114 protein-coding genes, 2 tRNA genes and 1 other RNA gene (1 of these 117 running past the window's edge) are annotated in these 115,343 nt (G+C 36.4%); 64 read left to right on the top strand and 53 right to left on the bottom strand.

Annotation, left to right across the window (positions count from 1 at the left end; translation table 11 throughout):
• On the bottom strand, nucleotides 1-664 hold the 5' portion of the coding sequence (locus BUC06_RS16905) for a CDP-alcohol phosphatidyltransferase family protein (RefSeq protein ID WP_073335190.1). Its footprint begins 50 nt before the window's first position; 664 of the gene's 714 nt are visible here — the first part of the coding sequence; the start codon lies at nucleotides 662-664; its stop codon lies beyond the left edge, outside the window.
• 89 nt (nucleotides 665-753) lie between these two features.
• Here BUC06_RS16905 and BUC06_RS16900 point away from each other — a divergent pair, with 89 nt between their 5' ends.
• From BUC06_RS16900 to BUC06_RS16850, 11 genes are all read left to right on the top strand, one after another.
• A complete protein-coding gene (locus BUC06_RS16900; protein ID WP_073335189.1) occupies nucleotides 754-2,682 on the top strand; it encodes an LTA synthase family protein in 1,929 nt (642 codons plus the stop codon).
• 300 nt (nucleotides 2,683-2,982) lie between these two features.
• Nucleotides 2,983-3,402, top strand: a complete 420-nt coding sequence (locus BUC06_RS16895; RefSeq protein WP_073335188.1) for a DUF2147 domain-containing protein — start codon at nucleotides 2,983-2,985, stop codon at nucleotides 3,400-3,402.
• Between the two features lie 106 nt (nucleotides 3,403-3,508).
• Complete coding sequence (locus BUC06_RS16890) at nucleotides 3,509-4,006, top strand: RNA polymerase sigma factor (RefSeq protein ID WP_073335187.1); 498 nt, start codon at nucleotides 3,509-3,511, stop codon at nucleotides 4,004-4,006.
• Between the two features lies 1 nt (nucleotide 4,007).
• Nucleotides 4,008-4,622 carry a hypothetical protein gene (locus BUC06_RS16885; protein WP_073335186.1) on the top strand — a complete coding sequence of 205 codons (615 nt, stop codon included), beginning with the start codon at nucleotides 4,008-4,010 and terminating at the stop codon, nucleotides 4,620-4,622.
• Between the two features lie 100 nt (nucleotides 4,623-4,722).
• Complete coding sequence (locus BUC06_RS16880) at nucleotides 4,723-5,703, top strand: pyruvate dehydrogenase complex E1 component subunit beta (RefSeq protein ID WP_034748438.1); 981 nt, start codon at nucleotides 4,723-4,725, stop codon at nucleotides 5,701-5,703.
• A 116-nt stretch (nucleotides 5,704-5,819) separates the two neighbouring features.
• On the top strand, nucleotides 5,820-7,814 hold the full coding sequence (locus BUC06_RS16875) for a KUP/HAK/KT family potassium transporter (RefSeq protein ID WP_073335185.1): 1,995 nt from the start codon (nucleotides 5,820-5,822) through the stop codon (nucleotides 7,812-7,814).
• A 67-nt stretch (nucleotides 7,815-7,881) separates the two neighbouring features.
• Nucleotides 7,882-8,355, top strand: a complete 474-nt coding sequence (locus tag BUC06_RS16870) for a Fur family transcriptional regulator (protein WP_034731532.1) — start codon at nucleotides 7,882-7,884, stop codon at nucleotides 8,353-8,355.
• Between the two features lie 3 nt (nucleotides 8,356-8,358).
• Nucleotides 8,359-10,092 carry an OstA-like protein gene (locus BUC06_RS16865; protein WP_073335184.1) on the top strand — a complete coding sequence of 578 codons (1,734 nt, stop codon included), beginning with the start codon at nucleotides 8,359-8,361 and terminating at the stop codon, nucleotides 10,090-10,092.
• A 98-nt stretch (nucleotides 10,093-10,190) separates the two neighbouring features.
• Complete coding sequence (locus BUC06_RS16860; protein WP_073335236.1) at nucleotides 10,191-11,366, top strand: aspartate aminotransferase family protein; 1,176 nt, start codon at nucleotides 10,191-10,193, stop codon at nucleotides 11,364-11,366.
• A gap of 190 nt (nucleotides 11,367-11,556) precedes the next feature.
• Nucleotides 11,557-11,943: an START-like domain-containing protein gene (locus BUC06_RS16855; protein ID WP_073335235.1), complete on the top strand. Its 387-nt coding sequence runs from the start codon at nucleotides 11,557-11,559 to the stop codon at nucleotides 11,941-11,943.
• A gap of 77 nt (nucleotides 11,944-12,020) precedes the next feature.
• Nucleotides 12,021-12,830, top strand: coding sequence for an aminotransferase class IV (locus tag BUC06_RS16850; RefSeq protein WP_073335183.1), 810 nt, complete (start codon nucleotides 12,021-12,023; stop codon nucleotides 12,828-12,830).
• Nucleotides 12,831-12,910: 80 nt separating this feature from the next.
• Here BUC06_RS16850 and BUC06_RS16845 read toward each other — a convergent pair whose 3' ends face one another.
• Together BUC06_RS16845 and BUC06_RS16840 are read right to left on the bottom strand one after the other, a co-directional pair.
• The gene (locus tag BUC06_RS16845; RefSeq protein WP_073335182.1) at nucleotides 12,911-13,492 is read right to left on the bottom strand and encodes an N-acetylmuramoyl-L-alanine amidase family protein; all 582 of its coding nucleotides are present in this window, start codon (nucleotides 13,490-13,492) and stop codon (nucleotides 12,911-12,913) included.
• 107 nt (nucleotides 13,493-13,599) lie between these two features.
• Nucleotides 13,600-14,148 (bottom strand): YqgE/AlgH family protein, encoded by a 549-nt coding sequence (locus tag BUC06_RS16840; RefSeq protein WP_073335181.1) that lies wholly within the window; start codon nucleotides 14,146-14,148, stop codon nucleotides 13,600-13,602.
• 24 nt (nucleotides 14,149-14,172) lie between these two features.
• Here BUC06_RS16840 and pdxH point away from each other — a divergent pair, with 24 nt between their 5' ends.
• A complete protein-coding gene (pdxH, locus tag BUC06_RS16835; protein ID WP_073335180.1) occupies nucleotides 14,173-14,814 on the top strand; it encodes a pyridoxamine 5'-phosphate oxidase in 642 nt (213 codons plus the stop codon).
• A 275-nt stretch (nucleotides 14,815-15,089) separates the two neighbouring features.
• Here pdxH and BUC06_RS16830 read toward each other — a convergent pair whose 3' ends face one another.
• The gene (locus BUC06_RS16830; protein WP_002976900.1) at nucleotides 15,090-15,380 is read right to left on the bottom strand and encodes an HU family DNA-binding protein; all 291 of its coding nucleotides are present in this window, start codon (nucleotides 15,378-15,380) and stop codon (nucleotides 15,090-15,092) included.
• A 398-nt stretch (nucleotides 15,381-15,778) separates the two neighbouring features.
• Here BUC06_RS16830 and panD point away from each other — a divergent pair, with 398 nt between their 5' ends.
• From panD to BUC06_RS16790, 8 genes are all read left to right on the top strand, one after another.
• Nucleotides 15,779-16,129 (top strand): aspartate 1-decarboxylase, encoded by a 351-nt coding sequence (gene panD, locus BUC06_RS16825; protein WP_034709952.1) that lies wholly within the window; start codon nucleotides 15,779-15,781, stop codon nucleotides 16,127-16,129.
• Between the two features lie 3 nt (nucleotides 16,130-16,132).
• A complete protein-coding gene (locus BUC06_RS16820; RefSeq protein ID WP_073335179.1) occupies nucleotides 16,133-17,161 on the top strand; it encodes a lysylphosphatidylglycerol synthase transmembrane domain-containing protein in 1,029 nt (342 codons plus the stop codon).
• A 266-nt stretch (nucleotides 17,162-17,427) separates the two neighbouring features.
• Complete coding sequence (locus BUC06_RS16815) at nucleotides 17,428-18,003, top strand: TerD family protein (protein WP_047450147.1); 576 nt, start codon at nucleotides 17,428-17,430, stop codon at nucleotides 18,001-18,003.
• A 29-nt stretch (nucleotides 18,004-18,032) separates the two neighbouring features.
• Entirely contained in the window at nucleotides 18,033-18,704 is a 672-nt protein-coding gene (locus BUC06_RS16810; RefSeq protein ID WP_073335178.1) for a TerD family protein, read from the top strand.
• 84 nt (nucleotides 18,705-18,788) lie between these two features.
• The gene (locus BUC06_RS16805) at nucleotides 18,789-19,427 is read left to right on the top strand and encodes a vWA domain-containing protein (protein WP_073335177.1); all 639 of its coding nucleotides are present in this window, start codon (nucleotides 18,789-18,791) and stop codon (nucleotides 19,425-19,427) included.
• Between the two features lie 23 nt (nucleotides 19,428-19,450).
• Complete coding sequence (locus BUC06_RS16800) at nucleotides 19,451-20,494, top strand: TerY-C metal binding domain-containing protein (RefSeq protein WP_073335176.1); 1,044 nt, start codon at nucleotides 19,451-19,453, stop codon at nucleotides 20,492-20,494.
• 38 nt (nucleotides 20,495-20,532) lie between these two features.
• Nucleotides 20,533-21,762 (top strand): PP2C family serine/threonine-protein phosphatase, encoded by a 1,230-nt coding sequence (locus BUC06_RS16795; RefSeq protein ID WP_073335175.1) that lies wholly within the window; start codon nucleotides 20,533-20,535, stop codon nucleotides 21,760-21,762.
• Nucleotides 21,763-21,765: 3 nt separating this feature from the next.
• Entirely contained in the window at nucleotides 21,766-23,280 is a 1,515-nt protein-coding gene (locus BUC06_RS16790; RefSeq protein WP_073335174.1) for a helix-hairpin-helix domain-containing protein, read from the top strand.
• 121 nt (nucleotides 23,281-23,401) lie between these two features.
• Here BUC06_RS16790 and BUC06_RS16785 read toward each other — a convergent pair whose 3' ends face one another.
• From BUC06_RS16785 to BUC06_RS16745, 10 genes are all read right to left on the bottom strand, one after another.
• Nucleotides 23,402-23,833, bottom strand: a complete 432-nt coding sequence (locus BUC06_RS16785) for a GNAT family N-acetyltransferase (RefSeq protein ID WP_073335173.1) — start codon at nucleotides 23,831-23,833, stop codon at nucleotides 23,402-23,404.
• 50 nt (nucleotides 23,834-23,883) lie between these two features.
• Nucleotides 23,884-24,648, bottom strand: coding sequence for a hypothetical protein (locus BUC06_RS16780; protein WP_073335172.1), 765 nt, complete (start codon nucleotides 24,646-24,648; stop codon nucleotides 23,884-23,886).
• 16 nt (nucleotides 24,649-24,664) lie between these two features.
• Complete coding sequence (locus tag BUC06_RS16775) at nucleotides 24,665-25,186, bottom strand: 3'-5' exonuclease (protein ID WP_073335171.1); 522 nt, start codon at nucleotides 25,184-25,186, stop codon at nucleotides 24,665-24,667.
• 3 nt (nucleotides 25,187-25,189) lie between these two features.
• A complete protein-coding gene (locus tag BUC06_RS16770) occupies nucleotides 25,190-25,732 on the bottom strand; it encodes a hypothetical protein (protein WP_073335170.1) in 543 nt (180 codons plus the stop codon).
• 41 nt (nucleotides 25,733-25,773) lie between these two features.
• Entirely contained in the window at nucleotides 25,774-26,973 is a 1,200-nt protein-coding gene (gene tyrS / locus BUC06_RS16765) for a tyrosine--tRNA ligase (RefSeq protein WP_073335169.1), read from the bottom strand.
• 340 nt (nucleotides 26,974-27,313) lie between these two features.
• Nucleotides 27,314-27,451, bottom strand: a complete 138-nt coding sequence (locus tag BUC06_RS23880; protein WP_167367432.1) for a hypothetical protein — start codon at nucleotides 27,449-27,451, stop codon at nucleotides 27,314-27,316.
• A gap of 11 nt (nucleotides 27,452-27,462) precedes the next feature.
• A complete protein-coding gene (locus BUC06_RS16760; protein ID WP_073335168.1) occupies nucleotides 27,463-28,053 on the bottom strand; it encodes an NAD(P)H-dependent oxidoreductase in 591 nt (196 codons plus the stop codon).
• 75 nt (nucleotides 28,054-28,128) lie between these two features.
• Nucleotides 28,129-28,950 (bottom strand): helix-turn-helix domain-containing protein, encoded by an 822-nt coding sequence (locus BUC06_RS16755; RefSeq protein ID WP_073335167.1) that lies wholly within the window; start codon nucleotides 28,948-28,950, stop codon nucleotides 28,129-28,131.
• 120 nt (nucleotides 28,951-29,070) lie between these two features.
• Nucleotides 29,071-29,535, bottom strand: coding sequence for a GNAT family N-acetyltransferase (locus BUC06_RS16750; RefSeq protein ID WP_073335166.1), 465 nt, complete (start codon nucleotides 29,533-29,535; stop codon nucleotides 29,071-29,073).
• The gene (locus tag BUC06_RS16745; protein WP_073335165.1) at nucleotides 29,532-30,158 is read right to left on the bottom strand and encodes a TetR/AcrR family transcriptional regulator; all 627 of its coding nucleotides are present in this window, start codon (nucleotides 30,156-30,158) and stop codon (nucleotides 29,532-29,534) included. Before BUC06_RS16745 ends, BUC06_RS16750 begins: the two co-directional genes overlap by 4 nt.
• 89 nt (nucleotides 30,159-30,247) lie before the next feature.
• Between BUC06_RS16745 and BUC06_RS24320 the strand changes: the two genes are divergently transcribed.
• Nucleotides 30,248-30,382: a hypothetical protein gene (locus BUC06_RS24320; RefSeq protein WP_262487927.1), complete on the top strand. Its 135-nt coding sequence runs from the start codon at nucleotides 30,248-30,250 to the stop codon at nucleotides 30,380-30,382.
• Nucleotides 30,382-30,753, top strand: coding sequence for a hypothetical protein (locus BUC06_RS16740; RefSeq protein ID WP_073335164.1), 372 nt, complete (start codon nucleotides 30,382-30,384; stop codon nucleotides 30,751-30,753). The genes BUC06_RS24320 and BUC06_RS16740 overlap by 1 nt, the downstream gene beginning before the upstream one ends.
• On the opposite strand, the gene BUC06_RS16735 is transcribed toward BUC06_RS16740, so the two are convergent.
• Both BUC06_RS16735 and BUC06_RS16730 read right to left on the bottom strand, forming a co-directional pair.
• Nucleotides 30,721-31,473, bottom strand: coding sequence for a hypothetical protein (locus tag BUC06_RS16735; RefSeq protein ID WP_073335163.1), 753 nt, complete (start codon nucleotides 31,471-31,473; stop codon nucleotides 30,721-30,723). The genes BUC06_RS16740 and BUC06_RS16735 overlap by 33 nt on opposite strands.
• 37 nt (nucleotides 31,474-31,510) lie before the next feature.
• Nucleotides 31,511-33,880 (bottom strand): outer membrane beta-barrel family protein, encoded by a 2,370-nt coding sequence (locus BUC06_RS16730; protein WP_073335234.1) that lies wholly within the window; start codon nucleotides 33,878-33,880, stop codon nucleotides 31,511-31,513.
• Nucleotides 33,881-34,018: 138 nt separating this feature from the next.
• On the opposite strand from BUC06_RS16730, the gene BUC06_RS16725 reads away from it, so the two are divergent.
• Nucleotides 34,019-34,324: a Rossmann-fold NAD(P)-binding domain-containing protein gene (locus tag BUC06_RS16725; protein ID WP_228423794.1), complete on the top strand. Its 306-nt coding sequence runs from the start codon at nucleotides 34,019-34,021 to the stop codon at nucleotides 34,322-34,324.
• An 11-nt stretch (nucleotides 34,325-34,335) separates the two neighbouring features.
• Here BUC06_RS16725 and BUC06_RS16720 read toward each other — a convergent pair whose 3' ends face one another.
• Nucleotides 34,336-34,971 (bottom strand): hypothetical protein, encoded by a 636-nt coding sequence (locus BUC06_RS16720; protein ID WP_228423792.1) that lies wholly within the window; start codon nucleotides 34,969-34,971, stop codon nucleotides 34,336-34,338.
• 80 nt (nucleotides 34,972-35,051) lie between these two features.
• Nucleotides 35,052-35,438 (bottom strand): VOC family protein, encoded by a 387-nt coding sequence (locus tag BUC06_RS16715; protein ID WP_228423790.1) that lies wholly within the window; start codon nucleotides 35,436-35,438, stop codon nucleotides 35,052-35,054.
• A 176-nt stretch (nucleotides 35,439-35,614) separates the two neighbouring features.
• On the opposite strand from BUC06_RS16715, the gene BUC06_RS16710 reads away from it, so the two are divergent.
• A complete protein-coding gene (locus tag BUC06_RS16710) occupies nucleotides 35,615-36,178 on the top strand; it encodes a TetR/AcrR family transcriptional regulator (protein WP_073335161.1) in 564 nt (187 codons plus the stop codon).
• Between the two features lie 39 nt (nucleotides 36,179-36,217).
• On the top strand, nucleotides 36,218-37,636 hold the full coding sequence (locus BUC06_RS16705) for an MFS transporter (protein ID WP_073335160.1): 1,419 nt from the start codon (nucleotides 36,218-36,220) through the stop codon (nucleotides 37,634-37,636).
• On the opposite strand, the gene BUC06_RS16700 is transcribed toward BUC06_RS16705, so the two are convergent.
• From BUC06_RS16700 to BUC06_RS16625, 16 genes are all read right to left on the bottom strand, one after another.
• Nucleotides 37,637-38,743 carry a TlpA family protein disulfide reductase gene (locus tag BUC06_RS16700; protein ID WP_073335159.1) on the bottom strand — a complete coding sequence of 369 codons (1,107 nt, stop codon included), beginning with the start codon at nucleotides 38,741-38,743 and terminating at the stop codon, nucleotides 37,637-37,639.
• Nucleotides 38,744-38,873: 130 nt separating this feature from the next.
• Nucleotides 38,874-39,323: a hypothetical protein gene (locus tag BUC06_RS16695; RefSeq protein ID WP_073335158.1), complete on the bottom strand. Its 450-nt coding sequence runs from the start codon at nucleotides 39,321-39,323 to the stop codon at nucleotides 38,874-38,876.
• 8 nt (nucleotides 39,324-39,331) lie between these two features.
• The gene (locus BUC06_RS16690) at nucleotides 39,332-40,408 is read right to left on the bottom strand and encodes a serine hydrolase domain-containing protein (RefSeq protein ID WP_073335157.1); all 1,077 of its coding nucleotides are present in this window, start codon (nucleotides 40,406-40,408) and stop codon (nucleotides 39,332-39,334) included.
• A gap of 126 nt (nucleotides 40,409-40,534) precedes the next feature.
• Entirely contained in the window at nucleotides 40,535-40,735 is a 201-nt protein-coding gene (locus BUC06_RS16685; RefSeq protein WP_228423788.1) for a YqaE/Pmp3 family membrane protein, read from the bottom strand.
• Nucleotides 40,736-40,765: 30 nt separating this feature from the next.
• The gene (locus BUC06_RS16680; RefSeq protein ID WP_073335155.1) at nucleotides 40,766-41,218 is read right to left on the bottom strand and encodes a hypothetical protein; all 453 of its coding nucleotides are present in this window, start codon (nucleotides 41,216-41,218) and stop codon (nucleotides 40,766-40,768) included.
• Between the two features lie 58 nt (nucleotides 41,219-41,276).
• On the bottom strand, nucleotides 41,277-42,008 hold the full coding sequence (locus BUC06_RS16675) for a class I SAM-dependent methyltransferase (RefSeq protein WP_073335154.1): 732 nt from the start codon (nucleotides 42,006-42,008) through the stop codon (nucleotides 41,277-41,279).
• A 37-nt stretch (nucleotides 42,009-42,045) separates the two neighbouring features.
• Nucleotides 42,046-42,118, bottom strand: a tRNA-Lys gene (locus BUC06_RS16670).
• Between the two features lie 3 nt (nucleotides 42,119-42,121).
• Nucleotides 42,122-42,196: transfer RNA gene (locus BUC06_RS16665), tRNA-Lys, on the bottom strand.
• A 15-nt stretch (nucleotides 42,197-42,211) separates the two neighbouring features.
• Nucleotides 42,212-43,522, bottom strand: coding sequence for a hypothetical protein (locus BUC06_RS16660; protein ID WP_073335153.1), 1,311 nt, complete (start codon nucleotides 43,520-43,522; stop codon nucleotides 42,212-42,214).
• 79 nt (nucleotides 43,523-43,601) lie between these two features.
• Complete coding sequence (locus BUC06_RS16655) at nucleotides 43,602-44,318, bottom strand: hypothetical protein (protein ID WP_073335152.1); 717 nt, start codon at nucleotides 44,316-44,318, stop codon at nucleotides 43,602-43,604.
• A gap of 133 nt (nucleotides 44,319-44,451) precedes the next feature.
• Complete coding sequence (locus tag BUC06_RS16650; RefSeq protein WP_228423786.1) at nucleotides 44,452-45,582, bottom strand: lactonase family protein; 1,131 nt, start codon at nucleotides 45,580-45,582, stop codon at nucleotides 44,452-44,454.
• Between the two features lie 69 nt (nucleotides 45,583-45,651).
• Complete coding sequence (locus BUC06_RS16645) at nucleotides 45,652-46,440, bottom strand: DUF4919 domain-containing protein (protein ID WP_073335150.1); 789 nt, start codon at nucleotides 46,438-46,440, stop codon at nucleotides 45,652-45,654.
• Between the two features lie 54 nt (nucleotides 46,441-46,494).
• On the bottom strand, nucleotides 46,495-47,487 hold the full coding sequence (locus BUC06_RS16640) for a phosphotransferase (protein ID WP_073335149.1): 993 nt from the start codon (nucleotides 47,485-47,487) through the stop codon (nucleotides 46,495-46,497).
• A gap of 229 nt (nucleotides 47,488-47,716) precedes the next feature.
• On the bottom strand, nucleotides 47,717-48,457 hold the full coding sequence (locus tag BUC06_RS16635) for a CPBP family glutamic-type intramembrane protease (RefSeq protein WP_073335148.1): 741 nt from the start codon (nucleotides 48,455-48,457) through the stop codon (nucleotides 47,717-47,719).
• A gap of 89 nt (nucleotides 48,458-48,546) precedes the next feature.
• Nucleotides 48,547-48,975, bottom strand: coding sequence for a hypothetical protein (locus BUC06_RS16630; protein ID WP_073335147.1), 429 nt, complete (start codon nucleotides 48,973-48,975; stop codon nucleotides 48,547-48,549).
• Nucleotides 48,976-48,992: 17 nt separating this feature from the next.
• A complete protein-coding gene (locus BUC06_RS16625; RefSeq protein ID WP_073335146.1) occupies nucleotides 48,993-51,029 on the bottom strand; it encodes a M3 family metallopeptidase in 2,037 nt (678 codons plus the stop codon).
• 255 nt (nucleotides 51,030-51,284) lie between these two features.
• Here BUC06_RS16625 and BUC06_RS16620 point away from each other — a divergent pair, with 255 nt between their 5' ends.
• The 6 genes from BUC06_RS16620 to rimM all read left to right on the top strand — a co-directional run bounded on the left by BUC06_RS16620 (nucleotide 51,285) and on the right by rimM (nucleotide 55,152).
• Complete coding sequence (locus tag BUC06_RS16620) at nucleotides 51,285-51,815, top strand: SRPBCC family protein (protein ID WP_073335145.1); 531 nt, start codon at nucleotides 51,285-51,287, stop codon at nucleotides 51,813-51,815.
• 208 nt (nucleotides 51,816-52,023) lie between these two features.
• Nucleotides 52,024-52,473, top strand: coding sequence for a hypothetical protein (locus BUC06_RS16615; protein WP_073335144.1), 450 nt, complete (start codon nucleotides 52,024-52,026; stop codon nucleotides 52,471-52,473).
• 189 nt (nucleotides 52,474-52,662) lie between these two features.
• Nucleotides 52,663-53,301, top strand: a complete 639-nt coding sequence (locus BUC06_RS16610; RefSeq protein WP_073335143.1) for a DoxX family protein — start codon at nucleotides 52,663-52,665, stop codon at nucleotides 53,299-53,301.
• A gap of 41 nt (nucleotides 53,302-53,342) precedes the next feature.
• Nucleotides 53,343-53,855, top strand: a complete 513-nt coding sequence (locus BUC06_RS16605) for a nitroreductase family protein (protein WP_073335142.1) — start codon at nucleotides 53,343-53,345, stop codon at nucleotides 53,853-53,855.
• A gap of 179 nt (nucleotides 53,856-54,034) precedes the next feature.
• Nucleotides 54,035-54,598: a 30S ribosomal protein S16 gene (locus BUC06_RS16600; protein ID WP_073335141.1), complete on the top strand. Its 564-nt coding sequence runs from the start codon at nucleotides 54,035-54,037 to the stop codon at nucleotides 54,596-54,598.
• A gap of 11 nt (nucleotides 54,599-54,609) precedes the next feature.
• A complete protein-coding gene (gene rimM / locus BUC06_RS16595; RefSeq protein WP_073335140.1) occupies nucleotides 54,610-55,152 on the top strand; it encodes a ribosome maturation factor RimM in 543 nt (180 codons plus the stop codon).
• 426 nt (nucleotides 55,153-55,578) lie between these two features.
• Here rimM and BUC06_RS16590 read toward each other — a convergent pair whose 3' ends face one another.
• The 3 genes from BUC06_RS16590 to BUC06_RS16580 all read right to left on the bottom strand — a co-directional run bounded on the left by BUC06_RS16590 (nucleotide 55,579) and on the right by BUC06_RS16580 (nucleotide 59,023).
• Complete coding sequence (locus BUC06_RS16590) at nucleotides 55,579-57,225, bottom strand: serine hydrolase domain-containing protein (protein WP_073335139.1); 1,647 nt, start codon at nucleotides 57,223-57,225, stop codon at nucleotides 55,579-55,581.
• Nucleotides 57,226-57,291: 66 nt separating this feature from the next.
• The gene (locus BUC06_RS16585) at nucleotides 57,292-58,095 is read right to left on the bottom strand and encodes an AraC family transcriptional regulator (protein ID WP_073335138.1); all 804 of its coding nucleotides are present in this window, start codon (nucleotides 58,093-58,095) and stop codon (nucleotides 57,292-57,294) included.
• Nucleotide 58,096: 1 nt separating this feature from the next.
• Nucleotides 58,097-59,023 carry a transcriptional regulator gene (locus tag BUC06_RS16580; protein ID WP_073335137.1) on the bottom strand — a complete coding sequence of 309 codons (927 nt, stop codon included), beginning with the start codon at nucleotides 59,021-59,023 and terminating at the stop codon, nucleotides 58,097-58,099.
• A 96-nt stretch (nucleotides 59,024-59,119) separates the two neighbouring features.
• On the opposite strand from BUC06_RS16580, the gene BUC06_RS16575 reads away from it, so the two are divergent.
• Genes BUC06_RS16575 through BUC06_RS16565 form a run of 3 tightly spaced genes read left to right on the top strand, consistent with a single transcriptional unit; the run spans nucleotide 59,120 to nucleotide 60,833 of the window.
• Complete coding sequence (locus BUC06_RS16575; RefSeq protein ID WP_073335136.1) at nucleotides 59,120-59,584, top strand: hypothetical protein; 465 nt, start codon at nucleotides 59,120-59,122, stop codon at nucleotides 59,582-59,584.
• Nucleotides 59,585-59,595: 11 nt separating this feature from the next.
• On the top strand, nucleotides 59,596-60,237 hold the full coding sequence (locus tag BUC06_RS16570) for a hypothetical protein (protein ID WP_073335135.1): 642 nt from the start codon (nucleotides 59,596-59,598) through the stop codon (nucleotides 60,235-60,237).
• Nucleotides 60,234-60,833, top strand: coding sequence for a CDP-alcohol phosphatidyltransferase family protein (locus BUC06_RS16565; protein WP_073335134.1), 600 nt, complete (start codon nucleotides 60,234-60,236; stop codon nucleotides 60,831-60,833). The genes BUC06_RS16570 and BUC06_RS16565 overlap by 4 nt, the downstream gene beginning before the upstream one ends.
• Nucleotides 60,834-61,041: 208 nt before the next feature.
• On the opposite strand, the gene BUC06_RS16560 is transcribed toward BUC06_RS16565, so the two are convergent.
• The 3 genes from BUC06_RS16560 to BUC06_RS16550 form a co-directional block, all read right to left on the bottom strand.
• Nucleotides 61,042-61,662 (bottom strand): DUF2306 domain-containing protein, encoded by a 621-nt coding sequence (locus tag BUC06_RS16560; RefSeq protein WP_083564107.1) that lies wholly within the window; start codon nucleotides 61,660-61,662, stop codon nucleotides 61,042-61,044.
• Between the two features lie 108 nt (nucleotides 61,663-61,770).
• Nucleotides 61,771-62,457 carry a hypothetical protein gene (locus BUC06_RS16555; RefSeq protein WP_073335133.1) on the bottom strand — a complete coding sequence of 229 codons (687 nt, stop codon included), beginning with the start codon at nucleotides 62,455-62,457 and terminating at the stop codon, nucleotides 61,771-61,773.
• A gap of 87 nt (nucleotides 62,458-62,544) precedes the next feature.
• Nucleotides 62,545-63,114 carry a Crp/Fnr family transcriptional regulator gene (locus tag BUC06_RS16550; protein ID WP_073335132.1) on the bottom strand — a complete coding sequence of 190 codons (570 nt, stop codon included), beginning with the start codon at nucleotides 63,112-63,114 and terminating at the stop codon, nucleotides 62,545-62,547.
• 500 nt (nucleotides 63,115-63,614) lie between these two features.
• Here BUC06_RS16550 and asnS point away from each other — a divergent pair, with 500 nt between their 5' ends.
• Both asnS and rpoN read left to right on the top strand, forming a co-directional pair.
• Nucleotides 63,615-65,063, top strand: coding sequence for an asparagine--tRNA ligase (asnS, locus tag BUC06_RS16545; protein WP_073335131.1), 1,449 nt, complete (start codon nucleotides 63,615-63,617; stop codon nucleotides 65,061-65,063).
• A gap of 158 nt (nucleotides 65,064-65,221) precedes the next feature.
• Complete coding sequence (gene rpoN, locus BUC06_RS16540; RefSeq protein ID WP_073335130.1) at nucleotides 65,222-66,685, top strand: RNA polymerase factor sigma-54; 1,464 nt, start codon at nucleotides 65,222-65,224, stop codon at nucleotides 66,683-66,685.
• 90 nt (nucleotides 66,686-66,775) lie between these two features.
• Here rpoN and BUC06_RS16535 read toward each other — a convergent pair whose 3' ends face one another.
• Genes BUC06_RS16535 through BUC06_RS16525 form a run of 3 tightly spaced genes read right to left on the bottom strand, consistent with a single transcriptional unit; the run spans nucleotide 66,776 to nucleotide 69,621 of the window.
• A complete protein-coding gene (locus BUC06_RS16535) occupies nucleotides 66,776-68,404 on the bottom strand; it encodes an AMP-binding protein (RefSeq protein WP_073335129.1) in 1,629 nt (542 codons plus the stop codon).
• Nucleotides 68,405-68,462: 58 nt separating this feature from the next.
• On the bottom strand, nucleotides 68,463-69,137 hold the full coding sequence (locus BUC06_RS16530; RefSeq protein WP_073335128.1) for a beta-carotene 15,15'-monooxygenase: 675 nt from the start codon (nucleotides 69,135-69,137) through the stop codon (nucleotides 68,463-68,465).
• Nucleotides 69,130-69,621 (bottom strand): RNA polymerase sigma factor, encoded by a 492-nt coding sequence (locus BUC06_RS16525; RefSeq protein WP_034729370.1) that lies wholly within the window; start codon nucleotides 69,619-69,621, stop codon nucleotides 69,130-69,132. The genes BUC06_RS16530 and BUC06_RS16525 overlap by 8 nt, the downstream gene beginning before the upstream one ends.
• Before the next feature lie 257 nt (nucleotides 69,622-69,878).
• Between BUC06_RS16525 and rnpB the strand changes: the two genes are divergently transcribed.
• An RNA gene (rnpB, locus tag BUC06_RS16520) (RNase P RNA component class A) lies at nucleotides 69,879-70,203 on the top strand.
• A 42-nt stretch (nucleotides 70,204-70,245) separates the two neighbouring features.
• Here rnpB and BUC06_RS16515 read toward each other — a convergent pair.
• Together BUC06_RS16515 and BUC06_RS16510 are read right to left on the bottom strand one after the other, a co-directional pair.
• Complete coding sequence (locus BUC06_RS16515) at nucleotides 70,246-71,115, bottom strand: polyphosphate kinase 2 family protein (RefSeq protein WP_073335127.1); 870 nt, start codon at nucleotides 71,113-71,115, stop codon at nucleotides 70,246-70,248.
• Between the two features lie 219 nt (nucleotides 71,116-71,334).
• On the bottom strand, nucleotides 71,335-71,799 hold the full coding sequence (locus BUC06_RS16510; RefSeq protein ID WP_034729320.1) for a DUF1573 domain-containing protein: 465 nt from the start codon (nucleotides 71,797-71,799) through the stop codon (nucleotides 71,335-71,337).
• Between the two features lie 129 nt (nucleotides 71,800-71,928).
• Between BUC06_RS16510 and BUC06_RS16505 the strand changes: the two genes are divergently transcribed.
• The 7 genes from BUC06_RS16505 (at nucleotide 71,929) to BUC06_RS16475 (ending at nucleotide 78,780) form a co-directional block, all read left to right on the top strand.
• Nucleotides 71,929-74,544 carry a valine--tRNA ligase gene (locus BUC06_RS16505; RefSeq protein ID WP_073335126.1) on the top strand — a complete coding sequence of 872 codons (2,616 nt, stop codon included), beginning with the start codon at nucleotides 71,929-71,931 and terminating at the stop codon, nucleotides 74,542-74,544.
• 38 nt (nucleotides 74,545-74,582) lie between these two features.
• On the top strand, nucleotides 74,583-74,972 hold the full coding sequence (locus BUC06_RS16500; RefSeq protein WP_073335125.1) for a GIY-YIG nuclease family protein: 390 nt from the start codon (nucleotides 74,583-74,585) through the stop codon (nucleotides 74,970-74,972).
• 6 nt (nucleotides 74,973-74,978) lie between these two features.
• A complete protein-coding gene (locus tag BUC06_RS16495; protein WP_073335124.1) occupies nucleotides 74,979-75,614 on the top strand; it encodes a DUF4241 domain-containing protein in 636 nt (211 codons plus the stop codon).
• Nucleotides 75,615-75,680: 66 nt separating this feature from the next.
• A complete protein-coding gene (locus BUC06_RS16490; protein ID WP_073335123.1) occupies nucleotides 75,681-76,571 on the top strand; it encodes a ribokinase in 891 nt (296 codons plus the stop codon).
• Between the two features lie 89 nt (nucleotides 76,572-76,660).
• Nucleotides 76,661-77,506 carry an alpha/beta hydrolase family protein gene (locus BUC06_RS16485; protein ID WP_073335122.1) on the top strand — a complete coding sequence of 282 codons (846 nt, stop codon included), beginning with the start codon at nucleotides 76,661-76,663 and terminating at the stop codon, nucleotides 77,504-77,506.
• On the top strand, nucleotides 77,503-78,147 hold the full coding sequence (locus BUC06_RS16480) for an HD domain-containing protein (protein WP_073335121.1): 645 nt from the start codon (nucleotides 77,503-77,505) through the stop codon (nucleotides 78,145-78,147). The genes BUC06_RS16485 and BUC06_RS16480 overlap by 4 nt, the downstream gene beginning before the upstream one ends.
• Before the next feature lie 39 nt (nucleotides 78,148-78,186).
• Nucleotides 78,187-78,780, top strand: a complete 594-nt coding sequence (locus BUC06_RS16475) for a hypothetical protein (protein ID WP_083564106.1) — start codon at nucleotides 78,187-78,189, stop codon at nucleotides 78,778-78,780.
• A 60-nt stretch (nucleotides 78,781-78,840) separates the two neighbouring features.
• On the opposite strand, the gene BUC06_RS16470 is transcribed toward BUC06_RS16475, so the two are convergent.
• The 3 genes from BUC06_RS16470 to BUC06_RS16460 all read right to left on the bottom strand — a co-directional run bounded on the left by BUC06_RS16470 (nucleotide 78,841) and on the right by BUC06_RS16460 (nucleotide 82,290).
• Nucleotides 78,841-79,071 carry a hypothetical protein gene (locus BUC06_RS16470; RefSeq protein ID WP_073335120.1) on the bottom strand — a complete coding sequence of 77 codons (231 nt, stop codon included), beginning with the start codon at nucleotides 79,069-79,071 and terminating at the stop codon, nucleotides 78,841-78,843.
• A 138-nt stretch (nucleotides 79,072-79,209) separates the two neighbouring features.
• The gene (locus BUC06_RS16465) at nucleotides 79,210-80,100 is read right to left on the bottom strand and encodes a DUF72 domain-containing protein (RefSeq protein WP_073335119.1); all 891 of its coding nucleotides are present in this window, start codon (nucleotides 80,098-80,100) and stop codon (nucleotides 79,210-79,212) included.
• 96 nt (nucleotides 80,101-80,196) lie between these two features.
• Complete coding sequence (locus BUC06_RS16460) at nucleotides 80,197-82,290, bottom strand: T9SS type A sorting domain-containing protein (RefSeq protein ID WP_073335118.1); 2,094 nt, start codon at nucleotides 82,288-82,290, stop codon at nucleotides 80,197-80,199.
• Nucleotides 82,291-82,765: 475 nt separating this feature from the next.
• On the opposite strand from BUC06_RS16460, the gene BUC06_RS16455 reads away from it, so the two are divergent.
• Nucleotides 82,766-85,951, top strand: coding sequence for a TonB-dependent receptor (locus BUC06_RS16455; RefSeq protein WP_073335117.1), 3,186 nt, complete (start codon nucleotides 82,766-82,768; stop codon nucleotides 85,949-85,951).
• A 183-nt stretch (nucleotides 85,952-86,134) separates the two neighbouring features.
• Here BUC06_RS16455 and BUC06_RS16450 read toward each other — a convergent pair whose 3' ends face one another.
• The 5 genes from BUC06_RS16450 to BUC06_RS16430 all read right to left on the bottom strand — a co-directional run bounded on the left by BUC06_RS16450 (nucleotide 86,135) and on the right by BUC06_RS16430 (nucleotide 92,018).
• On the bottom strand, nucleotides 86,135-87,703 hold the full coding sequence (locus tag BUC06_RS16450) for a hypothetical protein (RefSeq protein ID WP_073335116.1): 1,569 nt from the start codon (nucleotides 87,701-87,703) through the stop codon (nucleotides 86,135-86,137).
• Between the two features lie 6 nt (nucleotides 87,704-87,709).
• Nucleotides 87,710-88,282 (bottom strand): hypothetical protein, encoded by a 573-nt coding sequence (locus tag BUC06_RS16445; protein ID WP_073335115.1) that lies wholly within the window; start codon nucleotides 88,280-88,282, stop codon nucleotides 87,710-87,712.
• 625 nt (nucleotides 88,283-88,907) lie between these two features.
• Nucleotides 88,908-90,575 carry a ribonucleoside-diphosphate reductase subunit alpha gene (locus BUC06_RS16440; protein WP_262487928.1) on the bottom strand — a complete coding sequence of 556 codons (1,668 nt, stop codon included), beginning with the start codon at nucleotides 90,573-90,575 and terminating at the stop codon, nucleotides 88,908-88,910.
• Between the two features lie 48 nt (nucleotides 90,576-90,623).
• Complete coding sequence (locus tag BUC06_RS16435) at nucleotides 90,624-90,911, bottom strand: hypothetical protein (RefSeq protein ID WP_073335113.1); 288 nt, start codon at nucleotides 90,909-90,911, stop codon at nucleotides 90,624-90,626.
• Between the two features lie 132 nt (nucleotides 90,912-91,043).
• Nucleotides 91,044-92,018 carry a ribonucleotide-diphosphate reductase subunit beta gene (locus BUC06_RS16430; RefSeq protein ID WP_073335112.1) on the bottom strand — a complete coding sequence of 325 codons (975 nt, stop codon included), beginning with the start codon at nucleotides 92,016-92,018 and terminating at the stop codon, nucleotides 91,044-91,046.
• A 426-nt stretch (nucleotides 92,019-92,444) separates the two neighbouring features.
• Here BUC06_RS16430 and BUC06_RS16425 point away from each other — a divergent pair, with 426 nt between their 5' ends.
• From BUC06_RS16425 to BUC06_RS16335, 19 genes are all read left to right on the top strand, one after another.
• Nucleotides 92,445-93,134, top strand: coding sequence for an ABC transporter ATP-binding protein (locus tag BUC06_RS16425; RefSeq protein WP_047449905.1), 690 nt, complete (start codon nucleotides 92,445-92,447; stop codon nucleotides 93,132-93,134).
• Nucleotides 93,135-93,257: 123 nt separating this feature from the next.
• Entirely contained in the window at nucleotides 93,258-93,620 is a 363-nt protein-coding gene (locus BUC06_RS16420; protein ID WP_073335111.1) for a four helix bundle protein, read from the top strand.
• Between the two features lie 140 nt (nucleotides 93,621-93,760).
• Complete coding sequence (locus tag BUC06_RS16415; RefSeq protein WP_073335110.1) at nucleotides 93,761-94,990, top strand: ABC transporter permease; 1,230 nt, start codon at nucleotides 93,761-93,763, stop codon at nucleotides 94,988-94,990.
• A 56-nt stretch (nucleotides 94,991-95,046) separates the two neighbouring features.
• The gene (locus BUC06_RS16410) at nucleotides 95,047-96,318 is read left to right on the top strand and encodes an ABC transporter permease (RefSeq protein WP_073335109.1); all 1,272 of its coding nucleotides are present in this window, start codon (nucleotides 95,047-95,049) and stop codon (nucleotides 96,316-96,318) included.
• Between the two features lie 130 nt (nucleotides 96,319-96,448).
• The gene (locus BUC06_RS16405) at nucleotides 96,449-97,642 is read left to right on the top strand and encodes an efflux RND transporter periplasmic adaptor subunit (protein ID WP_073335108.1); all 1,194 of its coding nucleotides are present in this window, start codon (nucleotides 96,449-96,451) and stop codon (nucleotides 97,640-97,642) included.
• A 146-nt stretch (nucleotides 97,643-97,788) separates the two neighbouring features.
• On the top strand, nucleotides 97,789-99,306 hold the full coding sequence (locus BUC06_RS16400; RefSeq protein ID WP_073335107.1) for a glycosyltransferase family 39 protein: 1,518 nt from the start codon (nucleotides 97,789-97,791) through the stop codon (nucleotides 99,304-99,306).
• A 78-nt stretch (nucleotides 99,307-99,384) separates the two neighbouring features.
• On the top strand, nucleotides 99,385-100,137 hold the full coding sequence (gene bla, locus BUC06_RS16395; RefSeq protein ID WP_073335106.1) for a subclass B1 metallo-beta-lactamase: 753 nt from the start codon (nucleotides 99,385-99,387) through the stop codon (nucleotides 100,135-100,137).
• A 242-nt stretch (nucleotides 100,138-100,379) separates the two neighbouring features.
• On the top strand, nucleotides 100,380-101,279 hold the full coding sequence (locus BUC06_RS16390) for an NAD(P)/FAD-dependent oxidoreductase (RefSeq protein WP_073335105.1): 900 nt from the start codon (nucleotides 100,380-100,382) through the stop codon (nucleotides 101,277-101,279).
• Between the two features lie 102 nt (nucleotides 101,280-101,381).
• Nucleotides 101,382-102,647 (top strand): serine hydroxymethyltransferase, encoded by a 1,266-nt coding sequence (gene glyA / locus BUC06_RS16385; RefSeq protein ID WP_073335104.1) that lies wholly within the window; start codon nucleotides 101,382-101,384, stop codon nucleotides 102,645-102,647.
• Nucleotides 102,648-102,705: 58 nt separating this feature from the next.
• Nucleotides 102,706-103,170 carry a regulatory protein RecX gene (locus tag BUC06_RS16380; RefSeq protein WP_073335103.1) on the top strand — a complete coding sequence of 155 codons (465 nt, stop codon included), beginning with the start codon at nucleotides 102,706-102,708 and terminating at the stop codon, nucleotides 103,168-103,170.
• Between the two features lie 8 nt (nucleotides 103,171-103,178).
• Nucleotides 103,179-104,306 carry an aminotransferase class I/II-fold pyridoxal phosphate-dependent enzyme gene (locus BUC06_RS16375; RefSeq protein WP_228423784.1) on the top strand — a complete coding sequence of 376 codons (1,128 nt, stop codon included), beginning with the start codon at nucleotides 103,179-103,181 and terminating at the stop codon, nucleotides 104,304-104,306.
• Between the two features lie 123 nt (nucleotides 104,307-104,429).
• Nucleotides 104,430-106,358, top strand: coding sequence for a polysaccharide biosynthesis protein (locus tag BUC06_RS16370; protein ID WP_073335101.1), 1,929 nt, complete (start codon nucleotides 104,430-104,432; stop codon nucleotides 106,356-106,358).
• 35 nt (nucleotides 106,359-106,393) lie between these two features.
• The gene (locus tag BUC06_RS16365; protein ID WP_073335100.1) at nucleotides 106,394-107,212 is read left to right on the top strand and encodes a polysaccharide biosynthesis/export family protein; all 819 of its coding nucleotides are present in this window, start codon (nucleotides 106,394-106,396) and stop codon (nucleotides 107,210-107,212) included.
• 8 nt (nucleotides 107,213-107,220) lie between these two features.
• On the top strand, nucleotides 107,221-109,605 hold the full coding sequence (locus tag BUC06_RS16360) for a GumC family protein (RefSeq protein ID WP_073335099.1): 2,385 nt from the start codon (nucleotides 107,221-107,223) through the stop codon (nucleotides 109,603-109,605).
• Nucleotides 109,605-110,897: a nucleotide sugar dehydrogenase gene (locus BUC06_RS16355; RefSeq protein WP_073335098.1), complete on the top strand. Its 1,293-nt coding sequence runs from the start codon at nucleotides 109,605-109,607 to the stop codon at nucleotides 110,895-110,897. The genes BUC06_RS16360 and BUC06_RS16355 overlap by 1 nt, the downstream gene beginning before the upstream one ends.
• Nucleotides 110,897-112,159, top strand: a complete 1,263-nt coding sequence (locus BUC06_RS16350) for an oligosaccharide flippase family protein (RefSeq protein WP_073335097.1) — start codon at nucleotides 110,897-110,899, stop codon at nucleotides 112,157-112,159. The genes BUC06_RS16355 and BUC06_RS16350 overlap by 1 nt, the downstream gene beginning before the upstream one ends.
• On the top strand, nucleotides 112,159-113,319 hold the full coding sequence (locus BUC06_RS16345; protein ID WP_073335096.1) for an O-antigen polymerase: 1,161 nt from the start codon (nucleotides 112,159-112,161) through the stop codon (nucleotides 113,317-113,319). Before BUC06_RS16350 ends, BUC06_RS16345 begins: the two co-directional genes overlap by 1 nt.
• A complete protein-coding gene (locus BUC06_RS16340; protein WP_073335095.1) occupies nucleotides 113,316-114,227 on the top strand; it encodes a glycosyltransferase in 912 nt (303 codons plus the stop codon). The genes BUC06_RS16345 and BUC06_RS16340 overlap by 4 nt, the downstream gene beginning before the upstream one ends.
• 1 nt (nucleotide 114,228) lies before the next feature.
• A complete protein-coding gene (locus BUC06_RS16335) occupies nucleotides 114,229-115,104 on the top strand; it encodes a glycosyltransferase family A protein (RefSeq protein WP_073335094.1) in 876 nt (291 codons plus the stop codon).
• The last annotated feature ends 239 nt before the right edge of the window (nucleotides 115,105-115,343 follow it).

The following is a 115,343-nucleotide window of genomic DNA, read 5'->3' as shown; positions in this document are numbered from 1 at the left end:
CCAGCATGGGAATACCTACGATCTGAAATATCATCAGAATGGCAATTCCGCCGCCTAATAAAATAGCCTTTGGATAATTGTCCTGAAGCTTTTTCGACTTGAATTTCATCGCCATCATCTTGATCGGGCTGATCAAAAGCCATGAAGTAACAACCGTTAATACAATTAAAAACAATGAATTTTCAAATAAAAATCCAAAATTTCCTGTTTCCTTGAAAGCATAATACAATCCAAAAAGCAGTACCGTATTGGTTGGCGTATTCAGTCCTTTAAAATAATAACGCTGTTCCTCATCAAGGTTAAAGATAGCCAATCTAAGGCAGGAAAAGACCGTTACCAGAAGACCAATATAACGGATGTCAAAGGGAAGATGAAGTCCAAAGATTTCATTTCCGAATGGCTCCAAAGCTTTATACATCGTAAGACCCGGAATCACTCCGAAACTGACCATATCCGCCAGAGAATCCAGCTGAAGTCCCAGATTGGAGTTTGATTTTACCGCACGGGCCACAAACCCATCAAAAAAATCGAAAATGGAAGAAAGAATGATACAGATGGCCGTGGTCTGGTAATCTCCTAAAATAAGATGGATCGCACCTACACAGCCCGCAAATAAATTGGCAAGCGTCAATAAATTGGCAAGATTATTTTTTATGAAATTCATGTCAACAAAAGTACAGTTTTTCCAAATTTTATCCCGAAATATTATGAAGGAAAAAATACATTAATCGGTTTTTGATGTAAATTTGCCGAATGAAATTTTTTAAAGAATTTAGAAAACAAGAAGTTCTGGTCCTTTTATACCGGATTTTCTTAGCATACGTTTTTTATCAGATTGCCCGGCTTTTGTTTTGGTATTTCAATAAAGAACTCATCAAAGTGGATTCCGTTTCAGATTATTTCAATCTGGCATTTCATGGAACCGCCTTTGATACCACGGCGATTTTATATGTCAATGCTTTATTTATTTTGTTAAGCCTTGTCCCCGTTGTGATCAATACAAAGAAAGGATATCAGAAGGTACTTTTCTGGCTGTATTTTATCACCAACGGAATTGCCTATGCCATGAATTTCGGAGACTTTATCTATTATAAATTTTCACAGGCAAGACTGACCTCCACTGCTTTGGACGTGGCGAAACATGAGTCTAATGTCTTTAAGGTCTTTACTGTTTCTCTAGGACAGCATCCTTTTGTTTTGATCTGGTTTGTTGTTTTAATGGCACTTTGGATTTTTCTCTATAAAAGAATAAAGATTACAGAACAGAAACCTTTAAAGCTTGTTCCCTACTTTATCTGGTCTGTCATTGTTCTCTGCGGAACTATTGTTTTAGTCATTGGAGGAATACGTGGCGACTTCAAGCACAGCACGAGACCTATTAATTTAGTAGATGCCAACCGTTTTGTAGTGAATCCACTACAGGGAAACATAGTTTTAAACAGTACATTTTCTTTTTTCAGAACATTGGGGACCAATAACTTTAAGGAAGTTCATTTTGTAGATGAGAAATATATTACCGACAATGTACAGCCTTATAAAATATATGACAGGAAGGTAGAGAACCGGCCTAATATTGTTATTTTTATTGTTGAATCCTTCGGAAGAGAATACTCAGGAGCTTTTAATAAAGATAAAAATATAAAAGGCTATGTTTCCTATACACCGTTTATCGACAGCCTTGCCGGCCAGAGTTTGATTTTTCCCAATACTTTTGCCAATGGAAGACAGTCCATTCATGGGATGAGCAGCGTATTGGCAGGTATTCCGAGTCTTACGGATGCCTTCACCAGCTCACCCTATTCCAATCAGAAAATACAGTCTATTGTTTCAGTTTGTAACGATCTCGGCTATGATACCTCGTTTTATCATGGCGCTCCAAACGGCTCGATGGGCTTCCTTGGATTTGGAAATATATTAGGCTTCAAACATTATTTCGGAAAAAATGAATACAATCATGATGAAGATTTTGACGGAATGTGGGCTATATGGGATGAACCGTTTCTTCAGTATTTTGCAAAGAATGTAGGAAAGAAACAGCCTTTTATGGCAACGGTATTTACGGCATCATCACACCATCCGTTTAAAATTCCTGAAAAATACAATGGTAAATTCAAAAAAGGAACCATAGAAATGCATGAGCCGATACAGTACACGGATTATGCAATCAAAAAATATTTTGAAACTGCTAAAAAACAGCCGTGGTTCAATAATACCATTTTTGTTTTCACAGGAGACCACACCAATCAGGTAGCTTATGGTGAATATGAAAAAGCGATGAACCGTTTTGCTGTTCCGCTGATCCTTTATTCTCCAAATCCTGACTATCACCTTCAAGGAGTAAATCCTGAGACCGCCCAGCAGATCGACATTTATCCTACATTGGCAGACCTTATCGGGTACAATAAGCTGATTAGAAGTTGGGGCAGAAGTGTGGTAAGTGATAAAAAATATCCGTCTGTTATCGTTAATTCAGATGGAAGTTCGGAACAGTTTATCATAGGAAACTATATGTATCGTTTTGACGGAAAAGAAATTACCGGAGTATATGATAAAAATGATCTTGGATTTGAAAACAATCAGATAGGCAAACTGAAAACTCCTGAAATAGAAAAAGGAATGCTGACGGCTAAAGCATGGTTTCAGGATTATATGGATAGGGTGATCAACAGAAAGCTCAAATAAGTTTGAGAGTCGTAGGGTCTTGTTGCTGGTTGATAGTTGCTGGTTCGATCCATGAATCTTACATCAAGAACTTTATTAGTATATCTTATGTTTGAAATACGATATCTAAAATCTTGGTTTTTGAATAATCAAAACCGCTAAAATGAAAAAAGGGCAAACAGGATTATGTACCTGCTTGCCCTTTTTGGCCTATGATATGCTCTGTATAGTAAAAGTTTTTGTCTGTTTAAAATTTAATTTATACTTTTAGCAATAGATAGATAACAAAAAACGTATATCGAAATTAAAACTATAAGAAATATGAAAAAATTATTATTAACATTCGTGCTCTCTCTGTTTGGTGTATTATCGTTTGCACAGATTGAAGGCAAGTGGAAGACTATTGATGATGAAACAAAGCAGGCCAAATCTGTTGTGGAAATCTATAAAAAGTCTGACGGAAAGTACTACGGTAAAGTTTCTCAGTTGCTTATAAAGCCTGCAGATCCAAACTGTTCATCTTGTAAAGACGACAGAAAAGGTAAACCTATCTTAGGAATGGAGATTATCAGAGGTCTGAAAAAAGAGGGTGATGAATTTACAGGAGGGACGATCACAGATCCTAAATCAGGTAAGACTTACAAATGTACCATCACCAAAAGCGGTGACAAACTGAATGTAAGAGGATACATGGGGGTTTCTGTATTTGGAAGAACTCAAATCTGGGACAAAGTAAACTAATCAGGTTTCAATACAAGTATAAGACGGTATTTCAGCAATGAGATGCCGTTTTTATTTTTTTTTCAAAAAATATGTAACGAAAATAAAAAGTTCCCACTCATAAGGTATGAACACAGAATTGGAGAAAAATTTTGTTGATTTTTTTAAGCCCAACCAGAGGCTTATCCACAAAATATGCAGGATATATACAGATAACACCGAAGATCATGAAGATCTGTTTCAGGAAATTACCGTCCAGCTATGGAGATCCTTTCCCGGATTTAAAGGAGAATCTAAATTTTCGACGTGGATGTACAAGGTTGCGCTCAACACAGCGATGACTCTTTTCAGGAAACCACAGAGAAAACAATGGAAGTATTCTGATGTAGATGTCTCCTCTTTGAAAATGGAATATCAAGCCTATGAAGATGATGAACATAAACTGAAAAAAATGTACAAAGCCATCCATGAACTCTCAGACGTTGAAAAAGCTTTGATCATGATGTATCTGGAAGATAAGCCGTATAAAGAGATCGGGGAGATCCTAGGGATAACTGAAGGAAATGCAAGGGTGAAAATGAATAGAGCAAAGAATAATTTGAAAACCAAAATAAGCACAAAATAATATGGAAGAACTGGAACTTTTGAAAAAAGAATGGAATAAAGATGAAGGAGAGTTTAAAAATTATTCTGAAAACGAAATTTATTCCATGATCAAACACAGATCTGTTTCTGTTGCGAAAACATTATTGGTGATTGGTCTAATAGAAATTATACTGTGGTCGGTGTATGGATATATTAATGGAGAATTTCCTTATCTTAGAATCATCCTGTTTTCCGGATTTATTATTCTGGCCATTTTGCTGTTTCGCAAATTGAAAACCGGACAGAATTCCTTATCATTAATGAAAAATATTCTAAACCTGAGAAAACTGATCTTTGGGTATGCAGGAATTTCTTTTTTTCTGGTTATTCTCGATAACCTGATTCATTTTGATTTATATACAAAGGATTTTATGGCAGGTGCAAAAGATGGATTGAACAAAGGACACCATATTGTAACCCATACCAATCCCGAAAGTATGGATCCTGAATTGGGAAATTATGCTTTGTTCGGATTTTGTATGCTTGTCAGCTTTTACCTTTTGTATCTGATTTATAAAAGAACGTATGGCAAAATTCTGTCCGATCTCAGAAAAAACTACAGAGAACTGAGCAAGGCGGAAGAAAAACCTTTTTAATTCAATTAATATTTCAGGTATCTCATTCAATGAGATGCCTTTTTTATTATGTTAGTAATAAAAAAACACTATTTTTGTAGTCTAAATTTTTCAAATAAATATGGCAGAATATACTTTTCGTGAGGTAATTGCACAAGCAATGAGCGAGGAAATGCGTAAAGACGAATCCATCTTTTTAATGGGGGAGGAAGTTGCAGAATACAATGGTGCGTATAAAGCTTCAAAAGGAATGTTGGATGAATTTGGTCCTAAAAGAGTAATCGATACACCCATTGCTGAGCTTGGTTTTACAGGGATTGCTGTAGGGGCTGCGATGAATGGTAACAGACCAATTGTAGAGTATATGACGTTCAATTTCTCATTGGTAGGTATTGATCAGATTATTAATAATGCGGCTAAGATCCGCCAGATGAGTGGTGGTCAGTGGAACTGTCCGATCGTTTTCAGAGGTCCTACTGCTTCGGCAGGACAATTGGGAGCTACCCACTCTCAGGCTTTTGAAAACTGGTTTGCCAACGTTCCCGGTCTTAAAGTAGTTGTTCCTTCAAATCCTTACGATGCAAAAGGATTGTTGAAAACAGCTATTCAGGATAATGACCCGGTTATTTTTATGGAATCTGAGCAGATGTATGGAGATAAAATGGAAATTCCTGAAGAAGAATATTACCTGCCAATAGGTAAAGCTGATATCAAAAGAGAAGGAACAGACGTTACTTTGGTTTCTTTCGGTAAAATCATGAAGCTGGCTATTCAGGCTGCTGAAGATATGGCTAAAGAAGGAATCTCTGTAGAAGTGATTGACCTTAGAACCGTTCGTCCTCTGGATTTTGATACCGTTTTAGCTTCTGTTAAAAAGACAAATAGATTGGTAATTCTGGAAGAAGCATGGCCATTTGGTTCAGTGTCTTCTGAAATTACTTATATGGTACAGCAGAAAGCATTTGATTATTTAGATGCACCGATCAAGAGAATTACGACTCCTGATGCACCTGCTCCATATTCAGCTGCATTGTTTGCAGAATGGTTCCCTAAACTTGAAAAAGTGAAGGAGGAAATCAAAAAAGCGATGTACGTAAAATAAATGTTATAGAGAAAAACTTCCGAAAGGAAGTTTTTTCATTTATTCTATTCATGAAGAATAGTTCTTGACGTCATAAAATTAGTATAAATTTGCGCGTTTAAAAAAAATAAGCTGACATGGCAGACGTTACAGAAGAAGGTTATCATTTTGACATAAAAAAACTTTCTTTTATTGGAGTTTTAGTCTCTCTCGGAATTGTATTCGGAGATATCGGGACATCACCGCTTTACGTGATGAAAGCGATTGTAAATGCAAGAGACGGCGGCAGTAATATGCCTTTCAACGAATACATAGAAGGAGCCCTCTCCTGTATTATTTGGACCCTTACTCTTCAGACTACAATAAAATACGTAATCATTGCTTTAAGAGCAGATAACAAAGGAGAAGGAGGTATTCTGGCTTTGTTCTCATTAGTTAAAAATCTTAAAAAAGGATGGCTCTATCTTATTGCTATCATAGGCGCAGCAGCACTCGTTGCAGATGGGGTGATCACTCCATCGCTTACCGTGATGTCGGCTATTGAAGGTTTGGAGATCTATAATCCTCATACCCCTGTAGTTCCCATTACAATCGGAATTCTGATTGTCATTTTTGTGGTACAGCAGTTTGGAACCAGCTTTATCGGGAAATTTTTTGGACCGGTAATGGTGGTGTGGTTCCTTGTGTTAGGCGGTTTAGGAGTCATGCATTTGAGTGAAAATTTCGAAATTTTGAGATCTTTCAATCCTTATTATGCCTATAAGCTTATTGCTCATTCTCCAAGTGCAATTGTTATTCTTGGTGCTGTGTTTCTTTGTACAACCGGGGCTGAAGCTCTTTATTCAGACTTGGGACACTGTGGGGCTAAAAACATAAGAGTAAGTTGGGGCTTTGTGAAGATCATGCTTATTTTAAATTATCTGGGACAGGGAGCATGGCTTTTAACCAATCATGCAAAACCAGGATTCTCTGTAGTCAACCCATTCTTCGGAATCATGGAAGAGTGGATGATTGTACCGGGCGTAATTTTAGCGACTGCCGCAGCAATTATTGCAAGTCAGGCCTTAATTACAGGTTCTTTTACCATTTTCTCTGAAGCAATGTCTCTTAACTTGTGGCCTAATCAGAAAATCGATTATCCTTCAGGGGTGAAAGGGCAAATGTATATTCCCAGAATAAACTGGGGACTTCTCATCCTTTGTATTATTGTAGTACTCCATTTCAGAGAGTCTGGAAAAATGGAAGCCGCCTATGGACTTTCCATTACAGTCACGATGCTGATGACCACCATTTTGCTTATTTTCTGGTTATTAAAGCATAGAGTAAGTAAAGTATTGATTCTGTTCTTTGCTTTGGTATATCTGTCTATTGAACTAGGATTCTTTAGCGCAAACATCATCAAGTTCATGGAAGGCGGTTGGATCACCGTAGTATTGGCTGGTTCTATTGGAATCTCTATGTATGCATGGTATAATGGAAGACTGATAAAAACAAGATTTATCCAGTTTGTGAAAATAGATAAATACGTGTCTATCATAAAAGATATGAAGCTGGATGAGAGCATTCCGAAATATGCGACCAATCTTGCTTATTTGAGCAGAGCCAAAAGAAATGACGAGGTAGAATCCAAAATCATCTATTCCATCATTAAGAAACAGCCGAAAAGAGCCGATCATTATTTTATATTAAGTATTGTCAATCAGGAAGATCCATACACTTTCAGATATACCGTAGATGAAATTCTGCCCGGAACTGTTTATAAAGTCAATTTCCTTTTAGGATTTAAAGTAGACCGTAGGATCAATGATTATTTTAATATGGTACTGAAAGATCTTATGGCCGATGGAACCATTCCTTCAAGAAGCAGCCATCCTTCTCTCAGAGCCCATAATATTCCACCGGATCTGAAGTATGTGATTATAGATAATACATATATTAACGATATACTTTTAACGGTTAAACAGAAGATTATACTCAATATCTACAACTTCGTGAAGTACATCGGAAGTGATGACTTTAAAGCGTGGGGAGTATCATCACATAACGTAGAAGTGGAATCTGCACCCATCACAGAACTGACGGTTTATGACACCAAGATTGAGCAATCCGGCTTCTTTCGTCATAATTCCTAAAAGTCCCGACACCAAACCATGCGGTGTATTTAAATAAAAATCAATAAATTTGTAGATAATTTTTTTGATGGATACAATACAAAAAGAAAAAAATATTGCTTTGATTAAGGATGTTTTAAGAAACTACTTATTAGAAAAGGGTTTCAGAAACACTCCTGAACGATATACGATATTAGAAGAAATTTATAATATGGATCACCACTTCAATGTGGATGATCTGTATCTTTTGATGATGCAGAAGAAATATCATGTCTCAAAAGCAACCATTTACAACACTATTGAAATTTTCCTTGATGCCGGTTTGATCCGTAAGCATCAGTTTGGAGAAAAAACATTGACCTCTTCATCTTATGAAAAGTCTTATTTTGACAAACAGCATGACCATTTGGTGATCTACAAAAAAGGCTCTGATAAAGAAATTGAAGAGATCATCGAATTCTGCGATCCAAGAATTCAGGGAATTAAAGAAGCAATTGAAGAAGCATTTGGCGTAAATATTGATTCGCATTCGCTGTATTTCTATGGCACTAAGAATGATTAATTAATGAGAATAATCCTTTTTCTGTTATTTTTTATTTCTGCGTTCAGTTCTGCACAGGACAATAAAACCACGCAGATGGATCCTTATATTCAAAATAAAGGAAAACCTTTACTCGCAGTAAGACCTGAAGATAAGGTAAAGATCATCCATGCCGATGAATTTAAAAAAGACACCAAATACGAGGGCAACCAGTATATGGTGGGGCACGTTCAGATAGAGCATCAGGGATCTATTCTCTATGCAGACGAGGTGATTCTTTACAATGACCAAAGTCTCGTAAAAGCTATTGGTAATGCAAAGCTTCAAAACGCAGATGGCTCTGTCATTACGGCCCAGGAGATGGAATATAACGGAGTTACCCAGAAAGGGGTTGCCAAAAAAGAGGTCGTTCTTACCGATCCCAAGCAGACGATCAAAACAGACATCCTCTACTATGACAGGTTAGCCAATCAGGCCTACTTCAATACCGGAGGGACCATTTCTGATGCACAGAATGTAATGTATACCAAATCGGCTACCTATTTTCTCAATACCAAAATGATAGATTTTGTTGGGAACGTTAAAATAGATAATCCGGATTACATTATAGAGGGAGTTAATATCAAACAGAATCAGAATACTAAGGTAGCTGAATTTTCTGGTCCTACCACCATTACCAACCGCGCCAACCGTAAAAACCGGATTTACACCGAAAAAGGAACTTACAGAATGGAAACCAAGGAGGCTTTCCTGAATAAAAATTCCAAGATCTTTTACAATGACAAGATCCTTACCGGTGATGATATGTATTTTAATAATACCACAGGTTTTGGTAAAGCAACCGGGAATGTTACCCTGGATGATCCGTTAGAAAGAAGATACATCAAAGGAGGGTACGGAGAAGTTTTTCAAAAGAAAGATTCCGCTATGATGACCCAAAGTCCGTATGCTGTTAAGATCATGGAAAAAGATTCCATTTATTTTGCCGCAGAAAAGATTCTTTCTTACCAGAGACCGGACTCAGCAGACATTACCATAAAGAAAAGCTTTTTAAGAGCGTATAAAAAAGGCCGTATCTTTAAATCAAACGCACAAGGTAGGGCAGACTCCATTGCCTTCAACGAAACAGATGGGATCATGCACATGTATACCAAACCGATTCTTTGGAGCGGTGAAAAACAGGTGACCGGTGACAAGATTGAAGCCTATTTCAATACCAAAACAGAAAACATAGATTCACTCAAAGTAATCGGAAATGCTTATGCCATAAGCAAAGTAGATTCACTAAACCTGAAAGATGAGTTCAACCAGGTGAAAGGAAAATTCATGACCGTTTACTACCAGAATAACGAGATTAAAGAAGCCAGAGTAGTAGGGAATGCCCAATCCATCGCCTATGTAGATGACGTTGATCAGGAAACAAAACAGCCTCAGAGAATAGGAATCACCCTTTCCACCTGTGGAATCATTGGTGCTTTGTTTGAGGAAACCGGACTGCAGATTATCTCATGCAGCATCGCAGCGAATTCTGATACCTATCCTATGAGTAAAATAGAACCGGAGAAAAGGAAATTTTCAGATTTCAACTGGAATACCAAAGACCGGATCAGGAAATGGCAGGATATCCTTGTGGACAGTCCCAATTATGAAGAAATAAAATATTCTGCAGATAATGATCTCTTTAATAAAGCTCAGGAAGCTATAGATAAAGAAAAAGCAAAAGAAGAAGCTAAAAAACCTAAACGGGTTAAAAAATAAGGAAAAGACCAGCAGCAACTGGTCTTTTTTTATGTTCTTTAATTTTAGCGTTTAATGAATGTTTTATAGCTTTGCTGAAAATTTTCGAGACAATGGAAATGCACAAAGACTTTTTTATATATCAGGCACAAACCACAAAATTTGCAGCAGGTTTTGAAGTTGAAAAAGCAGAAGGAAGCTATATCTATGGAACAGATGGAAAAAAATATCTGGATTTTGTAGCCGGTGTTTCTGCCAATACTTTGGGACATTCACATCCTAAAATTGTGGAAGCTATCAAAAAACAGGCAGACAAATATCTGCACGTTATGGTATATGGTGAATATGCACAGGAAAAACCTATTGCTTTATGTAAACTGCTGGCAGAATCTACTCCCGATCCTCTGGAGATTACTTATCTCGTCAACAGTGGGGCAGAAGCTATCGACGGAAGCCTGAAACTTGCAAAACGATATACCGGAAGAGAAGAAATTGTTTCCTTTAAAAACTCATATCATGGAAATACACACGGTGCATTGAGCGTATCAGGAAACGAAACCCATAAAAGAGAATTTCGTCCTTTGCTACCGATGATCAGTTTTATTGAATTCAATAATGAAAATGATTTTGATAAAATTACAGAGAAAACAGCCTGTGTTATCCTGGAAACCATTCAGGGAGCTGCAGGATTTTTAGTCCCTGCAGATGATTATCTGATCAAGCTTAAAAAAAGATGTGAAGAAGTGGGAGCTCTTCTTATCCTCGATGAGATCCAGCCCGGATTCGGAAGAACCGGTAAATTATTCTCCTTTGAACATTTTGGAATAGTTCCCGATATTCTTGTCATGGGAAAAGGAATGGGAGGCGGAGTGCCGGTAGGTGCTTTTATGAGTTCCAGAGAAATCATGGAAACACTGTCCCATTCACCCAAATTAGGACATATTACAACATTTGGAGGAAACCCTCTGATTGCAGCAGCCAGCCACGCCACTTTAAAAGAAGTATTGGAAAGTGGACTGATGGAACAAACCGCTGAAAAAGAAAAACTGTTCAGAGAACTTCTTGTTCATCCGAAGATTAAAAATATCAATGGAAAAGGCCTGATGCTTGCCGTTAATTTAGGAACACCCGACTATACCCTCAACGTAGCTAAAAAATGCATGGAAAAGGGCCTTATTGTATTCTGGCAGCTTTACAGAAATGAATACATGAGGATCTCTCCGCCGCTAACGATTTCCTTGGAAGAAATCCGAGAGGGTTGCCAGATTATTCTTGATGTTCTGAACGAAGATTAAACCATAAAATCTCTCCATTTCGGAGGGATTTTTTTATGCATAACATGGTGCCTTTAAGTACGAAAATTATATTCAATATATATTTAAAACCCGTGATAAATATCATGAAGATTCTTTAAAAAAGTAATTGCTTTTTTGTGTAATAAAAAAATTAATTTATATATTGCGGGACGATAAAAACAAAGATTATATGGCGAAACATAAAGTCCATTACGAATTTCCAATGCATTGTTTGTCAGAGATTTTATATGAATATCTGGCGACGGCTGAGGGGCTATCTGAATGGTTTGCAGATGATGTGACAGAGAAAGGAGATGATTTCTTTTTTAGTTGGGGTGGAGGACCTGCTGAAAAGGCCACTTTGATTAGATACAAGCCTGAAGGTTTCGTACGTTTCAGATGGGAAGAAGATGAAGGGACTAAGAATTTCTTTGAAATGACGATCACAGTAGACGATATTACAGAAGATCTGGCCCTGAATATTACAGATTTTTGTGAAGAAGGAGATGAAGAGGAAAATGCCTTGTATTGGGAAAACCTTATAGAAAACCTTAGAATAAAATTAGGTGCGGCATAAGCCGGACACGATTAAATGGTAAAACTGATGAACGATTTATCGTTCATTATTTTTTTATAAATAAATCACATCAAAAATTGGAAAATCAATATTTTACATCACACGGTTTAAATGTAAAGAACAGAGCGTTCCTTTTAGGCGACGCAGTGAAGGTTTCGTTCTTCGTGAGAAACGGAGGATTGATCATGGATGAAGAGTGCTATTTCTTCTTAATGGCTTCCATGAGAAAAATGAGAATGAATATTCCGCTTACCTATACCCTGGAGTTTTTTCAGACCCTTTTTCACAAAGAAGTTATCGATGGGAAAGGAATTAAAAATGGAATTATCAATTTTCAGGTTTTCAGAAATAATGATGCGGTGACTGTTTCAAAATCTTCCGTAGCTTATTTTTATGAGGTAACTGAGTCAGATGACGTACTGGCTGTTCATCAGAGACCACTGGAAATGGACCTTATCAAGGAAATTAATGTCAATAATAATTTGTTGAGCAATATCAGGGTTCACAGCCCGGAAAATATCTATGGTGGAATCTATGCGGAAGAAAATGATCTCGATGATGTGATCCTGCTTAATCCCAATAAAAGAATCGCCCGTACAACATCCGGAAACCTGTTGTTCCTTGAAGGAAATGTGATCAAAGTTCCGAAACAGTCTGAAGGACCCTATATCTCTCCTTTGATGGAGAATTTTGTTACTTTTTTACATAAAAATAACCTGGCAGATATTCAGGAACATGAGATTATAGCTTTTGAATCTCAAAAGGCGGAAGAGATTTTACTGATCTCCGACGAGAAAGGCATATTTTGTGTAGGTAAAATAAGAAATAAAACTTTTGAAAGCTCCCGGTTTATAGAAATGGTGGAAAGCTGGAAGAATAGTTTTTAAAATTGACAAACCCGGTAAACAACAAAGTACCCAAGTCCTTTACCGGGTTTTTTCTGATGATATCAGAATTGTATCTTTATTTAGTATTCACGGATGATCTCTGTGAATTTTTGGGCGATTTCTTTTTGTCCCTTTTCACTGGTAACATACTCTCTGTCCTTGGTATTGTTGATGAACCCAAGTTCTACCAGTACGGCAGGAGCCTTTGTTTCTCTCAGCATGTGGAGATTGCGTTCTTCAATTTTACGGACATCAAATTTTTTGGAAATTTTTTCAGCAAGCTTCTTAGAACCGTCGGTATTTTGAATATACACTTCAGTTCCTTCTTTTGTACTTTCCTTTTGAGGGTCGCTATTCATGTGAAGAGAAATAACCATTTCCGGATTCAGCTTGTTGATCATCGCTGTTCGCTCCTGAAGGGTGGGATAAGCATCAGAATCTCTGGTTAAAATAACCTCATACTGATCCTGATTTTCATTCAGTTTCTTAATCTCGTTAGCAATATTTACCGTAATTTCTTTCTCCGAGAATTTTCCATAGATACTTCCCATGTCATTTCCGCCGTGTCCGGCATCGATGACAATGTATTTTTTATGGATAGGAGTAAAGGATAAAAACGAAGCAGAAAAAGCGGATAAAGCGAATAGTTTAATTCCTCTCATGGTCGTGATTTTTGGTTTCTCAAATAACGGGAATTCTTTCTTTAAAATTGGTTAACATAATCTTAAAGTTTGTTAATATTTTCCTATCGTATCAAATGGGAATTCAGTTAGTTAAGAGAGATGTCCTCAGGTGAATTGGCCCAAAGCAGATATTCTCCACCAAGATTCTGCATAATTGATTTCCAAAGCGTCTGGTCATTGGGAAGGGTATAATCAAGATTGTATACATCCACCACCGTCCACATTTTACTCAATACCTCTTCATTCAGCTGTTCTGCGGCCCATCCGGAATACCCGGAGAATATTTTCACATCATGAATGCTCAGTTCTTTATTGAGGACTGCGCTGATGATGCTCTCGATATCTTCCGTAATATAGAACTCCTTATTGATCTCAGAATAAATCTCAGTCACTTTCTTTTCTTTAACAATAAAAAAGACCTTATCATTTTCTACAGGACCACCGTCATAGACCTCTATTTTGAAGTCAAAAAAATTTTTGAACTTACTACTCATCTGGCTGTTTTTTTTGTTCAATATCAAACCAAATGCACCGCTTTCGTTATGCTCAACGATCAGCACCACCGACCTCGAAAAAATATCGCCGGAAATGTCAGGTGTGGAAATTAATATTTTACCTTTGTATGAGTAATTCATACTCAAATTTAATAAAAAATATTTATGGAAAACCTGCACGACAAAAGAAAAGTGTATGAGAAATCCCAACTTATTGAAAGTGAGATCAAACAAAATCCCTTTGAACAGTTCAGGGACTGGTTTTTAGATGCCAGCGCCAGCCCGGCAGTCTCTGAAGCCAATGCTATGGCCGTTTCTACGGTAGAAGAAGATGGATGTCCGAGAACAAGAATGGTGTTGCTCAAAGAATATACCTATGAAGGGTTTATTTTTTATACCAATTACAGCAGCAGAAAAGGAAAAGCAATAGAACACAACCATAAAGCCTGTCTTAGTTTTTTCTGGCCTAATCTCGAAAGACAAATCATCATTAAAGCGGATCTTGAAAAAATTGCTGAAAATCTTAGTGACGGATATTTTCATTCAAGACCGAAAGGAAGTCAGTTGGGAGCAGTGGTTTCTCCGCAAAGCCAGGTCATTCCCAATAAAGAATTTCTTGAGGAAAAATTAAAAGAACTCGAAAAAGAATATCAAGATACCGAAGTGCCGAGACCATCCAACTGGGGAGGATACATTGCAAAACCTTACGAAATTGAATTCTGGCAGGGAAGACCCAACCGTCTTCACGACAGAATTATTTATGAACTGGAAGATCTGGACTGGAAGATTTCAAGACTGGCACCGTAGGAAGTAGAAGCTAGACCGAATGCTGGTTTTTATCATTGCATCGGTATCATTTAAAATTCAATAGAAGCGGGCTTTTGGCTCGCTTTTACTTGATAAGCATGACAGAGGTTGTATCTAAAATTTAAAGATTATGATAATAGAGCAGAAATAAAGAGTGTTGATCTTTCTATTGTTGTAGAATCTCAGGTGGCTGAGGCACTCGAAGCCACCGGTACAAAATATAAAAAAGGCCGCTTCAGAAGAAACAGCCTGTGAATTTTTTATAATCTGAATGATTATTTTTTCTTAGCACCAGAAACTGCATTTGATAAATCAGCTCCTGCTTTGAATTTAGCAACTTTTTTAGCAGCAATTTTGATCGGTTTTTTAGTGGCAGGGTTGATACCTTGTCTGGCAGCTCTCTCAGCTACTGAGAAAGTACCGAATCCTACTAAAGAAACTTTTCCATCTTTTTTCTTTAGAGTAGTTGTTACATTACCAATGAAAGATTCTAAAGCAGCTTTAGCTGCAACTTTAGTGATTCCTGCATCTTTTGCGATTGCGTCGATTAATTCAGACTTGTTCATAATTTTTAATATTAAGTTAGTTCGTAATTATAGCAAATATAATACTATTTTCTAATTGTGCAATTATTTTATCAAAACTTATAAAATTTTTTTGCTTTTTGACGAAAACAATTAAAATATGATAATTTGACTTTTCACGTAAAATCTACGTTACCGCTCACTAAAATCATGCCAAATGCTTATGAGTATTGACTTTAGCGAAAATTTAATTTTATTTCCTGTATTTATTAAATCCTGAATTTCGTATAAACTATTAATGTTTTTGCGGATATGTTTGCATATTTTATAAATAATGCTTTGAAAACTTGTCTAATATAAAATTAAGTAGCTGGGTCTGTGGTAGTTTTAAAATGAATTCAAATGTCTGTTTTATTAATTTTTATTAATAAATTTGCAACATGTTAATAGAAGTTTTCAAGTCTAAGATCCATAGGGTACGGGTGACAGCCTCAGACCTTAATTATATTGGGAGTATAACGATTGACGAAGATCTTATAGAAGCCGCCGGTCTGGTAGTGGGAGAAAGAGTCTATATCGTCAATGTCAACAATGGAGAGCGTTTTGACACCTACGTTATCAAAGGAAAAAGAAAATCCGGAGAAGTATGCCTGAATGGCCCTGCTGCAAGAAAAGTACAGAGAGATGATATCATCATCATTATCGCTTATGCACAGATGACGCCTGAAGAAGCACAGGTCTTCCAGCCGAAGATTGTTTTCCCGGATGAAAAAACCAACCTTCTGACCTGATCCATGGAGAAAAAATCAAAGAATCCTTTAAAATCAATACTAACAATAGTAATATCGCTTGCTTTTGCAGGCTTTTTTTTATGGCTTGCCTTAAAAGGTCTTGATTTTAAGGTAATTAAAGCTTCTTTGGCGAAAGCCAACTATCTCTGGGTCCTGTTTGCTTCTGTTTTTGGGATTCTGGCTTACTGGTTCAGGGCGATCCGCTGGAACCTGATGCTGGAACCGATGGGGCATAAAATTTCAAATTCAAATTCACTCTGGTCGATATCATTCGGATACCTCATGAATCTTACCATTCCGAGAAGTGGAGAAGTGGCAAGAGCTACTGCTTTATATGGAGTAGAGAAAGTTCCCGTAGATAAATCTTTCGGGACGATTATTCTGGAAAGAGTGGTGGATCTTATCTGTATGCTTGGGTTTCTGGGGTTGACCTTGCTTTTCAAATACGACGCAATTCTGTCCTTTTATGAGAATTCAGGGGTCAACATTAATCCGAATAAGATATTACTTATTCTTTCTGTACTGGCTGCAGGTACGGTTGCATTTTTTGTATTTAAAAAGAAACTAGCCAACGTTCCGTTTTTAGGTAAGATCGTCCATTTTATTGATGGAATTTTCGAGGGATTGGCAACCATATTTAAATTAAAAGAAAAAGGGAAATTTATCCTATATACATTAGGAATATGGATTTCCTACTACTTTGCAGCCTATCTCGTATGCTTTGCACTTCCTGAAACCTCCAATTTCACTATTGCTGACGGCTTTTTCATTATCGTTGTCGGTACTTTGGGGATGATCATTCCTGCCAGTGGCGGAATCGGAGCTTTTAATCTGGCTATGAAGTTTGGATTTATGGCGCTTTTTATTTCAATGGGGAAAAGTGCGGAACTAGGGGGTGAAATGGGACTGACGTATTCATTTATCTCCCTTCCATTACAGATTACTATTATGTTGGTGATGGGGCTTATTTCTATTCCTATGCTGGCAAAAGCAAGAGAAAAAGCGGTTTCAGGTCAGGAGATCAAAAATTAATTCAACAATACTTTTTCAATTCATATCAGTCCGATTTTTTAATTGGACTTTTTTTATGTTGAAAATTGATAAGAAAGAATCATTGGTCCTTAATGGTTGAAAAACATAGCAAACTCCCGGATAAACCTTTTGATTCCTTTTTCTTATGTTAAAAGCCTATTAAAATTAAACATTACCGCATGCCATTCATTTTTTTATCAATAAATTTGGTCAGTTCACAAATCAAATTTATCTTAAACAAAAAATAATTAATAATCTAAAACACTATGGCAATTAATTTACAGAAAGGACAAAAGATCGATATAGGACTGACAAAAATGACGATAGGACTGGGCTGGGACCCGAATGAAGGGACAGGTTTCGACTTCGATCTGGATGCTTCTGCCATCATGATTGACTCCGACAGAAAATTAATCAATGAAGAATGTTTTGTTTTTTATAATAACCTTCAGTCTCCGGACGGTGCCCTCACCCATACAGGGGATGATCCGAGTGGTAAAAACAGTGACGGGGATGATGATGAGGCCATTATTGTAGATCTTGAAAAAGTAGATCCTAAAGCAGAAGAAATTCTTTTTGTAGTCACCATCGAAGATTTTGAAAGAAGAAAACAAAACTTCGGACAGGTGAGAAATTCATACATCAGAATTGTAGATAACAGCACCAATCAGGAGATTGCAAAATATGAGCTGGATGAAGATTTCTCTATTGAAACCGGAGTGGAATTCGGAAGATTATACAAAAGAAACGGAAGCTGGAAATTTGAAGCATCAGGAATAGGCTACAGAGCAGACCTGGCTTTCTTCCTTGAGAAATACTATAAAGGACAGATCATTAAATAATTTTATTTTCAAATACACAAACTATAACTATGGCAATTAATTTACAGAAAGGGCAGACGATTGATTTAAGAAAAAATGACCGTGGAGAAAGTGTTTACGATCTTTCAAAAGTAACGATCGGTTTAGGGTGGGATGTCAGAAAGCAGGGAGGTTTCTTTGGGAAACTCTTCAGCAAAGAAGCAGAATATGATCTTGATGCAGTAGCTTTTCTTTTAGACGGAAATGGTAAGGTCGCCAATCTTGGAAAAACAGTACAGACCAATGAAGGAAGACAGATTGCGCTTTATCAGGGGGATGTGGTTTTCTTTAATTCTATGCAGCATCCAAGCGGAAATATATGGCTTACGGGAGATAACAGAACCGGAGCAGGAGACGGTGATGATGAGCAGATCATCGTGAAACTTGACCAATTGGACGAGAGCTATCAGAAAATACTATTCCTGGTAACCATTTATCAGGGAAAACAAAATAACCAGCACTTCGGTATGATAGAGAATGCCTTTATCAGAGCGGTAGATGCCAAAGGGAAAGAAATTACAAAGTACAGTCTTTCAGGAGATGCAAGTATGAACGGGAAATGTGCCATGGTTTTTGCAGAAGCATACCGACACAATGGCGACTGGAAATTCCGTGCCATTGGAGAACCGCATCAGACCGATAACTTTATTGAGATTCTGAAGCAGTATTCCTACAGCAATTAAACTTTAACGATTGATCAAACTAAAAAAGCCGGCAGGAAAGTTTTCAACTTTCGCTGCCGGCTTCAGAATTAATACCATCTTATCATGAGCAGGAGACTATTAGCCTACTTTTTACTGGATACTTCAGGTTCTATGAATGGAGAACCCATCCAGGCGCTGAATAATGGATTTAACGGGCTGATAAGCATGCTCCGTGCAGATCCTCAGGCCATGGACAGCCTTCATCTCAGTGTAATCACTTTTGACCGCGAGGTTAAAAATATCATTCCGCTGATCGACCTGGCCAGTTTTTACCCTATGGAAATCACCTGTCCCGACAGTGGTCCAACCCACACCGGTGCAGCACTGGAAATGGTTTCGGAACTGGTGAAGAAAGAGCTGGTCAAAGGTTCTTCAGACGAAAAAGAAGACTGGAGACCGCTGCTTTTTATATTTACCGATGGAAAACCTTCTGACATCCAGAAATACAGACAAATGATTCCTGTGATCAGAAGCCTGGAATTCGGTGCTATTGTAGGTTGTGCAGCAGGTCCGAAAGCAGATGAACAGTTTCTGAAGGAGCTTACAGATCACGTGGTAAAACTCGATACTACCGATGCCATCACCCTTTCCTCATTTTTCAAATGGGTAAGTTCATCCATTACGATGGGAGGGAAATCACAGGGAACGGAAGAAAGTACACCGCTGCCTCCGCCGCCTTCCGAGCTAAATATTATTATCTAAATCACTTGTCTTTACGATAAACCATGAGAAGACTACCCATTTATTTTTTAGTCGATGTCTCCGAATCTATGGTCGGAGAACCTATTGAGCAGGTACAGGAAGGTATCGCCAATATCATCAGAGAATTGAAAAAAGATCCCTATTCACTGGAAACGGTGTATATTTCGATTGTAGGTTTTGCAGGAGAGGCTGAAGTCATTACGCCGCTTCAGGATATCATCAGCTTTTATCCACCGAAGATCCCTATCGGAAGCGGGACTTCATTGTCTCAAGGCCTTATAAAAGTCATGGACTGTATAGACAGAGATATCGTGAAAACTACTTATGAAAGAAAAGGCGACTGGAAACCTATCGTTTTTCTTTTTACGGACGGTGTTCCTACCGATGATGCCACAAAAGCCATTGAAAGATGGAACAACAAGTATCACGGGAAAACCAATACCATAGCCGTATCTATCGGAGAAAATACCAACTATAAACTGCTGGGGACTTTATCAGATAATGTTTTACTTTTTAATAACTCTGATGAAAATTCCTACAAAGAATTTTTCAAATGGGTGACAGATTCCATTAAAACAACCAGCCAAAGTGTTACAGAAGCCAATAAAGAAGGAATTAATCTTTCAAAAATTGATTCCATTATTCTGGAAAAAGTAGATCCTCAATTGGAGCAAAAATTTCCGGACAATAACTTTGTGGTATTGAATGGTAAATGTTCCGAAACCGAGAAACTGTATCTAATGAAATTCAAAAAGACATTCGCCGAATCAGGCATACCGGGAATGTCTACAAGATATTACAGATTGGATGGTGCTTACAAAATTGATGAAAAAGCCTATTTCAGACTTTCTTCTTCCCAGAAAAATAACCTCAAAATATCCATAGAAGAACTTCAGGGAGGAACTTCCTGTCCACACTGTGCAAATCCTATCGCTTTGGCAACCTGTTCGTGCGGTGGAATTCACTGTCTCAAAGGAGAAGGCTTCAACAAATGTCCATGGTGCGGAACTTCCGATTATTACGGGTTTTCGAGTGAAGGATTTGATATTAACAGGACACTTGGATAATAAGATAAAATCCTATTTCGCAGACCAAAAACCAAACCATGGAAAAAGCGGTTATTTACAGAGAAAAAGAAGAATTTAAAGAAGTCCATCTGGTGCTCAAAAATGCCAGTTCAAAACAGTTTTATGAATTCAGTTTTGAGATGGACGACTTTCCGAACATTAAAATTAAAAGCATCGCAAATCTTCAGGAGACGGGACTTACATTTGATAATAATAAAATATCCGGAATTCCTTACGCAAGCAGCGTGCATGAGCTGGATATTGAATTCTATCATATCCGGGATCAAAACAACACCGAGATCAAAACAGTTCATCTTCTGGTGAATGCAGATCCCAAAGATCTATGGAAAAATATTCCGTCCGATGCAAAAGATGTTTACTACAAACGCGATGAAGCATCTTATCAGGGGAAATTTTCCGATAAAAAAATTACCGTTGTATCAAAAAGAGGGCGTGCTCACGCTCATGAAGGGAAATTCAGGGATGATGATTTTGCAGTGAATGAACTTCCCGGAGGCTGGAGTATTGTTTCTGTTGCGGATGGTGCAGGTTCCGCTGTAATGGCCAGAGAAGGTTCAAGACTGGCTGTTGTTTCCGTAAACAGTTTCTTCAATTCCAGTGAAATTTTAAATGAGATCGGCAAAAATATTGAGATCGTTTACAATACCTCTAAACCCTCAGAAGAAATCAGGTCTGAAGCCAGAGAGAATATCATAAGGTCACTTTATGAAGGAGTTCTGCATGTATATCATGTTTTGGATAAAACAGCTACGGAAAATTCTTTTTCCATCAAAGATCTTCACACGACGCTGATCTTTGCATTAGTGAAAAAGTTTGATTTCGGGTATGTTATTCTTACGTTTGGAGTGGGAGACTGTCCTATCAATGTAATCAATCGTGATTTTTCTGAAGTAAAACTTCTGAATACAATGGATGTGGGCGAATTTGGAGGCGGTACCCGATTTATCACCATGAAAGAGATCTTCAATGATGATATCGTTTCAAGGTTTGGAATGACCTGCATAAAAGACTTTTCTTATCTGGTGCTGATGACGGATGGTATTTACGATCCGAAATTCATGACAGAAAGCAAGCTTGAAGACACAGACAGCTGGAAAGCATTCTTTAATGATCTGGACGGAAATAATGATGACCACACAAAGGTAGATTTTATCAACGATACCGAGATTGATCAACAACTTCTGACATGGACCGATTTCTGGAGCCGGGGAAATCACGATGACCGAACACTGGCCATAATCTATTAAAATATGAAAAAGACCGTTAAAGTTGTTTCCGTTCTGGACCCCAACAAATCTTATGAATATGTAGATGAAAGCCCGATCCGGGGCGGTATAAAGGATGTTTATTTTTCGCCTGACAGAGAATATGTAGTCGCTTTTTACCGGAATCCTTTGGACGCGGGGCAGAAGGAGCGTATCATGAGGATTGTTTCTACCTATCTTGGAAATATACGGAACGGTAATTCATCGGACTATTTTCTGAACGAAATATTCAGGTGGCCTTACGATATTGTAGAAAGGAACAAACTGACGGGAATTGTAGTTCCTATTTACCATAAAAAATTCTTCTTTGCGAAAGGCTATATCGGGTCCGATAATATTCAGGGTCAGGATAAAGTGGGTAAATGGTTTACGGCTCCCATGTTCAGGAATCAGCAGTATCCTTTGAGGCTGGATCCTTCTGAACTTGGGGATTGGCTGAGCTATTTCCAGATCACTATTAATATCAGCAGAGGCGTGAAAAAGCTTCACCAGATGGGACTGGCGCACTCCGATCTTTCCTACAACAATATTCTGATAGATCCGGTGACGAAATCTGCCTGCATTATTGATATAGACGGATTGGTTGTTCCCAAACTTTTCCCGCCGGAAGTCATAGGAACGACAGATTTTATTGCTCCCGAAGTTTTAAAGACCAAGCATCTCAGCATGCAGGATCCGGGAAGGCATCTCCCTAATCAGAAAACAGATCTGCATGCATTGGCCGTGCTGATTTATATGTACCTGTTCAGACGACATCCTTTGAGAGGAGGGAAAATATGGGATCTGGATTCCGAAAAAGATGAGGTAATTTCTATGGGTGAAAAAGCTTTATTCATAGAACATTTTCAGGATCCGTCCAATCAGGTGAAAGCCGATCATCTCAGAAAATGGGACGCATTCTGGGGCGATCCTCAGAAAATTCCTTACACTGCTGCAGGGCCTTATCTATCCGAACTGTTTAAAAAAGCATTTACAGACGGACTTCATGATCCCATTAGACGGCCGACAGCCAATGAATGGGAGACTGCCTTGTTGAAGACTGCGGATTTGATACAGCCATGCCACAATCCGGAATGTACTGAAAAATGGTACGTCTTCGACAACAGCAGCAATCCGAAATGCCCTTTCTGCGGAACTCCACATCGTGGAACACTGCCGGTTCTGGACCTGTACTTTAAATTTGATGAAGAGTTATGGAAACCTGAGAACCATCGTTTGATGGTCTACAACAACCAGTATTTATTCAAATGGCATGTTTCCAGAAAGGTGATCCGGAATGAAAATCTTACGATGCAGGATAAGATGCCTGTAGGATATTTTACTTTTCATGAAGGAAGATGGGTGCTGGTCAATCAGAGCCTGACTTCCATGAAAGATGTTACGGAACAGAAAGAGATTCCGCCCGGATCTATGGTAGAAATTACAGATGGGAAGAAAATACTTTTGTCTGCTGAAGAAGGCGGAAGACTGATCTTTGTTACTTTAGCGAATCAATCATAAAAAAATCTACAGATTTTTTAGAAAACTTAAGTGAACTTCTTTTGCGCAAAGTTTTAAACTTAAAATTAACTTAAGTGTAAAAACTTTTGTGGCTTTTGTGGTTGAAAATTTTATAACTTTCTTATTGAAATTCCATAAAATAAGAATGTTCATCTTCACCCACCGTTTTGAATCCTAAGCTGGTGTACAGATATTGAGCTTTATTGGTTTTTAAGACACTTAATTCTACTGTTTTACCTTCTTTAGACGCTTCTTCAAGAATGTCTTTTAAAATTTTTTTTCCGAGCCCTTTTCCCTGTTGGGTGGGATCGATCTGAAGTTGAAGAACTTCTGTTTTATCACCTCTGTTGATCTTCAATAATCCGACAGGTTCATCGTTTAAAAGGATGATATGGGCTTTATCAAATTGATAAAGAATTCGCTGAAGCGTTGTTTCTCTGTCTGTTGGAAGATGGGAATTGGCGTAATGCGGATTCATGGTTTTCGTTCTCAGATCAAGAAGATAATCAATGTCGTTTTCTGAAGCTTTTCTATAGGTAATAATCGTGTTCATAAGGTGGGTTGAGGTCCGATTTTTTAAGCAAGGTTTTCTGATGATGATGATCAGGAATCTAAGATAACGATTCTCGGATTTTTATCTGCATTAATTCTCAGTTTCATTTCGATGAACTGTTTAAAAAATGCATAAGCATAGTAGATGGTCTGTGCATAAGGCCCTTTTTCATCAGCTGAACAGTCTTTGATAAAATCACATTCATGTTCAATTTCTTTAAGCAATATAAGGTTATTTTGTTGGTCTGCCGTTATACGCTGGATGATGTCTTCCTCACTTTTGGTAAACTCATATTCATATCCGTCCATTTTTTTATCCAGGATCATTTTCATCAAAAGGATTGTATAATCATTAAATTTTAAAAAGTCTGTTGAATCCATATTGATACCGCCATCACTATTTTCTGATTCAGAAATGGGGAAATAATGGGTATAGTTTCCAAATTGAAACATATAGCTGGTACAAACCGTTGAGGTAGGAATTTCATACAGCAGAATAATTCCATAATGGTCATACAATTCCTCAAAATATTTTTCCTTTATGGTATCATCTCTCCCAGTATATTCTGAATAAACTTCTTCGATGAGGAAAAGATTGATTTCAAACAATTCATCGGGTGTGATGGTATTCATGTCATTTTTCACCTTCTCTAATATATTTTCAAGGGTAATGTCATACTTGCCTGTTTCTTTTTTCCTGTCTTCCAGAAATGTTTTAAACGTTCTTGTATGGAATTTTTTGTGCTTCAGATCATCATAAAGATAGACAGACGCCTTTTCCTTATCGAACATATAGATTTCGGTATTTCTTCCCACTTAATTGTAGTATAAACTATTTCAAACTTATTTTCAGTCCCATTTCTTTTTTCATATGCAGCAGCACTTCAGCATTTCCTTTGGCATCATCTACAGGATTATGCGTATGTTCTGTTTTGCGGAGGTGCTTCCATTGGGCGAAAGTATTCTTTTCCAGTCCGCAATAGAGATCAGAAAGCCTTCTTGATGAATAACCGAAGGGATTTTTGCCGGTAAAATGATGAAAGTACCAGCAGATGAACATCCAATCGAAACCGTTGTTATCACTGATGAAAACAGGTCTTCCTTTTGAGTATTCTTTAATCCATTCTTCGAATTCCAGCATGACTTCTTTAGGATCATCAAAACACATGGTTTCTTCTCTGCTGAATCCGGACACTGCTAAAGCATCCGGATTGAATTTTTCCGAAATAGGCTTCAGTTTCCCGTAGAACGTAGTATCCAGTGCGTCATTCACAAGGACTGCTCCAAAGCAGACCATCGAAAAATCTCCGGGAATTGGGCCATCCGATTCAATATCGACCATAAAATAACTCATTATCTAATCAAATTTTATATTTCTGCTGTTCATATAGGCTTCATCAATCTCTTCTCTTTCCAGTCGGTCAGGATAAATAGAAACTTTTATGAATTCATTTTCGAACGAATCTTTGATAAACAGCTCATTACCATTTAATTTTACTTTTTTAGTGAATCCTTTCGTAATAATTTCTTCTGCTTTTAAAGTATTAATGTTGAAAACAAAAAGTCTTTGTCCGTGCTTATCAACATATTGGGTCACAAGAAAGTTTTCAAAAAACTGTAAATGTCCTCCCGATGATGGCTGACCCATTGTATTAATAGGGGGACGCCAATTGATGATGATATCTCTGTTTATTTTTATCCGTATCAGTTCGTGTCCCACTTCGTTACTCTGCCACCAGGCGAAAACTCCCTGGTTATTGATGGCTGTACTGTACTTATCGATTTCAATTTCTGTACCGAATGCATCTTTCCAGAAAATCCAGTCTTCTTCAATCTCAAAATCCCGAACAGTAAGATAGAGTTCTTCTTCTAGTATTTCGAAAATTTCTTTTGTGGTCATACCATTTATTAAGAAAACAAATATATTAAAAGAACCTCTGCTTATATCAGTTCAAAAAAATCTCTTTTTCCGATTTTGATCTTTGTCTGTAGGAGCAATTCAATTTCCTGATCAGGATCTGTTATCTTGATATGATTAATCTGAATACCTCCGCTTTGAATCATTCTTCGGATGGCCGATTTGCTGAGGTCACTTTTAAGCTGACTGCACAATTCTAATGCTCTCATTCTATTTTCCTGAGATTGAAAGGAGGTTAAAGAAATGGGTTCGTACACTTTCTCTTCAACGTTTTTATTTTGAAACTGATTGCTGAAAAATTCTTCTGCAAGGTCTGCCGCTGATTGATCATGGTATTGCGTAATGATATTTTTAGCGACTCTCTTTTTGATATCCATCGGATTTTCACCGTTTTCTAATTTTGATTTTAACTCTAACTTTTCTTCAGCAGTAAAATCAGAAGCGAGATCAATAAACTCATCGATAAGGCTGTCCGGAATGGACATCGTTTTTCCAAACATTTCATTCGGTTCATCCGTCAGACCGATCGTATTGTTCAAAGATTTACTCATTTTTTCCTTACCGTCAAGACCTTTCAGCAAAGGCATACACATCACCACCTGTGCGGGCATCTGATGAACTTCCTGAAGCTGTCTTCCCATCGTGCAGTTGAAAAGCTGATCCGTTCCGCCCATCTCAATATCACATTCAATCTGGACAGAATCGAAGCCCTGAAGAATAGGGTATATGAGTTCATGCATTGCAATCGGAGTATTTTCCGTAAATCTTTTATTGAAGTCATTCCGGTGCATCAGCTGGGCTACCGTTACTTTTGACATCAGCTGGATGACTTCTGAAAAGCTGAGTGCGTCCAGCCAGTCAGAATTAAAAACAATTTTCGTTTTTTCCACCTCAATGATCTTAGAAAGCTGATTGATGTAAGTTTGTGCATTGTGATGGACATCCTCAACACTCAAGGGCTTTCTGGCCTTGTTTTTTCCTGTGGGATCACCGATTCTGGCCGTAAAACTTCCAACGACAATCACAATCTGATGTCCCAGATCCTGAAACTGTTTCAGTTTTTTAAGCACGACGGCGTGTCCCAGATGCAGATCCGGAGCAGTAGGATCAAATCCCAGTTTGATTATTAATTTTCTGTTTTCCACTTCAGCCTGTTTAATTTTCTGTTCCAGACCTTTTTCCGGAAGAATGATCGCTGTGTTTTCTTGTAATGTACTGATCATAATGATTGGGTTTTAAAACAAAAAAAGCCCGGACAATGCTGTCCGGGCTCTCTATTGATATTAGATTATTCTTATACAGATATAGAAAGTCTTCCCGAACGTTGATCCGGGGAGTAATACTCACTGAAAAAAGGAAGACGCAATATGCTGTTTAAATGTTTCATTGATAATGCAAGTATAAAAGCTTTTTAATGTTGGTCCAATATTTAAACCATTAAGACCCGCTGTAAAGTTCCATATCAGTTAAGATTTATAAAAAACTTACTGTTCTTTAACAGTTTATGAATCCCAATGGTTTAAAATAGAGGTTTCAAAACAATTTTACTTATCGCTTTTGCAGCTAATTCCATGCCATAAATCCCTTACAGGCAAAATAAAGAATAGTTATAAATAAACCGTATTTGATGATTTTTTTGGTCAGCTTATAAGTTCTGAATAATAGAGGATCGACGGTCTGTTTTGCTGCTAATTTTTCCATTATTGATGAGTTTAAAGGTTAGAAACGGGTTGTGAATAGGTATTTCTGATCTGCTCTTTCCATATTTCCACTTCCTCAGGAGAAGCTTTATCAGCTTTATCAAAAAAGAAATGCTGAATGATTTCAAAACCGCTGTAGAGAAAAATTCCGTTGTCTGAAGTAAGGGTAAGTGCTTTATCCATTCCCATACGTTCATATTCCTCGTGAGATTTCCCGTGAGTATTGATAATGACTGCTTTTTTACCTTTCAAAAGCCCTTTTTGTACCCCGTGGTCATAGCGGTAGGCAAAACCATAGCTGAAAACGCGGTCGATGTACCCTTTCATAATCGCAGGCATTCCCGTCCACCAAATAGGATAAATAAAAGTAATTTGTTCTGCCCATAAAATATAATGCTGTTCTGTTTTTACATCTTCTGAAAGCCGTCCGGTCAATTGTCCCTGCATATCTTCAAGTGAAAAGACCGGATCAAAGCCAATTTTGTTCAGATCTCTTATTTCTGTTTCGTGATTGTCTTTTTCCAGACTTTCGATAACGGTTTGAAGCAGATGGTTATTCAGGCTGTTTTCATTAGGATGGGCGTAAATGATTAAATGTCTCATCGTTTTATTATTTAAATTAATAAGACAAATGTAGAGCAGCGGAAATGACAAAAATTGTAAGAAAACGAAGTGCAGTTAGTCTGATCCGGAACGGCAGATATCCTTCTGGAACTTGATGTACTGGGAAGGAGAAATACTGATGAAATGTTTGAAATCATGGATAAGCTGGCTCTGGTCATAATAGCCACATTCATCAATAACAGTAAACCATTCTACTTTTTTGCCTCTTTCAAGTTCTTTTTCAATAAGGGTAATAGCCTTTAGAAAACGACTGTAACGGGCAAGTTCTTTATATGAATACCCGAATTGTTCTTTCTGCTTGAGCTGAATATTTCTTTCACTCTGATGGGTTTGTTCTGCAATAGTTTTAACAGGATTCAGGCTGAGGTTTTCGAAATTACTCAGCAATCGGCTTGTTTCATCCTGTTCCTGAACGTAAGGACGGCAGAATTCAAGAATATGATTGGTTTTTTCCTGTGACGACGGGAATTTTGAGAGCTGATGCCAGAGTTCCGTGAAACAGTTCTCCTTTAAAAGTTCATCCGGGTGAGTTCCCTGGTGGGAAATCATAGCTTTTCCAAAGAAACGGTAAAATGCATCGTTTTTGAAATTGGCGACCAGAATGGAACTTCCTGCTGGCAAGGTATAGTCAAAAGCTTGCCGTACCGGGCCTAAAACGACACATTGTTCCACTTCAACACTGGTGTTTTCCTGAGTGGTCATACAGGCGTTGGTTCCGAAGCAAAAAAGCATAATCGTCTGGTAGGAAGGAAGCAGGGTTTTGGTTACTGCACAGGAAGATTTGTTTTCTGCGAAATAAAAATGCGTAAAGACGGTTTCAAATTCTTGGGGAACTGATATTTTAAGCTGGTGATATTCCGGTTGTGATTCCTGCATGACAAAGATTTTTTATAAGTCAATGGTGAATTTTGCTTCGCAAATTACTGGTGATTTAGTGGCGGATAATTAGATTCAAAATCCTCCAAAAACGCTTAATTTTCTTATCCCAAACTCAGGTTAATTTAACTCTTTCTCCATTTTATAGTTGGTAAGACCCATTCCTTTTACATCAACGGTTTGTTCCCTGATCATTTTAAAACCCATCTTTTCAAAGAAAGGTTTTGCTGTTTTGCTTACATCGGCAGTCAATATTTTTTGTTTCCGGAGTATCGCTTCCTGTTCAATAAAGGTATACATTTTCAGGGCAATTCCCTGATGCTGAAAATCTTTGTGAACGAAAAGCAGATCAATATAATTTCCCCGGTCAAGGGTACAGAATCCAGCCATCTGTCCGTTGACTTTGGCTACAATGACAAACTGTTTGTCTATCACCTGCATCCATCTTTCCTCATTTTCCGCACCGGATTTCCAGGCATCGATCTGATCTGTGTCATAATCTTTTGTACATACAGCGGTGATGGTCTCTGTAAAAAGGCTGCGCATTTCCGGCAAGTCACTGATATTTCCTTTTCTGATGATCATGATTCAAGAATGTATTTTTCTTCATACAGTTTCTGCTGCTCCACGGTAAGTAAGGGATAAAAAAGATTCATCTGTATCAAAGCATAGTGTTTTACTGCCTCATCTTTGTTCATCTTAAAAGCAAGACTGTTGTGAATGATCCAGTTGTCTGCAATGATGAATATCTGTGTAGTAAGGCTTTTCAGAATAAAATCGGGAACATCATCTCTGAAAATATTGTTTTTCTGAAAACCTTTGAAAATAATCTGAAATTCATCCTTTCTGGTGATATTGATGGATTCATACTGTGATTCTATGACCGGGATATTTTTTAGGATATCAAAAAAGTTCATGAAAATAAAACGGAAAGAATAAAAAACATCATAGGTTGAAAAGGTAAAATGATACAGATCTTCCAGCGTTTTGTTTTCTATTTTCTGGAGATTATTTAGTAAAATGTCCATTTTTAGGATCAGTTCAGAAAAAAGGATCTTAATAATATCTTCTGAATATTTAAAATGATAATGAAGATTTCCCGCACTGATATTCAGATCCGCTGCAATATGTCTTGTTGTGATCGTATTGTAGCCTTTTTCATTAAATAACTCCAATGCTTTTGATAATATTTTATCCTTGGTTTTCATGCATCAAATATAAGAGACTTTAAATCATATTTCAAAATTAGAACAAATGTTCTAATTTTTAATATATTTGCATCAGAAAATCAATCAGGATGGAAGGAAAAAAAATGTTCAATTACGAAACTGCTGAAAACAGAGATTCCATAAAAGAAGAAAGGGTACATGAAACCTTGGTGAAAATACTGCAGATCATTATCGGATTTATTATGGCAATCCTTCATATGTGATGAAAAATAAAATTTCATATTGGTTTTTGCTGGGACTGGCGGTCTGGGCTCTGATCATTTTTCTTAGAAAAAGTGGGATTTTTATTCCTGTGATGAGTAATTATTTTACAGATCTCATCACTGTTCCGATGTACACTTATCTGATAGAACATCTGATGAATGAGGTCTTGGGATATCATTGGAAGCCTGATTTTAAATTTATTTTGAACTCTGTACTCTATTTGTCTATGCTTTTTGAAGTGGTCTGTCCTATGCTTTCGGAAAGATTTACAGGTGATATTTTAGATATGGTGGCTTATCTGGTAGGAGGTGTGGTCTATTATTTTCTTAGAATCAAATTAGTGAACTTTTTCAAATGTGAGGATATGTAGAAAGCCCAATGTTTTTGAATAATTAATAATGAGCTGATCCTTTTGAAAATAATATTTAAATGAATAAAAAGCATCTCCTGAATCGAATTTTATTTCATCCGGTTCTGCACTATACTCAAAGGTTGAAATTTTTGCTGCAGTGTGAATTGAAAATGTAGTATAATTAAAATTTAGTGAACTGATCTTCTTTAAAGGAATATCAATGATTTCTTCATCCTGTAGATACCCGGCCATTATTTTATTTTCCAGGGAATTTGATAAGGGAATTGTTTTAAAACTGATCATATTCCAGTCTCCAAGTAATCTTTTCCTTTGCTTTTCAGTTTCTTCTGCCTGGAATATTGCTTTTTTTATATCACCAATTTGAAAATTATCCCGGAAAAAACTTCCGTAATACCCTTTTCCTTCCACTACGATTCTATTAGAATCGATCACCTTAATATGGAATAATGCCTTGCCACGATCATATAATTTTAAATCCCTTACTCTGAGATTTTTATTAAGTAAATATTGTTTACCCCAAAAGGTAGTACGTGCTGCATACCCATTCTGAAAATATAAAAATTCCCGCCAATGGTCATTTTCTTTAGTAACTAATGAATCTGAAAGCCATTCCCCGTTGAAAAAATTGGGCTTATATTCTTTTTCTTTAAAGCAAGAGACCAGCAGAAATCCTGTACATATCAGGAAACTGCCGGTCAGTATTTTTTGTAGCAGCATGGTCAAACTTATCTGCTTCTAAATTATAAAATAAAGTTTAATTTCCTCCGCCTGCTCTGCTGGATTCCTCGAACTTAACTTCCTTCGTAGCTCCCTTCACATTATTGTTTCCGAATTTATACGTTACAGAAAGATAAATATTTCGCGTGATCCCTTTGTTGAAATATTCTACATCATAATTCGGGTAATATTCTATCCCTTTGTTACGATTGGTATTCAGAAGATCATTGACATAAAGATTGATCAGAAGCTTCTTCTCCATCAGGTTCAGTTTCATTCCTGTATACACCGAAGCATTGGCATAATAATACGTATTTCCGTCCCTGTTCGGAAGATTGCTCCAAAGCCCAAGCATTAAAGTAAGCGTTTTGCTTTTATTCAGGAAGAAATTATTGTCAACATTAAAGTTGGCACTGTATCCTGCAGCAGCGGCTACTGCAGTAGGATCATAAGATTTTGTCTTGGCGTAGTATCCATTCACAAAAATATTGGATTCCATCCACTTCAGCTTGTTGTAATTATAACTGATATTGATTCCGGCCTGATCCTGATTGTAGAAGTTTTTAACGATGCTGTATTTTGATTTGCCTTCCACGACCTGAATTCTGTCCCAGTTGTCTTTATTGTAGTTATAATACAGAGTGACATTGAAATTATTATTCAAAACGTAGCCGAACTCAAAATTATCAGAGAACGAAGGCAGTAGATACGGATTCCCTGTACTGTATTCAAATTCCGAAACATAGAACTTAAACGGATTCAGGTTTCCAAAATAGGGACGTGAAATTCTTCTTGAATAGTTCAGTGAGAACGCATTATTTTCGTTGGGCTTATAGCTTATGTAGGCGGTCGGGAATAGTTTTCCATATTTAATTTTAGCCGAAGAATCATCGTTCATGGAAATTCCCTCCAGGGTAGTATATTCATAGCGAATTCCTGCTTTTGCGTCCAGTTTATCATTGATCTTAAAGCTGGCTGAGGCGTAGGCCGCATAATTCTGCTCGTTGTAGAAGAAAGTATTGGTTCTTTTCATATTAAGAATATACTGATCATCTTCTATATTGAAAAAATTAAACTCTGAGTCGTTTTTGATCTTTGTATACTTCAAGCCGGCCTCTGTTTTAACCTTTCCAAAAGTTTTCTCCAGATCTGCCTGACCGGAATAGATCCTGTATTTACTGATTGGATTCGCAAAAGTAGAAACCTCATCAGAAGTAATGGTATTATAGAAATTTCTCGCATTGGAGTTGTTGAGCATCACATTCGCCGTCAGGCTCAGCTTACTTCCCGAAGAATCCAGTTTGACATCATAAAATGCCGATGCATTGTGAACATTTCTGCGGTTTCTGTTGCTGTAATCCGAGAAAACATCCAGATAACCATCCTTATCAAAGATATTGGCCTTGCTTTCGCCCTGTTCCAATGGATTACTGAATGAATAATTGTAATTGATTCCTACCAGATTTTTGTCATTGATTTTATATTCTCCCTTTAGCCCACCGCCTTTATAACGGTAATTGTTGCTGCTGATACTGTTGGTTTTCCAGTAATTGTTGTCTGTAGTTCCGGTAAGATAATTATAAGAACGGTTTTCCCAGTAATTGTCCCCTATAGAAAGGTTTCCGGTAACGGACAGTTCATCGCCCTGATAGTTAAAAGTAGTACCGCTTCGTGTAGAGGTTGCTGGTCTTCCGCCATAATAACTTCCTGAAGTCTGTAGGGAACCATTCCAGCCCAGATTTGTATTTTTCTTCAGGATAATATTAATCAGGCCGCTTTTTCCTTCTGCTTCGTATTTTGCAGGGGGTGTTGTAATCACTTCTATTTTAAGAATATCATCAGAACGGATCGTTTTCAGATAGTTGATAAGCTCCTGTCCGTTCAGGTTCAGCAGTCTGTCGTTGATCATCACAGCGACATTACTTTTTCCGGCAATACTGATGGCATCATCTGTAGCGCGTACCATGGGAGTCTTGGCAAGAGCTTCCACAGCATCAATTCCCTGAGAAGCTACAGAATTTTCTACATTGAAAACCAACCGGTCTACTTTTCTTTCAAACAGTTTTTTCCTTGCGGTTAGTGTTACCCCTTCTATTTTTTTCTCTACAGGGACTTCTTTGAGCTTAATATTTTTTTTTGAATTTCCTTTTACCGTTATATTTTCGCTATTGGTTTTTACACCGTCTCTGATAATTTCAAGAATATAGTTTCCGTCTTCTTTTAATGGAATTTTAAACATTCCGTTCTCATCTGTGATTGCAGAAAATTTTGTGTCTGCTTTGATGATCAGTACCTCGGTTTCAGGTGAGGGTTTGTTTTGCAGGTCGGTGACAGTTCCTTCAATGCTTTGTGCAAAAAAATAAGAGGATGAGACAAGGCTTAAAAGAAGTATAATCTTTCGGTTCATGATTCGCTTTTTATACATAACACCTCATCATGCGGTGACATTACATAAACAGGTAAAAAAATATTTAAACAGGTTGTCATCACATCAGTTTCTCTTTTGTTTAATTTTGTAAGATATCCGAAAAATATTCTATCATGCATGACGATCACAGATACCACCGCTTTAGCCGCTAAACTTTATCCCGAACTGAATTTGAAAGTGCCTAATTCTGTTCCTAAAGTAGTGTTATACGCCATTGCAGGGATGATGGAACTGACAGCTAAACTCAATGGAAAACCTCCTTTGCTGACCAGAAAAGATATTGCGATGTTTTCCGGACTGCAGCAGAATTTTGACATTTCCAAAGCCCGGAACGAATTGGGATTCAATCCTAAAGCTCGTGAGCTGGCGGTAAAGGAAGCATTGGATTATCTGATGAAGAATAAAAGTATTCCAGGGGCTTGAAAAAGCCTTTTTTATGAAATATGAAGCTTGATGACAGATCCTTTATAGTATTTCGTAAGATCGTAAAGTTCCCCGAAATAATGCTGCAGATCAAGATTATTATATTCAGAACCTTTTGTACGGAATTGATCTTCTGCAAGAGCATACAAAGCGGGATAATCCTTTTTTAAATAATGGGAAAGGACAGTACAGCTTCCTTTTTTTTCCAGCGCGATGTCCGTAAAAAACAGACCATACACCAGAAACTGGTTGAAGTGCCGAGCATCCACCATAAAATCCAGATTCTGTTTAGAATAATTTTCATAATCCGAAAGAAGATCCTGAAACGATTGTACATTTTCTTTTTTCGGAATTTCATAGAAAACATCAATTCCATGAATGAAAAGCTGGGTTCTGGCTTCTTCACTGTCCTTGGGATAGGCATTGGTAAACCAGGTAAAAAGACTTGTAAGTTCTTCTTTGGAAAGCTGGTCTATGGAATCTTTGATTTTATTTTTAATGATTTCAAGACTTACCTTAGCATCATCATGAAGAAATCTGATGATTTCTTCCTCTTCACGGCATAGCTTATTGTACAAATTGATTTTAGCAATATTCGGATTGGTTTTGATGAAATACAGTTCTTCTGCCATTGCTTTGTACCACATGATTTTTTTTGTAATGTGGTAACTAAAGATACGAAATATGTAGGCATTATAACTGAAAATGTTATGCAGCCAATGATTAATTATTTCTTAAGGGTTTCATGAAGAGCCATTCTGTTCCCTTCGGAGTCTTCAAATTCAGCGACCGCAAATCCGTACTGTTCATTGGTCTTTTTTGGATAAAGGATCTTCCCGCCGTTCTTCAGCACTCTGGTCAGGGATTCTTCGATACTTTCTGTTTTAAAATAAATAATAACACCATCCCTTGTCGGTTGGTATACATCACCTTTGGCCAGAGCTCCCGTAATTCCACTCTTTTTTTCTTCAAATGGAAATAGCGACATTTCATAGCCATCAACATTCTCCTGTTCAAAACGGAAATTAAAAACAGAAGTATAAAACTGCTCGGCACGTTTCATATCAGTGACTGGAATTTCAAAGTAGACGACCGGATTGGATTGTTGCATCATTTCTTTTTTTGACTGACTGCAAGGTACTAATATGAGGAGTAAAAATAAATAGGGAAGCAATATTTTGATAGGGTTCTTACTTGTTTTTTTAAGCGACTAAACTAAACGATTCTTCATTTAATTAAAAAATAGATAGACTTATCTATTTTTAACGTAGATTTGTAAAAATTTTCGTGATGAAAAAAGAAAAAGTAAAGGAAAGAATTATCAGGGTAGCTTCAGATTTGTTTTACAGACAGGGTTTCAATTCCACCGGAATTAATCAGATTATTGCTGAAGCGGATATTGCCATAGGATCGCTGTACAATCATTTCACTTCGAAAAATGATCTTCTTCAGGCATACCTCATCAAGGAAGAGTTGGAATGGTTCAAGGGTTTTGAAGACCATACCGCACAAATTTCTGAACCCAAAAAGAAAATCCTCTCTTTGATAGATTACCGTAAAAAATTACAGAAATCCTCAAAGTTTGCAGGCTGTCATTTCATTAAGATTATTGCTGAATTGGGAGACAGCAGTCCGGTTGTTTCTGATTTTGCAAAAAAGCATAAGGGTAAGCAGAAAGAAATGATCAGAACACTGGTGGGCGGATATGCAGAGAATAAAAAAGACCTGAATGCTGATTTAATCACAGAAAGTATCTTCCTGCTGATAGAGGGAGCGGTAGTGACTTCCACAATTGATAAAAATACCGATTCTTTTAACGCTATTCAACAAATAATTGAGGCCCAGTTGCCTTAAATTTTTTTCTTAATTATAAATAGATATATCTATATAAAAATGAATTCTAAAAATCTGAAATTGATGGTGATATTGTCCGGTCAGCTCCTGACGATTATGGATATTTTCATCATCAATGTATCCATTCCATCTATTCAGCGTGATCTTCATGCTTCCCATGGAGAAATGCAACTGATGATTGCATCTTACCTGATTGGTTTTGCTTCATTTCTTATTACAGGCGGAAGGTTAGGGGATATGTACGGACGAAAAAAGATCTTTATGATCGGGCTGGTATTTTTTATGTTGAGTTCGGTAGCTTGCGGAGTTTCATCCGGTGCAGCTCTGCTTGTCATCTCTCGGTTTATTCAGGGGATCAGTGCGGCGCTTATGTCTCCGCAGGTCCTTTCGATGATACAGATTTTATTTGCAGGTCATGAAGAAAGAACGAAAGCTATGGGTTGGTACGGAATAACAATTGGTCTGGGCACTATTTTGGGACAGTTTCTTGGCGGTTACTTTTCCTCAATGACACTGATGGAAGAATCCTGGAGACTGATTTTTCTGATCAATATTCCGGTCTGTCTGCTGGCTTTATGGTTTAGCAATGCCATCTTGACTGAATCTAAAACTAATGCTGAGAAAAGTACCTTTGATTTCTTTGGCGTCATTATTTTAGCTTCGGGACTTTTCTGTTTTACTTATGCGCTTACCCTGTCTGAACATCAGGGAATTCAGATCGGGAGTATAGTATTGCTTATATTTTCGATTGTTATTTTACTCTTTTTTGTCGCCATTCAAAAGATGAGGTTAAAACGGGGGAAATCTTATCTGATTGATTTCACCTTATTCAGCTACAAAAATTTTAATCTGGGAATTCTGGCAGTTTCCTTTTTCTTCATCATGCTGGATTCTTACTTCTATATCCTGTCATTATTTTTCCAGGACGGGCTGCAGATAGGTTCGCTGAATGCAGGAGAAATTATTGTTTTTCAGGGAGTCGGTTTTATCCTGGCTTCTTTATTTTCGGCGAAATTTATTTTAAGATATGGGAAAAAGTTTTTAGTGACCGGACTGGTCCTGATCATGACTGTTCTTATTTTGCAGATTCTTTTATTTGACAGGGAAACTCCTTTTTTCATTCTTTGTCTGCTCCTGTTTTTTCATGGATTGGGGGTCGGTTCTATTATTCCGTCACTGGCTACCATTGCGCTGTCTGGACTTCCACAAAAACTTGCAGGAAATGCTTCCGGAGTGTATAATACTTTTCAGCAGGTGGCTGCGATCTTAGGAATTATTGTGGTAGGCAGTGTTTTCTATTATTTCCTTGGATTAAAACCTTCGCTGCAGGACTATCATGCGGCTTTCTCAGCAGCTTTGGTCATCAATATGGTTTGTCTGTTTATGGTTTTATTTTCGATTCTAAAAGTTTCTGAAAGTATACTTCCTTCGGGAAAACGAAAAACCTTTCAGCTTTAATTATTTTAAATACTGCTTTATTATGGTTTCTAAATTTTCCTGTCCGCCCAGTTCTCTTGAAATAATCTTTCCGTTGCGGTCCACAAGTATAAAGAGTGGATAACCCGCGGCGTTGAGTTTTCTGGGAAATTCTTTATTGATGTCGAAATAATTTTTCCAGAGAACTTTATTTTCTTTGAATATTTTATGCCCCAGATCGATTCTCTGCTGGGTTCTGTCGTCAGCAATGCTGATGAAATTCATGCCTTTATCTTTGTATTTCTCGTACATTTTAACAAGTTCAGGGAGTTCCTGAATACACGGTTTGCATGCAGTAGACCAATAGTCGACGAGCGTGATTTTATAATCTGCGAATCCTGCTTTTGTGATTTTACCTTCAGAACCAAAATTTATCTCCGGGAAACTTCCTCCTACGTCAGTTGAATTTTCCAGCGAAAGAATCTTTTCGAAGTTTTTAAAACAGGATGAAGTTTTTACCTTGTTTGAAAATAACGGAAGATTATTGAGATAAATTTTATAAAAACCGTATTTTGAAAGATCATTGACGATTTCCCAAAAAGCAGGGTATGATCCGGGATGTTTTTTGATATAGGCCTGAAGGAGTTTCCCTTTGCTTTCTATATCTGCAGGATCATTTTTTTCGAATGGTTTCAGTTTTCCGTCTGCCTCCAATAAATATTCTTTCAACGTATTATAGTCATTATTGACTGACGCATCTCCCGACAAAACCAATGATAAGTCCTGATCATTAATCTTGATTTTTAAAAGACCTTCTTCAATAAAAAACAGTTTTGACTGACTGAAACTTTTGCCGTCTTCCTTTGGTGCCATGAACATCATAGGCAAAGGACAGGGAATTGTCCCACTGATTGTATTTTGAGGTTGAATTCTTATGAGGGCTCCTTTGGCGTTTGCGATTGAGGATACACTTTTATCAGGTTGAACGTTCAGGTTGTAAAGCGACAGGATATTTCTGGAGCTGGAAGGAGGAACTAAAAGCAGAGAATCTTTTTCAAATGCGGGAGCTGTCAATTCAATCGTAAACTGTTTCTGTGGAAATACAAAACTGCTGATCAGCAATAATAAGATTTGGGAAGTCTTTTTCATATTAATTTTGGACAGTAAATATACTAATTCATCATTCTGAGGACAAATTTATATTGTTTTTCTGATCAGTACACTGGCGTAAAACTTATGGATAAGATCGTATTGATTCTCTTATTTGTTTTAAAAATATCTAATAATTGTAGCTACGCTCTATTTTGGTGATGATAAAATCCTCAGGTGACAGAAACAAGTAAGAGATATTGTAGTAAACATAGCCGTACAGGAATACAAAATCAATTTTAAATTCATATCGGCTAAGACCCGTAATTTCAATATGATTGATGATATAATTCACTTCATCTTTGCCCATGTCATGATTATGAACAATCATAGGATCAACCGCCATTCTTGTCTGAGAAAGGATCTTCTCCTGATGGTCCAGATAAAAATCAATCAACTGCCGGAGATCGTTTTCAAAGTCCATGGTTTCAGAATATTCCCGGTAAAAAAGGTCTTCAAATATGAAAACGGGAATTTTACTTTGTACTCCGTGATGATCCGTGATATACTCATGGCTTTGCCAGTTTTCTGTACTTTGTTGAAATTCAATAATCCTTCCTTTGGGTGTTGTAATCTTCATTTATTTGATTATTTTTTTACCGACTGCAACGTAATTTTTGCGATGTTTCTTGTGATCTCCGTCGGTGAATGACAATCACAGTTACTGAATCCTATAACGTAAATATCTTCAGAAGGAATATACACCCCCATACTTTTAAACCCGAAAATACTTCCGCCATGTTCCCTGTCCGGAGTTCCGTTGATATCTTTAAGGTGCCATCCGTAACCATAGGTAAATTCTTCGCCACTGTTCAGCTTATATTTCTGAAAAGCTTTTTTTGTTTCAGCTGTATTGAGGAGGATATTCCGGTTTAAAGCCTGCTGCCATTTCAGCATATCGTCTACTGTAGACATCAGGGAACCGGAGGAGAAAGGAACACTGAAACTGATTACGGTTTTATTGACAAATCCATGGTCTTTCTGATGATAGCCGTAAGCTCTTTTAGGAATAAGCTGTCGGTCGGTAGCATAGTAAGAATGACTCATACCTGCTTTTTCGAAAATATTCTTTTTAATAAAATCTTCGTAGTTCTGCCCTGAAACCAGTTCAATAATATAGCCTAATACGACATATCCCGAGTTATTATAGTCAAATTTTTCTCCGGGAGCAAAATCTACAGGTTCGTTTTTAAAGAAATCAACCATCATTTCGGGCTTCATTTCTTTCTGTGCAATCGTGGATAAAGATTTCATTTTTGTAAAATCTTTAATTCCGGAAGTGTGGGTCAACAGATGATGGATGGTGATTTTGTCACCGGAAGGGTAGTCTTTGATATACTTTGAAATGGCATCACCGACATTTAATTTCCCCTGCTGTTCAAGCATCAAAATCGCTACAGCAGTAAATTGCTTGGTCATGGATCCGATCTGGAAAACATGGTCTGGGGTCATGTTGGCATCCAGCTCCAGATTGGCTTTTCCAAAAGCTTTGCGATAAATGGTCTTTCCGTTTTTTGATACCAGAAATGCGCCACCGGGTTCATTTTGATTGCCAAATCCGGTTAGTATAAGACTGTCTATTTTCTTTTCATAGGTCTGAGCCTTAGTGTTTTGATAATAAAATAGCAAAAATAGAAAGGCTGTTAAAAGTTTTTTAGTTATCATTATTATTAATTTGTAATACAAAGATATAATTAATTACTATTACTATGTTATACTTTATAGTGATTGATAAAAAAAATGACCGATTTGATCATTTTATTATTTTTGGTAGAGCATAACAGCCCCATTTTATCTTTGATTTTCTTTCATAGCTCTGATCAGTTTATCATTGCGACGGTCCGCTCTTGCGTTGTTTAAAGATAAAACAGCCCAGATAGCAGCAGGAAGCCAGCCGATGACTGTAATTTGTAAAATTAAACAGATGATTCCGGTTAAAATTTTCCCTCTGAACATGAAAGACAGGAAGGGAAGCAGGATGGCTAGTAACATGATTATATTTTGATTTTTATAGTTTTAACATCATTTAGAGTCTGTTTTTTCCTGAGCGACGACGTCTTCGTAATTTTCAGGTTCATTTTCTAACGGAACAGGATGGAAATTATTTCCTTTTTTTGTGTAGACTTTTGCCCGGTAAGGGTATTTTTCAATGCTGTTGGTGATGGACTGAAATAAATCTGCTTTGGAGAACCATACTGTTCCGCATTCACCACATCCCCAGAAGGGTTTTGAATCATCGACATAAGAAAGCAGCCCGTAACAGCTATTGCATGGACATCTCAGCCCGTCTTCATCTGCTGTTTTTTTTGGAATGGGTTGCTCCATCGTCATCGGATTCAATGAAAAACTGCTGCAACAGGAAAGGCATTCCAGCATGATAAAGCGCATCCCTTTTTTCTGTGAATAAGAGATGAACGCCATTTGATCCGGGGATGCTGTAAATGTTTCTTTACATAGATCACACGTAATATTCATGATGAGATTTTTTGGCTTATTTTATTCCAAATGATATCGGTTTCTAAATTACGCTCTGTTATTTTTCTGCTGAGATTAACAGCATCATGGGACGGCGTAACTCATCTTTCATTTCATCAAATTGTTTCAACAGGTCTTCGCTGGGTTCCGGCTCTATTATTTCATTGATTTTAAATCCCAGTTTTAACAAAGTGTTCAGGTAAGTTGTCAATGTTCGATGGTATTTTATGACATTTTCTCCTAAAAATGTAGTGTCCCTTTTTCCTTGTGTGAAATAAAGATCAACCGGCCAATGTAGTTTTTGTTTATTTTCATCATACACCCAGTCCTGCGTTCCTTGTGCCGTAAAAACAGGATGTTCAACAGAAAATATGAAATGTCCTTGAGGTTGAAGCCAATTGTAAATGTTTTGAGCCATGGCATCAAATGATTCTATATAATGAAAAGTCAGAGAGCTCAGGATCATATCAAATTTTCCCGAAGGATAATGGAGGTGTTCAAGCGCTTCCTGTACATATTCAATACCCTCAAGTTGGTTGATCTCTTTGGCTTTTTCAAGCATCTTTGCTGAAAGATCTGCTCCGATAACAGATTTTGCTCCGTGTTCTATAGCATAACGGCAATGCCAGCCGAAACCGCATCCCAGATCAAGAACATTTTTTCCTTTAAAATCCGGCAGCATTTTTTTCAGCGCAGGCCATTCCCCTGCTCCTTCCAATCCTTTTTGGGAGCGAAGCATTTTTTCATACTGTTCGAAAAAGGATAAATTGTCGTATTTATTTTCTTTCATAGGATCATGAGTAATTTATGCTAAACATTTATTGATGTTCTGATAACAGGGCTCGAACCTGTGTCCTCCCGGTCCAAGAGCCGGGTGCTCTGCCACTGAGCTATATCAGAAGTTGGATAGGTGCAGGGCTCGAACCTGCGTCAACCCGGGTGAAGAGCCGGGAATTCTACCACTGAACTAACCTATCCTTACGGTATTATTTTTCAGATCTTGCCTGAGAAATATTTATTTTTTCTTAAAACCGAAGCCAGGAACGGATTGGAAACGGTAACTCCGTGTACGAGCTCTGGGGTAGGTTTAAATGGGCTTACCTGATGAGTCCGCGGGGCAATCCAGCCTGATTTTTCAGGATCAATATCTGCTTTTCTGCAAGCCTCAACAATCATTTTTTTATTGCAGAATTCTTTTTCCTGAAAGACTTCCCAGGGCAAAGGTAATCTATTCCAGACTTCTGTATTGGGATCCAGTTTTCCGCCGCCTGACAGATGCCATGCGATGACATCTGCTGCCATCAGTCGCATGACTTTTCCAAAACTGATATCTTCAAGAATATATTCCATTCCCAAAGCATAGATCAGGTTCATCCAGCTATCTCTTGCTTTATTCCAGGCTCCTGCAGTATTATTCCATGTTGTAGAGTCGTTGCCCGCTTTTACAGCCATTGTTTTCCTGTTGATGTCGTTTTGATCCCAGAGTTCTCCAAGAAACGCTGCAATCTCCTGAAGGATATCGGTCCATCTGCCCAGCAGAGCTCCTTTCTGTTCATCGGTCAGATGTTGCAAAACTTCCTCGCTGGTGTAGATATAGGAGACCGCAAGCCAATTGGTTTTTTCCGGAGTTTCTTTGCATCGGTTGAACAGGACCTCACATATTTCATCAAACGGTCTTTCCTGACTTTGATTGGTAAAGGTACTTCTAAGGCCGCTTCTCGCATTGAAATAGGCAATGAAACATGCTGTATTGAGATCTTCAGTGAAATCTTCCGGATGAATCGTGTGTGAAAGTCCGTGTTTTGCAATTTTCTGAAATTCAATCTTTTGAGATTCATGAATAAATTGGGACAGTCTTTTTTCAATTCGTTTTAAAAGACGCCATTTTTTGTTGTAATTTCTTTTGGAAAGATCCAGTCCGGCTTCTTTTCTTTGAATTTTATTAAGTCTGTCCGATCTGAAATCATTCTGTCCTACAGATTTTTGAATCAGAGGTGATATTTGATTTAAAAAGGCTTCAATATTTTCAGCATTGTTATAATCTGTTTTTTCTCCTTCACTGATTCTGAAAATTTCAATCGCTTTATGAATCTGTTTTTCTGCGCCGATGGCCTGGCCGAACGTTTCCAGCATTGAAGTGTACCCAAACACACTTCTTTTCAGAGAACCCTGAGCGGCTTTCTCCAAAATGGTGTGTTCATGTTTAGAAATCTTATCTTCTAATAACTCAATAATCATTTCCGCGACGTCTTCCGGACGTCTGCGTTGGTCTAATGTTTTATAAAGTTCTTCAACGGTTGTCATAATACGATCAAAATTATCAAAAAATAATGATTAGACTAGGTATGTGGTTGATTTTTTCAGCATTGATCAGGATCATTTTCTACTTGTGCTTCTTCTTCAATGACCACAGAAAAATAGCTCCGATAATTCCTAAAAAGATCAGAATAAATCCGACCAGACCCGTCACGGCATCATAAAATAATGACCCCTGAAAATAAAATAAATCTGCGGATAAAAACAGTTTACTTTTTTCAGGATGGTGAGGATGGGTGAGAATAAGATAATCCTTTTTCTGTATTTTCTCTGAAACTGATTTTGAAAATTCGTTGACCAGCTCCTGACTTTTTTTCCCGTTCCAAAAGGGATAATATCTGTACAAAGCTTCAGGCTCTGAATTTTTATACGTTGTTCCGTTAAACTGATATTGGTAATCAATTGTGACGTAGGAATTTCCTTTTCGTTTGTAACCGTTGTCCCAGGAAGTAAATGGTTGTATCATTAGGGCATTCGCCGGTTTCCAATCGGGATGAGACCATTTAAACTCCAGGATTTTCAGAAACGGAGAAAGAGATAATACAGTAATTAAAGCAAGATAAACCACCCCTGTTGCAATCAGGGAATTACTGACCACTTTTTTAAAATCATTTCTGAAATTCCGGAAGCTCTTAAAATTAGTGACAATTACGAGAAATAAAGCATAAAAAAAATACCTTACAGGGTTTTCTATAAAGACAACAAACAGTATTCCTCCTCCAGCTACGACTATTCCTAAAACCGTAAAAAAAGTGTCTGATATTTTTTTGAATTTTTCAGTCATAGGAATTGGTTTTTTATTTTAGTTTCGTCCTGCGGATCATATCAAAATTAAATAATCCATTGGATAATTCCAATTCCAGAAAGTCAGCTTTATCTATTCGGGTCATCTTCACTTATATCGATGGGATGAATATTTAAGTAGACGAGTACTTTCTGATCTTTACACAAGAAGCACTTTTAATTTTCACTTTTCTCCCGGTTTTTTTTAACAAACCGGTTTTTGCATCCCGTTTGAATACAACAATAGTTCCACTCCCGCCGTTGGCTATAATTAAAAACTTTCCGGACTCATCGATGTCAAATACTCTTGCGTGTTTCCCCAAAATCGACTGGTATCCGACATTTTTTAACGTTCCGTCTTCAAGAATGGAGAAAATGGCGATATTATTTTCAGCGCCCCGATTGGAGGCATATAAAAAGCGTCCGTCGGGCGAAATGTGAATATCCGAACTTTCAAAGTTGTCTTTGTTCTCGTCTGTATGTGTATTGATTCTTTGAATACTTTTCAAATTAGAGTTTTCATATTGGTAAGCATTGACCGTTCCGGATAATTCCTCGATACAATACGCAAATTTTCCATTGGGATGAAAGGTGAAATGCCTTGGTCCACCTCCTAAAGTGGTGGGAATATACGGGGGTTGAGCTGCCTGCATAGGTTCTGCTTTATCAGTGTCAAACGTATAAGATCTTATTTTATCTGCTCCGAGATCCGGTAAGAATAGATGAGTAAAGTCAGGTGAAAAAACTGCGGCATGAACATGCGATCTGTCCTGCCTGTCTTCATTGATACTTCCTTCCGAAAACTGAAAATTCTGTACCGCAGGATGTAGGGTTCCATCTTCAGAAAGAGGATATACGGAAGCACTTCCTTCTGTGTAATTGGCATTTACCACCCATTTGCCATTTTGATGAACCGTCACATACACAGGATTTTCGCCCCCACTTTTCTGACTGTTTATAAAAGTAAGCGTCTCATCTTTCGGGTTGAATTTAAAACTGCTCACACTTCCTGCATTAGGCGTTTTACTTTCTGTACAGGCCAATACATATTTTCCATTGGGCGATAAAGTAAGAAATGAGGGGTTTAAAATTCCTTTAACCGATGTTACCTTGGATAATTTACCTTTGACAGTATCCAGCTTATAAACGTAAATCCCTTCGGTGTTTTTATCCCGGTTGAATGATCCAAAAAAGACGTAGGTATTTTGTGAATATCCATTGATACAGATTAAAATCAGAGCGATAAGGCTTATTAGTTTCTTCAATTTAATTTAATTTAATTTAATTTTTAGAGTGTGGCAGATCGGGTGTTATTGGATAAGGGCATATTTGTTTTACTGTTCTGTTGTATAATCTTCTTCTTCCAATGAGGGCAGCCAGTGCGTCAAATCTGAAAAACGCATGATGTGGAAACAATCGTAGCCGCCTAAAAGTTTTTTTTCGGTAGTCAAAAGTAACGTTACCTTTTTGGGAAAGCATCCGAATTTTGCTTCATAGATTGAGAGCCCTTCAAAAAAATTATTGAGGATATACGGAGTCTGGCGGCTTCCATCTCCATATTTTAGAACCGAATTGATTATTTTCACCATCATTGAAAAATGGAGTTTAGATAGATCATTCTGATCAAGCCGCTTGTAGGCGTAGGCCATTTCTTTGTGGGCGGTGATGTTGTTGGGGCTTTGAATAAGTATTTTTTTTGCGGTTTCAATAGCCTCAGAATAGTTTTTTTTCTCGTTGAGCTGATAAGCCTTATTGGCTAAACTGTCCAGATCCTTTGGGTGTATTGCATTTGTATATATTTTGTATTGGGTAAGGCTGATGATTTGTTCCTCAGACAAAAGGGTATCCAGTTTTGCTATTTGAGTTTCAATATTTTTGAAATAATAAATGGAATTTTTATCGGTGGACTCCTTTACGGATATCCTGAATTTTGGAATGGTATTTTTGGGAGTTTCCGCTTTATTATTGCTTTTAGCTTTAACTTCTATTACTTTAACTGCAGAGTTTCCATTGGCTTTAAAATCTTTTACTTCCTGAGGAGTTGGTGGTAATGGGGGAGCCTGTCCATAGCTCAGGTTGAATAGAAATAGAATAAAAAAAGGGAGGAAGTAATTTTTTGTCATGTTTGCAGATTGTATTGTAGTCGCTGTACCTATGGTTGTTTCTCTGTTTTTATATTATTCAATTTCGATTTTATGGTACGCCATCCAGCGTTTCAGATTTCCTATCATTCTTTTTAAATGGTCTTCATTCAGGAAAATATTCGTCCAGTACTCAAATCTGTCACATTGAATACTGATGTAATAATTCATGATGGCTAAACAGGCGAAAGGTAAAAAATCTTTTTCTTCTTTGCTTATTTCACTGATTGTTTCGTACCCTTTTAAAAAGCTTTCTGCTTTGATCCGATAGTCGTTTTCATTGATGTTGGTGGAAAATAACTGATATAAAAAGTAGGAAATGTCAAGACATAAAAAGCCGTTTCCACAAAAATCGAAGTCAAAAAAAGTTACCTCTTTTTCATGATCAATATGCATATTGTCAAACCAAACGTCAAGATGTATGGCTCCGTATCTCATGGATTGCCGGTCTGCATTGTCAAATTTTTCAGTTAAGAAATCGGATAGCCTTTCTAAAAAAAGAAGGTCATCCGTCGTGCTTTTGAAAAACATTTTGGTTCTTAAAAGAGAATCTGAAAGTAAACTCTGGGTATTGTAGGTGATTCTGTGGAGTGCAAAATTCTCTGTCGACTGGTGAACTTTTGCTAATGCCTGACCTATGACAAAACTGGCCTGGCTTGAAAATTTTGCAGTCTTTGTTCCCTTTGCATACGAAAATAATACCCCGAATCTTTTTCCCTCGGGCGCGTTTATTTCCTGTATATATTGATTGGATTGGTCTGCAATGGGATAGGCTACGGATCCGCCATTTTCTTTTAAATGAGTTAAAAGTCTTAATTCTTCTTCTATTTCTGATGATGTTCTCCAGTCAAAAGTGTACACCCGGAACACATATTTTTCTTCTCCATCTGTAACGATATAAAGATGGTTCATGGCAGCCCGGAATAACTTACATTCGGTAAGGTTACTCAGATGATATTGTTGTTGAATAAGATTGTTGAGTTCTTTTGGTGAAAGGGTACTGTGGATTACCGGAAATTTCTCTGTCATTAGTGTTTTCTGTTGTTATAGTTTCGATAGTAAAAAAGCTGCTCAAAGCAGCTTTTTTACTGCTGTGAAATTACAAAAAACAAAATTAAATCAGTGAGTTTTCAATTCAGATTTTTGTTCCGTTTTTTGATGGGGTTTTCTTGTATTTGACAATTAATGTTTCTAAAGATTTGAATCGTTATGATTGATGAAATGTTTTCCCCTGTAAAAAATTCTTATTCCATTATTTTCAGACTCCGGTGATCAGAAATATGATATGAGTGACGATATGGGCAATCATGGCTGACTCAAGTCCTTTTTTCCAGTATAGCCATCCGAATATAATTCCACCCACTGAATTTCCTAAAATAATATAGAGGATGAGACTAAAAGAAGGATTTTCAACCAAACCATTCACGATCGGTAAATGCCCAAGCCCGAATAACAGGGATGAAAGTAAAATTCCAACCCAATAAATCATCGCATTTTTGGTCTTGAAAATCCAGTGAAATAGCCACACGAAAAGAGTCATTAATCCAAAACGTATGACGATTTCTTCAGTTATTCCTCCATAAAGAAATCTGTTTAATAGGTTAGGCGTAAAGTTTTTTAACGCTTGGGGAATGTCAGAATTAAAGATCCATGAAATAAAAGATAATAACGATCCACTTAGTATTCCTCCAAGAAGTCCAAATTTCAATATATTTTTATAATCAACAGAAACTTTACTCTTTCGGGTTAAATATTCAAAGACAGGCAGTTTAAATCCAACCTTATCATAAGCTAAAGTTCCAATGACTGTAAAAATAATCAATAAAATAGTAGGGTTAAGCAGGACCAGCAATTTGAACTGAAAGGGAGTGAAGACCTCTGCCATGTCAGTTTTTAGTTTCTCTATAATGGGAATCTCCATGGTTAAAAGAGATAAAATTCCTAGAAAACCTAGTGTGAAAAGTAAAAGTCCCAGTTTTATCTTGTAGGGTGGTTTCATAAATGTTTGTCTGTAATGGATGAGTGCTTGAATAGAGTAAATTCAATTGAAGAACCCCAGATTATTATGTATTGTATTTCAAAAAGAAGCTACCTTTCAGTAGCTCCTTTGATTAAGTCATTTAATGTTTGATCTGTTTCTATCAGCTTTCCTTGCGGAATCTGATGGTGGAGATAAGTAAAAAGTAAATGGGCTATCCAATTGTTTTCACCACCGTGAACATAACAGGAACAAATAAGATCAATATCATCAGAAATATAGGCAGATAAGTCAGATGACTTGGTAATTCCGAAGGTGAGCATAAACATTTCCTTTCGGATCTCATCAATGGTAGTCTTTATTTCAGGACCCATTATTTTCTGTTCGAAAGATTGATACGCCTGCGTCCATGCGTTTGAAAATTCCGCCTCATCCCGGTTATCTAAAATAAGATCAATATCTTCATGACCAATAGTACTAAGGGTTATTTCTAATGATTGTCTAAAAATAATTCCTAGCTGATTCAATTCCTGTATCATCGTCGTATCCCGCTATTTTATCCAAACGCTCTCTTCAGCAAGCTCTCCACTTTCGGCTCACTTCCCCTGAAACTTTTATATAACTCCATCGGGTCTTTTGTTCCGCCTGAAGAAAGAAGAACTTTATATTTTGCAGCAGTTTCCGGATTGAAAATTCCGGTTTCCTTAAAATACTGGAACGCATCTGCATCCAGAACTTCAGCCCATTTGTAAGAATAGTAACCCGCAGAGTATCCACCCTGGAAAATATGAGAGAAACTAGGACTCATCGCTGTTTCCGGATTGGTAGGATAAAGCGTTGTTGCCTTCGTGTACTTATCCTCAAACGCTTTCACGCTTTCACCTTCCAGTTCTGCCACCTTTGTATGGTAGCTCATATCCAGAAGTCCGAAACCAAGCTGTCTCATCGTTTGGTAACCTTCCATAAAGTTTTTGGACTGCTCGATCTTTTCGATCTTTTCATCAGGAAGTATTTCCCCGGTTTTATAATGTTTGGCAAACGTCTTTAAAAATTCAGGTTCATAGCAGAAATTCTCAAGAAACTGAGAAGGCAGTTCCACAAAATCCCATTTTACAGAAGTTCCGGAAAGACTTGGATATTGTGTATCGGCCATGATTCCGTGAAGGGCATGTCCGAATTCATGGAATAAAGTGGTTACTTCCTGGAAAGTCAGTAAACTAGGAGTGTCTTTTGTTGGTTTGCTGAAATTACAAACGATAGAAATATGCGGACGGGAGTTTTCACCGTCTTTTTTATACTGATTTTTATAGCTCGTCATCCAGGCTCCGGCTCTTTTGCCTTTTCTTGGGAAATAATCTACATAGAGTAAAGCTTTGAACTTTTCTTCAGCTTGCACACTTCCAGCCTCAGAAACTTCATACACCTTCACCTCCTCATGGTATTTTTCAATATCATTTCTTTCCTTAAAGTGAAGTCCAAAAAGTTTTCCGGCCAGTCCGAAAACAGCATCCTGTACCTGATCCAATGGGAAATAAGGCTTCAGTTCCTCATCATTGAAATCATATTTCTGTTTGCGGAGCTTTTCAGCATAGAAAGTATGGTCATAGCCCTGTAGTTCCTCAATTCCGTCAGCTTTAGCCAAAGATCTTAATTCCTCAATCTCCTGGTCTGCATAAGGTTTCGCTTTCGTTAAAAGTTCATTTAAAAAATCAAAAACTTTCACCGGAGATTTGGCCATTCTTTCTTCCAGAACATAATCTGCATAGTTTTGATAGCCTAATAATTCTGCTTTTTGCTGTTTTAATTGAAGAAGTTCCTTAATCAGTTCCTGATTGTCAAATTCTCCTCCGTCAAAAGATTTTTTACCACTTGCCAGAGCAATTTCCTTTCTCAGTTCACGGTTCTCAGCATACGTCATGAAAGGAATATAGCTTGGATACTGCAAAGTAACCACCCAGCCTTCAAGTTCCCTTTCTTTCGCTTCCTCCGCATATTGGTCGAGAATAGCCTCCGGAATTCCTGCCAGATCTTCCTTATTCGTGATCTGTTTGAAATAAGCATTGGTAGATGCTAAAACATTCTGCCCGAACTGCAGTGACTTTAAAGACAGATCCATGTTGATCTTCTGTAGTTTTTCTTTATCCTCTTCATTCAGCAGAGCACCGCTTCTTACAAAACCTTTGTACGTTTCGTTCAAAAGCATTTTCTGCTCCTCATTAAGATGATATTGTTCTTTTTCGTCGTATACTTTTTTGATCTTATTGAAAAGAGGTTCGTTTTGAGAGATCTTTGAAGAATATTCAGTTAAAAGCGGAGAAATTTCCTGAGCCAGCTTTTGAATTTCATCACTTGTTTCCGCAGAATTCAAATTGAAAAAGATATTGGAAACCACATCAAGCTGTTCTCCCGAATAGGCCAAAGCTTCAATGACATTTTCAAAAGTGGGTGCCTCGGAATTGCTGACAATGTCATTAATTTCATCTTCAGATTTTTTGATCAGTTCCTTAAATGCAGGAAGAAAATCTTCATTTTTAATATCATTGAAAGGTGCTGAGTGATATGGTGTCGTAAATTTCTCTGTTAAAATATTCATTGTTCGATTTTTAGGTAAGGTAAATTTAATGATTCATTGGGAATCACAGCTGAAATGCACAAAAATAATGCCCCGATATCAGGATGTGACAAAAATGCTTTATCTTTAATAATCTTGTCATATGAAAAGAGACGAAAAGGGTGGAATGACTAATTTTGAAAACAATAAATCATAAAATACTGACCATTGACAGGGCTCCTGTTTCTCAGTTTTTAAGGTGAAAAAATAAAACAAGTAACACAAAATATCAAAACTATGAAAACACTCTTAAAAATTCTTGGCGTAATCATCCTTTTAGTTGTTGTATACGCAGTGATAGCCATGCTGGCTTTCAGTAAGAATTATCACTTTGAAAAATCAGTAGTCATCAATGCTCCGACAGAAAAAGTTTGGCAGCACGTAGGTTCATTAAAAGAATACAATGTATGGGATCCATTTTCAAAAGCCGATAAAGATATTGTCATCACCTATTCCGGAACTGGTGATAAAGTTGGAGATTCCTACCACTGGAAAGGCAATGATAAAGTAGGAGAGGGTGAGCAGTCCATTACCGAAATTGTACCCAATGATAAACTGGTAACTCAACTTCATTTTATCAAACCTTTTGAAGGTAACGCTGTTGCAAAATTTGTTTTGACACCTGAAGGAAACGGAACAAAAGTTACGTGGTCGATAGACAATGAATTGAATACGGTGATGAAAATCATGAAACCCATGATGGATATGAATATGAAAACCATGTTTGACCAGGGACTGGGAGACCTTAAGAAAATCTCTGAAAAATAAAGAAATATAAGCCTTGTAGAAATACAAGGTTTTTTTGTGTCCATTTTTTAAGAGCCAAAAAAACTGTTTAATCCATAACATCAATAGTAACCCATTTTAGGACTCCACATTATCAGTTTTTTTAGGAAATTCTTACTTGTTTTTATCGAGAACGAAAATATCAATTGTTATTTTAAAAAATTATTATCTTTATGTAAAGATTAGATTTATGGAGAAGATCGTATTTGTGAAAAGTGATATAAGAAATTATGTCAAAACAGTTATCTCTGAGAAAATTGAAAAACTTAAAAATTTCATAGAGTTCACCCTGGAAGCAAGTCGTGATATTAAAAAGACGCCAAAATATGACAGCATGAGAGAGGAAATGCAGGAAGAGATTTACCAGATGCAGCGCCAGCTGGGAGCTTTGAATGACCTTAAAAGAAATATGTCAAAGGTTCTGAATAATTCCACAGAAATGATACAGCTGGGTTCTTTGGTGATCACCAACAAGGCCCGGTTCTATATTTCAGTTTCATTAGGAGAATTCTTTTTTGAAGGAGACCGTTTTTATGCCATCTCGCCCGAAAGCCCAATGGCCAAAAAGATGATGGGAATGAAGTCCGGCGATGCTTTTACCTTGAATAATATTCATCAGGAGATTGTGGAGGTGATTTGATAGAGATAAGAGATAAGAGATAAGAGATAAGAGATAAGAGACATGAGATATTAGACATGAGAATAAAGAATAAAGAATAAAGAATAAAGATGCTACTGCAAAGATTTTTATAGTGATTTTAGCAACCGGCAAACACTAATACTACCCTAAAACCAATAACCCAAAACTCAACCCTGCCATCCGAACACCATGACCTTTGAAAAATTACGAACCAATAGATTTAATCAGTGGGTGATGATCCACTTACGCTATTTGGTAGGATTTGCTTTTTTTCCTTCCGGACTGACAAAATTAATCGGAAACAGATTTACCGTCCTTTCAACAGATACACCAATAGGGTACTTCTTTGAAGCCATGTATCAGACAGGATTTTACTGGAATTTTTTAGGACTTTCTCAGATTATCGCTGGAATTTTGCTGATGACTCAGCGGTTGGCCCTTCTTGGAACTCTGATGTTTTTAGCAATATTAAGCAATATATGGATCATTACCATCAGTCTTTCCTTTACCGGAACATGGGTCATCACGTCTCTCATGATGATTGCTGTGATTATATTACTGATCTGGGACCATCATAAGCTGATTCCTATTCTGAGATATAACCAGCCAATGACAATAAAAGCTTATCCTGATCCGGAACGTTCCTGGATCAATGCCGGACTCACGTACACTGTGTGTCTTCTCTACTTATCATTTCCGGGATCTGTCCCTGATGGCTTGGAGCTATGGATTTCCCGGGGAGCAGTCATGGTCATTGTATTCACATTTTTATTCACACACTATAAAGTGTATAAAAACCGGAACGCATTGTTGAAAAATCAGGCTTAAATCAATGTAATGCATTCAATTACATATTGTAAATTTGCAGTATGAATAAAGCGGAAATTTTAAAAGAAATCATAGAACAAAGAAGAAGTATATTCCCGAAAGATTATTCTGAAACCGAAATATCTCAGGAAATTATAGAGGAAATACTCCATTCAGCAACATTAGCCCCGAATCATAAGCGTACAAAACCCTGGCGTTTTAAGATGTTCAAAGGGGAGGAAAAGGCTAAGCTGGCATCAGAAATGCAGGCTATTTACAAGGCTACACAATCCGAGCAGACTTTTTTAGAGAAAAAATACCAGGATATCGGCTTTAAAATCAATAAAGCAGATGCTGTTATTTCTATTGTCGTTAATTTCAGTGGAATGGTTCCTGAATGGGAAGAAATCGCAGCCGTTTCTATGGCCGTACAAAATATGTATTTAACGTGTACAGCCAATAATGTAGGCAGTTACTGGAGTTCTCCAGGTCTTGTCAATCACCTTAAAGACTCTTTGACCATTGAAGAAAATCAAAAATGTCTGGGGCTTTTCTATATGGGAAAAGTAGATTAATATACCAATCTAATAATATAACAATGTAGCAATGATTTCTTGATAAGAAAGTCCAAAAAACGGTTACATTGAGAGATTGATAAATTGTTACATTTAATAATTGTCGGATAAAATTTTTTATTTATCTTTGCACTCTTAAATATTTAACTGGGACGAGTTCCCGTAAAATTCACAACATTATGTCAGTAAAAATCAGATTACAAAGACACGGTAAAAAAGGTAAGCCTTTTTTCCACATCGTGGTTGCAGATTCTAGAGCTAGAAGAGATGGTAGATTCATCGAGAAACTAGGAACTTACAACCCAATTACTAACCCTGCTACTATCGATTTGAACGTTGATGCTGCTGTAAAGTGGTTAAACAACGGTGCTCAGCCAACTGATACTGCAAGAGCGATCCTTTCTTATAAAGGTGCCCTTTACAAAAAACACTTACAAGGTGGAGTTGCTAAAGGTGCTTTTGACGAAGCTGAAGCTGAAAAAAGATTCGGTGCTTGGTTAGAATCTAAAGAACAAAAAGTACAAGGTAAAGTAGAAGGTTTAACTAAAGCTCAGGCTGACGCTAAGAAAGCTGCTTTAGATGCTGAAGTTAAAGTAAACGAAGCTAGAGTGGCTGCTGCTGCACAAGTTGAAGCTGATGCTAAAGCTGCTGAAGAAGCTGCTAACGCACCTGCTGAAGAAGTTGTAGAAGCTACAGAAGGAGAAGCTCCTGCTGCTGAAACTGAAGAAAACACTGAAGCTTAAAAAATACCTGTATGCGTAAAGAAGATTGCTATTTACTAGGAAAAATCACACGCAGACATGGCCTTGCGGGAAACGTTATCCTTAAACTGGATACCGATCAACCCGAGCTTTACAATAAATTGGAATCAATATTCGTTGAAATCAACGGATTATTGGTTCCTTTTTTTATTGAAAGATCAGCGTGGAGCAAAAACGATGCGCTGAACCTTGCTTTCAAAAATTCTTCTGAAGCATTAGTAGATCAGTCTCTGGGAAAAAGCGTTTATTTACCGCTTGCCACACTTCCGAAACTTACCGGAAAACAGTTTTACTATCATGAGATCATCGGTTTCGATATCCTTGATGAAAATGGCAAAGAATGCGGTGTCATACGATCTGTGAACGACCAGACTGCCCAAAACTATTTCGTAACCAATCTTGATGGAAAAGAAGTAGTGATTCCTATCATTAAAGACTGGATTCTTGAGGTAGACAGAGAAGAACGATTCATCAAAATGCAACTTCCGGAAGGACTTATCGATGTTTTTTTAGTGTCCTCTAAAAAAGACGAATAATCAGTTTTTCAGATAGCAGATCTGAAACTTCCCTTCTTTCACATTACTTATCAGGAAATATTTCCCCGTTTTGGCCTTTACAGGATCAGAAGCGATTATTTTCCTGTGCTCTTCCTTCGTGGAAAACCAATTTATTTCTAATTTTTACATCGTAATAATACATACAGACAGGATGGTATCCAGACGGAGCTACGAAATAATTTCCGATGCTGAACCATGGGTTTCCTGAAACAATCTTATCTTTACCCTGAACGACAAAGTATCTATGTACGGATTTTAGGATATAAATGGCTCTCCATCTGAGAGAATTCTATCTTCTGGCAAAGCTGCAAATACAGGGGAACCCTTTCAGAATAGAACATTGTGAAAAAAGATGAGTGACTATTGCTAATCACTCATCTTTTATTGAAGGTTACTTCTTATTCATTACTTATGATAAACAGCGGGCAACAGATATTCCTCAACGATTTTATCCGCCTGTAAATGAGCGTAAGATTTGTTGTAAGCTTTTGCCGTAATAACGATGACAAGTGGGATTTCTTTGAAAATAATAATTTTATTTCCCCCGTTTCCACTGGATTGATACGTCTCAAAACTTTGGTTTCCGACTTTATAAACTTTTCTCCAGAATAAATACCCATAGCCTTCGAAATCCTGATTGTCCGTGAAGTAATTGGTGAAAGATTTCTTTACCCAATTTTTATCAATAATATTCTGACCCTTCCACATCCCGTTATTTTTATAAAGCTGTCCGAATTTTGCAAAATCCAATGTTCTCATACGAAGTCCACCAGCCAGAGAAGGCTTCTGCTGAGGCGTAAACTGCCATTTGTAGTTTGTGATTCCAAGAGGTTGAAATAACTTTTTTCCGGCATAGTTTTCAAGACCTTTTGGAACTTTCTGATCCAAAATATCACCTGTAAGTACCACACCTGCTGTAAAGTAGCTCCAGTTTTTTTCAGGCTTGTTTTCTGTAGTGGGTAAATCCAGGACGAACTTCACCCAATTTTTTGTAGGATACATATTTTCTTCATTTCCCGGAGATTCCTCATCTGCATCATTTCCGTCAAAACCTGAGCTCATCGTTAACAGACTTTTTATCGTCACACTATCTTTGCTGGAAGAATAATTTTCGGATTTCTTTAAATCATAGAATTCTTTCAGCATGAGATTCTCATTTTTAAAATACCCGTCTTTAATAGCTATACCCATCAAAGTTGAGGCAAAAGATTTACCCACGGACCGTGTATCCTGCAAAGAATCTCTTCCTGACTGGCTGAAATATTCCTCCAAAAGAAGCTTTTCATTTTTAATGACCACAATACTGGTGATATCTCTGAACCTGTTCTCTGCAATTTTTGTATTTAAAAGCCTGATTTTTTCCTGATCAAATTTTTCATCAGACACTTTCCATCCGCTGTTGGGTTTTATTTTTTGAATGGCCACCTGCTGCTCCGAAGTATTTTTGTGAGGAACTGTTAATTGAATTTCACCTGATGCAATGGTATTGCCAACCTTTAGTGATGGCATTTTTAAATAAGGTTTTATTTCAATTTTTAATACATGATTTCCTTCTGTCAATGCATCAATTCCGCCATTGCCCAGATAAAATCTCATCCACATATATTTCCCCCATGAATCCTCATTTTTTGAACTTAATAAAGGAATTCTAAAAGTCGTTTTCTTCTTTTTGTCTTCCGGTAATCCTGCTCCGGTATTTAAATTTTCTGTATAAATTAATTTTCCGTCTACAGAGAAACTGAATTGATAATTTCCTTTTTTGAGTAATTCGTCAGTGGATAAAGCGGGATCAATCTGATGTAGATAATTGACTAAAGAATTATCCATAAATATGCGGATATCAAGATCTTTATCTTCCTGAAACACCATCGTTTTGAGGAAATCAGATTCTTTTATCTGGTCCGGAGATATTGTTTTATCGAGAAAAACAATTTGGTTGTTGTATTTTTTATGAATGGGTTGAATGATGGCATCGGGATCTGTAACATTTTGTGACTGACCTGAAGAAAGTCCAAAACTAAGAAGTATAACAAAAAGGAGAATAGATTTCATTTTATTTTTTTATCTGAACAAAAGTAAGAACAAGTGTTGATAGAAAATAGAATGAAATTAACATTATTACTTTATAAGTAGTTTTTTGTACTGTAATGGAGTGATTCCCGTATGTTCTTTAAACGATCTTATAAAATGACTTTGATCTGTAAAACCACATTCCAGAGCCACTTCAGCTAAAGAAGGATAAGTATTGAGAAGGGTTAAAGATTTATTGACCTTTAGTTGTCTGATATACGCTCCCAAACTGCAATGGAAATGTTTCTGAAAATCCCGGCTCAGATGGACCGGGTGCACATCCAATGTGGTAGAAAGGTCTGTCAGATTCAGTTTTTCCGTAAAGTTTTCATGTAAAATTTCATCAATCCTGCGTACCCAGCCAGGCTTTTTATCATGAGGTTGAACCTTATTTGATAATTCACCGAAAATATTCAGCAAAAGTTCATGAACAGACAGTTCAAAAGAAAGATCATTCAATTTCGTTTCTCTGAAAATCCTGTACATTAACAATTTTAAAGCTGGATTTTTCAAATTAAAACTTCCTTCGATAGAATCTTTTGAGAGCTGAAATTTTTTAAACCAGTTTTCAGTAACTTCCAGATGAAACCCTCTCGTAAATAGGTCGGGTTTAATATTGTAATGGGCATCTTCCCAATGGTGATAGAGCAGTGTGCCTGCCGGACAGTCATAGATTTCTTTTTTATTCCCTTCCGTCATATTGCCCTGCAGCAGAAATGTGAAATAAGCATTTTCATGATAATGCCAGTCCACGTAAGGATGGGTATATTCCGTATCTGTAATGGTCAGCCCATCAAAACGAAGGGTTTCATTGGTCTGTCCAAAAAATTCACCATTATGAAGGTTTTTCATATTACAGTTTTTGTTTTAAATGTTCAATCTGCTGGTACATTTTATTGAAAAATATTTTTCGGTCACGGTTGCCGGAAGTATTCAGAGATTTTGAATTCTTGATCTGATGTTCAAAATAATTTCGGGTTTCAATACACGTTTTTGCATCATTAATCAAAATATAGCCAAACATATTCGCCGGTAAGGCAAAAAGTGATTGTTGCGGATGATGAAAAAAGATGTCATTGGACAGATGCATCAGTTCATTTTCATACAATTGAAATTTTGGATTGTTTTCTGTCTTTTGTTCAATATACTCTATCAATTCTTTCAGTTCTTTCAGAATAATTTCAGCTTCATTTTTTTGTAAAAGTCCGGTTTCATAATAAAATAAGATCTGCTGCAGAATACTGGAAATAGTCCTGTCATTCCACAGTTCCACTATATTTTGTGCTTCATATTTTTTCTTGAGTTCCTGAGTATTGGATTCAAAATGAGGAGGCGAAAATTGCATAAAAGGAATAAAAACCTGTTTTGCATTCAGCAGATTCATCCAGACATAAATTTTAAAGCGGGAAAGGAGAGTGTCTGAAAGCGTATAAAAGAAGGGAATATCCTTAGCAGAATAATAAATGGTCATCTCATCAGAAAGCGGCAGATTTTCAAAAATGCTGAGATTATTCTGAAAAAACGACTGTAAATCTTCCGTTTCGTTTACCACTGAAGTTTTCCGAACCAACAGCTGCTGGTCTGAAGTGATCAATTGATCGAGAGAAATCTGATAATATCTGGCCAGTTCCAAGCCTTCTTCAAAACTGAACTTTGCTTTCAGAGAGGTTCTTCTATGCGATGCATCATAACTTATATTGAGAATATTGGCAATCTCATCATTCAAAGATTTGTCACCAATTTTTCTGCGAATTTCCTTAAGTAAAAGTTCCTGATACATGCTTTTGTGATTTTCACAAATGTAAGCAAAATGTTAATGGTTTATCACATTTAAGAAAGTGAATATTCTTTTCAAATTTGAAGAAATATTTAAGAAATGAAACACAAAATAATTCTTGCCATATCATGCCTGTTTTTATTATTAAAGGTGAAAGCACAACAAAAGATCCAGCCGATTTATTATATAGATTATTCTTATGCCAGCAAACATGTATTGCGTGGAGGGGTAGAATTTATTCTGATGGATGGAGGTGAAAATCAGGATAAACTTTTTTTAGGAACAGGGTATGGAGTAGTAGGCGATCAGGGTAAAATACACGGAATTCCGGACCTGCATTTGAGTTATAATATAGGAACACTTTTATTTGTTAAGGCGGGCTCTTCTTTCTCCCATGCCTATTCTGTAGTCGGAATATCATTATTTAATTCCTGTGATATTGGAATAGGATATTCAAAATCTTATAACAACAGTAATGTGAAAATACAAGGATTCACGGCAGGGATTACGTTTAGACTTACCCATAAAGATAATGTTTACGGAAAATTAAAAATAGGATTTTAAAATTGAAAATTATGAAAACAAAATTTTTAATGATGATCAGCTTTTTTATGGTATGTATCATCAATGCTCAGGACAGTTTAAATGCTAATTTGGATAAGCCAAAGTTTATTGCTTTTTCACCTTCGAAGGCAACTAAAAATGTGAATGGAATGCTCATTAAATATTACGATGAGATTGATCAGGAAATACAGCCTAAGAAAATTAATGGGGTTGAGCTAGGCTTTAATGGTTTAGGGATTTTCTTTCCCGTACTGTTTCTTGTCAATATTACATCCATCGATAACTGGGGAATTAATGATATTGGTTCAGAACCTTTACCTGATAAAATGAATACAATTAATGGGATGCAACTATCTATTGTTAATATGGAGCCTACGGTGACTAACGGTTTGGAATTAAGCTTATCAAGTAATATAGGCGCACCTTCCGTGATCAATGGAGTTGCCATTTCACCATTATACAATTTTCATCATACCACAAAAGGTGCCGCCATTTCTACTTTTGCGAATGTAAGTCAAAAGTGCAGAGGCATTCAGGTGGCTTTAATTAATGTTTGTAAAGATTCACAGGGAATACAGATTGGCTTTTGGAATGAAAATGGAAAAAGAAAAATGCCTTTGATCAACTGGAATTTTAAAAATAAAAAGTTATGAAAAAGTTACCCTATCTGCTTATCGGAATCAGGTTTATCCTTGCTCCAATCATTTTGTTATTAGCGTATTTCAAAGGCATAGAATCAAGATTTTTAATTGTAGCATTGATGTATTTCGGACTATTAACCGACATCTTTGATGGAATTATTGCACGAAAAGTGGGTGTTTCCTCAGAAAAATTAAGAAGACTGGACAGCCAGACAGATCTTATTTTCTGGCTTTCACTGGGGTTTGCCTCTTATTTTCTGAATCCTGAATTAATTAAAAATGAATGGCCGGGAATTCTTTTACTCCTCATTATGGAAGCCCTTTGCTATATAATAAGCATCTGGAAATTTGGAAAAGAAACGTGTACTCATGCATTTATCTCGAAAATGTGGGGATTGAGTTTACTGATTGCATTTACATATTTAGTAGGATTTCAGGAAGCGGGCTGGGCTTTTTACCTCACCATAGGATTAGGACTTTTTTCTCATATTGATGTGATCCTGATTGTTTTAATACTTCCGAAGTGGCAATTTGATGTACCAAGCTGCTATCATGCATGGAAAATCAGGAATGGAAAGCAGAGGAGAAAGAGCATATTCTTTAATTAAATACTATTTGAAGTATAGTTATTCGTTAAATAATTGATAAATGATTTTTTTCAAAAAGACAGCGTACTCATGAAGTTACGCTGTCTTTTTGTAGTCTCTCGAACATGGGTTTTCATAAGATCTATGATCAGTAAATGAAAGGCCAGTAGGTTAGAATTCTTCATAAGAGAGCCCGGATACTGGAATGGAAATTGTGTAAACTCACATTTTACCTTGGCTGATATTTTATTTTACTCAGATAGAACCATTCAATAAAAATCAGATTGGGAACCCAGCAAAGAAAGCCTAATGTTTGATATACTTCAGAAAAATGAGAATACTCAAAACTGTACCTATTCCAGATCAATACCAGCCATAAGCGCAAAGTTACCGATGCAAATGTAAGCGCATAATTGCGGACTATCCAAATTCTAAAGGCAGGCATATCATCTTTCTTATCAGCAACAGCCGCCTGAATTATTGATAAAATCCAAATGAGATCAAGGAGAAAAAAGCCTATTTTATTTACTAAACCACCTTGAGCATACGTTGCCACGTAGAGACCCGTAACGGCACTAATGCATACTGAAAAATAATATATTCTTCGTAAAGTAATATTTGCTGCAGGAAATTTTTCCCGAAATCTTTTCATTAGTTGAAACATACCTGAAAGTAAGGCTACTGCACCAAATCCTGCATGAACAGCGATTGAAATATGGTGTTTGACGTACTCGGTCTTTTGCTGAGGCGAAACAGTTGTGCCGGGAGATAAATAAATATACGAGTAAAACGTATATAAAGTCATGGCAATAACTGTTGTAATGATAAGCAGGGGAATGATCTTTTTCATTTTTTCTGTAACACTATTGGAAATTCAATTAATAAGCATTGGCTGAATGTTTATCCCAGCCCAGATGCAGCTATTCATACTAATATTATTATAAAGCCGGTAGCATGATCACTCCTCTTTTATCTGTTGTTTTTTTTCTCCGAATGTATAGCCGATACTTAAATTGATCAGAAATTGTGAGCCGGCGATTCCAATATTTGATGCTTTTAATGTTTCATCTTTGTTTGAGAATTTATTGTAATAGGTGAATTTATTATCTGTAAGACTACTGGCTACATTAGGCCACCAGCGCAAACTTGTACTGGTTGTAATCCCTTGCAGCCAATTATCTTTTTTATGGAAGGGCATATATCGGTAATAGGCACCAAGCCCCAACGAATACGTTTTATAGGCTTTTATCAAATTGGATTTATTTTGAGTTTCTCCATCATAATATACTTCCCAGCTATGCATTTTTGATTCGATTCTTACATCGAAATATGAAGTAAAACGATAGCCGACTCCAAAACCTGTTGAGTACGGTAAATGATAAGCTAAATGTTGAGTTTTAGCATCGCCTGTAATGGTACCTCCCGACATATTTAATAAAAAGCCATGGGAATAATCAAAACTCATTTTTTTTGAAAAGTAAGTCACTTCAATATTGCCGCCTTTCAGCAATATCGGTTGAATCAGACCTGCTAAAACACTAACACGGTTTGAGTATAAAAAGTCTTTGTTTTCTTGTCCGTAGGAATTCTGGGTGAGCAGGAAAACGGCTGCTCCTGCGAAATTTTTTTTTATTGAAACTTGCATTGTACCTGTTGTTTAAATTGTTTGATGGTACAAAACTCGTGTATGCTGCTTGTATTTTACTGAACATTTGCTAAGAAATGAAACACATTAAATGCCTCTTCGCAACCTGCTTAAATGTTGTGGGGACATGCCAAGGTAGGAAGCCAGATATTGCAAAGGAACTTTCTGAATCAGAATAGGATTATTTTTCAATAAAAACTGGTACCGTTCATCCGCAGAATTATTCAGAAAAAGAGAAATTCGTTTTTCCATAATGATAGCCAGATTTTCGGCAGCTATTCTTCCAAATTCCTGAACCGCCGGAATTTTTTGATAAAGCATTTCCAGATCATGCTTATTGATGACAAATAATTCACTGGGCAGAATGGCCTGGATGTTTTCTGTAGATAAACTTTGCGTTGTAAAACTTGAAAAAGAGGTTACAAATTCATTGGGTAAAGAAAAATAGCAGGTTGTTTCTTCACCTCTGGCGTTAGGGTAAAATATTCGTAACATTCCTGTTTTTATGAAAGCAATCTGGTCACAACGCTTACCAATTTCTAAAAAATAGTCACCTTTTTTCAATGCTGTAGGATTGAAAAGAGAAGCCATAAAATCAAGATCATCATCAGAAATTGAAATCGTATTTTTTATTATTTGCCGAAGTGAAGTATCCATATCTGTTCTCAAATATAAATAATTATTATTTACAAATTAATGAGTTTTAGAAGAAGGTGATGTATCATGACAAACATAAGGTATCTGTTGCTTAGGTTCTGTAAACTTTTTTTATATCTTGCAGTCTGGCTGATGATTCCTGAGAATAAATCTGAAATATAAGCAATGGTTTAATTTGATTGTTGATACTTAAAAAAATGCTTTGAGACAGATATTATCAATTCAAAAAAAACAGGAAAAATTATGGAATGAGTTTCGTTTTTGCAAAGTGCATCTGAAGTGCACAAACGAATCATCTGAAACAGGTAAATCCTGAAAGAAGCTGAATATTGTGATATGGAAAAAAACATGATTCTTTTAATTAAAACTTGTTTAAATTATATATTATGAATTAAGGAATGGATAAGCTATTTTTTAAAAAGAGATTGCAGTCATCAAGTTGCGCTGTTTTTTTGTAACTTTGCGGACGTTAATTTTATACGAAAATTTATAATCAACAAATGAAAAAGCAGACGATTAAAGAAATCCTACAGGATTACAAAAAAGTATTACATCATGACATTACTGTTTACGGATGGGTAAGATCATTCCGTGCGAATCGCTTTATTGCCCTTAATGATGGATCTACGATTAATAATTTGCAAATAGTTGTTGATTTCGAAAATTTTGATGAAGAGATTCTTAAAAAGATCAGTACAGCATCTTCCCTTAAAGTAGTGGGAGAAGTAGTAGAAAGCCAGGGAGCGGGACAGGCAATGGAAATTATTGCTAAAAAGATCGTTATTCTAGGTGATAACTTCACAGAAGAACTTCAGAATACCATTCTTCAGCCTAAAAAACACAGCTTAGAGAAACTTCGTGAGCAGGCACACCTGCGATTCAGAACCAATGTATTTGGAGCTGTTTTCAGAGTGCGTCATGCCGTAAGCTTTGCCGTGCATTCATTCTTTAACCAAAACCAGTTTTTCTATATCAACACACCGGTAATTACAGGGGCGGATGCAGAAGGAGCAGGAGAAATGTTCGGAGTAACGAACTTTGACCTGAACAATATGCCAAGAACTGAAGAAGGAGAGATAGATTTTGCACAGGATTTCTTTGGTAAAAAGACCAACCTGACGGTTTCCGGACAGCTTGAAGGAGAAACAGCAGCCATGGGATTAGGTAGAATTTATACATTCGGACCTACTTTCCGTGCAGAAAATTCAAACACAACAAGACACCTTGCGGAATTCTGGATGATAGAACCGGAAGTGGCCTTCAACAACCTTGAAGACAATATCGACCTTGCAGAAGATTTCTTAAAATATGTGATCCAGTACGTTCTGGACAACTGTAAGGATGATCTGGAATTCCTGAACACCCGTTTTGAGGAAGAACAAAAAGGAAAACCGGAAAAAGACAGAGCTAAAGAAGGTCTTATCGAAAAACTTCAGAACGTTATCGCTAAACGTTTCAAGCGTGTAAGCTATACGGAAGCCATTGAGATCTTACTGAACTCTAAAGAAAATAAGAAAGGGAAATTCCAGTATCCGGTTGAAAACTGGGGTGCTGATCTTCAGTCTGAACACGAAAGATACCTGGTTGAAAAGCATTTTGAATGCCCGGTAGTATTGTTCGACTATCCAAAAGAGATCAAAGCCTTCTATATGAAACTGAACGATGACAATAAGACCGTTGCAGCAATGGACGTTCTTTTCCCGGGTATCGGCGAGATCATCGGAGGATCAGAAAGAGAAGCAAGATTAGATGTACTAAAACAGAAGATGGCAGATATGCATGTAGATGAACACGAACTTTGGTGGTACCTTGATACCCGAAAATTCGGTTCTGTACCTCATGCAGGCTTCGGATTAGGTTTGGAAAGACTGGTTCTTTTCGTAACGGGAATGACCAATATCAGAGATGTAATTCCTTTCCCTAGAACACCGAAAAGCGCTGAATTCTAGACCAATAAAAAAAGCCTTAATGTAAAAATTAAGGCTTTTTTATTTTCTGATAGTTTATTATGTTAATAAGATAATGCAAAAATCATGCTAAATGTGTTTTTTGTCGAATTAATTTATTAAATTCGTAGAATATGTTATGTTAAAACACAAAGACTAATATGCTTAAACAACACTTACAACTCAAGTTAGGACAGAAGCTGGCACCTCAGCAGATCCAGCTGATGAAGCTTATTCAGCTTCACACCCTGGAATTCGAAGAGGAGCTGGAAAGAGAGCTAGAAGAGAATCCTGCTTTGGAAATTGTAAAGGAAGATCCTAAAGAAGACGATTTTTCTTCTCTTGAAGACGCTTATCAGGATGAAGGGACAGCAAGTATTGAAACAGATTTTGACGTCAACGAGTATATCTATGACGATGAACCCAGCTATAAAACTGCATCCAGCAACTATTCTCCGGACGACGAGGAATTTGATAACGAAAGTCTTCTGACGGAAGGACAGTCTTTATATGATTATCTTCTGGAGCAGATCCGTTTGATCAATATCAGTGACGAAGATGAGAAGATCGCAGAATATGTGATCGGAAATCTTGATACGGATGGCTATTTAAGAAGGGAAATCAAAGCGATTGTAGATGATCTTGCTTTCTCACAGGGAATTTATACCACCAAAGAAAAAGTAGATGATATCCTGGAAAATTATATCCAGAAGCTTGATCCGCCTGGGGTAGGAGCCCGTGGACTTCAGGAATGCCTGTTGCTTCAGATCGAAAAGAAAGTAAGCTCTGATAAAGCCGTATCTCTGGCTGCCAATATTCTGAGACACCAGTTCGATGCCCTTACCAATAAGCATTACAATAAGATCATCCAGAAATACGATATCGAAGAAGAAGATCTGAAAGATGCCCTTGATGAGATTTCAAAGCTTTCCCCTAAAGTAGGAGGGAACTTTGATACCCAAACCATCACCATCAACCAGGAAATTATTCCGGATTTTGTGATTCAGGTGAAAGATGGAATGGTGATCCCAATGCTTAATAGCAAAAATGCACCTACATTAAGAGTCTCTGAAGAATATAAAGATATCCTGACGACCTATTCTCATGATAAAAATTCTTCGGAACACAAGCAGGCCGCTTTATTTATTAAACAGAAATTGGATGCTGCCAAATGGTATATCGATGCTATTAATCAGCGCCAGAATACCTTGTTGCAAACCATCACGGCTATTGTGAAATTCCAGAAGGAATATTTCATTACCGGTGACGAGAAATCACTGAAGCCAATGATTCTGAAAGATATTGCAGATATCACTGGATTTGATATTTCTACCATTTCAAGAGTAGTAAAAAGTAAATATGCTGATACATCGAACGGAATCATTTATCTGAAAGACCTGTTCTCAGACAGTCTGACCAATGATGATGGGGAAGAAGTTTCTACGAAAGAAATCAAAACGCATCTTCAGGAAGTGATCAGTAAAGAAAATAAGAGAAAACCTCTTACCGATGATGCTCTGGTAGTCATCCTGAAAGAACAGGGCTACAATATTGCCAGAAGAACGATCGCCAAATACCGTGAACAACTGAATATTCCGGTTGCCAGATTAAGAAAAGAACTTTAATAAGTGATCTATAAATAAGTAAAAGCCCGGAATTTCCGGGCTTTCTTTATTTTTAATCTAAAAATCTCTGTGATATCTGTGGGAGATTTTCTAGGAACGCTGTTTCAATGTATCCAGTTGTAATTCTTTTATAGAGATCTCACGCATTTCTACTTTTCGTATTTTCCCTGAGATCGTCATCGGAAATTCATCCACAAATTTCCAGTATTTCGGAATTTTATAGTGAGCAATTCTTCCTTTGCAATAGTCCAGAAGTTCAGCTTCCGTTATATCAAAACCTTTTCGGACTTTTATCCAGGCCATTATTTCTTCGCCATATTTTTCACTCGGAATTCCAATGATCTGTACATCAAGAATATTGACATACGTATACAGAAAATCTTCGATTTCTTTAGGAGAAATATTTTCACCACCACGAATGATCAGGTCTTTTATTCTTCCTGAGATGGTAATATAACCTTCGTCATCCATGACAGCCATATCACCGGTATGCATCCATCGGGCATCGTCCAGTACTTTTTTTGTGTTTTCGGGATCATTCCAGTATTTCAGCATGACAGAATAACCTCTCGTACAGAGTTCACCGTGCTCACCGCGTTCTACCGTCTTTCCGTTTTCGTCAATGATCTTTATTTCAAGGTGATCCTGGACTGTTCCTACGGTACTGACCTGCTTTTCCAATGGTGTCCCGATGAGCGTCTGCGTAGAAACAGGAGACGTTTCCGTCATGCCATAGCAAATGCTCATTTCTTTAATATTCATAAGATTTTCTACCTTTTTCATGATCTCTGGAGGGCAGACCGAGCCCGCCATGACCCCGGTTCTTAAATTTGAAAAATCATAGGTGTCAAAATCCTTAACCGCCAGTTCTGCGATAAACATAGTGGGAACTCCATATAAAGAAGTGCATTTTTCATCAGAAACAGCTTTTAGCGTAATATCCGGATCGAAACTGTCATTGGGAATCACCATACATGCTCCGTGAGCTGTACAGCATATATTTCCGATCACCATTCCAAAGCAATGATAAAACGGAACCGGAATGCAGACACGATCATTTTGCGAGTATTTTAAGCGTACTCCTATAGAATATCCGTTATTTAAAATATTATGATGGGAAAGGGTGACCCCTTTTGGAAAACCTGTCGTTCCCGAAGTATACTGGATATTCACAGCATCATCAAACTGTACATGGTCTTCAAAACTGTGAAGCGTGTCATCTGAAATATCCTGTCCCTTATTTAAAAAATCCTCCCAGTTATCATCAAAGAAAATTTCATGTTCCAGACTGGGGCAGACTTCCTTTGCATATTCTACCAATTCTTTATAATTGCTTGTTTTAAAGCTTAAAGAAGAAAAAATAAAACGAATACCGGATTGATTAATGACGTAGGTGAGTTCATGAGTTCTGTAGGCAGGATTGATATTGACTAAGATGGTTCCTATCCGGGCAGTGGCATATTGAAGTAAGACCCATTCATAGCGGTTTGAAGACCAGATTCCGATTCTGTCTCCTGCTTTTGCCCCTGAAAAAATTAAAGCTTTGGCAACAGCGGTTGTCTGATTATAAAATTCCTGATATGTAGCTCTGTAATTCTGATGAACGCAGACTAAAGCTTCCTGATTGGGGTATTTTTCAACAGTCTTTTTAAGGTTTCCTCCGATTGTTTGTCCCAATAATGGAATGGAAGAAGCTCCATAGACGTAAGATAATGGCATAGTTTAAGATTTGGTGGAATAAAATTAATGAAAAATCTTGAACTGATGCCTGTTTATGCTAATTTTCCTGAGAATCTATGTCTTTAAGCTGTTTTAAATTTCGATCAAGTTTTCTGATAATAATTCCATACACAAGTCTGTAATAAAGCCAGATCAGAAGCACACATAATACGGTACTGACAATGATCCCGATAATAACAATGATGAGATTGGAATTGGAAGGCTGTACATTCTGAGAATTTAAAATATAAAAAATGAAAGCTGTAAATACAAAAGTAAAAGCGACCAGCAAGGCAATACTGATCAGAATAAAAGCATTAACCGTTTTCTTGAATTTAATGATTCTTATAATGAGACCTTTGAGATTTTCTTCAATTTTTATTTTGCGGTAATTCTGATAAAACTTCAGAACAAAATAAAACGTGATCAGAAGACTTAAAACTTTAATCGCTAAATAAGCATGATCGAAATTGGTTTCTATTTCAGGAGCTTCCTGAGCTCCAAGCTTTTCTAATATCTTACGGAAACTGTCTGACTCCTCATCCTGAAAGAAATAAAATAATCCCAGAACAGAAAAGAATAAAAACTCTGCCACACTGATCCAGAAAATATATTTCACATAATTGCGCGACTTTTTGTTCAGCATCTGAAGAATTTCGGAGCTGTCATATTTGGGTTGAACAGGTTGTTCCTGCCATGTTTTCTTAAAGCTGTCTAAATCAAAATCAGGCATATTTTTCCATCTGTTCTTTAAGGGTTTTCTTTAATCTGTTCATTTTCACACGCGCATTGACCTCGGTGATCCCAAGGTTTTCTGCAATATCCTTATAAGGCAGGTCGTCAAGGTACATCATTACAATCGCTCTTTCTACATTCGGCAGGGTTTTGATCACGGTATACAGAAGTGAAATCTGCTGCTGCTTGTCATCATCATCTTCCACAAAATCTCTGTGGTTGATATCCAGCTCGTTCGTAGGAAGGCTTTTGCTTTTTTTTCTGAAAAGAGTAATGGCTGTATTCAGGGCTACGCGGTACATCCACGTAGAAATTTTGGAGTTCCCTTTAAAAGAATCGTAGCTTCTCCAAAGCTGTAGTACGATCTCCTGAAACAGGTCCTCTTCATCTTCAAGAGAATTGGTATAGAGACGCGAAACTTTAATAATCAAGCCTTGATTATCTTTAATAAGTTGCGCAAATTCTTTTTCTCTGGAAGTCATAGGTATATAATGGCACGAAGATAATAATAATGCAGTGATTTGTTGATATGATGACAGGATAATTTATTGAGACAATATTTTGATGATTTAACGATGATTTGAGAGTGAGTTAATGAATAAGAAGATTTAATATTTGGTAGGAATACACTTCCCCTCCGTTAGTCAAAAAACTGAAAATAACGATCTTCTTTATCAAAGCCTGAATAACCTTATTGGCAAAGATACATATCACCAAATAATATGTATCTTTGCAACCGCGAGAAAATCGGCTTGTTGATTCCTGCTTCGGCAGGGGTAGGAAAGTCCGGACACCATAGAGCAGCAAAGCGGATAACATCCGTCACCCGTGAGGGTAGGACAAGTGCAACAGAAAGCAAGTACAGTTCGGCTGTAGTGAAACCAGGTAAACTCTTTGCGGTGCAATGATAAGTATATCGGTTCTTTTCAGCAATGGAAATTAGGGGCGGCTCGTCCTGAAAGCCGAGGGGTAATCAGCTCAAGTTTTGCAGCAATGTAAGACGCAGATAAATAACAGGCACTTCTCAGGAAGAACAAAATCCGGCTTATAGATTTTCTCGTGATTTTTTTATTTAATTGACTTTAAATTAATGATTTAAGCTGAACTTACTCGTTGTCAAGTGTTTTCTTAGCTTCATCAAGCTCCGCCCTTTCCTTTTTTCCCAACTGAGGATATTTGAGATTCATCTTTTCCAGGGTATCGATAATGATCTGTACGGCTGCTACTCTTGCAAACCATTTATTGTCTGCGGGAAGTACATACCAGGGAGCATTATCTTTTGAAGTTTCGTTGATAGCCGTTTCATAAGCTTCCATATATTGCGGGAATAATGCCCTTTCCGGAAGATCGGCTGCAGAAAATTTCCAGTTCTTCTCCTGTTCGTTGATTCTGTCCAGCAGTCTTTTCTTTTGTTCATCTTTGGAGACATTTAAAAATATTTTTACAATCGTAGTTCCGTTTTGGGCAAGATGTTGTTCAAAATTTCTGATACTCTCATATCTGTTTTTCCAGAAAGTATCATCAAAATCCTTCACAGAAGACCATGTCCTTTCGCTGAGGTTATATTCCGGATGAACTTTACATACCAAGACACTTTCATAGTGGGATCTGTTGAAGATACCGATCATTCCTTTCTGGGGAAGAGCAAGGTAATGCCTCCACAAGAAATCGTGGGAGTATTCTTTAGAGGTTGGGGTTTTAAAGCTGGTCACATTACAGCCCTGTGGATTTACACCTCCGAAAACATGCTCGATAAGGCTGTCTTTTCCGGCAGCATCCATCGCCTGAAGAATGACAAGCAGAGACTGGCTGCCGTCAGCATAAAGTTTTTCCTGCAGCTCGCGGAGTTTTTCTTTCTCTTTGATTAATAGCTGCACTCCTTCCTCCTTGGTGAGCTTTCCTTCATAGGCGGTTGAGCTTTTTTTTATTGAAAATTTTCCCTTTACCAGGAAGTCATCTGAGAAATTGGTGTCCATGTTTTTTATATTTAAAGATTGAAAAAATTAAAAAAATTAAAGATTGCGGGGCCAATACATGAAGAAAAGATCTCTAACTCACCTCTCATTTTAAGTTCCTAAGTGTGATGTCTGATGTCTAAAATCTAACTTCTAGCCTCTAATTTCTAATATCTTATTTAAATGTAATAAAAAAACCGTCTTCATTGAAGACGGTTCCTTTATTTTTTTGAGTAGAGATTACTTTGCGGCGGCTTTTTTTGCAAGTTTAGCTGCTTTTTTTTCAGCTTTAGCTGCTGCTTTCTGCTCTTCGGCTGTTAAGGGTTTGGGTTCAGGAGCGCTGGCGTCTACATTACCTTTGATGTAGATAACACTTCTGCTGTTAGCCGGGTCGTTAGAGAAAACTTCAATCATTTTATTGAAAGGTCCATTAAGAGTAGTATTGTATCCTACTTTTATTTTCGCAGACTTTCCTGGCATGATAGGGTCCTGGCTAAACTCAGGAGTCGTACATCCGCAAGAAGGCTTTACATTGGAAAGGATCAAAGGTTTGTCACCTGTATTGGTTACAGTGAAAAATCTTGTACCGTCTGCACTTGGCTTGATCGTACCATAGTCAAATGTAGTTTTATCAAATGTAATAGTCTGTGCAGATGCCAATGCAAATGTTCCAAATAATGCAATTCCTGCAATTAATTTTTTCATATTCTTGAATGTTAATATGTTTGTTAGATAAATTTTGAGAAACAAAGTTAAAAATTATTTTAATTCATACTTAAAATTTTTTTTCTTTAGACTATTTTTGCAAATTGTAAGCAAAAGAAATAGAATTTTATGCAGATTTCAGAAAAGTACAATCCACAGGAAACTGAACAGAAATGGTACAACTTCTGGATGGAAAACAAATATTTCCATTCCGAACCTAATGAGAAACCACCATATACTGTGGTAATTCCTCCGCCAAACGTAACGGGGATATTACACATGGGGCATATGCTGAACAATACCATTCAAGATGTTCTCGTCCGCCGTGCAAGAATGCAGGGCTTTAATGCCTGCTGGATTCCGGGCACAGATCACGCTTCAATCGCCACTGAAGCCAAAGTTGTTGCTAAACTGAAGTCAGAGGGAATCAGTAAATCTGATATTACCCGCGAGGAATTCTTAAAGCATGCCTGGGATTGGACCGATAAATACGGAGGAACCATCCTCGAGCAGTTAAAAAAGTTGGGTTGCTCTTGTGATTGGGACAGAACACGTTTCACTTTGGAAGACAAAATGTCTCAGCAGGTGATCAAAAGCTTTGTAGATCTATACAATAAAGGATTGATCTACAGAGGCTACAGAATGGTCAACTGGGATCCTGAAGCAAAAACCAATATCTCTGATGAAGAGGTAATATTTAAAGAGCAAAACGGAAAATTATATTTCCTGAAGTATAAAATAGAAGGAACAGAAGAGTTTTTATCTGTTGCGACTACACGTCCCGAGACTATTTTCGGAGATACTGCAGTATGTATCAATCCCAATGACGAAAGATATGCTCATCTGAAAGGGAAGAATGTAATCGTACCGATCGTTGGCAGAGTAATTCCTATCATCGAAGACGAATATGTAGATATTGAATTTGGAACCGGTGCTTTGAAAATCACACCCGCTCACGATGTCAATGACTACGAAATCGGGCAGAAACATCAGTTGAAAATGATTGATGCTTTGGATGACGATGGAAATCTTAACGAGCATGGTTTGCATTATGCAGGTAAGAATAGATTTGATGTAAGAAAGCAGATTGCAAAAGAATTAGAGGAAAATGATCTTTTGTTGAAAGCAGAAGACTATGTAAATAAAGTAGGAACATCAGAAAGAACAGGGGCTGTTATTGAGCCTAAAGTTTCAGTTCAGTGGTTCCTGAAAATGTCTGAAATTGCTAAGCCCGCTTTGGATGTAGTAATGGATGATGAGGTTAAATTTTATCCTGAAAAGTTTAAAAATACCTACAAACACTGGATGGAAAACATCCGTGACTGGAACATTTCCCGTCAGCTTTGGTGGGGACAGCAGATTCCTGCATTTTATTATGGAGACGGAGAAAATGATTTTGTAGTTGCAGAAAATGTAGAAGACGCTCTGGCTTTAGCCAAAGAAAAAACAGGAAACCCTGCCCTCGGAACATCAGATCTAAAACAAGACGAAGATGCTCTTGACACCTGGTTCTCATCTTGGTTGTGGCCAATGTCTGTTTTCGATGGATTACTTGATCCTGAAAATAAAGATATCAATTATTATTATCCGACATCAGATTTGGTAACAGGTCCGGATATTATTTTCTTCTGGGTAGCCAGAATGATCATGGCCGGATTGGAATACAGAAAAGAGGTTCCATTCAAAAATGTTTATTTTACAGGTATTGTAAGAGATAAGCAAAGAAGAAAAATGTCTAAGCAATTAGGCAACTCACCCGATCCTTTAGATCTGATTTCTAAATATGGGGCAGATGGCGTTCGTGTAGGAAGTCTTTTAAGTGCACCTGCAGGAAATGATTTATTATTTGATGAAGACCTGATGGTTCAGGGAAGAAATTTCATGACGAAAATCTGGAGTGCTTTCCGTTTGATCAACATGTGGAAACATGAAGACAAACCATTGAATGATGCAGATAAACAAGCCATTGAATGGTTTGAAAATAAATTAAATAAAACCATTGCAGAAATTGACCAGCAGTTTGAGAAATTCAGAATCTCTGATGCTCTTCATTTAATTTATAAATTGATTTGGGATGATTTTTGTGGTTGGTACCTTGAAGCCATCAAACCTAATTATGGAGAAGGAGTTTCCAAGGAAGTTTATGACAGAACCGTTATTTTCTTTGAAGATCTGATGAAACTTCTGCATCCGTTTATGCCTTTCCAATCCGAAGAAATCTGGCAGTTAATTTCTGAAAGAAATACCGATGAAGCTTTGGTTATTGCCCAGCAGAAAAAAGCTGAAGCATTTAACGAAGAGATGATCAAAAACTTTGAAACTGCTGAAGAGATTATTTCAGGAATAAGAAATTACCGTCAGACAAAAGGAATTTCTCCCAGAGAAGCGGTGGAGGTGTATACCGGTGCTTCAGGTTTTGAAAATGAAGCCGTGATCAGAAAATTAGCCAATGTTGCAGACATTCATTTTGGTGAAAAAACAGATAAGCCAAGCTTTACGTTTCTGGTAGGAGCGACTGAAGTTTCTATTCCGCTGAGTGAGAATTTAGATTTAGGAGAAGAAAAAAAGAAGACGGAAGAAGAATTAGCTTATTTAAAAGGATTCCTTATTTCTGTTGACAAGAAACTCTCCAATGAAAAATTTGTAGCCAATGCCAAACCTGAGATTGTAGAAGTTGAGCGACAGAAACAGAAAGATGCTCAGGATAAAATTGTTATCTTAGAAGAAAAGCTGAAGAGTTTGTAAATTTAAAAGATAGACAGTAAGTTTGTCGGAATGTCAGGCTGAGCGGAGTCGAAGCCTGTAATCTTGAAACAAAGCAATATTTTGTATATATTTTAAAATGTTTCGACAGCACTTATTATACAGGAGTTACCAACGATATTGAAACTCGATTGTCTCAATATCAGTCCGGAAAATTTCCTGAAAGCTATACCCACAAAAGAAGACCGGTTAAGCTAGTCTTCTTTTGTGGATTTAATGATATAACGCAGACTATTTTATTTGAAAAACAAGTAAAAGGCTGGAGTAGAAAGAAAAAAGAAGCAGTTATCCATGATAATTGGGAAAAGTTAAAAGAATTATCTGTTTGTCAAAATCAAAGTCATTCGGATAATTCTGAAGAAAAGAACGAAGGTTTCGACTCCGTTCAGCCTGACAGTTTAAATAATTAAGAATAAATGACACACCTAGAAAACATAAAAAAGCTATTCTCAAAGAACTTCGTAGAAAGCCCTTTATTGGAAAGCTTTGAAGTTGGGAAAATCTACCTTTCAAGCGGAAAGCTGGTCGCCTGTGATCCGGTGATCACCAACGATATGAAGCCTTTCACTACAGAATTTCCGAAAGGGGATTTTTCTGTTTTGCTGCATAAAGAAAGAGAAAGCAACTGTGTAGCCTATGCAGAAATTATTTTCAGCAATGCCGCGATCTCGGAATGGGAAATGGCAGTTACTGAAGGGCAAAATGTAAAAGATCTTGCTGATGAGGAAATTTTCGGATATCCTGTAGAAAGTGGAATGGGATGTCTTATGGATGCAGATACCCAAAATAGTCTTAACGAACTTGAGAATAGACTGTACCACAGTAAAGGGGCAGATTTCATGGGAATCTATGAAGAGTTTTTCCATGAGTACTTCTTTGACGAAAAAGGAGCTATCGATCAGTACGCATTCCTGAAGCCTGCGGATGAGCATCCGGGAACTATTTTCGCGTTTGAAACAGGATATGGTGAAGGTTTTTATGCCAGCTATATAGCCTATGATAAAGATCACAAGCCTGTGAAGATAATTACTGAATTTATTGAGATAAGTTAATTAATTTAGTTATTTTTGAAACTTAGTTTTCTGAATAGATTATATTAAACTAACATAAAAACACCAATGAACTTCTCATCAGAACAACCCAAAATTATTGTTGTAGGCAGCTCTTCTATAGATCTGGTTTTAGAAACAGAAAAAATTCCTCAGCAGAACGAAACTGTTTTAGCTGTTCATTCAGACAGTTACTTTGGCGGTAAAGGGGCCAATCAGGCGGTAGGAACGGCAAGGCTAGGAGCCAGTGTCTATTTTATCGGATGTGTAGGAATGGACCCTCTTGGACAACAGATCATGCGTAATCTCGTAGGTGAAAACGTAAATGTAGGCTTTGTTCATGAGACGGATATGGAATCCACGGGGACAGCCTATGTGACCACCAGCCATGGCAGTGCAGCTATTGTAGTGGTACCTGCAGCGAATAAATGTTTGAGTATCCAGCATATAGAAGAAGCAGATCGGTATTTCCAAACGGTAGACCTTATTTTGGTACAGCTTGAAGTGGCAATGGAAGTGGTAGAATATACCATTAGAAAAGCCAAGAAATACGGTAAAAAAGTAGGACTCTACGCTTCACCTGCCATGAAGATCAGTGAAGGAATTATCGAAAATGTCGATTTTATTGTTGCTAAAAGCAGTGAACTTCATACTGTTTTCGGAGAAGAGCAGAGAGAGGAAATTCTTAAAAAATATTTCAATAAAGTTTTTGTCAGAGATGATACTAATTCAACGATATATTTTGACGGAACCGAAATGAAATACTTCAGAAACGACAAAGATGAAACCGTTTATAAAATGGGAATGGGCGATGCATTTATTTCAGGATTTGCTGTTGCACTCTGTCATGGAAATACCATCGAGGATTGTGTGAAATTCGGGAATGAGGTTTCTTCAAGGGTTTCAGGCGGGAAAGGTTCACAGACCGGACTTCCAAGAATGTCGGATTTCTTTTCCTAAAACTATTTATCACATATCGAAAGTTAGAAACTTAACATAAAAATATAAGTAAAATCTCCACTTTTATAGTGGATTTTTTCTTTTTATCTATGGAAAAACTGGAACTTATTACAAAAGATCAGATGTCACTGGCAGTTCATCTTTTCAGACCTGAAAAAAGCAATGGGAAACTTCTCCTGATCAATTCCGCAACGGGAGTGAAACAGCAGGTGTATTTCTCATTTGCCCATTTCTTTTCGGAACATGGATTTACGGTGATTGCTTATGATTACAGAGGAATCGGGCTGTCAAAACCGGATAATATGAAAGGCTTTAGAGCTTCAATGCGGATTTGGGGTTCTGAAGACTACAAAACCATAACCCAATATATTAAAGCAGAGTTTTCAGGATATAAAAAATATTGTCTTGGACATTCTGTAGGAGCATTGATCCTTGGAATGAATGAAGATTCCGAAATGTTTGACGAATTTATTTTTGTGGGAACTCAAAATGCGTTCGTGGGAAACCTTAAATTCAGCACGAGAATTGAAGCTTATCTCGGATTTGGAATTGTTCAGCCTTTAACTACCGGATTATTAGGGTATTTTCCAGCCAATTGGTTTGGGCTTGGAGAAAGTCTTCCAAAAAATTGCGCATATGACTGGAGAACCTTAATTTTAAACAGGAAATCTACCAACAGATTGTTGGAGAAAATGGAGGACTATTCTAAAAATTTGACCCAGAAAGTCTTTGTGATCCGGGCGGAAGATGATGCATGGCTTACTGAAAAAGGGGTACTAAGCCTTTTGAACAATACCTATCCAAATCTAAGACCTTCCTACAGACTGGTGAAAACCACTGAATCTGATAAAAAAGAAATCGGACACATCAATTTTTTTAGAAGTTATAATAAAAAACTCTGGAATATTATTTTAAACGAATTGACAACTCAATGAAAAGTACGATCGAAAACACCGTAGAATTTGTAAAAGAAAAACTGGAAGGCGCTGAAGCAGGACATGACTGGTACCATATTGAAAGAGTATGGAAGCTTTCAAAAAAAATTGCCGTAACTGAAGATTGTAACCTGGAGGTTGTAGAACTATCTGCACTGTTGCATGATATTGCAGACCCCAAGTTTCATAATGGTGACGAAACAATAGCTCCCAAAATAGCACGAGAATTTCTCGAGGCACAGCACGTTCATGAAGACGTTATAGAAAAGGTTTTATTTATTATTAAAAATATTTCATTTAAGAATAGAGGAGAGGTTTCCGCTGAACTTCCTGTTGAGCTTAAAATCGTGCAGGATGCTGACCGTATCGATGCTATCGGTGCCATTGGAATAGGAAGAACATTCAATTTCGGAGGTTTTAAAAATAATCCGATGTATGATCCTGAAATCCAGCCAAGTCTGAATATGACGAAAGATCAGTATAAAAAATCTAATGGAACCACCATTAATCATTTCTACGAAAAACTTCTTCTTTTGAAGGATCTTATGAATACCACAAAAGGAAAGGAGCTGGCTCAGGAAAGACATGATTATATGCTGGGATTCCTGGATCAGTTTTTCAAAGAATGGAATGTTGATTAACACACTTCCCGAAAAATCTTAAATCAGTATCTTTGCAGTATGGTATTTATCATTTTTCTTATCTTCTGGGCTTGTGTGCTTTCTCTGGTTTTGTCTAAAGTAAAATCAGCAAGATTGGCAAAATGGGCAAAACTGTTCCGTATACTTACGGTAGTTTTTTCTATATCTACATTTACATACTGGTTTATCAAAAAAAGCTCGGTAGGTTTTGTGGATAATTCAGTTGGTCTTCAGGTTGTCAATAAACTTCCTCAAACGCTGGATTTTTACCTTATTAAAGTGGATAGTGCCAAAAACGGAAATCTTGAGCCCAAGCATATGGGAAAAATACGTCCGGAATATTACAGGATAGAATATCTTAAAATGGATAAGTCCGATGAATACTGGATTATAGGATATCTGGGTAAAAAAAATATGGTTTATTTCTCCCAGCATGCAGTCCCTAATAAGAATATTGACCAGATTGTAGAAGTACAGAACTATATCAATCAGAGTGTAAAACTTTCCGACGCTGCTAAAAAAGAGGTAGATGCCTATAATTACGAAAATACAAAGCTCGGAATTTGGGTATCCTTGGATTTTTTACTTCTTTTCCTGAACCTTGTGCTTCTTTTGAGAAAAAATAAACAATAAGTAGTGAGCAATAAGTAGCAATTCTTTAGGTCGTACTACTTATCGCTCATTACCTATTTATTATGGATAATCCAGAATCTGCATGATCTGCTCCTTAAATTCTTCAGGACAGCTTTTGATCAATTTATCTTTATTCTGTTTACTGATCTGGTGAGGTTCCAGCCATTCCGTACGGTTGGCACTAAGGCTGTGGTTATCGTAGACCCTTTTGATGGTATGATCTTCGTAAAATGTATATTCGTCGCCGAGCCAGTTGCTCGCAATGCTGATCGTGCAAATTTCTTTTTCCATGACATTTTGTATTTTAGAAAGTAGACCTCCATTATATCAATGGCGGTACATTCTAAGTTACTACAATTTTTCCATTAAAACAGCTTTTGACGCAGCTTTTTGAAAATCAGGCTGAAAGATGCACTTTTTGTACATCAATTAGAATAAAGTTCCATTGTTGTCAGAAGCCATTTGCGGAATATGAATATCCGTTTTCCACGCCTCATTCATTTTTTTTATGAAATAAGCAGATAATAATGGAGATGCTTTTTCAAGGTTCTGATGTACAAAGAAATAGATGTTCTGAACCCCTTCTTTTTTCCATTGGGTCAGATGTTTCAACCAGTCGTCCAGTCTTTCATAGTCACTTTCGGCATTGGCACCTACATACCGGATAAAAGCATTGGGAGTCGTAAGACGCATATGAAGCATATCTCTCCTGCCCGCAGTATCCACAATGATGTTGGTGATGTCATGAGCTTCAAAAAGGTCGCAGGTGGTATTGAAAATTTCTTCATCAGTAAACCATTCCGTGTTTCGGAGTTCTATGGCCAGAGGAACTTCTTTGGGCCAGTCTTTCACAAATTTCTCCAGTCTGTCATAATCTTTAGGTTTAAAATTATCATGGAGCTGCAGAAAAGCCATACCCAGTTTTTCATCAAAATTCATAATGGCTGATGCAAATTGGGTCACCGGTTCGGTAACGTCAATCAGTCTTCTGAAGTGAGAAACTGTATTGGTTATTTTAGGGAAAAATTTAAAATTTTCCGGGGTTTTATCTTTCCAGACTGCTACCTGTTCAGGAGTAGGCATCCCATAGAAAGTGGCGTTTAGTTCAATAGAATTAAACTGGGTACCATAATAGGTCAGTTCGTCTTTAGTTCCTTTGGGATAAAATCCTTTGAGATCGGTTTTATTCCATTTAGCACATCCTATGGAAATATTTTCCAGTCCTTTTTTATTTTGATTTAAAATTTCCTTGGTTCTGGGATGATCTTTAGGAAGTGTAAAATCTATTTTTGAAGGGTCTTCTACTTGTCCGAATTTCATATCTGATATTTTTAGGATTAAACTAGGGTAACAAATATAAAACAAAAACCATAGAATCATCTATGGTTTTCATTCAAACTGGTGCGGAAAAACAGACTATTCTTTGATTATTTTCTTAGAAATTTCTGTCGTATCGGTTTTAATTTTTACGGTGTAAGTTCCGGTAGGTTGTGCCGAAAGATTGATTTTGGTCACTTCATTATTCAAATGCTGATTGAAAATGATTCTTCCCTGGGCATCAAAAATAGTTACATTTTTAATACTTTCTTCCGAGTTTATCGTAACAAAATCTTTTACAGGATTCGGTGCTATTTTAATTGCATTCTTTCTGATTTTTGAACTGGCAGTGGTTAAAAAACTTCCGCAACTGGTCGTAAAAGTGATATCCGGATATAGATTTTGAAGATCATTAAGTTGAGCATCATCTACACACATCGACAGGTTATTGTTATAATTCATAAAATCAATCCCTTCTTCAATAGAGCCGTTTCTTATATTAGCAAAAGTAAGATTAGGCATATTCCACAGCGCTATGAATTGAAGAGTAGGAGAATTTGAAAAATTCAGTTCGGTAATTTGTGGGCAGTTATTAAAATTAGCATTGACTAAATTGATATTGGCTGAAGTGTTTAAGCTTGATAATAAAGGTAAATTGATTACCGACAAATCTTCCAGATTGATGTTATGGGAAACATTTACAGCGGGAAGTAAATCATTTTGATTCAGTTCCAGTGACTTTAAAGCAATACAATCTGTAATATTTAAAGCATTTATTTGGGTATTGTTTACCACCAGTTCTTTAAGCCCCGTGCATTGATTCAAATTCATGGTGTGCAGTTCAGTGAATATTCCATTGCTGTTAGCTACATAAAACCCCATTGCTAATCTTTCGAGACTTACGCAGTTTTGGAGATCCAATTCTTGTAGATGATGATTATTTTTAAAAATCAAATTGGTTAAAGCCGTACAGTTTTTAGCCGTAATTTTTTGAAGGTCATCATTGCCCTGAGTATTCAAAGTTTCAGATCGATCCGTTTTCAAAGTATGTAAATGGGAAAGATTATTTACATTGAACCAATTCATGTAACCTGCAGAATTTGTAAAGTCAATACTTTCCAGATAAGATGCTGCACTAAAATTGACATTATTCGTGATTTTCTGATTAAAGGCTTTTAATATTTTAAGCTTTGGCAAGCCGGCCAGATTCAGAGAAGATACATTTCCAAAGTAAATTCCTGAGGTTGTATGATATCCATCCCTATTATAATAAGCACAGTCGAGTTCCTCAAGATTTACCAATCCTGTTGTTGAGAAATCAATGGTTGGTGTATTGAGCCCTTTGATTTTTTTGAGATTGATTGATCCATTAAGATTAACAGATGAAAAATAAGCACCATTGGTATCATAATGATCTGTATCAGCAATAATCTCCTGTAAATTAGTACAATGATCAGCAATCAGTTCAATATTTTGGTTAATAGTGGTTCCTACAGAGTGTGGCAATCCTGTAACAGAAATTTTGGTTAAAGTATTTGAGTTTGGAACCGAAATTTTGTCTAAAAATTGACAGGAATTGAACGTCAGGGTGGTGATATTCGAATTCTCAAGATACAGTTCTTTAATGTTTTTAGAGTTGATGATTGTATTTCCGGTAAGTTGCTGACAATTTTTGAATCTTAGGATGGTACTAAGAGGGGTATTCAGATTAATATCACTGGCAAACTGATTGATATCCTGCACCGCTGAACAACTATCAAAGGAAAAGTCGATGGGAACTGTATGGGAGATTCCGGAAGCGTCTGTAAAACCACCTGTTCCGGTATACAGTACTTTTTTGATTGTATTATGACCCGTAAAACTAATGACTGCAGACCGGGTATGGTAAATATACAATTCTTCCATATCGGAGAAAAGTTGTACATCTTCAATGGAGTTGGGGAGATCGCTGTAAGTAACGGTTCCACTTTTTTGAAGATTTAGAATTTTCACCTGTTGAGCTTCCGAAGCCTGGATTTCTCCGTCACCATTGGTATCTACAGCAATAGAGTTTCCGCTGCTGTTTTTAGCAATGTTGTTGGCAGTACTGGAGCTTAGAATTAAAGCTTTAAACTGTGCGTCTGCAAAATTTAAATTTTGAGCGTAAGCCATAGAGAAACAGCCTACAGAGAGGATGAGAATAAATTTTTTCATTTTTTTGTGTGTATTATGTTTTATAATTCTAATCAGGGGGAATTAAAATCAATCGTACAAAAATAATCTTTTTTTTGAATTTCATTCTAAATTTTTTGTATCGTTTATGTTTTAAATTCAATCAGCATGATAAAGAGATACATTGAAAGATCATCTGTCTTGCTTTATCATTATACTTTCTTGCTAATTGCTGATTTCAAAATAAAAAAAAGCTCTTCTCAAAAATATTGATCCCCGGAAATTGATTGCTTTTTATCCTTGTTCATGTTTCGTTCATACAAGCCTAAAATGTCAGATATCAATACTATCCTTGTTTTCATTTACTTAATAGGCTTTGAAATCAGATCATATTGTGAGGCTATTAATTTTTTTTTAAGGAAATCGTAAACTTTGTGTTACATAATGTTAATTGTATGTTACCATCCTTCATGTTCAGGGAATCTAATTTTGCCCTGTCAACTAAGAAGAAAAAAATATGAAAAAAAAACTGATCTGTGCTTTTGCTTTACTATCCTTTGGATTTGCATTCTCACAGGAAACGACCTCTAAAATTTTTGGAAGGCTAAAAGGAGTCAATTCTGAACTGACGGTAAAAGTGGTTCATGTTCCCACCAATACTGCATTTGAGACCAAAAGTAATGCGAAGGGGCAGTTTAGTTTAGATAATCTTCAGCCGGGTGGTCCTTACCGCATTGAGATTTCCGATGGATCGCAAATCGTCTACACGAATACCAACCTGCAGCTGTCTCTTGGAAATAATGACCTTCCCATTGTGGAGATTGGGGCTGGTGAAAAGACCATTGATGAAGTCAGGATCACCTCTAAGAGAACCACTGTTGAAAATGGTGTAGGAATCAGCCAGGCTCAGATTTCAGGTCTCCCCAATATCAACAGAGGCATTCAGGATGTAACGAAATTGGTGCCGCAAAGTGCCAATAACTCTTTTAACGGAACAAACTTCAGATATAATAACGTTACAATAGACGGATCTGTTAATAATGATGCAATCGGCTTCAGTCCCTCTTTGGGTGGGCAGACCGGTACTTCAGGAATGCCGGGAAGCAGTACACGCTCCAATTCTATAAGTCTGGATGCTATTCAGGATGTTCAGGTCTATATCGCTCCGTATGATGTGAAGCTTGGAAACTTTCTGGGAGGAAGTATTAATGCGGTGACCAGAAGCGGAAGTAATGATGTAACAGGGTCCATCTACGCGTACGGAAGAAATGCCGCTATTACCGGAAACAACAGGATCGGAGATCATTCAAAAATGCCGAAAGCTTTTGAAGACGTTATCTATGGCGGAAGGATAGGATTGCCTGTCGTAAAAGACAAAGTATTTTTATTCTCAAATCTTGAATACACGAAAAGAAGAGATCCGGTATTCTATAATGCGAATGATCCCAACGCATTGGTGAATGATGCCGTAGCTCAGCAGATTTCAGATTTTGTACGGAATAAATATGGCTTTAATGCAGGAAGCTTCGACGGATACAATAATTTTTCAGAAAGTGCCAAGCTTTTTAATAAACTGGACTGGAAAATCAATGATCAACACACATTATCCATTAAAAATAATACCGTATTCTCACAGGCATCGAATCTTGAAAGAGATGGAGCGAATTTCAGGTTTGCCAGTATGGATTTTATCCAGAAAAATACGTCTTCCTCAACTACATTGGAATTGAAGAGCCGTTTTAATGATCAATGGAATAATAATTTAGTATTGGGCTATTCTTCTATTCATGATTACAGAGATCCTACTTCCAGCAATGCCATGTTTCCACAAGTGGAAATAGCTTATAACGGAGGAACTATTTTATTGGGAAATGACAGGGAAGCTACCGTTTTTAATATGAAACAGAAAACTTTTGAGATCACGGATAACCTGACCTATAAAACAGGAAATCACACATTCTTGTTAGGAACACACAATGAATTGTATAATATTGACTATGGTTTTGTCAATGCTCTTAATGGGAGGATTTCGTATAAAAGCTTAGCCGATTTTTATAATTCTAATCCGTCGAGGATAAGAGGAACCTATCCGTTTAATGGTGAAAACAGACAGACGATTTTCAATAATCCCTATGCTCAGTATAAGGTGAATCTTCTCTCACTGTATTTTCAGGATGAGATCAATTTAGGAAGGTTAAGACTATCTCCGGGCGTAAGAGTAGATTATACGGATCTTCCCAATAAACCTGTTTTAAGTCCGCAGGTACAAAGTTCTCCTATGGATCCTAATTATGGAAACACCTATACTTATACGCCACTTAGCCAATTAAACAACGACTATCTTACCAAGCCGACCATTTCTCCAAGATTAGGATTTACCTGGGATGTCACAGAAGACAGATCTGTAGTCGTAAGAGGAGGTTCGGGAATATTTGTCGGCAGAATTCCTTTTGCGTGGCTGGGGTATGCTTATTACAATGACGGAGTAGGTTTCGGAAGTTATGATTACAATGCGCCTACCGCTGCACAGCTTGCGGCCAATGGAGATCCTTTGGTAAGTGGTAATTTTCCGAAATGGCAGAACTCTTCCAAAGTACAGGTAGATCTTATCGATAACAATTTTAAAATGCCTAGAGTATGGAGAAGTTCTTTAGCCTTCGATTATACATTCGCCGGATATAAACTTACCCTGGAAGGAATCTATACGAAAGTACTTTATGATCTGAAATTCCAGCAGGTGAACAAAACAGATAATGTAATGTATTACAGCTATGATACAAATCATGAAATGCCTGTTTATACGACCAATATCAACAGTAACTTTTCCAATGCCTACCTTTTATCCAATACCAGGGAAGGTTACCGATATAACCTGACGGCACAGATTTCCAAATCCTATAATTTCGGGTTCAATTTCTTCGTTGCTTATACTTATGGTGATGCAAAAGATATTACCAACGGAATCCGAAACTCAATGGAAAGTAACTGGCAGATGAACCAGTCTCTGACGCCGAATGATCCTAAGCTTACCACCTCCAATTTTGCAATTAAAAACAGAGTGGTGGCCAATCTGGGATATGGCTTCGATATTTCCAAATCGAACAGATTATCGGCTAATGTGTATTTTAATGCTCAGTCTGGAAATCCTTTCTCATGGGGATTTGTCAACAGTACGATTGCCAATACAGGACAGGCTGCAGGACTTTCCTATATCTTTAAAGATGCAGCAGAAGCCGCAAAATATATTGTTCCGATAAAAGATGCTTCCGGAAATGTGCTGGTAACTGCCCAACAGCAGATTGCAGATTATGAAAGTTTTGTCAGTGGTAATAAATATTTAAATACCAGAAGAGGCAAGTTTACGGAAAGAAACGGAGATTTTACACCGTGGAATATTCAGGCTGATTTCAAAATTATGGATGAGATCAGGTTGAGTGAAAAGTCTAAGAATAATATCCAGATCTCATTAAGTATCATCAACCTTACCAATATGCTGAATAAAAACTGGGGTAAAGTTTATTTTGTCCCCAATACTTTTAATTCTACTGCAAGCGTTGGGTTTACAAAGGTAGGAAACGTAGCTGCTGGTCAGCCATCTGCCGGAGATCCTACCTATAACTTTAAAACCCCGGGACTGCCTTATACGGTTGATCAGTTTGCCTCCAGATTCCAGGCGCAGCTCGGAGTGCGGTATAACTTTTAATAACTAGTCTTTCATTTTTTACTTATAATTTTTTCAGCAGCCCGGATTTTTTTGTCCGGGCTGTTTTTGTGATGGATTTGATTTAAAATAAACAGACAATCGGACTTATTTTTTCTTTTACAGGACACAACAAAAACCATAGAAAGCTCTATGGTTTTTTATTATTCAATTTGTTTTGCTGTTTTATTTTACGTCCTGCGTTACCATTATGTTGGAAATCACTGAATAGATACAGCCTGACGTTTTTAAATTTACGGTGATCGTTGCCGGAACAGACCGGTAAGCGGTGTCACCATACGGTTCAATGATCTTTCCGTTGGAATCCTTTACCGTTCTTCCCTTTACCGTATACGTCATAGTGGCCGTTCCTGTAAATCCACTTGAAGGATTGAATGTTACAATGCCAGTTGATTTATTGTAAGACCATGTTCCTTGTGGAGTCACTTTTTTACGATAAAGTGTAAGATCTGTGTCACTGGTTTTTGTAAAACTGAACGTAGAGTAGTCGATATTCGCATTACTTGCAGTTGGAGGAGTAGCAATGCTAATCGCCCCTTTATAGGCTATATCATTATTAAAAACAGGAATAGTGACCGGCTGAAATTTACAGGTAGAAGTCACATCGTCATTAGTTACTGCCGCATAGGGAAGGGTTAGTTTCACATTTCTGATGATATGTTGTTGAAATGCAGCTCCTGTAGCCGCTGCAAAACCCAGTTTTAAAACAGCCGGCACCGTGGCATTCAGAGTTTGGGAAGTTGCAGCTCCTTCAACATCTGAGGTGTCAAAGTCGGTTGTCTGTGGGTTGGCATTTTCAGTATAAGGCACTGAGGTTTTATAATGATAATAATTGATGACATTAACCGGTGTTCCGCCCTGTGTCGTCTGGATATCCACCTTGATATCAAATCCGTCAGTGACCGTAGGACTTGTAAAATGCGGAATCAGGTCAAGATATACCTTTCTGAATTCTCCTGCATTATTCCGAAGATCAAATACTGAAGAAAGGGTGTTGGTCGTTGCCTGATAACTTCTGTCACTCTGTAGAATCCTGCCTACTGTTCCTGAATTGCTCAGGGTAGAGCGGGTTACCAGAACAGGATATCCTGTAAATCCTGCTCCTAATCCTGTTGTATTGATAGCGGCTCCTCTTGCTCCTCTTAAAGAAATATGACTTGAAGCCTGGCTCCAGGTTACTCCTGTAATACCATTCATTCTGGATTCACCCTGAAAACGTTTAGACTTGAAATTTCCGAATTCATCCAGAGCAATCCCTAAGTAGGCCCCTGATAAACCAGCTTTTCTTTGGCTGGCGTAGGTGTCCTTTGTTCTGTTGTAAGAATATCCGATGCCGGCACCAGGTGCTCCTATGGTAGGGTTTGTTACCGCTCCGTCATAAAGAAAGAAAGATAAACCATCTCCGTATACTCCGGTTAAAGGAGTTCCGTTTTTCATATCATATTCAAATTCAACATGAAGTCCGTTGACAGATGTGAAAGTTCTTCCGTTGATAAACAATCCTCCAAACTGCCCTGAACTTGCGGGAGTAAGCTGTACCCCGGTAGCAGTGTGTGATGCATTTCCCTGTATGGTAAGTTCTGGTGCTGAAGACGCATTCATCAGCGAACTTGAGTAGGCATAAAATCCGTAAATACTTGCCACTTCGGTACTGTCTGCCTGTGCATACAGTAAATTAGTAAGCAGTGCGAAAACCAGGCTCATCAAAGACAGCCCTTTATAATTCTTTTTCATGGCTGTTTATTTTACGACAAATACGATGTTGATGAAAGACGCTGAAGTAGCATTCGATAAAACATCGTAGTTTAATACTCCTGTGTTACTGATGCTGTTTATTTTAAAAACTGAAGCATCGTAACCGGTTACGTAATAATGTAGATCTGTTGCATTGGGGAAAAAGGGGATCGAGGCGGGTGCGGATGCACTTCTTGCGTTCGCAGGGACATTCGAAAACTGATTTTTATACAATGTATACAGGTCTTTTGTCTGTCCTGTTGCTGTCGTTGTCGTGTCAAACACTACACTTGGCATGTAGAAAAATTTTGCGACATAGGGAGAAAGGCATACCCAGTCCGGTGTAGCCGGAGTTCCAACGTTTTGGCTGATACATTTCTTATTGGTATGAAAAATAATGAGTCCTGTTGCAGGATTGGTAACCGATGAAAGATTGCTGATTCTGGGAAGTAAAACTCCTTTACTAGTGCTTGTAACATCTAATGCAGAGCTCTGATCAGGTGAAGAGGTGTTGATGCCCACCTGCGCAGTAATGGTGCAAAAAGCCATTACCAAAATTAAAGTAATAATCTTGTTCATTTCGAAATAATTTTTTGTGTGTTTTTTTTCTATTAATAAATTTCTTGTCAATAGAGAATTAAATTTTCAATCGGAGTGTTTTGTGTATTTTGTGTTTTAAACGGGATTTGTTTAGGGTTAATTTTTATATTCATCACTCATCATTATGGTGTTGTTTATTATGCTTTTTTGTGTTTTTGTTTTATTTTTTGTTTTCTGTAATTTGTAGTATGTGTTTTTTAAGATTATTTAATTTTTCATTCAATTTAAAAATCGATCAATTTTAAAATGTATTCATTACTTAAAAGATATTTAAATTACTGATACTTAATTTCCATTTCTTGTTGGCTTAATATCAATAATGCTTCTATTGTTAATTGATATTTTCACTAAAAAGACATTTTGATTAGTAAATTTTAAACAAATGTATATAAAATTGCTTCATATTAATAACCTAAATATCGTGATACAGGCACTTGATTCACTGCTTAGGGAGTGAATAGCGGATATTTTCAGTGTTGATGAATGATTAACGGAAAATAAATTTTCCACTGCCAAATGTTAAATTTTTGTTAAATTTTTAAAACAACAAAAAAGCACGCTGAAAAGCGTGCTTTATTATGCAGATGTTTATGATTAATGATCACTAAGCCTCACAAGCAGAGCAGCTAACAAAGTTAACCATCATTTCTTTAGAGACAGAAGAACTTCTTTGATAATAAAGTGTTTTTACTCCTTTTTTCCAGGCTTCAATATAAAGATAGTTCACATCTTTTACAGGCATCGTAGAAGGAATCTGTAGGTTCAGAGACTGAGCCTGATCAATATATTGCTGTCTTTGAGCAGCCTGCGAGATAATTTCCATCGGAGAAATCTCTTTAAATGTTTTAAATACTGCTTTTTCTTCGTCAGTAAGCTCTTTTAAATGCTGTACGGAACCGTGGTTCAACATGATCGTTCTCCAGGTTTCCTCATTATCAAGACCTTTTTCTTCCAATAGCTTAGCTAAATACTTGTTCTTACGCATAAAGTTTCCTTTGGCAAGACCAGCTTTATAGTAGTTCGAAGCAAACGGCTCAATTCCAGGAGAGGTCTGCCCTAAGATCGCAGAACTTGAAGTAGTAGGAGCAATAGCCATCGTAGTGGTATTTCTCAATCCATAACCTTTCAACAATTCTGGTTCACCGTAAATATTGGCCAATTCTCTTGAAGCAGTTTCCGCCTGTTCTTTGATATGTTTGAAAGCTCTTGCATTGAACTGAGTCGCTTCAAAACTTTCAAACGGAATCATATTTTTCTGTAGATAAGAGTGGTATCCTAAAACTCCCAATCCAAGCGCTCTGTGACGCAATGCGAAGTTTCTTGCTCCCTGAAGGTAATAGTTACCTTCAGTTTTTTCGATAAATTCAGTTAAAACAGCATCTAGGAAGTAAACTGCTAATTTTACAGCATCCGTATCTTTCCATTCGTCATACAGTTCTAAATTCATTGAAGACAGACAGCAGATAAAAGATTCTTCTCTGGTAGAAGGAAGCATGATTTCAGAACAAAGGTTACTTGCGTTCACCGTCATTCCTAAATCCTTGTAAACCTGTGGCTTATTTCTGTTAACGTTATCGGTAAAGAAGATATAAGGAAGACCTTTCTGCTGGCGGCTTTCAAGTACTCTTGCCCATACTTTTCGTTTGTCCATATCACCGTCAATCATATCCTGCATCCAGTAATCAGGAACGCAGATCCCTGTAAATAAGTTCTGAATAGGACTTCCGATGTCTTTGATGGATAAGAATTCTTCAATGTCACCGTGGTCTACATCTAAATAGGCTGCAAAAGCACCTCTTCTTACACCACCCTGAGAAACCACATCCATTGCAGTATCGAATAATTTCATGAACGAAACTGCTCCTGAAGATTTTCCGTTGTCTGTAACGGCAGTCCCTCTGTTTCTAAGTTCTCCGAAATATCCTGAAGTTCCACCTCCGATCTTTGTCTGCATAATCACTTCACCCATTTTGTGGGTAATGCCTTCAATGCTGTCCGGAATGTGAACGTTGAAACAAGAGATAGGAAGACCTCTCTGTGTTCCCATATTCGCCCAAACCGGAGAAGAGAAGCTGATCCACCCTTTCACGATCATTTCCTTGAAAGCGGCTTGCAGTTCCGGCTTATATAATTTTTTTGCGGCAGCAGTGGTGATTCTGTCGATGGCTCCGTCTACAGTTTCCCCTTTTAACAGATATCCTCTGTTTAGCATCTGCTCAGACTCTTCATTGAGCCACCATATATTTGAATTTTGTTCTTCCATAGATGTTATATTTTCGAATTCCGGAGCAGTTTTTATACTCCGGAATTTTGTTGCTTTTTATATTGATTGTAAAATTTCCACTTTGTGCGTACCGTTCAGTCCGCTTTCATCTCTTAATCGTTGAAATTCCTTAAAGGACGGTACATTTAAAACCTCATGCTGAACCTCTTCATTGATATAATTTGAATAATGTACAAAAGTAACTCCGTCTTCTTTTACATACACCTTGTACTCAAATGTCTCCTGATCAAGATTTTTAAAATCATCTAAAAACTTTTGAATATGGGCTTTGTTTTCTGAAACATATTCAGGCTTTACGGTATAGGTTACAATGACATTGATCATTTTTTATGCTTTGAAATATTTTATTTTTCTGAGGGACTAAGGAATGATATGATGATGAAATACTTGTTTTTAGTCAGTAGGGCATCGCTAATACTTAGTGTTTTGACGCTCGCTTCGCTCGCGCTTTCCTATTTAAAACAAATCGTTCGCTGTGATACTCTTATCGTGTTTCGTATAATCTACCGGTCTTTTGGCAAAGAAATCATCCATAGAATTGGCAAAAACTTCTTCTTCAAACCATTTCATTGGACGGTATTGTTCAGGAGAAACGTTGTAACGGGTTTCCATATCGATTTTCTTCAGACTATCGTCTACACGGTATTTCATGAAGTTCAGAAGGTCTTCTTTTGAGAAAACGGTTAATTCTCCCAGTTCAAAGATCCAGTCTAAGATTTCGCCTTCCAGTTCAATAGACTGATCTACCAAGGTGTAGATGTCCTCGATATCTGAATCTGTTAATAGGTCCGGTTGTTCCTCACGGATTTTGTTGATCAGGTAGATTCCTGCATTAGCGTGGATTTGCTCATCAATAGACGTCCATGCAATAATGTTGGAAACATTCTTCATATATCCTTTGAATCTTGTGAAAGAAAGGATGATCGCAAATTGTGAGAAAAGAGATACATTTTCGATCAGGATACTGAATAATAAAAGAGAAGATACATATTCTTTTGGTGTTGTAGAATTGGCATGTTTCAGAACGTTGGAAAGAAAGTCAATTCTCTTTTTTACGGCAGGAATTTCTATAACATTCGTAAATTCTTCGTTGTATCCCAACACTTCTACCAAACGGGAATAAGCTTCTGAGTGACGGAACTCGCATTCTGCAAAAGTAGCGCCCAGTCCATTGAATTCAGGTTTTGGTAAGTGATTGTATAGGTTTCCCCAGAATGTCTTGACAGACACCTCGATCTGTGCAATGGCTAAAAGCGCATTTTTCACAGCGTGTTTTTCGTTCGGCTCTAACTGCGAATGAAAATCCTGAACATCTGCAGTAAAATCCACTTCCGAATGCACCCAGAACGATTTGTTGATCGCTTCTACAAACTGAAGAACCTCAGGGTATTCAAATGGCTTGTAACTTACTCTCTTATCGAAAATTCCCATATTAAAATAGCTTTAAAATTAAATAATCAGCATCACTGTGGATAAAGTGGAAGTAATGCTTAACTTCTTGTATGTTTGGTATTTACATTTGAAACATATTCACATTCATGAATGTCGGTTTCTTGTAAAGAACTAGGGACAAAGTTCGAAAAAAAGAACTGATTTTGAAAGGGGTAAATACTAATTGGCTGAGTTTTAACTGTAAAAGTTTTCCACATTTACATGAAACCAGCACGGGTAATGGCTTACAGCGCGTTCTGGGTAAAAAATAAATGGAAAACCAGACTTACAGTTAAACAGGTTTGTGTAATATGCTTTAAATAAAGGTGAAATGAATTAAACAATAAAATATTCGAATATATTATGGTTCTTGTAACAAATTGAAAATATCATCTACTTATAGGGGTATAAAACAAGCATCACTTCATGTTAGTAATTCAGGATTTACATAAGTCATACGATACGGGGAAAAGCAAGCTGCACGTTCTTAAAGGAATTAATCTTAATATTTCTGAGGGCGAGTTTGTTTCTATTATGGGAAGTTCCGGGTCCGGAAAGTCTACGCTTCTTAATATCATCGGTATTCTGGATGAAAAAGATTCGGGGACTTATGAACTGGATAACGTTCCTATTGAGCATCTGTCTGAAGTGAAAGCTGCAGAGTACAGAAGTAAGTTCTTAGGCTTTATATTTCAGTCTTTTAATCTGATCAGCTATAAAACGGCGCTGGAAAATGTAGCACTTCCTTTATACTATCAGAATGTTCCCAGAAAAGAACGTAACAAGAAAGCAATGGAGTATCTGGAGAAAGTAGGTCTTGCTCAATGGGCGGATCACTTACCGAATGAGCTTTCCGGAGGACAGAAACAAAGGGTAGCGATCGCCAGAGCACTGATCACTGATCCAAAGGTAGTTCTTGCAGATGAGCCAACCGGTGCACTGGATTCAAAAACGACACATGATATTATGAAACTTCTTCAGGATATCAATAATGAAGGAAGAACAATCATCGTGGTAACTCACGAACCTGACGTAGCTGCACAGACCAAGAGAAACGTAATCCTGAAAGACGGAATTATTGAAAGTGATGAGTTTATCAAGCAGATCGTTTTGTAGATGAATGGTGAATTTTTGCTTCGCAAGTGAATTTTTAAAATCAATTGTGAATGTTGGGATCATCAATTTTAATTAGAGTAAAGTAAACACACAGATATACAAATGATATGAAAAAAAATAATAATGTTTTTAAATCTGAACCATTATAAACTCGATGTTTATCAGTCGGCCAGACAACTAAGAATCGAGTGTTATAAAATTTTATCTGAGCTTCCTCATAGTGAAAGATTTAATATTACAGATCAAATACGCAGAGCTTCAACTTCAGTTGTATTAAATATAACAGAAGGATGTTCCAGAAAATCGGAAATTGAAAGGAAAAGATATTTTGAAATAGCGAGAGGATCGGTTATAGAATTGGATTCGTGTTTTGATATAATCATAGACTGCGGTTATATTAAAAAAGAAGAATTGATAAAAATTGAGAATTTAATCAAAACAACATTTATCTTACTAAGTGGAATGTTGAAAAAAGATAAACAATAATTGTGAATGATCAATGGTGAATTAAAAATTAGAAGTAATTTATTATGATAATAATTTTACCATTGACAACAAGGTTAATTGACTTCGAAGAAAATTCACAACGCAGTTAATTGACTTTTTACAAAGTAAAAAATAAAACTATGTTTGACCTAGATCGTTGGCAGGAAATATTCAGTTCTATTCGCAGTAATGTATTGCGAACGGTGCTTTCGGGGTTTACAGTGGCTTTGGGGCTGTTTATTTTTGTGGTTCTTTTCGGAATAGGAAAGGGATTGCAAAATGCTTTTACCGCAGGATTTGCAAGAGATGCACAAAACCTTATCACCATCTATACCGGTAAAACTACGATGGCTTATAAAGGACTTCAGTCTGATAGAACCGTTACCATGAATAATGACGACTACGATTTTCTGATCAATACGGATAAAGAAAAAGTAGGCGATGCCAGTCCAAGATACAGCACAAGCTTAATGATAAAATACGGTAAAGAAAGCGGTACTTATCAGGTAAACGGGGCAGAACCTGGAGAACAGGTTATTGAGAACCGAAAGATGCTTGATGGGCGTTATCTTACTTCTATGGACCTTTCCAGAAAGCAAAATGTTGCGGTCATCGGAAGAATGGTTCAGCGTGACCTTATCAAAAACGGAAGTCCGGTAGGAAAGGACCTGAATATCAACGGAACCATGTTCAAAGTGGTGGGTGTTTTTTCTGATGATGGGGGAGACTGGGATGAAAGACATATTGTCGTTCCTATCACAACGCTTCAGCAAATGAAAAAAGGGTCCGATACCGTATCGACTGCCTATATTGCCTATAATCAAAAACTATCTCCTGAGGAAGCTATTAAATATGGCGATGAGCTGAAGGACAGATTGAAAGCAAGAAAAAATGTTGCTCCTGACGATGAAAACGGAGTCCGTGTCTGGAATAATGCCAAAAACATGAACGAAACCTTCCAGTTTATGGCTGTGCTTACGATTATTGTAGGTTTTATCGGGTTAGGAACTTTGCTTGCAGGAATTATTGGGATCAGTAACATCATGGTGTATATCGTAAAAGAAAGAACCAAAGAGATTGGTGTCCGTAAAGCAATCGGTGCTAAACCTAGAAGTATTGTAGCTTTAATTGTACAGGAAAGTGTCGTGATCACGGTAGTTTCAGGTATTGTTGGTGTTGGAGTAGGAGTGCTGGTGCTTAGTTTAATAGGAGACAGCCTCGAAGAATATTTCATCAAAAGCCCGAGTGTAGGCTGGGTGACGATCTTTATGGCATTTATTGCCCTGGTATTTTCAGGACTTATTGCAGGATTCGTTCCGGCATACAGAGCTTCGAGAATCAAGCCGATAGAAGCATTAAGGACAGAGTAGGAATATGATCAATAATAATTGATCCATTATATAGTATAAACTTATAACTCAAAGAAGTGAACATTTTATTTAAAAAAGATACTTGGCAGGAAATTTATTATTCATTGAGGAATAATAAGCTTCGTACGTTCCTTACCATGATTGGTGTAGGCTGGGGAATGTTTTTGTATGTGAGCCTTCTTGGAGCAGCAAAAGGAATGGAAAATGGTTTTGATAAATTGTTTTCCGGATTTGCAACCAATTCTATTTTTCTCTGGGCTCAGAAAACCTCTATTCCTTACGATGGATTTCCTAAAGGAAGAGAAGTACATCTGAAATTATCCGATATGGATATGCTGAAAAGAAAAGTGAACGCTATCGACTATATTTCACCGCAAAACGCAAGAGGAAGCTTTACCGGAACACCCGGTGAATCCATGTCAAGAAACGGTAAAAACGGTACCTATTCTCTTACGGGAGATTATTCGGTAGGAAATAAAATTTCAGAAAAGAAACTTATTTTCGGACGGTATATCAATGATGCCGATGTGATGGGAAATAAGAATGTGGTAGTGATTGGAGAAGAAATCTACAAGAACTTCTTTGATGCCAAGAAAAAAGAAAATCCAGTTGGAAAACAGGTGAACATAAAAGGAATATTTTTTAATGTAATTGGGGTCTTCAGGGTTAAAAAAGGAGGCGGCTTTGAAAATGATCAGACAGCATTTATTCCGCTGTCAACGTATACCAAAATGTACAATGCCGGAGAGCAGATCGATATGTTTGCTATTGTAAGTAAACCCAATGCCAATGTGAATGGAGTAGAAGAAAATGTCAAGCAGGTATTGAAAACGAAAAATAAAGTATCTCCTGAAGATACCAATGCCTTCGGAAGTTTCAATTTAGGAAAAGAATTTAAAAAACTGACAGGATTCCTTACAGGGATGCAGCTTTTAACGATCATTGTGGGAACGCTGACCATTCTTGCCGGAGTGATTGCGATCTCCAATATCCTCTTAATCACGGTAAAAGAAAGAACAAAGGAAATCGGGATCAGGAGAGCTTTAGGGGCAAAACCTGCAGAAGTACGCAACCAGATTCTATTGGAAAGCGTTGTGATTACACTGTCCTCGGGAATTCTCGGGTTCATGTGCGGAATCTTTGTCCTCATCATTTTAAATGCATTGACACAGAATCAGGATCAATTTCCTTTCTATAATCCTACGGTAAATTACGGAAACGTATTTGGAGCCATGGCTGTCATGGTAGTGCTAGGTTTGATTATCGGAATGATCCCTGCGCAGAGAGCAGTAAAGATCCGACCAATTGAAGCCTTGAGATCAGAATAATAATGGGGTAATAGGTTGATGTAGTAATTTGAAAATAATGACGGATTTTTTTTAATGTTTAAATTCTTAAATCATTAAATATTTAAATCAGTTAAAAAAAAACTTTAATAGTAAAAAATAAACTAGATATATGAAAAAGAAATTCACTTGGAAAAAAGCCATTTATATCGTACTCGGGCTTTTATTTGCAGTGGCATTGTTCTCCGGGATCGGGTATCTCGTGAAATCAAATTCTAAAGAAAGTGAGGCTTTCCTGACCAGAAAACCAAGTTACCAGAACATGGAGGACAAGGTAATGGCTACAGGAAAAATCGTTCCGAAAGAAGAAATTGAGATCAAGCCGAACATTGCGGGAATCATTGATAAAATTTTAGTAGATGAAGGAGATAAGGTGACAGCCGGACAGTTGATCGCTACAGTGAGAATCATCCCTAACATTGCTGACGTAAACAATGCTCAGCAGGAAGTAGTGAATTCCCAACTGCAGATCAGTAATGCCAAGTTGAATGTTGATAATATGCAGAAGCAGTATTCAATGCAGGAAAAACTGTACAAGCAGGGCGTGATTTCCAAGCAGGAGTATTTAAACGCACAGCAGCAGTTGTACACTCAACAGCAGACGCTTAGAAATGCCAATCAGCAGCTGGCTACCGCTCAAAAAAGATTACAGATTGTAAAAACCGGGGCTACTCCTGAACTTCAGGGGCTTGCGACTACGCAAATTCGTTCCAAAGCCGCTGGTACTGTTCTTGAAGTTCCTGTGAAAGTAGGAAGTCAGGTAATCGAGGCCAACTCCTTCAATGCTGGGACAACCATCTGTTCTATTGCAGACCTTAATTCTTTGATCTTCCAGGGAGAAATTGATGAAGCTCAGGCAGGAAAACTAAAACAGGGAATGGATATGAAAATCGTGATCGGTGCCCTTCAGAACAAAACGTTCCCGGGAAAACTGACAATGATCGCGCCTAAAGGAAAAGACAATTTAGGGACTATAAAATTCCCGGTAGAAGGGGATGTAACGAATCCTAATAACGAATACATCAGAGCAGGTTTCTCTGCCAACGGAGAAATCGTTCTTAAATCTGAGAAGAATGCTTTGCTATTGGATGAGTCATTGGTTCAGTATGAAAAGAAAAACGGTAAAGACACGCCTTTTGTAGAAGTGAAGCAGCCGGACGGAAAATTCAAGAAAGTCTATGTGAAATTAGGAGCCAGCGACGGGATAAACGTACAAATCCTTTCAGGAATTACCAAAGACTCTGAAGTGAAAGTATGGAACCCTTCCGATAAAGATAAAGAAGAACTTAAAGAAAAGAAAAAATAGTAAACCATCGCTATATATTTAAACGGTAAGATCCTGAGGAATTGTTTCTCAGGATCTTTTTTATTTTAATCTTCATCAAAACAATGTAATGGATAATTTTGACGAATTGTCTTAAAGGAAATAATAATTATAAAACTTAATGAGCTATGAAGAAAAACTACCTGATTCTCTTTTTCTTTATCATTGCAAAATTCATCCTCCAGTATTCCCTGATCAGCCCTGAATATGAATTACACCGGGATGAATATCTGCATCTTGATCAGGGCAATCATCTTGCCTGGGGATATCTTTCTGTGCCTCCCGTGAATTCATGGTTGGCCTGGCTCATTAGAATCGCAGGAAATTCCGTCTTCTGGGTGAAGTTTTTTCCGGCACTCTTCGGGGCACTGACGATCGTTGTTGTATGGAAGATCATTGAAGAACTTCAGGGGAGCTTGTATGCTAAAATTCTGGCTTCAACAGGCATTCTCCTATCAGTTCTTCTGCGACTCAATATGCTTTTTCAGCCCACTTCCTTGGAAGTGTTATTATGGGCGCTTATTTATTATACCCTGATTCGCTATTTCAATTCCGAAAAAGCAAAATGGCTCTATGCAGCGGCTGTAATCTTTGGAATAGGTTTTCTGAATAAATATAATATTGTCTTTTCAGTGTTGGGGATTATCCCTGCTGTTCTATTGACAAAACAAAGAAAAATATTTCTCCAGCCCCATTTGTACGGAGCGGCAGCAGTTGCATTACTGATCATGCTTCCCAACTTGTTATGGCAATACAATCATCATTTTCCGGTTGTACACCATATGAAAGAACTTGAAGAAAATCAGCTAGTCCATGTCAACCGGATTGATTTCTTTAAATCCCAGATTCTGTTTTTTATAGGCTCCTTTTTCGTGATCATCGCCGGATGGTATGCGTTGCTGTTTTATCAACCGTTTGAAAAATTCAGATCTTTCTTCTGGATATATGTTCTGACCATTGCCTTGTTTGTGTTTTTTAAGGCTAAAGATTATTATACCATTGGTTTGTATCCTGTTTTTATAGCATTTGGAGCTGTTTTTCTGGCTCATATTTTTGAAAATGGCTGGAAAAAGTTTCTTAAACCGGTCTTTATTTTAATTCCTGTTCTACTGTTTCTGCCTTTGTATCAGATTGCTTTTCCCAATAAAAGTCCGGAATATATTATAAATCATCCTGAATTTTACAAAAAAATGGGAATGCTTCGTTGGGAAGATGGTAAAGATCATGCGCTGCCTCAGGATTTTGCTGATATGCAGGGCTGGGAAGAGCTTGCCCAAAAAGTAGATAGAGAATATTCAAGATTGTCTAAATCAGGAAAAACCTTGGTGCTTTGTGATAATTATGGACAGGCAGGTGCGATCAATTATTATTCAAAGAAAGGAGTACAGGCAGTTTCTTTCAATGCAGATTATATCAACTGGTTCGATCTTAATAAAAAATATGACCATCTGATTCGCGTCAAAGAATTTTCCAAAGAGGAGGATGAACAGAAAGAAACAGGTCCTTATTTTGAAAACTCCAAAGCAGCTGATTCCATTGTCAATAGGTTTGCCCGCGAAAAAGGAACGACCATCTTTAGTTTTGAAGGTGCGAAAATTGATATTAAAAAAAGAATTCAAAATGAAATTGATGAAAAGAAATGGTGATATTAACAGTTAATTAACTCCATGGGATTATTTAGGAGCGTGAAATATTTTTTAATTTCGCTGCAATGTAATGAACCTATGAAATCACTATCTAAAATTTTATTTTTATCCTCAGCGCTATTGTTTTTTAGCTGTACCTCTCAGAAAAAAGGTCAGAAAGCTAAAGTAGTGTACAAGACGGATAACCTGTCCGTCATTCAGCTGTCTGATGATATCTATCAGCATGTATCTTATTTAAGTACAGATTCCTTTGGAAAAGTAGAATGCAACGGAATGATCGTAAAAGACGGAAATGAAACCGTCATTCTGGACACTCCTACCAATGACAAAAGCACAGAAGAATTGATTTCATGGATCCAAAATAACCTTCATTCAAAAGTGAACGCCGTTGTTGCAACGCATTTTCACGATGATTGTCTGGGAGGATTGAAAGAATTCGACAAAAACAATATTCCTTCTTACGCCAATAATAAAACCATAGAATTGGCAAAAAAAGCTGGTGCCAATGTTCCGGGGCACGGTTTTAATGATACGATTACCCTCAATGCAGGAAAACATAAAATTTTAGTAAAATACTTTGGAGAAGGACATACAAAAGACAATGTCGTTGCTTATGTTCCTGACGAGAAGGCCATGTTCGGGGGGTGTCTTATCAAAGAGATGGAGGCAACAAAAGGATATCTTGGGGATGCTAATGTCCATGCCTGGTCTCAAACCGTTGAGAAAGTCAAAGGTCAGTACCCGGATGTTAAAATAGTAATGCCGGGACATGGAGAGGTAGGCGGAAAAGAACTTCTGGACTATACGATCAGGTTGTTTAAAAATAACTGATCCTATCTACTAATAGATTCTCAAAATAGATTAACTGACAGCTGATTTTAAATTTTAAAATCAGCTGTTTCTCTTTTATATCCTTATTAGGATTAAGAGTCATAGAAAATATTAATGCAACATTGTGTCTTTAATTGGTTTTTGTTTTAACTTTGTTTCAACAAAAGGATTGATGATTTAACCAATCATTTTACGATTAATCATCATTGATCAAACATCAATTATTTAAACCATCAGTTAAAATGAAAAACTACGACGTTATTATTATAGGAGGAAGCTATGCGGGATTATCGGCTGGAATGTCTTTGGGAAGATCATTAAGAAATACCTTGATTATCGATAATGGGAAGCCCTGCAATAGACAGACTCCGTATTCCCATAACTTTATTACCCATGATGGAAAAGCCCCAAAGGAAATCTCTGATCTTGCCCGGAAGCAGGTAGCAGCATACGATACCGTGAAATTTCATGATGGGTCTGTCATTCAATTACGAAAAACAGAAAAAGGATTCGAGGCGGAAGCAACGGAAGGTTACAAATTCAGCGCTAAAAAACTCATTCTGGCATCCGGAGTAAAAGATCGTATGCCTGATATTCCCGGATTTGCGGAATGTTGGGGAGTTTCAGTGCTGCATTGTCCGTACTGCCACGGTTATGAAGTAAAAAATGAAGTGACCGGAATCCTTTCAGATGGTGATATGGCTTTTGACTTTTCAAAACTGGTGTATAACTTGACAAAAGATCTTTTTTTATTTACCAATGGAAAATCAGTTCTTTCCAAAGATCAGAAAGATAAACTGGCTCAGAATAATATCACCTTAGTAGAAGATGAAGTAGAAAAAATAGAACATGAAAATGGTAAAATCCGGAAAATTATTTTTAAAAGCGGAAAAGAAATCTCATTGAAGGTACTCTATGCCAAAGTACCTTTTAAACAGAATATCAATGCTTCTGAAGATCTTGGCTATGAACTTACCGAACAGGGATTTATCAAAGTTGATTGTATGCAGAAAACAAACGTCCCGGGTATTTTTGCCTGCGGAGATAATGTCACTATGATGAGGTCGGTTGCCAATGCTGTTGCTCAGGGGAATTTTACCGGAGCTGTTGTCAATAAGGAACTTGCAGAGGAAGAATTTTAAAATTCTGATTAGTTTTGGGGGTAAAATCATACTTGGCGATACCGAAATCTAACGGGAAATTCCGTATATTTGGGGTGAAAAATTTCAAAAACTAAAAGTAAAATGGACATTATTTTCGACCTGATTGAAAAAGAAAGACAAAGACAAGCCCATGGATTAGAGCTTATTGCGTCAGAAAACTTTGTTTCTGAGAACGTGATGAAAGCAATGGGAAGTGTACTGACCAACAAATATGCTGAAGGATATCCTGGAAAAAGATATTACGGAGGCTGTGAAGTAGTAGATGAGGTTGAAACATTAGCCATCAACAGAGCAAAAGAACTTTTCGGTGTTGACTATGTCAATGTACAGCCGCATTCCGGATCTCAGGCTAATGCTGCCATTTATCTTGCCGTTTTGAAAGCAGGAGATAAAATTATGGGAATGGACCTTTCAATGGGAGGACACCTTACTCATGGTTCAGGAGTGAATTTTTCAGGAATTCAGTATCAGGTAGTTTCTTACGGTGTTCAGAAAGAAACCGGACTTATCGACTACGATCAGATGAGAGAAGTGGCTTTAAGAGAAAGACCTAAAATGCTGATCGCAGGTTTCTCTGCGTATTCAAGAGATTTGGATTATGCTAAATTCAGAGAGGTTGCAGACGAGATCGGAGCAACTCTTTGGGCAGATATAGCCCACCCGGCTGGTCTGGTAGCTAAAGGATTATTAAACTCACCATTTGAACACTGTCATGTGGTAACCACTACTACTCATAAGACTTTAAGAGGTCCAAGAGGCGGAATGATCATGATGGGCAAAGATTTCGAAAATACGTACGGTCACAAAACACCAAAAGGAGAAACGAAAATGATGAGCCAGGTATTGGACGGAGCCGTTTTCCCTGGAATTCAAGGTGGTCCGCTGGAGCACGTTATTGCCGGTAAAGCAGTGGCGTTCGCAGAAGCCTTAGATACTCAGTTTGAAACTTATGCCAAGCAGGTGAAATCCAACGCACAGGCATTGTCCAAAGCGATGATCAGCAGAGGTTTTGATATCGTAAGCGGAGGAACAGATAATCACCTGATGCTGGTAGACCTTAGAAATAAAAATGTTAACGGAAAAGAAACTGAAAAGGCATTGGTATTGGCAGATATTACCTGCAACAAGAATATGGTTCCTTTTGATGACAAGTCGCCATTCACGACTTCCGGGATCAGACTGGGAACTGCAGCGATCACGACAAGAGGTCTTAAAGAAAATGATATGGACACCATTGCCGGATTTATTTCCGAAGTAGTGGATAATATCAAAAATGAAGAAGTAATCTCTTCTGTAAGAAAGAAAGTGAATGAACTGATGGAAGGAAGAGCCCTGTTCAACTATTAATTTGACTTAAAACATTATATAAAGAATGGGCACTTGTCCATTCTTTTTCATATCTATTATGGAGAAAAAATCTTTCACTTTTGATGAAATAAAACTAAAACTGGTCAACTATTGTGTTTATCAGGACCGTTGCCATGCAGAAGTTGAACAGAAGATGCGTGAATTTCTGCTGATTGATGAAGCTAAAGATGAAATTATCTTATACCTTTTAAAAGAAAATTATCTTAATGAAGAAAGATTTACACGGAGTTATATCAGAGGGAAATTTTATATCAAACACTGGGGCAGAAATAAAATAAAAATGCATCTGAAGATGAAACAGATCTCTGAAAAGCTTATCAGCAAGTGCTTTGATGAAATAGATGAGGATGATTATGAAAAAATGATCAAAAAGATATTTGAAGATTATTCCTCCAGGCAAAAAGGATTGCAGGAATATCAAAAAAAATCTAAAACGATAAAATATTTGATGAGCAGAGGTTTTGAATATGAGAAAATAAATGATACTTTTGACGAAACATAAGTAGATAATTGAAAAATGAAAAAATTTGGCTCTCGCCTCCACATATGGGAGGAAATGAGCTTAAATATATAAAGGACGCATTTGATACCAACTGGATTTCCCAATATGGCTCCAATCTCGATGAATTTGAGAACAGTCTTGAAGAATATTTAGGCAACAGCTCTCATGTTACTGCCTTATCTTCCGGCACTGCAGCTATTCATCTTGCATTGCGGTTATTAAATGTTGAAGAAGGAGATTTTGTCATCTGTCAGTCTTTTACCTTTGTGGCGACTGCCAATCCTATTCTTTATCTTAAAGCTGTTCCCGTATTCGTAGATAGTGAAAATCAGACATGGAATATGTGTCCTGATGCGCTGGAAGAGTCCATAAAATATTGCATTCAGCAAGGAAAAAAACCTAAAGCTATAATTACAGTCTCTTTATACGGAATGCCTTTTAATGTGGATGATATACTTCAGATTTCCAGAAAATATGAAATCCCCGTTATAGAAGACAGTGCAGAAGCATTGGGAAGTAAATATAAGGGCCGCCCGTGCGGAACGTTTGGTGATCTTTCTATCATAAGTTTTAATGGTAACAAAATAATTACCACTGCAGGAGGCGGAATTTTAATTTCAAGAAATAGTGATGCTAAAAGAAGAGCGCTTTTCCTGGCTACCCAAGCTAAAGATAATGAAGAATTTTACAGTCATTCTGAAATAGGATATAATTACAGAATGGATAATATTGCAGCAGGTATAGGAAGGGGACAGTTGGAAACACTGGAAGAAAAAATAAGTCAGCGCAGAAAAAATCATGACTTTTATCAACAGACCGTGAAGAATAATGGTAATATTAAACTGTTTTCTGCACCCAACAGTGACTTTTATTCGAATTATTGGCTTAGTACGATCATTCTCAAAGATAGCCTTCTAAAAGAAAAATTAAAGGCTGAATTTTCACAGAATAATATAGAAACCAGATATCTATGGAAGCCTATGCATCTGCAACCATTGTACAAAGACTATAAGTTTTTTGGAAATAATCTGTCTGGTACACTTTTTGAGGGAGGACTGTGCCTACCGTCCGGAACTAATTTAACAGATAATTGCAGAGCTAGAATTTCTGAGGTTTTACAAAATGAAATTCACTAAATTTGTTTTTTTAAATTTAAGTGTAGATCAGATTTTATTTTAATTTTGTATCCACACTTTAGGAATTAGTATTAATAAAAGTAGGGTTTCAACCCATTTAAAAAATGAACACAAATACAAACAATGTACAGCTCTCTTAGAAAAAAGATATTCGGAGGTGATAATGTTGTAAATCTCTCAGATGTAAGATATCTTCCGAGATGGATAATACTTGTAATAGATATTATCATTTTGGCTATGTCTTTATTTCTTTCTACCTATACTATCGAGAAAATTACCCAAAAAGAATTTGTTTATCATGAGCATAAAAGCGTTGTTTTTGCTTTTATTATTCTGATAAATACATTGTTTATGTATTTTTTCAAAACATATGCCGGCATTATAAGGCATTCCACCTTTATTGACCTTTTCAAGCTTCTGATATCATGTTTTTGTACGATGACGGTAGTAGGAGTAGTCAATCTTATTTATTTCTGGTCTACAGGTGGGAAATTTATACTCACTGCATTTCTCATATTGTACTTTATTATTTCTTTCATGGGGCTGTTTCTTTTCAGACTCTATGTGAAGGAATTTTTTCATATTGTCAGAGAATATAGAAGAAGTACTTTGAAAAAGAGGATCTTAGTATTGGGTATTGATGAACAGTCCATTGCTATAGCACGTGCTATTTTAGATAATCCAAGCCTGCCTTATCAGGTTGTCGGTTTTTTGACGCAACGAACCGATTCCAAAAGAGCTTCTTTATTAGGAAAGCCTATTTATGAAAAGAGAAGAATAGAGGAAGCCACAAAAGAAGATCTTATTATTGATGGTGTTATTATCGTCAAGGAAATGATGTCTAAAGATGAAATGAATTCGTGGGTGAATTTATTCCTTGAAAAAGATTTAAATATATTCAAAGCTCCATCCGTACAAAAACTCAGAGACAGTGATTTAGGGGGGGCGATCAGAAATCTTCAAATTGAGGACTTACTGAATAGAAAACCAATCAAAATTGAAAGTGAAGAGGTCAGAAGCAGACACTTCAATAAAAATATTCTGGTAACAGGAGGTGCCGGGTCTATTGGTAGTGAAATTGTAAGACAGGTGGCACAATTCAATCCATCTTTGATTGTTGTTTTAGATCAGGCTGAAACGCCTCTATATGATATTGAACTTGAGGTAAAAGATAAATTTCCTCATATCAGATTTAAGTTTGTTTTAGCTGATGTTTCCAATATTCATAGAGTTGAGCCCCTGTTTCAGACGTATAATTTCTCAATGGTATATCACGCTGCTGCCTATAAGCACGTTCCGTTAGTTGAAGAAAATCCTAATGAAGCCATTCGTGTCAATGTTTTGGGATCAAAAAATATTGCTGTTCTGTCGAGCCGTTACAAAGTAAATAGATTTGTAATGATCTCTACGGACAAAGCTGTAAACCCTACCAATGTGATGGGGGCATCTAAAAGAGCAGCAGAGCTGTTTGTTCAGTCTTTACAGGATGTAGAAGGAAATACCACCAAGTTTATTACGACAAGGTTTGGGAATGTGCTAGGATCAAATGGTTCCGTTATTCCACATTTTAAAAAACAGATTGAAGCTGGAGGGCCGGTGACCATTACTCACCCTGATATCGTAAGATATTTTATGACAATTCCTGAGGCATGCGAACTTGTTCTTCATGCCGGAACTATGGGTAAGGGAGGAGAGATCTTTGTTTTTGATATGGGAGAACCTGTGAAGATTCTCGATCTTGCAAGAAGAATGATTAAATTATCCGGCTTTGAACCGAATATTGATATAAAAATTATCTACACGGGTTTAAGACCAGGTGAAAAACTGTATGAAGAACTGTTGAGCGATAATGCTAAAACACTTCCTACTCATAATGAAAAGATCATGATTTCTAAGGATCCAGCAATGACATTCTCAGAAATTGAAAGCCTGATCAATTTGATTACGAACGCTTCTGTAATGGAAGAAAAAGTAGACGTAGTGAAAATTTTAAAGACCATTGTTCCGGAATTTAAGAGTAACAATTCGATCTACGAAGTATTAGATAAATAGAAAAATATAAATGTATATTTGTACAATTTTAAAATATGAAAAGTAAGATATTTGTTGTATTGATGGCATTCTGGTTGATTTCATGTAAAACTAACCAAAATGCAAAAAATGATCTCAATTATATGCAGAATATAGAGCAGGTAGCTGTAGATGCTTCTACTAAGAATTCTGGTTCTACTATACAAATCGGTGATCAGTTAGTAATTTTGATTACTGCAAAAGATATGGATGTAGTAAAACCTTTTAATCAAAACTATTCTTCATCTGAATTAGTCCAGACAAATAATCTTGCCGGAGGAAATACTCCGAATCAGGGGATGACTACTATTTCCGGACCTACTTATATTGTAGATGGAGACGGAAATATAGATTTTCCAGTTTTGGGGAAACTCAACACTTCAGGAAGATCCTTAATACAATTTAAAGATGAATTGCGCGATAGAATGACGAAATACGTTATTAATCCTACAGTGAGTGTTAGACTTTCTAATTTTAAAGTTACTATATTAGGAGAGGTTAATAAACAAGGAGACTACGTTATTGCAAATGGACAAGGGACAATACTAAACGCCTTAGGTTTAGCTGGTGATTTGACGATTTATGGAGAAAGAAACGATGTTTTAGTTATTAGAACAGAAAATGGTGTTATTACTCATGGAAAAATAAATTTGCAGGATGCAAATTTAATTAATTCTCCCTATTATTATCTGAGGCAGGGAGATGCAATTATTGTTCCAGCAAACAAGACTAAAGATATTACATCTAGACAAAATCCTAATACAGGTCTTTATTTAACAGCAGCATCAATAGCGGTAACGGCTATAGCAGTAGTCGTAGGTTTATTTAAGAAATAAAAAAATTAATGGATAATCATAAATCTTCTCATGTCGAAGTAAGCGATAAAAGTTTAGAAATTAAGACAATATTAAAACCATACATACGGAAATGGTATTGGTTTATTATTAGCTTTATTTTTACATTAACTATAGGGTACGTATCATTGAAATTTATGACACCTATTTTTAATATTCATTCTACAATCCTCATTAAAGATTCAAAAGCTGGATCTTCAAATAGTGAAATTAATGTACTACAAGACTTATCTGGCTTTGGAGGTATGAAAACTAACAGTGTAGATAATGAAATTGAAATTTTAAAGTCTAAAAAGCTAATGAGAGAGGTTGTGAGTTCAGAGAACTTACAGGCAGATATTTTTGTAAAAGGTAAAATTATAACTACGGAACTTTATAAAGAAACATCTCCCATAGTAATACGAGTACTACAAGAGAAAAGAGTAGAGAAATTGCCTGAACATTTATTTGATTTAAAAATTGAAGGAAATAAGTTGATTGTTTCTTCAGATGAATTAAAAAAGGAAATAGTCTCGGAATTTGACAGAACAATAAGTCTTCCTCATGCTAATATAATTATATCTAAAAACAAAAGATTTGATCCATCACTGGTTAATAAAATTGATTTGAAAAATCTCAAATTTAGTATAACACCGTTAGAAAATAAAGTTGCCGCTTTTCAAGGTGCTTTAAATGTTGGTTTAGTAAATAAAGATGCTACAGTAGTAACGTTAAGTTTAAATAATCCTCAAATATCAAAAGCAATTGATATTATTAAATCTTTAGTTGTTGCATACAACAAAGATGCAATTCTTGATAAAAATTCAGAGTCAAGGAAAACTTTAGACTTTATTGATGATAGAATAAGAAAACTTTCTATTGAATTAGGTGATGTAGAGAACGAAAAAGAAAATTTTAAATCAAAAAATCAGTTAACAGATATTGTAACTGAGGCTAAAATTGATTTAGAAAGTTCAGCTGCAGCAAGAGCAAAGCAGTTAGAAATTGATGCACAAATAGAGTTAACAAATGTGTTAATTGATTTTGTTTCAAAACAGGGACAATTTCAAGCTCTTCCTGTGAATGTTGGTTTAAATAGTCCTGAAGCTGTATCAGGAATTGTAACGTATAATCAATTGGTTCTACAAAGAAATAGACTATTAGAATCTGCGACACAAGAAAACCCAACAGTAATAGATATTTCGAAACAAATTATTACTTTGCGTTCTTCAATATTTCAGAGTTTACAGAGAAATAAAGCAGGTCTAGAATTAGCTAGAAATGAATATTTAGGAGAACAGAATAAAGTCTCAGGAAAAATATCAAAATTACCATCGATAGAAAAAATATTCAGAAATATTGAAAGACAACAACAGATAAAAGAAAACTTATATCTTTTATTACTTCAAAAAAGAGAGGAAACTGCCATATCTGAATCTATTGTTGCTCCAAAGGCTAGAGTAATTGATGAAGCGTACGCATCACCCTTTCCTGTGTCCCCTAAAAGAACAATTATACTTTTTGTCTCTCTACTAATAGGGTTAATAATTCCTTTTATTTTAATATATTTAAGAGAATTATTTAATAATAAATTAGAAACTAAGCATGACTTAGAAAAACTTGTAAACGCGCCTGTTATTGCCGAACTTCCAAGTATTGGAAAAGGAGATTCTGATATTGTTGAGATGAATGATATTACTCCAATGGCAGAAGCATTTAGAATTCTAATTACTAATATGAATTTTATGTTGCCTAAAACAGCAAGTAAGGGAAAAGTTGTTTTTGTTACTTCTACTGTTAAAGGCGAAGGAAAAACATTTACATCAGTAAATTTAGCATTAACACTTGCCAATCCTAAGAAGAAAGCTATTATAATCGGTTCTGATATTAGAAATCCTCAATTACAAAGATATAATCCTGCAAGAAAAGGTTTAATTGGACTTACCGAATACCTTTATTCGGATAAGACTAAAGTAGAAGATATTATTCATGTATCATCTTTTAATCCATATTTAGATGTAATATATTCTGGAATGATTCCTCCCAATCCTACAGAGCTTTTATCTAATGGCAAATGCAAATCTTTACTGAATGAACTTAAGTTGATTTATGATTATATTATCTTAGATACAGCCCCATTATTATTAGTTACAGATACATTTTTAATATCTGATTTAGCAGATATTACAATTTATGTTTCTAGATCTAAATACACAGAGAAAGCTCTTCTTGAATTTGCTAATAATAATATTGATCAAAACAAGATTAAAAATGTAGGTTTTGTTCTAAATGATGTTAGTAGAGAAAACTTAGGGTATAGTAATAAGTATGGATATGGCTATAACAATGTTGAGCATGAAACATGGTTGGATAAAATTAAAAATTTATTTAATTAATGAAACAATATAAAATTGCAGTTGTGGGACAAGGCTATGTTGGTCTTCCATTAGCTTTAGAATTTGCTAAATATCATCCTGTTTTTGGATTTGATATAAATATTGAAAGAGTTAATCAACTTAATAGGGGCATCGATATTACTCTTGAGGCTAATGCAGATAAATTTATTAGTGAATTAAATAATTATTCAATTTTTCAAGGATTACGTGGATATAAAGCGACTTCTGATTTATCAGATATTGCCGACTGTAATATTTATATTGTTACTGTCCCAACGCCAATAGATAAATTTAATGCTCCTGATCTAAACCCTCTTATTTCAGCTTCAAAAATGCTTGGTGAAATAATTAAAATAGGCGATATTGTCATTTATGAATCAACGGTTTTTCCCGGTTGTACTGAAGAAGAATGCGTGCCTGTTCTTGAGAGATATTCTAAACTAAAATTTAATCAGGATTTCTTTGTTGGATATTCTCCTGAAAGAATAAATCCCGGAGATAAGATAAATACACTTACAAATGTTAAAAAAGTTACTTCTGGATCAAATAAAGAAACCGCTGAAGAAGTAGATAATTTATATAAAAATATAATTACTGCTGGAACACATATGGCTCCAAGTATAAAAGTGGCTGAAGCTTCTAAAGCTATTGAAAATGCTCAAAGAGATGTTAATATCTCCTTTGTAAACGAATTAGCTTTAATTTTTGATAGGATTGGTATAGATACTAATGATGTTTTGGAAGCAGCAGGAACCAAATATAATTTTCTGAAATATAAACCAGGATTAGTGGGAGGCCACTGCATTTCTGTAGATCCATACTATTTAGCTCATAAAGCAGAACAATTAGGATATCATCCTGATGTTATTTTGTCTGGACGGCGTGTAAATGATTCTATTGCGCATTTTATAGCTTCCAAGGTAATAAAACTTCTTATTGCTAAAGGTGGAATTATTAAGAACTCTGATGCTTTAATTTTGGGGGTTACATTTAAAGAAAACTGCCCTGATATAAGAAATACAAAAGTTTTAAATATTTATTCAGAATTAATTGAGTATGGAATAAATGTAGATATTTATGATCCTTGGGCAAGAATTGAAGAAGTACAAAATGATTATGGTTTGGGTATTTTAAACTCTCTGATTGAAAATAAAAAATATGATTCTATTATTTTAGCAGTTTCTCATAAAGAATTTTTAGAAATTGATCTTAAAAAGTTAAAAAAAGAGAATACTGTTATTTTCGATACAAAAGGATGTTTAGATAGAAATTTAGTAGATGGAAGATTATAATGAGCAACAATGATTTAAAAAATATCATTAAAAATTCTTTTTATCTATATTTAGTACAGGGATTAAATTATCTTTTGCCACTTATAACTTTACCTTACTTGTTAATTGTATTGTCAAGTGAAGATTTCGGTAAATATAGTTTTGCATTTGCTACATCGCAATTTTTAATTTTATTAGTTGATTTCGGGTTTAATTTATCTGCGACAAAAAAAATAGCAGAAAATTCTGAATCTGAAATAATAGTTAAACAAATTTATTGGAATATAACAATAATAAAAATTTTTTTATTCTTTATTTCTATAATTTTAATATTAATTGGAATTTTTATTTCGGATAAAATTTATTTTTATCGTGAAGCGATAATAATGTCTATGGTGATGGTTCTTGGAACCACTCTTTTCCCCGTTTGGTGGTTTCAAGGTCTAAATAAAATGCGACAACTAAGTTTCATAAATATAATTTCAAAATTGCTTACCTATCCTTTTCTATTTGTATTTGTGAAAAAATCTACAGATTCTCATATTGCAATTTTTATACAATCTTTAGCTATTCTATTTGCAGGTGTAATCTCAATCATTTACATTTATAGAACGCATAGATTTTATTTTCAAAATGTAAGATTAAAGGAAATGCAAGTGTATATTGATGAAATTAAAGAATCATGGTTAATTTTTCTATCTAATTCTTCTATCAGTTTGTATACTAATAGCTTAACCTTATTACTTGGTTTTTTTTCATCTTCTTACAATGTAGGATTGTTTGGTGCTATGGAAAGAATTGTAAGGGTTTTGTGTTTTGGAGTTCTGGGTCCAATGAATCAGGCTTGCTTTCCTGTAATTGCAAAGTTGAAAATTGTTGATTTTGAAAAAGCTAAAAGAATATTTAAGATAATATTAATTAGCACTTTTTTAATTATGCTAATTACTTTCGTTTTTACAAAATTATTTCAAAATGTTATAATTGATAAATTTTTAAAAGGATATAATAGCTCAGGTGACTTATTTAGTATTTTTATATTAATGATTTTTCCAATAGCTTTGGGAGGTATATTAGGTCAGTTAGGATTATTAGGCTTGGGACACGAGTTGCAGAAAAAAGTTTTTTCAAAAATTTATACTACAGTTGGAATATTAAGTTTACCTATTTCTATAATATTAATTTATTATTTTAATGTTGAAGGAGCAGTATATAGTATGCTAATTGTGGAAATGATAATTTTTGTTTCTATGCTTTATTTTATAAAGAAATACAAATATATATAATGAGTTTATTTATAGGATTTATGTTATTATTATTGTCATTTATAGGATATATTTATGACAAAAAAATATTGAATCCATTATTTATAATGCCCTTCATTTGGGGAATTATACTATTATTATTTAATATTGTTCCACATAATATATATCAATTACAAAGCCAATTTTTATTATCCCTAATTCTATGGATATTATCTTTTATGAGTGTTGCTTTTTTTACTCTGTCATTTAAGATCAATACTCAAACTTCTATTTTTAATCCTAAAATATTTACAATTTATTATTACTTAGTGATTATTTGTGCCCCTATTGCGATATTCCTCATTGTTAGAGAAGCTTTGAAAGTTGGGCCAGAGCTATTTTTTCTTAAACTTAGATTAATGAATACTGGAATTGATGAAGATAGTACATTCTCTTTAGGTCCTTTGGCATATGTTTATAATTTAGCAAATATTGTATGCCTATTGTTTACATTTTATTTTGATAAAATTTCAAAAAAAAGATATTACATTGTTTTAGCAATAGCAATATTCCTCTCTTTGATAACACTTGCAAGAACAAGTATAGTAATGTTATTAATAGAGATAATTGTTATCTTATATTTTAAAGGAAAATTAAATAAAAAAGCAATTGTAAAATTTGGAACGACCATTGTTGTTTTTCTGGGCATTGTGACTTTTTTTAGGTCTTTAGCCCCTTGGGAAAAAAGTGTTCCTTTTCTAGAAACTTTTTCTACATATCTTTTTGCTGGTATGTCTGCTTTTGATACTATTAATCATCAGTATGAACTACAAACTGGTAATTATACATTTAGATTTTTTTATGCAGTAGCTAATGCTTTAGGTAGTAGTTATGAAGTAAAGCAAAATATTTTACCATATGTTTATGTACCTATTCCAACAAATGTATATACAATTTTGTATCCTTTTTACAAAGATTTTGGTTATTTAGGAGTTTTTACATTCGGAAGTATTTATGGATTTATATTTGGTATTTTATATAAATTTGCAAATTCTAAAAATGAACTAGCTATTATATTATTTGCAATTGTTTTCCCATGCCTAGCTTTACAGTTTATGGGAGAAAATATTTTTCTTAATTTATCAACATACTTGCAATACCTTATTATTTTATTAATACCTTACTATTTAAAAAGAATATGATTGATATTTTAATGGCTACATTTAATGGTGAAAATTATGTAGAAAATCAGATATTATCACTTATTGGACAAACTCATAAAGATTGGAAACTTTTGATACACGATGATGGTTCTACGGATAATACAATTCAGATATTAAAAAATTATCAAAAGTTAGATTCTAGAATTCATTTATTAGAAGATAACGTAAAATGTGGAGGAGCAGCAAATAATTTTTTACATCTATTGAATAATTCATCAGCTGAATATATCATTTTCTGTGATCAGGATGATATCTGGCTAGAATCAAAATTACAAGTATTACATGATGTTATAAAAAATAATGAATCTGATTCAGCAATTGGAATATATTCAAATGGCTATCTTTACGATGGAAATGGAATTAATAAACAAATTCCAACAAGTAAACCACATCAGTTATCGGATCAACTTTTCTTAAATGCTGGATTACAAGGCTGCGCGGTTCTTTTTAATAGAAGATGTAGAGATTATATGCTTCAATATAATAATAGTATTTTATCAATGCATGATCATTTGCTTACTTTAGTTTTGTTAAGTTTCGGAAAAATTTTATATATTCCTGAAAAATTAATGCTATACAGACAGGGTCATATTAATAAGGTTACAAATAATATAGAAGTTAATCATTTAAAAAGAATAAAAAAACAGTTTTTTTCGGAACTTGGAGTACTTGATAATACTCATTATAATTTTACAAAAGCTTTTTATCAGCAATTTTTAAAAGAATTAGATTCAAATAAGAGACAAAAGTATATACAGTTTTTTGCAATTGTAAATGAAAAGAATAAATTTCTTAGAATTGTAAAAGTATTATCAAGTGATTTTAAAATAGATGATAGCAAAATAAAGCTGATGTTAAAAATGCTTTTAAGACCAATAGTTAAATAGTATGTTGATAACAATTTTCACTCCTACTTATAATAGATCTCATTTGTTAGAAAGACTTTATTCTAGCTTATGTAATCAAAGCTTTACCAAGTTTGAATGGTTAATAGTTGATGATGGATCGAAAGATGATACTGAAATTATTGTTGAGAAATTTATTAACGAAAACAAAATTAGTATCCGATATTATAAACAGATAAATTCCGGAAAGCATATTGCTATAAATAAAGGGGTTGATTTAGCTATTGGGGAGTTATTTTTTATTGTGGATAGTGATGATAAGCTTCCAGAGAATTCATTGCAAATAATTAACGAGAGATACTTGCCTTTACGTAATGACTACACTATAGCAGGAGTATCAGGAAGAAAAGCTTACTTTGACTATAATATTATTGGTAATAAAATGGATAAAGATCTAATTTGTAACTCTTTTGATTTTCGTTTTAAATTTAAGATGAATGGAGACATGAGTGAGGTTTTTAGAACATCTGTTTTAAAGGAATATAAGTTCCCTGTTACAAAAGAAAAATTTTGCCCCGAAGCTTTGGTTTTTAATAGAATCGGTCAGGATTGTAAATTTTTATGGTTTGAAGATATTACTTATTTGGTAGAATATTTAAATGATGGTTTAACAGCTAGAACATTTGATATAAGAAAAAATTCTCCTATAAATTCAACATTGTATTATATGGAGTTGTCAAAATTTAATATTCCTTTTGTTCAAAAATGTAAAGCAATCATTAATTATTGGAGATTTTCAATTTATAATAAGAAAGATAACTTAAAATCAAAAATTTCAAAAATAAATGCTTTTATTTCTTTTTTACTTTTACCGTTTATAGTTGGAATTATTTTATATGATCATTATAGTAGGAAGTAGTGAAGATTACAATCTTCTTTGTCGATCATAACTATTCTATGTAATGGTAAAAAATAGTAAAAAGTTATTTTGTAATCTCACCCACCTTAAATAAATTCAAAAGTAGAGTTTTTACAAAACTTTTCCGGATCAAGGGTAAACTTCCCTGTTTTGGTAAACTTCCCTGTTTTTCAGACCAATTAAAATTATTAAATTTAGTTTGTTAAACATTATGAAAAAGAGCAAATTTTCAGAACATC

This window comes from Chryseobacterium carnipullorum (assembly GCF_900142785.1).
Classification (GTDB): domain Bacteria; phylum Bacteroidota; class Bacteroidia; order Flavobacteriales; family Weeksellaceae; genus Chryseobacterium; species Chryseobacterium carnipullorum.
The sequence above is the reverse complement of the archived record's forward strand: the minus strand, read 5'-3'. Positions and strand labels throughout refer to the sequence as shown.

Excerpts from the sequence above, each read along its gene's own strand:
- BUC06_RS16900 (WP_073335189.1), top strand. The coding sequence starts at position 754 with ATGAAATTTTTTAAAGAATTTAGAAAACAAGAAGTTCTGGTCCTTTTA.
- BUC06_RS16895 (WP_073335188.1), top strand. The coding sequence starts at position 2,983 with ATGAAAAAATTATTATTAACATTCGTGCTCTCTCTGTTTGGTGTATTA.
- BUC06_RS16890 (WP_073335187.1), top strand. The coding sequence starts at position 3,509 with ATGAACACAGAATTGGAGAAAAATTTTGTTGATTTTTTTAAGCCCAAC.
- BUC06_RS16885 (WP_073335186.1), top strand. The coding sequence starts at position 4,008 with ATGGAAGAACTGGAACTTTTGAAAAAAGAATGGAATAAAGATGAAGGA.
- BUC06_RS16880 (WP_034748438.1), top strand. The coding sequence starts at position 4,723 with ATGGCAGAATATACTTTTCGTGAGGTAATTGCACAAGCAATGAGCGAG.
- BUC06_RS16875 (WP_073335185.1), top strand. The coding sequence starts at position 5,820 with ATGGCAGACGTTACAGAAGAAGGTTATCATTTTGACATAAAAAAACTT.
- BUC06_RS16870 (WP_034731532.1), top strand. The coding sequence starts at position 7,882 with ATGGATACAATACAAAAAGAAAAAAATATTGCTTTGATTAAGGATGTT.
- BUC06_RS16865 (WP_073335184.1), top strand. The coding sequence starts at position 8,359 with ATGAGAATAATCCTTTTTCTGTTATTTTTTATTTCTGCGTTCAGTTCT.
- BUC06_RS16860 (WP_073335236.1), top strand. The coding sequence starts at position 10,191 with ATGCACAAAGACTTTTTTATATATCAGGCACAAACCACAAAATTTGCA.
- BUC06_RS16855 (WP_073335235.1), top strand. The coding sequence starts at position 11,557 with ATGGCGAAACATAAAGTCCATTACGAATTTCCAATGCATTGTTTGTCA.
- BUC06_RS16845 (WP_073335182.1), bottom strand. The coding sequence starts at position 13,492 with ATGAGAGGAATTAAACTATTCGCTTTATCCGCTTTTTCTGCTTCGTTT.
- BUC06_RS16840 (WP_073335181.1), bottom strand. The coding sequence starts at position 14,148 with ATGAATTACTCATACAAAGGTAAAATATTAATTTCCACACCTGACATT.
- pdxH (WP_073335180.1), top strand. The coding sequence starts at position 14,173 with ATGGAAAACCTGCACGACAAAAGAAAAGTGTATGAGAAATCCCAACTT.
- BUC06_RS16830 (WP_002976900.1), bottom strand. The coding sequence starts at position 15,380 with ATGAACAAGTCTGAATTAATCGACGCAATCGCAAAAGATGCAGGAATC.
- panD (WP_034709952.1), top strand. The coding sequence starts at position 15,779 with ATGTTAATAGAAGTTTTCAAGTCTAAGATCCATAGGGTACGGGTGACA.
- BUC06_RS16820 (WP_073335179.1), top strand. The coding sequence starts at position 16,133 with ATGGAGAAAAAATCAAAGAATCCTTTAAAATCAATACTAACAATAGTA.
- BUC06_RS16815 (WP_047450147.1), top strand. The coding sequence starts at position 17,428 with ATGGCAATTAATTTACAGAAAGGACAAAAGATCGATATAGGACTGACA.
- BUC06_RS16810 (WP_073335178.1), top strand. The coding sequence starts at position 18,033 with ATGGCAATTAATTTACAGAAAGGGCAGACGATTGATTTAAGAAAAAAT.
- BUC06_RS16805 (WP_073335177.1), top strand. The coding sequence starts at position 18,789 with ATGAGCAGGAGACTATTAGCCTACTTTTTACTGGATACTTCAGGTTCT.
- BUC06_RS16800 (WP_073335176.1), top strand. The coding sequence starts at position 19,451 with ATGAGAAGACTACCCATTTATTTTTTAGTCGATGTCTCCGAATCTATG.
- BUC06_RS16795 (WP_073335175.1), top strand. The coding sequence starts at position 20,533 with ATGGAAAAAGCGGTTATTTACAGAGAAAAAGAAGAATTTAAAGAAGTC.
- BUC06_RS16790 (WP_073335174.1), top strand. The coding sequence starts at position 21,766 with ATGAAAAAGACCGTTAAAGTTGTTTCCGTTCTGGACCCCAACAAATCT.
- BUC06_RS16785 (WP_073335173.1), bottom strand. The coding sequence starts at position 23,833 with ATGAACACGATTATTACCTATAGAAAAGCTTCAGAAAACGACATTGAT.
- BUC06_RS16775 (WP_073335171.1), bottom strand. The coding sequence starts at position 25,186 with ATGAGTTATTTTATGGTCGATATTGAATCGGATGGCCCAATTCCCGGA.
- BUC06_RS16770 (WP_073335170.1), bottom strand. The coding sequence starts at position 25,732 with ATGACCACAAAAGAAATTTTCGAAATACTAGAAGAAGAACTCTATCTT.
- tyrS (WP_073335169.1), bottom strand. The coding sequence starts at position 26,973 with ATGATCAGTACATTACAAGAAAACACAGCGATCATTCTTCCGGAAAAA.
- BUC06_RS23880 (WP_167367432.1), bottom strand. The coding sequence starts at position 27,451 with ATGGAAAAATTAGCAGCAAAACAGACCGTCGATCCTCTATTATTCAGA.
- BUC06_RS16760 (WP_073335168.1), bottom strand. The coding sequence starts at position 28,053 with ATGAGACATTTAATCATTTACGCCCATCCTAATGAAAACAGCCTGAAT.
- BUC06_RS16755 (WP_073335167.1), bottom strand. The coding sequence starts at position 28,950 with ATGCAGGAATCACAACCGGAATATCACCAGCTTAAAATATCAGTTCCC.
- BUC06_RS16750 (WP_073335166.1), bottom strand. The coding sequence starts at position 29,535 with ATGATCATCAGAAAAGGAAATATCAGTGACTTGCCGGAAATGCGCAGC.
- BUC06_RS16745 (WP_073335165.1), bottom strand. The coding sequence starts at position 30,158 with ATGAAAACCAAGGATAAAATATTATCAAAAGCATTGGAGTTATTTAAT.
- BUC06_RS24320 (WP_262487927.1), top strand. The coding sequence starts at position 30,248 with ATGGAAGGAAAAAAAATGTTCAATTACGAAACTGCTGAAAACAGAGAT.
- BUC06_RS16740 (WP_073335164.1), top strand. The coding sequence starts at position 30,382 with ATGAAAAATAAAATTTCATATTGGTTTTTGCTGGGACTGGCGGTCTGG.
- BUC06_RS16735 (WP_073335163.1), bottom strand. The coding sequence starts at position 31,473 with ATGCTGCTACAAAAAATACTGACCGGCAGTTTCCTGATATGTACAGGA.
- BUC06_RS16730 (WP_073335234.1), bottom strand. The coding sequence starts at position 33,880 with ATGAACCGAAAGATTATACTTCTTTTAAGCCTTGTCTCATCCTCTTAT.
- BUC06_RS16725 (WP_228423794.1), top strand. The coding sequence starts at position 34,019 with ATGACGATCACAGATACCACCGCTTTAGCCGCTAAACTTTATCCCGAA.
- BUC06_RS16720 (WP_228423792.1), bottom strand. The coding sequence starts at position 34,971 with ATGTGGTACAAAGCAATGGCAGAAGAACTGTATTTCATCAAAACCAAT.
- BUC06_RS16715 (WP_228423790.1), bottom strand. The coding sequence starts at position 35,438 with ATGATGCAACAATCCAATCCGGTCGTCTACTTTGAAATTCCAGTCACT.
- BUC06_RS16710 (WP_073335161.1), top strand. The coding sequence starts at position 35,615 with ATGAAAAAAGAAAAAGTAAAGGAAAGAATTATCAGGGTAGCTTCAGAT.
- BUC06_RS16705 (WP_073335160.1), top strand. The coding sequence starts at position 36,218 with ATGAATTCTAAAAATCTGAAATTGATGGTGATATTGTCCGGTCAGCTC.
- BUC06_RS16700 (WP_073335159.1), bottom strand. The coding sequence starts at position 38,743 with ATGAAAAAGACTTCCCAAATCTTATTATTGCTGATCAGCAGTTTTGTA.
- BUC06_RS16695 (WP_073335158.1), bottom strand. The coding sequence starts at position 39,323 with ATGAAGATTACAACACCCAAAGGAAGGATTATTGAATTTCAACAAAGT.
- BUC06_RS16690 (WP_073335157.1), bottom strand. The coding sequence starts at position 40,408 with ATGATAACTAAAAAACTTTTAACAGCCTTTCTATTTTTGCTATTTTAT.
- BUC06_RS16685 (WP_228423788.1), bottom strand. The coding sequence starts at position 40,735 with ATGTTACTAGCCATCCTGCTTCCCTTCCTGTCTTTCATGTTCAGAGGG.
- BUC06_RS16680 (WP_073335155.1), bottom strand. The coding sequence starts at position 41,218 with ATGAATATTACGTGTGATCTATGTAAAGAAACATTTACAGCATCCCCG.
- BUC06_RS16675 (WP_073335154.1), bottom strand. The coding sequence starts at position 42,008 with ATGAAAGAAAATAAATACGACAATTTATCCTTTTTCGAACAGTATGAA.
- BUC06_RS16660 (WP_073335153.1), bottom strand. The coding sequence starts at position 43,522 with ATGACAACCGTTGAAGAACTTTATAAAACATTAGACCAACGCAGACGT.
- BUC06_RS16655 (WP_073335152.1), bottom strand. The coding sequence starts at position 44,318 with ATGACTGAAAAATTCAAAAAAATATCAGACACTTTTTTTACGGTTTTA.
- BUC06_RS16645 (WP_073335150.1), bottom strand. The coding sequence starts at position 46,440 with ATGACAAAAAATTACTTCCTCCCTTTTTTTATTCTATTTCTATTCAAC.
- BUC06_RS16640 (WP_073335149.1), bottom strand. The coding sequence starts at position 47,487 with ATGACAGAGAAATTTCCGGTAATCCACAGTACCCTTTCACCAAAAGAA.
- BUC06_RS16635 (WP_073335148.1), bottom strand. The coding sequence starts at position 48,457 with ATGAAACCACCCTACAAGATAAAACTGGGACTTTTACTTTTCACACTA.
- BUC06_RS16630 (WP_073335147.1), bottom strand. The coding sequence starts at position 48,975 with ATGATACAGGAATTGAATCAGCTAGGAATTATTTTTAGACAATCATTA.
- BUC06_RS16625 (WP_073335146.1), bottom strand. The coding sequence starts at position 51,029 with ATGAATATTTTAACAGAGAAATTTACGACACCATATCACTCAGCACCT.
- BUC06_RS16620 (WP_073335145.1), top strand. The coding sequence starts at position 51,285 with ATGAAAACACTCTTAAAAATTCTTGGCGTAATCATCCTTTTAGTTGTT.
- BUC06_RS16615 (WP_073335144.1), top strand. The coding sequence starts at position 52,024 with ATGGAGAAGATCGTATTTGTGAAAAGTGATATAAGAAATTATGTCAAA.
- BUC06_RS16610 (WP_073335143.1), top strand. The coding sequence starts at position 52,663 with ATGACCTTTGAAAAATTACGAACCAATAGATTTAATCAGTGGGTGATG.
- BUC06_RS16605 (WP_073335142.1), top strand. The coding sequence starts at position 53,343 with ATGAATAAAGCGGAAATTTTAAAAGAAATCATAGAACAAAGAAGAAGT.
- BUC06_RS16600 (WP_073335141.1), top strand. The coding sequence starts at position 54,035 with ATGTCAGTAAAAATCAGATTACAAAGACACGGTAAAAAAGGTAAGCCT.
- rimM (WP_073335140.1), top strand. The coding sequence starts at position 54,610 with ATGCGTAAAGAAGATTGCTATTTACTAGGAAAAATCACACGCAGACAT.
- BUC06_RS16590 (WP_073335139.1), bottom strand. The coding sequence starts at position 57,225 with ATGAAATCTATTCTCCTTTTTGTTATACTTCTTAGTTTTGGACTTTCT.
- BUC06_RS16585 (WP_073335138.1), bottom strand. The coding sequence starts at position 58,095 with ATGAAAAACCTTCATAATGGTGAATTTTTTGGACAGACCAATGAAACC.
- BUC06_RS16580 (WP_073335137.1), bottom strand. The coding sequence starts at position 59,023 with ATGTATCAGGAACTTTTACTTAAGGAAATTCGCAGAAAAATTGGTGAC.
- BUC06_RS16575 (WP_073335136.1), top strand. The coding sequence starts at position 59,120 with ATGAAACACAAAATAATTCTTGCCATATCATGCCTGTTTTTATTATTA.
- BUC06_RS16570 (WP_073335135.1), top strand. The coding sequence starts at position 59,596 with ATGAAAACAAAATTTTTAATGATGATCAGCTTTTTTATGGTATGTATC.
- BUC06_RS16565 (WP_073335134.1), top strand. The coding sequence starts at position 60,234 with ATGAAAAAGTTACCCTATCTGCTTATCGGAATCAGGTTTATCCTTGCT.
- BUC06_RS16560 (WP_083564107.1), bottom strand. The coding sequence starts at position 61,662 with ATGAAAAAGATCATTCCCCTGCTTATCATTACAACAGTTATTGCCATG.
- BUC06_RS16555 (WP_073335133.1), bottom strand. The coding sequence starts at position 62,457 with ATGCAAGTTTCAATAAAAAAAAATTTCGCAGGAGCAGCCGTTTTCCTG.
- BUC06_RS16550 (WP_073335132.1), bottom strand. The coding sequence starts at position 63,114 with ATGGATACTTCACTTCGGCAAATAATAAAAAATACGATTTCAATTTCT.
- asnS (WP_073335131.1), top strand. The coding sequence starts at position 63,615 with ATGAAAAAGCAGACGATTAAAGAAATCCTACAGGATTACAAAAAAGTA.
- rpoN (WP_073335130.1), top strand. The coding sequence starts at position 65,222 with ATGCTTAAACAACACTTACAACTCAAGTTAGGACAGAAGCTGGCACCT.
- BUC06_RS16535 (WP_073335129.1), bottom strand. The coding sequence starts at position 68,404 with ATGCCATTATCTTACGTCTATGGAGCTTCTTCCATTCCATTATTGGGA.
- BUC06_RS16530 (WP_073335128.1), bottom strand. The coding sequence starts at position 69,137 with ATGCCTGATTTTGATTTAGACAGCTTTAAGAAAACATGGCAGGAACAA.
- BUC06_RS16525 (WP_034729370.1), bottom strand. The coding sequence starts at position 69,621 with ATGACTTCCAGAGAAAAAGAATTTGCGCAACTTATTAAAGATAATCAA.
- BUC06_RS16515 (WP_073335127.1), bottom strand. The coding sequence starts at position 71,115 with ATGGACACCAATTTCTCAGATGACTTCCTGGTAAAGGGAAAATTTTCA.
- BUC06_RS16510 (WP_034729320.1), bottom strand. The coding sequence starts at position 71,799 with ATGAAAAAATTAATTGCAGGAATTGCATTATTTGGAACATTTGCATTG.
- BUC06_RS16505 (WP_073335126.1), top strand. The coding sequence starts at position 71,929 with ATGCAGATTTCAGAAAAGTACAATCCACAGGAAACTGAACAGAAATGG.
- BUC06_RS16495 (WP_073335124.1), top strand. The coding sequence starts at position 74,979 with ATGACACACCTAGAAAACATAAAAAAGCTATTCTCAAAGAACTTCGTA.
- BUC06_RS16490 (WP_073335123.1), top strand. The coding sequence starts at position 75,681 with ATGAACTTCTCATCAGAACAACCCAAAATTATTGTTGTAGGCAGCTCT.
- BUC06_RS16485 (WP_073335122.1), top strand. The coding sequence starts at position 76,661 with ATGGAAAAACTGGAACTTATTACAAAAGATCAGATGTCACTGGCAGTT.
- BUC06_RS16480 (WP_073335121.1), top strand. The coding sequence starts at position 77,503 with ATGAAAAGTACGATCGAAAACACCGTAGAATTTGTAAAAGAAAAACTG.
- BUC06_RS16475 (WP_083564106.1), top strand. The coding sequence starts at position 78,187 with ATGGTATTTATCATTTTTCTTATCTTCTGGGCTTGTGTGCTTTCTCTG.
- BUC06_RS16470 (WP_073335120.1), bottom strand. The coding sequence starts at position 79,071 with ATGGAAAAAGAAATTTGCACGATCAGCATTGCGAGCAACTGGCTCGGC.
- BUC06_RS16465 (WP_073335119.1), bottom strand. The coding sequence starts at position 80,100 with ATGAAATTCGGACAAGTAGAAGACCCTTCAAAAATAGATTTTACACTT.
- BUC06_RS16460 (WP_073335118.1), bottom strand. The coding sequence starts at position 82,290 with ATGAAAAAATTTATTCTCATCCTCTCTGTAGGCTGTTTCTCTATGGCT.
- BUC06_RS16455 (WP_073335117.1), top strand. The coding sequence starts at position 82,766 with ATGAAAAAAAAACTGATCTGTGCTTTTGCTTTACTATCCTTTGGATTT.
- BUC06_RS16450 (WP_073335116.1), bottom strand. The coding sequence starts at position 87,703 with ATGAAAAAGAATTATAAAGGGCTGTCTTTGATGAGCCTGGTTTTCGCA.
- BUC06_RS16445 (WP_073335115.1), bottom strand. The coding sequence starts at position 88,282 with ATGAACAAGATTATTACTTTAATTTTGGTAATGGCTTTTTGCACCATT.
- BUC06_RS16435 (WP_073335113.1), bottom strand. The coding sequence starts at position 90,911 with ATGATCAATGTCATTGTAACCTATACCGTAAAGCCTGAATATGTTTCA.
- BUC06_RS16430 (WP_073335112.1), bottom strand. The coding sequence starts at position 92,018 with ATGGGAATTTTCGATAAGAGAGTAAGTTACAAGCCATTTGAATACCCT.
- BUC06_RS16425 (WP_047449905.1), top strand. The coding sequence starts at position 92,445 with ATGTTAGTAATTCAGGATTTACATAAGTCATACGATACGGGGAAAAGC.
- BUC06_RS16420 (WP_073335111.1), top strand. The coding sequence starts at position 93,258 with ATGTTTTTAAATCTGAACCATTATAAACTCGATGTTTATCAGTCGGCC.
- BUC06_RS16415 (WP_073335110.1), top strand. The coding sequence starts at position 93,761 with ATGTTTGACCTAGATCGTTGGCAGGAAATATTCAGTTCTATTCGCAGT.
- BUC06_RS16405 (WP_073335108.1), top strand. The coding sequence starts at position 96,449 with ATGAAAAAGAAATTCACTTGGAAAAAAGCCATTTATATCGTACTCGGG.
- BUC06_RS16400 (WP_073335107.1), top strand. The coding sequence starts at position 97,789 with ATGAAGAAAAACTACCTGATTCTCTTTTTCTTTATCATTGCAAAATTC.
- bla (WP_073335106.1), top strand. The coding sequence starts at position 99,385 with ATGAAATCACTATCTAAAATTTTATTTTTATCCTCAGCGCTATTGTTT.
- BUC06_RS16390 (WP_073335105.1), top strand. The coding sequence starts at position 100,380 with ATGAAAAACTACGACGTTATTATTATAGGAGGAAGCTATGCGGGATTA.
- glyA (WP_073335104.1), top strand. The coding sequence starts at position 101,382 with ATGGACATTATTTTCGACCTGATTGAAAAAGAAAGACAAAGACAAGCC.
- BUC06_RS16380 (WP_073335103.1), top strand. The coding sequence starts at position 102,706 with ATGGAGAAAAAATCTTTCACTTTTGATGAAATAAAACTAAAACTGGTC.
- BUC06_RS16370 (WP_073335101.1), top strand. The coding sequence starts at position 104,430 with ATGTACAGCTCTCTTAGAAAAAAGATATTCGGAGGTGATAATGTTGTA.
- BUC06_RS16365 (WP_073335100.1), top strand. The coding sequence starts at position 106,394 with ATGAAAAGTAAGATATTTGTTGTATTGATGGCATTCTGGTTGATTTCA.
- BUC06_RS16360 (WP_073335099.1), top strand. The coding sequence starts at position 107,221 with ATGGATAATCATAAATCTTCTCATGTCGAAGTAAGCGATAAAAGTTTA.
- BUC06_RS16355 (WP_073335098.1), top strand. The coding sequence starts at position 109,605 with ATGAAACAATATAAAATTGCAGTTGTGGGACAAGGCTATGTTGGTCTT.
- BUC06_RS16350 (WP_073335097.1), top strand. The coding sequence starts at position 110,897 with ATGAGCAACAATGATTTAAAAAATATCATTAAAAATTCTTTTTATCTA.
- BUC06_RS16345 (WP_073335096.1), top strand. The coding sequence starts at position 112,159 with ATGAGTTTATTTATAGGATTTATGTTATTATTATTGTCATTTATAGGA.
- BUC06_RS16340 (WP_073335095.1), top strand. The coding sequence starts at position 113,316 with ATGATTGATATTTTAATGGCTACATTTAATGGTGAAAATTATGTAGAA.
- BUC06_RS16335 (WP_073335094.1), top strand. The coding sequence starts at position 114,229 with ATGTTGATAACAATTTTCACTCCTACTTATAATAGATCTCATTTGTTA.